We start from the raw sequence: 115,343 nt of genomic DNA, 5'->3' as shown, positions 1-115,343 counted from the left end.
AGGCTGCCGAACGAGACCTCGTAATCGAGGTCGCCCCAGCCGCCCAGCGCGATGTTGCCGTAGAGCCCGATCCCCTCGTAGGCGATGAGCAGTTCGCGGTCGATCTCCGAGTAGACGCTCTGGGGCAGCAGCACCGAGGTGCGCGCCATGTCCACGTCCCGGGACTGGTTGTAGAAACCGTAGGGCAGCTTGATCTTGCCGGCGCGGACGCCGAGCTGGTCGCGCCAGCGGAAATCGCCGTAGGCCCAGTCCACGACCACCGCGCTCCGCTCGCGCGTGCCGAAATCGCGTCCCAGCAGCTGGATGCCCACCCGCACCCGTTCCAGCGGTTCGGCCGAGACGATGAGCGCCGCCTCGTTGAACTCGCCCGAGCCTTCACTGGCCCGCGGCATGAGGTAATCGTTGTCCTCGGAATTGAGATAGCCCTGGCTCACGAAACCGCCGAGATAGACCGACGAGCCGAGGTCGGCGGCCGGCGCCGTGGCCGCGGCGGCCGCCATGACGAGGATCACTGCCAGTCTGCTCCGCACACCCGCCCTCCCGTGGCTAGATGAAGGCCCGCAAGATGTCCTGCTGCAGATCGTCGAGCCGGCCCGCGGCCTGATCGGCCTCGGCGATCTTCTCTTGCAACACCCTCAGCAGATGTCGGCGCTCGATGGCGTTGCGGATCACCAGCAACAGGTTGGCGTTGTCCCATGGTTTCTCCAGGTACTGGAAGAGTCCCACCTCGTTGATGGCGCGGATGGCGTTCTCCTTGTCGGCGTAACCGGTCAGGAGGACCCGGGGCGCCCAGGGCTGGACCTCCTTGAAGCGTGCCAGCAGATCGATGCCGTTCATGGCCGGCATGAGGTAATCGGTGATCACCAGGTCGAAATCGACCTCGCCGGCCCGGGCCAGGGCCTCCTCGCCGCTGCTGGCGGTCTGCAGCCGGTACTCGGTCTCCAGCTCGAGGAGCGACGACAGGCTGGCCAGGACCATGGCGTCGTCGTCCACCAGGAGGATCCGGTTGTCGCGTTCGTTGAACTCCATGCGGGCGATCTCCGGTTCAGGCAGCGCGCGAGGCCAGCTGGCGCAGGCGACGGGCCACCGATTTCAACAGGCTCTGGGCCACGTCCACGTCCTCGGCCATCAGGTCGGCGAAATCCTCACGGTCGACGCGCAGCAAGCGGCACGGGGCCACGGCCACGGCGTCGACCATGCGCGATTCCGCCTCGAAGAGCGCCCAGGCCCCGAAGGCCTGCGGCGACTCGGCCCGGGTGATCTCGTCGCCACCGCGGCGCAGGGAAACCCGGCCGTCGACCACCAGGTACATGGCATCGCCCGGGTCGCCCGCGCGATAGATCACCTCGTCCTCCGCGGCCGTCACCTCCTCGGCGATCAGGGCGATGGCCGCCAGGTGTTCACTGTCCACGGCGTCGAAGTGGTCGACACCTTCGAGCAGGATGGCCTTCTCGATGGTCGTGAGCATTGTACTCCTTCTTCCGTCGGCGTCCAGGACCATGGCGGCGGTCTCGGCCGCCAGCGGCGGCCCCTCCCGTCTGATGATCTCGAGACGGTCATGCAGTCGATCGGCCGGACTGACCGCCTGGATGGCGCAGCAGCGCAACCAGAGTTCCTCGCTACGGACCAGCTCGTCCAGCGCCGCCTTCCGATCGGCGCGCCGCCAGCGAGGATCGATGTCGAAAAGCGTGAGCAGCAGGATCTTGTGGCGGGGAGCCAGGATGTTCTCCAGGAATTCCTCGGCATCGGCGCGACGGCGGCGATCGTCGCCGGCGAAACGCAACCAGGCGCCCATGATGTCGCGGTGGTCGTAGCGCAACGCCAGGAGCTGGAAGATCCGCTCGTGATGCCGGTGCCGCGTCTCTTGCAGGCAGCGCCGCAACAGTCGGTCGGCGGGGTCCTGGCGGGCCGGTCCGAGGCGGGTGGCCAGTTCGAGAAGGCGCCGGGAAGCCGTCACCTCGACCCGGATCAGGCGGTCGACGATCCGGCCCGAGAACCGGAGCCCCGACTTCCGCTCACGCAGCCGCAGCAGGACCGACAGCATGAGGCCTCGTCGATCAGAGCTGGCCGATTCGATCCGGGCCAGCAGCGCTTCCACGGTCCGCTGGTACGGCAGGCGGGTCAACGCCCGCACGGCCGCCAGCCGCACGGGCATGGCATGATCTCCGGTGGTCAGGATGGGGACGAGGGTGGGGATGGCCACCGGGCCATAACTGGTGAGGGCTCGCCTCGCCCAGGAGCGCAATTCGCGCCGCTCGAGCAGGTGGGCGAGGGGCTCGAGGTGGCGGCGGTCGCCCCGCCGCGCCAGTCCCATGATCGCCGCACCGAGCACCCGTGCTTCCTGTTCCGACAGCAATGCGCAGAGAGCGGTCAGTTCTCCCGCCCAGATCCGCCCCATGTACTCGGCGATGGCGACCCGGTACCGGCTGGGCTGAGGCGGCGCGGCGTGGAGCTGCTGCTCGAGATCGGCCAGGAGTAGTGGCGCCGGCAGCGGGGCATCGTGGGGAAGACGGGCCAGGTAGAGCAAGCCGCTGCTGCGCGCGGCCAGATCGCCGGCGAGCACGCGTCGCAGTGCGGGCTCGCCGCCCTGGCCATGGAGGTAGGCAGCGGCCAGACGGCCCGTCTCGGGATCGGGATCGTCGAGGAGGGCGGCCACCCGCTCGGTGTGGCCGCCGGTGTTCTGATCGACCAGCAGGCCCAGCGCCCGCTGCCGCACCTCCGAGGCGGGATGATCGAGGAGGTCGCCTACACCCGCCGGCAGATCGGCGGGCGCCACGCTGCGCAGAACCGACAACGCATAGCTCACCTCGCGCGCGCCATCCGCACCCAGCGAGGCCTCGAGGGTCGCCAGCACCTCGGGCCCGCGCAACCGTTGCCGCAGATCGTCGCGTCCGATGTCCCGCCGCGCCACGGCCTGCCGGAAGGCCTCGATGTACTGCCGGCGCATGCTCACCGCAAGGCCGAGCCAGACGACCAGCAGGACCAGGACCACCACCGTCGTCCCACGCGACGAGAACCCCAGCACCGAGGTGGTCAAGAGCAGGAGCAATCCGGCGACGCCCCGGCTGCCGCGCTCGACGAAGGTGTCGATGAAGACCTTCACGCGCCGCTTCAGCCCCAGGGGCAGCGGCAGGTAGAGCAGCTCACGACTGGTCTTGTCGAGCGAGTACTTCAGGCCCATCTCGCTGCCCCTCAGGATGGCGGCGGCCGCGAGGCCCGGAGCCACCAGCAAGGCACCGGCGCCGATGGTCAACAGGCCGGGCAGCACCAGGAGCGAGGTCCCCACTCCGATCCCCCGCATGAGTCGCGTGGTCAACAGCAGCTGCAGCAGGAGGCTGGCCAGGTTCATGCGCGCGTAGAAGGTCCCCAGATAGGCCAGGAGCTGGTCGGATCCCGGGTGCGACGCCACGGCCGCCGACTTGAACAGGAAGTCCACGAAGGTCGACACCAGCATGGACACCGAGACGATCCCCATGATCAGCAGCAGGTGGCGCGACCCCGCGATCTCGCGCCACATCAGGCGGTCGGGATGATCCTGGTCGCGGGTGCGCCGGGAGGGTGTCGGGTCGGGCCGCCGTTGCCTCAGGGCCAGTCCGGCGAGGGCGAGGGCGACGGTCCAGACCCCGGCACACAGCAGGATCAGGTCCAGCGAATCGAGACCGGCCGTGCGGGCCAGACGGCTGGCCACCCAGCCGCCCAGGGCCGCGCCCGCGATGCCGCCCAGGCTGAGCAGCGGGAACAATCGCTTGGCTTGCTGCGCATCGCAGAGCGCACCGCCCAGCAGCCAGAACTGGCTGGCCACCAGGCCGCCCGCGATGCCCGCGAAGGCATAGAAGAGGTAGTTGGCCGCGACCGAGGGCATGGTCAGCAGGAACCGCCAGGCCACCAGGCCGAGCACCAGGAAGACGAACGAACCCGTGAACAGGGTCCCCAGCCCCCAGCGCCGGCTCGCCCGCCCGTAGACCAGCGACACGGGAACGGCCACCACGGCGGTGAGGATGAAGGCGAAAGGCAATTCAGAGGAAGAGAAGGTCGACAGGAAGAGGCTGTCGCGTGCCGGCTTGAGCAGATAGACCCCGAAGAGCGTGAGCGCGTAGGTTCCCGACAGCAGGATCGTGAGCGGCAGATCGCCATGTCGCAGGCCACGGAGAGTGCGTGCCAGATCGCGCATGGCTCAGGCCAGGGGCAAGGTCACGGTGAAGACCGCGCCGCCGGCGGGCCCGTTGGCCGCGGTGATCCGGCCGCCATGCTTCTCCACCGTTCTCTGACAGATCATCAGCCCCACGCCGGTGCCGGTCTCCACGCACTTGGTGGTGACCTGCTCGGCGAAGAGTCGCGGCAGGACATCGGCCGGGATGCCGGGGCCGTCATCGGCCACCTCGACAACCGCGTGACCGTCGTGTTCGCGCACGGAGAGCGTGATCGTACCCTGGCCGTCGAGGGCCTGGATGGCGTTGCGCAGGAGGTTGAGGAAGACCTGCCCCAGCATCACGCCATGGCCGCGCACCGTGGGCTGGGCGTCGAAGCGCCTCGTGACCGTGATCTGCTGCTTGAGCTGGTGGTCCAGCAGCAGCAGATCAGCCTCGAGCACCGCGATCAGGTCCACCGGCTCCACCGGCTCCATCAACTCGGGTCGGCCTGCGATCCGGAGCACCCGCACCAGTGCCTGGACCCGTTCCAGGCCGACCTGCAGCACGGGACGCCCCGCCTCCAGGTGGCTGACGAGGGTCCGCAATTCTTCGTGATCACTGCTGGAAAGCGTGGGTCTGGCCACCAGTTCGGCCAGCTTCTGCTGACACCGGAGCATGCTGTCGCATACGCTGGCCACGACGCCGACCGGCGTGTTCAACTCGTGGGCGATGCCCAGCAACAGGCGCCCCATGGTCTGCAGGTGTTCGTCCTGGATCTGCTGGTCGTCGGCTCCCACCGGCGGTTGGGATGGGTGTCCGGGGTCCTGCATCGTCTCAGCCTTTCTTGCTCAGCCCGGCCAGGTCTCGCACCTCCGCCGGCTCCAGATCACGATACCGGCCCGGGGCCAGTTCGCCCAGGTTTACCGGACCGAGTCCGGAACGCACCATGCCCAGGACCTCGTGTCGCAGCGTGGTCAGAACCGCACGGATCTGGCGCGTATGGCCGGCCTTGAGGGTCAGGGCGAGCCTGCTGCGGTCCGGGAACTGTTCCAGCAGGCGCACGCGATCGGGCTTGAACATCCCCACGCCCTGCAGATTCATGCCGGTCTGGATCACGTCGATCTCGAGTTCGGTGACCTTGCCTGATACAAGCACCTCGTAGCGGCGTTCCAGCCGGTGGCTCTCGGACACGAGACTGTTCCACCAGATGTCGTTGGAAAGCAGCAGCATTCCCCGCGACCGGGCATCCATGCGTCCGGCCGGCTCGAGACCGATCTTCAGCGGCGGCAGCAGGTCGCCGATGCAGATGACCCCGGCCCGGGCCTGGCATTCCACGCCGAGCGGTTTGTGGAGCATGAGGTAGGTCCGTGGCGCTTCGGCCAGCGGCTTGCCGTCGAGGGTGACCTCGTTCGCCGCCGAGACGGCCCGTGCGGGATCGGTTTCGACCTTGCCGTCCACCGCCAACCGACCCGAGCGCACCAGGGCCTCGGCACGCGGACGGGCGCCGTAGCCGGCACGGGCCAGCACCCTGGCGAGCCCCTCGGGTCGGGCCGGGCGCCACGAACCATCGGCACGAATGTAATCGCGTCGCCAGGGCGCAACGACCGGTGGGCTGAGATCCGTCAATGGTCCTCCTCCTGGGGCCGGTGTCCGGCCGTTCAGAGGCTCGAGAAGGAATCCTGGTGCAGTTCACGGCGAATGTCCGCCACCTCGAACTCGCTGGCGAAGAGGACTCTCTCGGCCGCCGCGAGTTGCTCGTCGAGCCCGCTGCTCGTGCCGGACACCGCGCTGATGGCGAGGAAGGCCCGTTGCCACAGGTCGGTAGGACCGATCTGGGCCACGGCCAGCCGGCGGTTCAGCAGGCGCTGGACCAGCGCTTGCAAGGCCTGGCGCCGGTCCTTGATGCTCCGCGCGTGGGGCAGCCGCAGATCGGCGATCAGGGTTCCGGTGTGGATCCGTACGTCGTCCATGGCCTCTCCCGTCGACTGCGAAGGTTAGCGCACCACGGCGTCGATGTCACGAAATCGGAGGGAAACAGCGAGGGCCCCGGTGCTCGACCGAGGCCCTCGTCGCAGCAAACCTGCGATCAGTCGATCACTTGGCCAGCACCAGCTTGTGGCTGGCGACGTGGTTGCCGCTGGTCAGACGCGCGAAGTAGGTGCCCGAGGCCAGCCCGCGGCCGGCGTCGTCGTTGCCGTCCCAGATCACGGTATGGGTGCCCGCGCCCAGGTTGGCGTTCAGCAGGGTGCGCACCTTGCGGCCGGAGATGTCGTAGACGTCCAGCCGGGTGGCCGCCGCGCCGTCGAGGCTGAACTTGATGTTGGTGACCGGGTTGAACGGGTTCGGATAGTTGCCCGTGAAGGCGAACTGCGGCACCTCGTCGCCCACGGCCGAGCTGGTGGCGTCGACCTTCTCGACGGTGATCGAGTAGGGCATGCTGCCGCCGATCTTGTTGGCGTTGCCCACCTGGAAGCCCGCAGTGTAGGCGTCGCCGAGATCGTAAGGCACGTCGAAGACGCAATCGTTGTTGGCATCCAGCTCGATGAAGTAGATGGCGCCGTTGCCCGTGTTGTAGGCCTCGGTGACCACGCAGGCCAGGGTCATGCGGGCGGTGTCGTCACCATCGAAGGTCACGCGCAGGAACTTGCCTTCCTCGTTGATGGAGTTGCAGCGGATGGAGTTGGCGGCCAGATGGGCCACCGTGCCGCTGCGCGAGTTCGGGTAGGAGGTGAACGTCTGCGTGGACGCGCCCGTGGGATAACGGTCGCTCTCCTCGTAGCCGGGGGCGATCTGCCAGCGCACGCCGGTGGCGAAGTTCCAGGCCGTGAACTGGTTCCAGCCCTCGGTCAGGCTGCTGCCATAGTCGATGAAGATCTGCTCGTAGGAATCCAGGACGGTCTGGCCCATGTGGGTCTTGCGCCAGTTCCAGAAATCGACCACGAACTGGACGTCGAAGTTCTGGCTCATGTAGTGGTGCCAGATGGCGTCCTCGTAGCCGCCGGGGCCCAGGGTGAAGTTGTCCAGCGAAGTCTGCGGGCTGGTGATGGCGCTGTAGCTGCCCATGTACCAGAGGTAGTCGTTGACGTAGGGGTAGGCGATATCCTCCATCCAGGTGGCGTCGATCTCCTCCCAGGCGCCCTCGGTCCAGCGGCTGCCGGCGTACTGCGTGGAGTGCTTGAACTCGTGCGCCGCGGTCACCTTGGCCGCGCCGATGGCGTCGCCCTCGGGGTCGTCGTTGGGAGCATAGCCGATGAAGTCGTTGTCCATGACGATGCGCGTCATGCCCGGCGGGTTGGACACGGGCTGGGTGTAGCCGTAGACGCCCGACAGGTTGGTCAGGGTGATGCTCATGGTGGGATAGGACGCGCTGAACGGCGGCGACTGGAAGCCCAGGGTGTTGCACTCGTACTCGAAGGAGTAATCGAGGAACTCGCCGATGCGCTCGACGTAGTCGGGCACGCCGTTGCCGTTGCTGTCCGTCAGCGGCACCGTGTTCGGATTGCCGGCTTGGGCGGTGTAGTTGATGCTGAACTTGCCGCTGAGGCTCACCCAGTTATCCCGCGTTCCACCATCGGGCGGGGCGAGGTAACTCTCGATGGCCTCGGCGATGTCGCCGCGCAGGTCACGCTGGACCGCCAGGTACTCCCTGACCAGGGGCGTGGCGCACTTCATGGGCGCCTTCCAGGTGGGTTGCAGGTCCTCGGGGAGCTTGGCACGATCGAAGCAATACTGGAACTTGAGGAGGAGGGCCTCCTCACTGGACAGCTCGCCACGATCGACGCGCTGCTGGACCTGGAGGAGGAATTCCTCGACACTGTCGACTGCCGCGTGGGCCAGGCCGGCAGAAAGCAGGATGACCGCCAGGGTCCCGAGCAAGAACCTGAACTTCATGGCTACTCCTTGTGATCACGTGTTTTAGACGATCCGCGCGACCGCTGGGCGAGGCACGAGCAGGGAGCTTGACGCAAGGGTGCCCCTCGGTACACGATTTCCTCTCCAGGGAATTATATCAAAATTGTGAGGCCTTTTCACCCCTCGAAATTTCGGAGCGATCCTCGTTCTTTCCAGGCAGGGCAGGTTGTGGTAGAGGATTGACAGTCACTGGAGAGAGTTCACCTCCAGAAAGATGCACATGATTCCTGATAATCGCCACATCGCTAGGCCCTGGTATCGACCGGGCTGGTTGGTGTCGATCGTCGTCCTGGCCGCACTGACAGCCTGCGAGCGCATCGAGGATTTCGGCCGTTACCAGGGTCCGGCCAGCCAGGGCCCCGCAGTTCCCCACCCCGCCCTCGATCGCGACCTGCCCGAGATCCGCGCCGGCGGCACCATCCGCATGCTCACGCGCTACAACGCCACCAGCTACTTCGTCCACCGGGGCGGCCAGGCCGGCTTCGACTACGAGCTCTTCCTGCGCTTCGCCCGCCGCCAAGGCCTGGCCGTGGAGGTGGTGATCCCCGAGCCCGGCGAGGATCTGGTCAGCCTGCTCAACAGCGGACGCGGCGACGTGATCTGCGCCGGCCTGACCCGCACCGCCGACCTCGACCAGTTCGTCGAGGCGACCCGCCCGGTGACGTTCGTCCACAAGGTCGTCGTCCTGCCGCCGGAGGATCAGCGCCCCGCTACCCTGGACGCCATGGCTGGCCTGACGATCACCGTCCCGGCCCACGATCCTTTCCTCGGCGAACTGCTGCGCCTGCGCGACCGCAGCGGCCTGGACATCACGATCCAGGCCGGCCTGCCGCTGGTGGAGATGGAGGAGCTCATCGCCCGCGTGTCGCGCAACGAATTGCCGGCCACCGTGGCCGACGACGTGGTGGTGGACGCCGTACGCTCCTACCTCGATGGCGACGTGCGTCTGGGCCCGGTCCTGGGCGACCGCCAGCCGGTGGTCTGGCTGGTCCGCCGCAACAGTCCCGAGCTGCGCGCGGCGCTCAACGAGTATCTCAAGGAGAACTTCCGCCTGATCCCCGGCGGCGCCGAACGGCGCAGCCAGGACTACGGCATCATCTACGACCGTTACTTCCGCAACCCCCGCTCGATCCGCAGCTTCCAGCAGGAGGCCGACCGTCCCGATCTGAGCGGCCGCATCTCGCGCTTCGACGAGCTCGTCCGCAGCCAGGCCGCGGCGCAGGACCTGGACTGGCGCCTGGTCACCGCGCTCATCTACCAGGAGTCGCGATTCTATCCGCGCGCCGTGAGCAAGGCCGGCGCCCGCGGCCTGATGCAGGTGATGCCCGATTTCTCCGGACCGCAGGTCGACAGCCTCTTCGTGCCCGCCGCCAACGTCCGCGCCGGACTGCGCCTGCTCAAGGGGACCTGGGACGGCTTCGCCTACCTCGACAGCCTCGAGCAGATCCGCTTCACCCTGGCCACCTACCACGCGGGCATCGGCCACGTCACCGACGCCCGCCGCATGGCCATGGACCTGGAGCTGGACCCCAACCGCTGGGAGGGGTCGCTCACCGAGACCCTCCCCCGCCTGGCGCAGCGCCGCTGGTACAGCCAGACCCGCCACGGCTACTACCGCGGCCACGAGACCGTCCGTTACGTCGAGGAGATCCTCAATCGCTACCGCATGTACATGCGCCTGGTCCCCCTGGACCCCGACGCGGCGGCACCGGCCGATTCGCTGAGCACCGCGGCCGCCGACAGCGCCGCGTTCGCGGCGCTCCGGGACACCGAGCCGCCGGACGAGGAAGACTAGCCTGCGGCGCCCAGCAGCTCGTCGAGCAGCTCGCGGCCCCGCCGGATGTGCGGGATCACGATGCTGCCGCCGACGATCAGGCCGATGTCGAACGTCTCCATGATGGCCGCCTCGTCCGCCCCCTCCTCCAGCGCCTGGATCACGTGGTAGGCGATGCAGTCGTCGCAACGCAGGACGAGGCTCGCCGCGAGCCCGAGCAGTTCCTTGGTGCGCGCGTCGAGGGCGCCGTCCTTGTAGGCGGCGGTGTCCAGGTTGAAGAAGCGCTTGGTGGTGGTGGTGCCGGTCTCGAGCAGACGCTCGTTCATCTTCTCACGATAGGCGCGGAAAGCCTCCAGACGGCCCATGGCTCGACCTCCCATGATCCGGGGAACGCGTGGATTCGATCCCCGGCATGATAGCCGACCGTGCCGCCACGACCAGCCTGGTATTGTGCAGAAGCTCCGGCGTGACCATCTTGGCGCCATGCCCGAACTCGTCTTCACATCCTGGCTCCAGTTCTCCGTGACCTGCGCCGTCATCCTGGTGGCGCAGATCATCTACGTGGTGTTCGGCTTCGGCTCGGGGCTCATCGCCGTGGGCACCCTGGCCCTGGTCTTCCCCGAGATCCGCGACGTGGTGGTGCTCCTGCTGCTGGTGGTCCTGCCCGCCGAGGTGGGCGTGATGGCGGGGTCGTGGCGCCGCATCCGCTGGCGCGAGGCCGGCGGCCTGCTCTGCGGCGTGGTCCCCGGCGTGCTCCTGGGCGCGCGCGTGCTCAAGACCGGCTCTCCCACCCTGGTGCTCACGGTGCTGGGCGCGTTCCTGGTGCTGGTCTCGGTGGTCTTCCTCGTCATGCGCGACGGCGCCCGCGTGCGCTGGCCGCGCTGGATCATCCCGCCCACCGGACTGGTCTCGGGCGTCCTGACCGGCCTGTTCGGCACCGGCGGCCCCCCGCTCATCGTGTATTACCATCTGGCGGGGCTGGACAAGAGCGGCTTCCGCGGCAACCTCATGGCCGTGTTCGTGGCCATGACCCTGCTGCGCGTGGTCAGCTACACGGCCCAGGGCATGATCACGCTGCCCCGGCTCTGGTCGGGACTGGCGCTGCTGCCCATCTCGCTGCTGGGGGTCTGGATCGGGCAGCGCATCCACGTGGAGGTGCCCGAGCGGCTGTTCCGCCAGATGGTCAGCGGCCTGCTGGGAGCCATCGGTCTGCTGCTGCTGGTGCGCAACCTGGGGATCCTGTCCTAGCGGCTTGCCATTGACGTCCCCACGCCGGCGGCGCACCATCCGGGGAACCCTGTACCGGAGGTCCCCCATGCCCCGCCTGATCCTCTGCATCCTCATCCTGTTCCTGCCGGCGGCGACCCTGGCATCCACTCCGCCGACCCTCGCGTCGGGCCCCGTGGACGGGCTCGTGGTGGTCACCCATGGCGGCGTGGGCTCGCCGCCGGAGTGGTCGGACGACTGCCAGCGCGCCGCCGTGGCCGGCGCCTCGGGCCTGGGCTCGCCGCTGGATGCGGCCTGCGCCGCGGTGGTGGCCCTGGAGGACATCTGCCGCTTCAACGCCGGCACCGGGGCCAACGTCCGGCTCGACGGCCGGACCGTCCAGATGGATGCGGCGGTCATGACCGGCGACGGCGACTTCGCCGCGGTCGCCGCGCTCGAGCGCGTGCGCAATCCGGTGCTGGTGGCGCGCGAGGTCCTGACCACGCCGCACCGCCTGCTGGCGGGCGACGGCGCCACCCGCTTCGCCCACGCCCGCGGATTCGCCGACGAGGTGCCCCTCTGCGACGAGGCGCTGGCCAAGTACCGCCGGCGCGTGGCGAAGCTGCTGGCCGGCGAGGCCGGCGGCGGCTACGACACCTTTGACTGGCGCGCCGCCTGGAACTATCCCTCGCCGCCGCCGGCTGCCGCACCCGAGTCCGGCAGCGAGGATCGCACCCCGGGAGACACCGTGGGCGCGGTCTGCCGCGGCCGCGACGGGAGCTTCGCCGCGGCGCTGTCCACCGGCGGCACCAGCATCACGCTCTACGGTCGCGTGGGCGACGTGCCCATCTACGGCTGCGGCTGCTACGCGGGCCCGGCCGGCGCGGTGGCCTGCACCGGCTTCGGCGAGGAGATCATCCGCCACGCCATGGCCCGCCTGGTGTACGACCGCATGGCCGCGGGCGCCACGGCGCGCGAGGCGGTTCTGGCCGGTTGTGCGGTCTTCGGTGAAGAGTGGTCGCTGGGGTTGATCGCCGTGGGCGCCGGCGACTGGGCGGTGGCGGCCAACCGGGACATGGCCTGGGGACAGGCCGGAAGCCAGCCCTAACCGGCCGGATACGTGGCCTGTAGGATCAGGAAGATCATGATCAGGCCCACCGCGTGCTTGAAGACGATGGCCAGGATACGGCCCACGAAGGCGTGGCTGCCGATGCGCAGGCTGGGCTCGAGGCGGCGCTGGCCGTAGTACTCGCCCAGCACGCAGCCAAGGAACGCGCCGAGGAAGCTCCCGATCACCGCACCGATCACGGGCACGACCCCGTTGCCGAGGAACGCCCCGGCCAGGCCGCCCGCGAAGCCGCCGAAGGTACCCAGGCCGCTGGCGCCCTTCTTGAGCACGTAGAAATTGCCCAGCACGAACTCCACCAGCTCGCCCAGGAGCGCCAGGCCCAGCAGCACCCCCAGCAGCGGCCAGCCGATGGGGTCGAAGCCGGTGACCAGGGCATGGATCAGCGCCAGGCCGATCAGGATGAAGTTGCCGCCGAGACCGAGGTAGACCAGGAGCGACGTCACGAGCAGGAGCACGGCCCAGACCACGTACCAGGTCCAGCCGCCGATGGCCTGCAGGATCTCGCTCACCTCGGCTCCTTCGCGGTCATGGTCAGTGTCCCGTGCCGGCGAGCAGCTTCTCGCCAGCCTCCACCCCGATCGGCAAGGTGTTGCTCGCCGGGGGCAGGGTGCAGTTCCAGCGCGGGTCGCCGTAGGCGCAGAGCGGGTTGTAGGCCTTGTTGAAGTCCACCTCGACCGTGCCGTCATCCGCCAACTCGAGATCGAGGTAGCGGCCGCCGGAGTAGGTGGTCTCGCCGTTGGTCCGGTCGTAGAACGGCAGGAAGAGGTAGTCCTGGCCGGGGTCGGTGGGACCGAACACCGCCAGCTCGCAATCCTGGTCGCCGTGGCGGAAACGCAGCTTGCCGCGCACCGCGTAGGTCACGTCCTCGCCCTTGGCCTTGCTCAGGCTGACCGTCTCGTCGCCCGCGGTCTCGGCCAGGGTCAGGCGATAGCGGAAGGATTCCTCGGGGAAGTAGTAGTCCAGCCCCTCGAAGCCCTCGCGGACCGCCGCCGGTAGCGGGCTCTGCGCCGGGTCCATGAAGGCCTCGTTCTTCTCGATGCGCCATTCCACCAGCGCGATCTCCCAGCGCTCGGTCTCGGCGGCATCCATGGCCATGGGGCCCGGGGCCGGCTCACTGCTACAGCCGGTCAGGACCAGCATCGCCAGCACCATCATCGACAGGACTCTTTGCTGCATGGACCAGTACCTCGTCGGCGCCCGGGCGAACGGGCCGTTGGGTTAGAGTTTGCATCGCCGGGACCATGGCCTAACATGGTCGGCGGCCGGCGGAGGCCGCCGGCCGGATCACGAGATCGACCAGGATGACAGTCATGGATGATAACAAAATTCCCGGCGAGCCTGCAGTCAAAATGTCCCCGGCCCCGGTCGACGCCGTCCTGACCCCGGCCGTGGCGGCCGCCACGGTGGGCCTGATGGCTGTCCTGGCGCGCCTGCCGGCGCTGGGCGCCTGGTGGAACCAGGACGACTGGGGACTCCTGGGCCGGGCGGCCGGATTGGTCCCCGCAGCGCAGGTGCCGGTCCGCTGGCTCTCCCAGTCCCTCTACTGGGACGTGCTGTGGCCACTGGCCGGTCTCGACCCCGTACCGTATGCCTGGACCCGGCTCCTCCTGCACGCCGCCGCCGCCGCCGGCCTGGTCCGCCTCGCCGCCCGTCTCGGGCTGACCCCGCTGCAGGGCTGGCTGGCGGGCCTGGTGCTGGCCGCGTCGCCGCTGGCGTTCCTCCCGCTCTACTGGGCGGCCGGGGTCCAGGATCTGCTGGCGGTGGTCCTGGCGGTCTGGGCGCTGGAGCGCTGGCTCGCCCGCGGCCGCTTCGCTCCGCTCCTCGCCACCCTGCTCGCCGTGGGCGCCCTCGCCGCCAAGGAGACGGTGGTGGGGCTGCCGATCCTGCTGGCGGCCTTGCTGCTCCTCGATCCCCGGCGGCGGCACAACCGTCTCGCCTGGAGTCTCGTGATCTTTTTGCTGCTGGTGGCGGCCACGGCCAGCGTGCTGGCCCTGCGGCATTTCGACACCGCCGCCCTCGACCCCTACGCCCTGGGCGACCCGGCGAGCGCCCTCAACCACCTTCTCGTCTACGGCTGGTGGCTCCTGCTGCCGGGCCCCGTCTTCCCGCCCGACCCCGGCCTGGCCCAGTTCCTGGCCGGAGGCTGCGTCTGGCTGGCCTGGAGCGGCTGGAGCGTCCACCAGTGGCGGGCTGGCCGCAAGGTGCCGGCCTTCGCGCTGCTCGGCGCCCTGGTCACCCTGGCGCCGCTCTTGCCCCTGCGCCAGCATCTGGCGCCCGACCTGGCCTATCCCGTCGAACCCTTCGGCTGCCTGGCGCTGGCCAGCCTGATACCCGGCCGCTGGCAGCTGCGCCAGGCGCTGGTGGTCTTGCTCTGCGTGGGCGCCGTGCTCTGGGGCTTCCTGGGCATGCGCGCGCGGCTGGGGCTGCGCGCCGGCGATGGCCTGCCCGCCGACCCGCTGGTCCGCCGCACCGCGGTGAGCTGGTCGGTCTGCCAGCGTCTGCCGGGGCTGCCCCTGAACGACGACGGGCTGGTGATCGTCCAGCCGCCGCTGCTGCTGGAGACCGCCACCAGCGCCGCGGAACTGGGCGAGCGCTGGGTCACCGGTTCGCTCCTCTACCACAGCCTGGGCGGCGCCCTCGGCCCCCGCCTCGCACTCGACGAGCGCAGGCCCGTGATCTGGGCCAACGGTCTGCGCGAGACGCCGGCCGACGCGTTCGTGATCCTCGACGCCGGCGGCGACTTCAAGCCCTGGGGTCCGACACGGCAGGCGCTCCTCTACCAGGCGCTCACCGACGTCGGCCTGGGCCTCTATCCGCGCGCACAGAAGCACCTGCTGCGCGCCGGCCTGCTGGGCGGCGAGACCCTGGTCTTCGGCTACGACCCCTCCCTCCTGCCGGTCCCCCTGGAGCAGATCCTCGGGCACAAGGAGGGCTTCATCGACTACCTGGCCGCCAGCCGGCGCCAGGGCCGTCCGCTTCACGAGATCGCCGGTCTGCAGGAGAACTTCTTCAGCCTGCTGAGCATCTGCACCGGCCTGGATGTTGACACCCTCAAGCAACCCGGCCCCGATGCTCCCGCAGCCCCGGGGCCCGAGGAGGACCGGTGAACGAATTGCACGCCTTCCTGGACGGGGCCGTGGGCCCCTTCACCTGGGGCCAGCTGCTCTCGGCCCTCGGCATCGTCCTGGCCGCCTACATCCTGCGCACCCTGGTCAATCGCTGGATCGCCCGGCGCCTGGTGGCATTGGCCGACCGCACGGAGACCGCGAGCGACGACCTCGCCGCACGCGCGCTGATCATGCCGCTGGGCTGGGTCCTGCCGCTGCTGGGGATCTACCTCGCCTTCCGCATCCTGGCCACCGATTATCCCGACCTGATCGACCTCGCCGCCAAGGTCTTCCTGGTGGCCATGACCCTGGTGGTGACCTGGACCGTGTTCAAGTTCATCGACGCCTGGGCCATCTTCGCCCTCGAGCGTAGCGGCAGCACCGCGTCGCCCATCGACGACTCGCTGGTGCCGACCCTGCGCAAGGCGCTGAAGGTCTTCGTGGCGGTGGTGGTCTTCGTGGTGGTGGTCCAGAACCTGGGCTACTCGGTGAGCGGGCTGCTGGGGGCCCTGGGCGTGGGCGGCCTGGCCATGGCGCTGGCCGCCAAGGACACCCTGGCCAACCTCTTCGGCGGGGTCACCATCCTCATCGACCGTCCCTTCAAGGTTGGCGACTGGATCACGCTCTCGGGCGCCGACGGCGTGGTCGAGGAGATCGGCCTGCGCTCCACGCGCATCCGCACCTTCGCCAAGACGCTGGTGTCGATCCCCAACTCGGTGCTGGCCAACGCCACGGTGGAGAACCATTCGCTCATGCCCAAACGGCGGATAAAGATGTCCGTCGGCGTGACTTACGACACCTCCGGCGACCAGATGCGCGAGGCGGTGCGGCGCATCGAGCAGATGCTCCACGACAACCCGGACATCCACCAGGAATTCCTCATGGTGAAGTTCACCGCGTTCGGCGCGAGCAGCCTGGACATCCTGGTCTACTGCTTCTCGGTGACCACCGACTGGGTCCAGCACCTGCAGGTGCGCCAGGACGTGCAGCTGTCCATCATGGATATCCTGGAGGATCTGGGGCTGGCGATCGCCTTCCCCACGCAGACGGTGCACCTGGCCGGCGGCGAGCCCGACACGGTGATCGCCTCGCCGCAGGCCTGACGGTCGCGGGGCCGGTCACCGTGGTGGCCGGCCCCATGAGACGCGCGAGCGCTCAGTGGCTGCAGTCGTTCCCGTGGCTGTGCCCGCTACAGGCACCTTCCTGCGACAGCTCCAGGAGCTCGCCGCGCTGGTGGGCGGCCAGCGCGTCGGCCACCGTGCCGCCGACCATCCGGTAGACTTTCATCCCGGCCTCGTTGAGCAGCATGACGGCCCGGCGTCCCATGCCGCCGGTGACCACGGCGTCCACGTTCAGGGCGGCCAGTTCCACCACCGGCTGGCACTGCCCGTGGGCATGCTGGCTGGCGTCGATTGCCACCGAACGCACGTCGCCGCTCTCGGTGTCGCAGATGGTGAAGTAGGCCGCGTTGCCGAAGTGGCCGTGCAGCGGCTCGATCAGTCCGGCATCGCCCATGGTGGGCAGGCAGAGCTTCATGATTCGTCCCTCTCTGGTTCGTCGCGTATCACCAGCGCCTGCCGGTGCAGCAGGGCGCCGATCACCTTCTTGCGGCCACGCTTGAGCAACCGCTGGACCGTACCGCGCGAGACGCCCATGGCCATCCCCGCGGCCTCCTGGTCGTGATCTTCGAGGTCGCAGAGCCGCAGGGCCTCGAACTCGTCGAGCCCGAGGCGGACCTCCTCCAGTTCGTCGAAGGGCACGGCGCGCGGCTTGAAGACGCGGCCACCGTGTCCCAGCTCGCGACAGCAGCGTTTCTTGCGACAGCGTGGCATGCAAGCCTCCCATGTGCATATGCACAAGATGGTATCAGAGGGACGACCGGACAAGCATAATCCGACGGCGATACCGTCGTCATCAATTTCAGTTGTGATTCTCGGAGACCGTCGGCGACCAATACCCTAATCATTGCATAGCAAAATGCTCTGCTTTTACCCGCGCTCAAGGAGAATCGCCATGATGTTCCTGCCTCGATACAAGCGCCTCGCCTCGCTGCTTCCCGTGGCCCTCGTGATCCTCGGCCTCGGCCTCGCCGGCTGTGGCGGCGACGATGACGACGACAGCAACCCGGCCAGCCCCGGCACCACCGAATTCGACCAGGGGATCGCCCAGGCCCAGGCCCAGGTGGCCGCCCCCATGGCCATCGCCATGGTGCAGAACCTGCCGCTGTTCAGCCAGGGCTTCGGCGGCAAGGCCCAGGACGACAAGGACTACGACTACACCTTCGGCTGGAATGCCGAGACCGAGCAATGGGAAGCCCACGCCACTTACGACGACGAGGGCTACGACTTCGACTTTCTGTACGCCGTCCAGTACCGCGACGCCCTGGGCGAACCGCAGCAGGCGGCCGCCGGTGCGGTCAGCATGCGCTACCTCGAGGACGGCACCGCCGACTACAGCTACAGCGGCGACGGCACCTCGGTGGTGATTCACCAGGAGTACGACAGCAACGTCTCCGTCACGGGACTCCAGCTGGAGACCATGCTGATGAACGGGTCGGGCGGGTACCTCATGGAATACGACGTCGAAAACGGCGGCCAGCAGTACTCCGCCGACCTGGAGGCCCGCTGGGAGACCCTGGGACTCGGCATCGCCATCACCCCGGGCAGCTGTCCGGTGGGCGCGCTCCGATACGACTTCCCGCCCTTCCACGTCATCGTCGAGTTCGATGGATCCAGCACCGTCACCTTCACCATGTACGACGCCAACGATACCGTGATCCCCGGCGGCTCGGGTACCGAGACCATCAGCTGCGGCAGCTGAGTGGTGCCCGCGACCCTGGAAAAGGCCCCCTGCTCCGGGGGGCCCTTTCGTATTTGTTTCGCCATCGTGCATGTCGTAGATTGGAGAGCCTACGACCCCCAGCCCACCACCAGCCCGAGAGGTTCGCCCATGTATCACACGATGGCTGAATTCCAGGCCGACTACGCCCAGCTCACCGAGGGTACCGCCAAGCTCCTGGACCTGCTCACCGACCGCACCCTGGACCAGGCCGTGACCCCCGGCCACCGCACCATCGGCCAGCTGTCCTGGCACCTGGTGACCACCGTGCCGGAGATGGTCCAGCGCACGGGCCTGCCCCTGTCCTCGCTCGACCCCCACGCCCCGCCCCCGGCCGCGGCCGTCACCATCGCCACCGCCTACCGCACCGTCACCGCCGAACTGGTGGCCGCGCTGGGCGAGCACTGGACCGACGCCGACCTGGCCAAGGTGGACGAGATGTACGGCCAGCAGTGGCCTCGGGGCCTGACCCTCACCGCGCTGGTCCACCACGAGATCCACCACCGCGGCCAGCTCACCGTGCTGATGCGCCAGGCGGGCATCCGCGTGCCCGGACTCTATGGGCCGGCCAAGGAGGAGTGGGGCGAATACGGGATGGAAGCGCCGCCGTACTAGCGATCAGCGCAGGAAGAGGATGGCCCCGCCGGCCACGGCGATGACCACCCCGACCACCGCCACCGGCGACGGCCGATCGCGATACACCAGCCAGGCCGGGCCCAGGACGAAGATCGGCACCGCGCCGAGCAGCACCTGGGCCACGCCGGCCTCGGCGTAGCGGATGGCCAGGATCGAGATGTAGACCGAGACGTAGGGACCGAGGAAGGTGGCCGCGCCCAGGCTCAAGGTCCCCCGGCGGTCGCGCAGGGGGCGCAGGAGCGCGCGCAGGTCGTGGCGCGGCACCACGCAGAGCCAGTAGGCCGCCCAGGCGAAGACCATGCGCACGAAGGTGGCCGACAGCGGGTGTACCTCCACGGCGCCGCCCGCCATGCCGATCTTCACGAACGCCGAACCGAGACCCTGGCCCGCCGCCGCCACCAGGGCCAGGAGGTAGCCGCGGCGCAGGAGGGCGCGGTCGGGATGGGCGAACTGGCCGCCGCCGGGATCCTTGCCCGTCACCGCGAGCATCACGCCGCCCATGACCACCGCGATGCCCACCATGGCCTGCAGGTCGAGGGACTCGCCCAGGACGAGCCAAGCCACTACCACGGTGAACACCGGGGCCGAGGCCATGGCCAGCATGCCGCGGCGCGGTCCGATGAGGGTGAACGCGCGGAAGAGTGCGCTGTCGCCGATGGCCAGGCCCACGATGCCGCTGGCGCCGATCCACAGGATGCTGGCGAGCGGCGCCTCGGGCCAGAGCTTGCCGAAGAGGACCAGGTGCGTGGTCCCGAGCAGGATCACCGCGCCCAGGAGCCGCAGGAGGTTGAGCGTGGTCACGCCCAGGCGCTGCCCGGCGGTGGTGAAGAAGACCGAGGTCCAGGCGAAGATCAACGCGGCGAGCACGCCCATGATCTCGCCGAAGTGGGGCGTGCTGGTCACGCGCCGGACTCCTTCTCCTGGTGCTCCTTGGCGGTGAGCCGATCGACGGTGACGCACCAGACCATGGTCTGCTCGAGCATCTTGTCGGGATAGCGCCACTGGTCGCGGCCGGCGTGGTGGCGCATGAGCATGTCGAGGCCGTGGCGCGCCTCGTCGCGGTCGGCGGCGATGCGCGCCTCGCCCCAGGCCATGACCGACCGGTAGGCCAGGGTCCAGGCGCAGGCCGTCCGGGGATGGGTGACCAGCCGGGTGTCGGTCTCGAGCTGGACGCAGACCCGGGGTCGCGCCGCGATCAGCCCGACCTTGCGGCCGGCGGTGGCCGAGTGGAACCAGAACCGTCCCCAGGGCGCCGGAGCCCCCTCCCAGCCGAAGCTCACCGGCAGCACGTAGGGCTCGCCGTCGTCCACGAAACCGACCCGGCAGATGTTGGTCGACCGGATCAGGACGGCGATCTGGTCCGGATCGCTGACGGCCCGCTCGCCGCGACGCATCCCGCGTTCGCTCATGCTTCCGCCTCCGGTCGCAGCAGTCGCACGCTGCGCGGTGGCAGGGTCAGGCTGAGGCGCCCCTCGCGCACCACGCCGCCGGTGTCCGAGAGGAGATCGCCGACCTCGCCGTCGGGCCAGCCCAGCGCAGCCACCGGCAGGGTGACGCTGCGGCGTCGGCCCGCCCGGTTCAACACGGCCAGGCGCAAGTCGCGGCCCAGGATCCGGACGAACGCGAACACGTCGCCCTGCGCGTGCAGCACCACCACCCCGCCCTTGCCCAGCACCGGATCGCGGCGCCGCAGGTCGATGAGCGCGCGGTGCCAGGCCAGCAGCTCCTGATTCCAGCTCCGCGGGTCCCAGCTCATGGCGCGCCGGTTCTCGGGATCGCGCCCTCCCTCCTGGCCGACCTCGTCGCCGTAATAGACGCAGGGCACGCCGGGCCAGGTCAGCAGCAGGAACACAGCGAGCCGTGCCAGGTCGACCTCGCCGTCGAGCAGGCTCAGGAAACGCGGCGTGTCGTGGCTGCCCAGCTGCAGGAACTGGGCCTGGGCCAGGGCGAAGGGGATGCGCGCCCGCGTCTCCAGCAGGGCCTCGGCCAGGTGCTCGGCGCCGCCGTCGTCGACGGCGCCGAGCGGCACGTCCGGGGCGCCCTTGGGCACCTGGAGCTCGCGTCCCGTGAGCCACCGCAGCACGGGATAGTAGAACCCCTGGTAGGCCTGGACGCCGTCGAGCTGGTCACCCTGGAGCTGGGCCGTCGCATCGAAGAAGTTCTCGCCCAGAAGATAAGCCTCGGCGCGGGTCTCCTTGACCGCCTGGCGGAGCTCGCGCAGGACCTCGGCGTTGAGCTGCACGTCACCGCAGCGGCCGAGCATGTTGCCCACGTCGAGGCGCCAGCCGTCGATGGCGTAGGGCGGCCGGAGCCAGCGGCGGACCACGCTCCGCGGCCCGCCGTAGATCTCCTGGCGCAGGTTGCGGCTACGGTAGTCGAGCTTGACCAGTTCCTTGATGCCGAGCCAGCACTCGTAGCGGTCGGGATGGCGGTGGAAGTAGAAGAACTCGGCGAACGGCGAGTCGCGGTCCTGCCAGGCGCCGGGCTCGGCGAAGGCCCGGCGGCGGTTGAACCAGCGGTGGCCCGCGCCGACGTGGTTGAACACGCCGTCGAGGATGATGCGTAGGCCGGCTTCGTGGAGATCGCGGCACAGCGCGGCCAGGTCCTGGGCCGACCCCAGGCGCGGGTCGACGGCGTGGTAGTCCCAGGTGTCGTAGCGGTGGTAGGTGCCGGCGAGGAAGATGGGCGTGAGGTAGAGCGCGCCCACACCCAGCTCGCGCAGATGATCGAGCCGGCCGCGGATCCCGCGGAGGTTGCCGCCCATGAACGCCTGGTCGCCGCCGTCGCGGTAGCCTGGCTGCGCCTGGCCCCAGGCCAGCTCGACGTTGGCGCGGGGCAGCGGCAAGCCGGCGGCGGCCGCGCGCTGGGCCGCGGACTGTTCGCTGTCGGCGCGGGCGAACCGATCGGGAAAGATCTGGTAGAAGGTGGTGCCGGCGAGCCAGGCCGGGGGCGGTTCCTGGAGGTGGACGAAGTCGGCGTCGTCCAGCGGCGGAGCCGGGTGCAGGCCGCGCTGGTTCAGGTGCCAGAGCCGCCCCTCGTGGTCCTGCAGCACGAAGCGGTAGGGAAGGTGCGGGCCACGGAGCGTGACCGCACCTTCCCAGCGCTCACCGCGACCATCGGCGATCCGGCGCATCTCGCGGTACTCGGCCTCGCCGTCGGGGTGGCAGCGCAGCCAGGCCGCGCGCAGCCCCGACGACCCGGCCACCCGGAACGTGGCCCGCAGGCGACGGCGTCCGCCCCGTGTCTCCACGGTGGCGTAGTGCTCGGTGCCGTCGCTGTAGGGGCGCACATGCATATGGTCGGCGGGCTCAGACGGCCCGCGTGGCCTGGCGCAGCCAGCTCCGGTGTGCCGCGTCGAGATGCGGGCTCAGCTCCTTGAAGACGCGCTTGTGGTAGCTGTTGAGCCATACCCGCTGGTCGGCGGTCAGGAGCTTGGGCTCGACGAGGGAGAGGTCGAAAGGGCAGAGCGTGATGGTGTCGAACCGCAGCCAGTCGCGATCGGCGGTGCTCAGCTTCTCGTCCTTGACCACGAAGGCCAGGTTCTCGCAGCGGATGCCGAACTTGCCGTCCTCGTAGTAACCCGGCTCGATGGAGAACAGGTTGCCCGCGACCACCGGCGGGGTGTCCAGGTCCTTGAGCGAGTGCGGCCCCTCGTGCACGCCGAGGTACTGGCCCACGCCGTGGCCGGTGCCGTGGTTGTAGTCGAGGCCGGCGAGCCAGAGCTGACGGCGCGCCGAGATCTCGATGCGGCGGCCGGTGGTGCCGGCGGGGAAGGGGGTCATGGTGCAGTCGATGGTGCCGGTTAGCACGCGGGTGAAGCACTCCTTCATCCGCTTCGACGGCGCGCTCAGCGCCACGGTGCGCGTGATGTCGGTGGTGCCGTCGGGATACTGGCCGCCGCTGTCGATGAGGTACAGGCCGCGCGGCTTGAGCTTGGCGTTGCTCTTCTCGTCGGCCGAGTAGTGGATGATCGACCCGTTGCCGGCGTAGCCGCTGATGGTGTCGAAGCTCAGGTCCCGGAACTCGCGGGCCTCGGCGCGGAACGCGCGCAGCTGTTCGGCGGCCGAGATCTCGGTCACGCCGCCCCGGGGCACCGCCTCCGCGAGCCACTTCAGGAACTTGACCATGGCCACGCCGTCGCGCACGTGGGCGGCCTGGAAGCCCGCCACCTGCTTCTCGTTCTTCACGGCCTTCATGGCCATGACCGGCGAGGGCGCCAGGTGGCAGGGGCAGCCCTTGAGCTGGTTGACCACCCAGCGGTTGGTGGTGGCAGGGTCGAGCCAGATCGTGGGCTTCTTCTTGACGGCGGCCAGCGCCTTGAGGTCGGGCCCGACCTGCTTGTATTCCTTGATGACGCAGTGCTTGGCGAGCTGCTTGAGAACCTGGTCGGTGACCTTGCGCGGATCGACGTAGAGCGTGCAACCCTTCTGGGTGAGCACCACGTAGGCGATGGCCACGGGCGTGTAGAGGATGTCCTGGCTGCGGATGTTGAGCAGCCAGGCCACGGCGTCGAGCGCGCCGATCACGTGGACCGTGCAGCCCTCGTCGGCCATGGCGGCGCGGACCCGCTTGAGCTTGGACGCCACGGTCTCCCCCGCGAACTTGGTCGGGTGCACCTCCAGCGGCGCCAGCGAGGCCTCGGGACGGTCGGTCCAGATCTGCGAGACCAGATTGCGGGCGATGTACTTGACCTTGATCCCGCGCGGCGCCAGCTCGCGCTCGAAGCGCTCGGCCTGCGCCATGGACATGACGCCGGGATCCACGCCCACCGCCTCGCCCTTCTTGAGCTGCGCGGCGATCCAGCCGGTCATGCTCGGCGTCTCGGGCCGTCCCATCTTCATGAGCTCGATGCCGCTGCCCTCCAGCTCGAGCGAGGCCTGGTAGAAGTAGCGGCCGTCGGTCCAGAGCCCGGCCTGGCGGCGCCCCACCAGCAGTTCGCCCGCCGAGCCGGTGAAGCCGCTCAGCCAGGCGCGGTGTTTCCAGCTCTCGGGCAGGTACTCGCTCATGTGGGGATCGGCGCTGGGGACGTAGTAGGCGGCGACCTGGTTCTTCTTCATCAGGTCGCGCAGGGCCTTGAGCTTCTGCGGCGTGGTCATCGCATCCTCCGGGGCATGATGGTTCGCGTCGTCATCGCGCGCGGCATCATAGCACCGGGCCGGAGGATCGCCAAGGGTCGACGGGGCGGCCGACGTGGCCGCCTTGAGTCGCCATGGTCATCTCTGCTAGAATGCCATGGTCCTCCTCCCCTGCCCACCCTCTCCGGAGGCACCCGTCATGCGATTCCTGCTATCGATCCTGCTGGTCGCCTGGGCGGCCTCGCTCGCGACAGCCCAAGCGCCCACCGTGCTCTGGCAGTTCCAGGGCATCGAGAACATCTGCACCCTGGCCACGCTGCCCGACGCCGACGGCGACGGCGTCCCGGACGTGGTGGTGGAGACCTACGACGCCGGCGCCGACGGCGACCACCTCTACCTGCTGTCGGGCGCTAGCGAGGGCACGGCCCAGGTGCTCTGGTCGATCCGTCCCGAGAGCGGCGCCAGCAATGGCGGCGGCTACGGCGACGAGTGCGTCGCGGTGTGCGACGACCTCTCGGGCGACGGTTTTCCCGACGTGCTGCTTGGCACCGCCTGGGGCAACCGCTCGGTCCACGCGGTCGACGGCCTGGCGGGCACCGTGCTCTGGACCTTCGACACCTACCAGGAGCCCGACTCGGGCTGGATCTACTGCGTACGCCCGCTGGCCGACCGCACCGGCGACGGCCTCCCCGAGGTGGTCTTCGGCGCGGGCAGCGACAACGACCGCGGCTACCTCCTGGACGGCGCCGACGGCTCGGTGATCTGGCGCTTCATCCAGAGCGGCGACGCGCTGGGCTATACCCTGCCGCTGCCCGACGTGAACGACGACGGCATCCAGGACGTCCTGTTCTGCGGCTGGGACAACGAGGACCGCGTGTTCTGCGTCTCGGGCGCGGGCAGCGGCGCAGCCTCGCTGATCTGGTCGCACGACAACGGCGCCAGCAACCACTGCGCCACGCTGATCGACGACGTGGACGGCGACGGCATCGCCGACGTGGTGGTCGGCACCTGGCAGGCCGCGAACCAGGTGGTCTGCCTCAGCGGCGCCGACGGCCATCAGCTCTGGAGCTTCCACAACGGCTCCTACAACTACATCATGCGTCTGGTGACCGTGGACGACCTCGACGGCGACGGCCTGCGCGACGTGGCCGTGGGCTCGTTCGGCCGCGGTCTGCCCGTGGTCAGCGCGGCCGACGGCACCGCCATCTGGACCTCTTACGCCGGCACGCTCAACGGCGGCGACTTCTGGGCGGTGGACACCGTGGGGGACCTCGACGGCGACGGCCTCGGCGAGGTGATCGGCGGCTCGTTCGACTACCAGATCTACCTCTTCGCCGGCGCCGACGGCGACACGCTCTGGACCTACGACACCGGCAACCGCCTCTACACCGTGCGCGGGGCGGCCGACCTCTCCGGCAACGGCGCGGCCGACGTGCTCGGCGGCACCCAGTACCTCAGCAGCGGCGGCCGGACCTACGCGCTGGAGGGCGACGACCAGGTGACCGGCGTCCCGGACCTGCCTACCGCCAGCGGACTCGCACGGCTCACCGGCGGCGGGGTCGCGCTGCGCTGGCATTGCTCCGACCCCGTTCCCTGCGTGGTCGACCGTGTGCGCGACGACGGCGCCAAGCAGGCCGCACGGCGGCGGGCACTGGCCGAGGCCTTCGCCCGCGGCGAGCGGACCACGCGCGAGGTGCTGGACGCGATCCGCACCGAGAAGGGCCAGGCCCTCGAGCGCTTGACCGAAACGCCGTTGATGCCCGAGGAAGCGGCCGGCGGCGGCTGGGCTTACCGGTTCGACGATCCCGCGGTCGGCCAGAGCTACCGCATCTCGGCCGTCCTCGCCGACGGCAGCGAGCACCTGCTGCTGGCCCTGGCGCCCGCGGCGACGGAGACTCCGCAGCCGCTCCTGCAGTCGGCCTCGGTGGCGCCCAACCCGTTCAACCCGCGCGCCGAGATCCGCTTCCGCCTCGACCGCGCGGCCACGGTCTCGGCCACGATCCTGGACGCCCGCGGCCGGCGCGTGGCGGCCATCGCACCGGCACCCTTCACCGCCGGCGCGGGCGTGCTGCGCTGGGACGGCACCGGCCTGGACGGTCGCGCGCTGTCCGCCGGGATCTACATGGTGCACCTCGAGGCCGGCGGCGAATCGCGCACCCTCAAGGCGGCGCTGGTCCGCTGACCGCGCCTACACACCGGGCGCCGGCTGATGTATATTGCAGCCGGCGCCCTTTTTCCGGCGTCCCACTGCCGCCAAGCCGCCTCACCGGAAGGTACGTGCCATGGCCCTGGCCACCCGTCTGACCGCCGCGCTGCTCGCCCTCTGCGTCCTGTCCTCGTGCGGCGGCGGCGACCAGGCCGGCAGCGATCTGCCGCCCCCCGACCTCAACGTGGTCCTCATCGTGGTCGACACCATGGGCGCGCGCTACCTCGGCTGCCAGACGCCCGGCCTCACCAACAGCCCGGTGATCGACCGCCTCGCCGCCGAGGGCGCCCAGTTCACGCGCACCTACTCCACCGCGCCGTGGACCCAGCCCGCCGTGGCCTCGCTCATGACCTCGCGCGCGCCGTCGGTCCACGGGGTCCGCCGCATCTTCGACGGCCTGGACCGCCGCTGGCAGACCCTGGCCGAGCACTTGAAGGGCCGCGGCTACCGCACCGCCGGCGTGATCAGCCACTTCGTCATCGGCGACGAGTTCGGCTTCGGCCAGGGCTTCGACCACTACGACGACTCTCCCGTGGGCAACCACCGCGCCGTGACCTCGCACAAGGTCACCGACCAGGCCATCGCCAGCGTGGACCGCCTCGGCGACGCCCCGTTCTTCCTCTTCGTCCACTACTTCGATCCCCACTGGTACTTCAATCACCACCCCGACTTCGACCAGACCGGCGACTACCGCGGCGACCTCCTGCCCGGCATGGAGATCGGCGAGCTGCGCGCCCGGCGCGACCGGCTCACCGCCGCCGACGTCGCCTACCTCGAGGGCCTCTACCGCGAGGAGATCGCCTACACCGACCACCACATCGGTCGGCTCCTGGACCACCTCCGTGCACGCGGCCTCGCCGAGAACACCCTGATCATCGTCACCGCCGACCACGGCGAGGAATTCATGCAGCACGGCTGGATCGGCCATACCGCCACGCTCCACGACGAGCTGATCCAGGTGCCCCTGATCTTCCATGCCCCGGGCCGCATCGCCCCGCGCCGGATCGACACCCCCGTGAGCATCCTCGACATCACGCCCACGATCCTCGACCTCGTGGGCCGCCCCGCCGCCGATCCCGACTGGCAGGGCGCCTCCCTCGCCACCACCCTCGCCACGGGCGCCATGCCGCCGGTCCGCCCGCTCTTCGCCGAGGTCTCCTATGTCTCGCCATCGGGCTGGCCCTCGGGCGACGGTCACGTCAAGCGTTACTTCAAGACAGCCATCGTCCAGGACCAGCAGAAGCTGATCCACGACCACCTCACCGGCACCTGGTCGTATTACGACCTCGCCGCCGACCCCCTCGAGGCCGCCGACCGCTGGGATCCCGACGACCCCGCCCAGCGCGCCCTCCTCGACCAGCTCCACGCCTGGGACCTGGCCCACACCGCCGCCTGGCCCGAGGAGATGCAGCAGCAAGCCGACCTCGACGCCGAGGCGGTCAAGAGGCTACGCTCGCTGGGCTATGTCCACTGAACCCGCGACCGATGAGAGGAACCGCCCCATGAAGCCCAGGGATCCGGCGATCATGTTCGTGAGCGTCACCGCGCTGGCGCTGATCCTGCGCGTGATCCAGGTGCTCCTGATGTCCGACGCCACGGTGAACCCGCACTGGCTGCGCCCAGTGCAGGACGCCGCGGTCCTCGACGCCATGGCGCGCGGCCTCTCCACCGGCGCCTGGCCCGGCGACGCCCCGTTCTTCACCGCGCCGCTCTACCCGCTGGTCCTCGGCGTGCTCTACGCCGTGCTGGGCACCGCGCCGCTGCCGGTGCTGCTGGTCCAGGCGCTGATCTCGGCGCTGGGCGCCGGCCTGGCCGCGCTGGCGGCCCGCCGCCTCTGGGGCGCGCGCGCCGGCTGGCTCGCGGGCATCCTCTACGCCACGCTCTGGACGAGCATCTTCTTCGCCGCCGAGTTGCTCGCCGTGAGCCTGACCGCCACCCTGCTCATGCTCCTGCTCTGGCTGCTGTTGCGCCTGGACCACGCCCCCGAAGCGCCGCCGGCCGGCCGGTCGCTCGTGATCTGCGGCGTGGTGTGGGGTCTGGCCGTGGTGGCGCGCCCGACCCTGCTGGTGCTGGCACCCGCGGTCATCTGGTACCTGTGGCGATATCGCGGACTGGGGCGGCGGCCGCTGCCCTGGCTGCTGCTCGCGGTCGGGCTCGTGCTGCCGATCCTGCCGGTGACCCTCCACAACGTGGTCCGCGGCGGCGACACGGTTCTCATCGCCACGTCGGGCGGCCCCAACTTCTACGCCGGCAACAACGCCGAGGCCGACGGCGCCACCGTGATCATCCCCGGCATCCCGCCCACGCGCCAGAGCATGGCCGAGAACCTGCAGCGGCTGGCCGAGCGCGAGACCGGCCGCTCGCTGCGCCCGAGCCAGGTCGACCGCTGGTTCCTGGGCCAGGGGCTCGGCTTCTGGTTGCACGAGCCGGGCCAGGCGCTCCGCCTGCAGCTGACCAAGCTGCGCTTTCTGGTGGCCATGCACGAGCGGTCGAATAACAAGAACCTGTATTTCTGGCGCGATCGTTCGCTGCTCTTGAAGTGGCCCATCTGGCCCGGCATGGTGGTGCTCTTGCCGCTGGCGGTGCTGGGCTTGTGGCGTCGCGACCTCGACCCCGGTGCGCGGGCCCTCCTGCTCGGCTCGGTGGCGCTCTTCGCGGCGGTGCTCCTGCTCTTCTTCGTCAACGGCCGCTTCCGCCTGCCGCTCCTGGCCATGATGACCATCCCGGCCGCCGGCGGACTGGAACAGGCCTGGCTCGCCTGGCGCGCCCGTAACCGGGAGATGTCCGGCAACGCGCTGCTCGTGGCGTCGGTGCTGCTGGTGGCCTCGGTCCTGCCCGATCTGGCCACCTACAAGCCCGGCGACACCTACGCCGACCCCAACATCTGGTACGCGCTGGGCAACAGCTACCTCGCCGCCGGCGACGACAACAACGCCCGCCACGCCTTCAACAACGCGGTCGCCCGGTATCGCGCCAACCCGCAGGCGGCGCAGCCGGGTCTGGAGGAATCGCTCTTCGTCACCTTCGGCGACCTGCTCTCGCGCCGGCACCTGACCCACGAAGCGCTGCAGCTCTACGCCGGCTGGGTCCAGACCAACCCGCGCACCGTGGAGGGACGGGTGCGCCTCGGCGACGCGCTGCTCGAGGCCGGACGCCGCGACGAGGCCGCCCGGCAGTTCGCCCAGGTCCAGCGGCTGGATCCCGAGAACGTGGGTGCGCGCATCGGCCTGGCCTGGATCGCCTATTACCGGGGCGACTGGACCGCCGCCCACGCCGCGTTCGAGGAGGCGCACCGCCGCGAACCCAACGCCCACGCGCTCTTCGGCGCGGGGCTGTCGCTCATCCAGCTCCAGCGCTTCGACGAGGCCGAGCGCGCCTTCCGCGAGGTCCTGGTGCTGGATCCCGACTACTGGCAGGCCTGGGGCAACCTGGCGGGGATCTACGAGCAACAGGGGGAAGTGGCGAAGGCCACCGAGGCGTACCGGCACGTGCTTGAACAGAATCCGCGGGACGAGCGGGCGCAGGCGTGGATGCGGAAGTACGGGAGTCCGTGAGCGGGCGGGCGCCGCTGCCGATTAAAACAAAGCCCCGGCACGATGCGGCCGGGGCTTCCTTATCGTCGATCGCCCCTGCAATGTCCCCGAGAGGCTAGACTTTCTCACCCCACGCCTTCGCCACGCACTCCCGCGGCGCCGGCCTGCCCACCAGCGTCCCCACCAGGATCACCACCAGCCCCACCGCGGTCCCCACCACGAACCCGTGCACCCCGGCCAGCGCCGGCGGCAAGGCCGGCAGCCCCAGCTTGGGCCACGCCTGCCAGACGAGCGCCGCCGTGACGCCGGCGATCATGCTCGCCAGGGTCGCCCGCGCGCTGGTGCGCTTCCAGTAGACCCCGAAGAGCAGCGGCCAGAGGTTGGTCGAGGCGATCACCGCCCAGGAGAACGCCGTGAGCACCAGCACCAGCGCCGGCGGCTTGAGCGCGATCAGCAGCGAGATCACGCCCACCGCCAGGCTCATCAGGCGGTTGGCCCGCAGCTCCGCGGCGGGCGACAGCGTGCGGCCCAGGCCCTGGATCCACACGTCGCGCACCATGGAGCTGGAGATGATGATCAGGACGCCCGCGAAGGTGCTCATGCCCGCGGCGACCACGCCGGCCAGGAAGAGCGCGCCGCCCCAGTCGTTGAGCACCAGCGCCGTGAGCGCGGGGATGGCCTGGTCGGCGCTGTCGAGCTCGGGCACGAGGACGCGGGCCACCGCGCCGGTGAGGTAGGGCAACAGCGCGATGCTCGCCCCCAGGGTCACGATCACCGTGCCCAGGCGGAGCATCCTGTCGTTCTTGATCGAGTAGAAGCGGACGATGAGCTGGGGCATGCCCCAGGTGCCCAGCGACACGATGAGGGTGAACGAGATCAGGCCCGCCCAGCCCCAGGTGCCCGGGGTCTCGACCAGACCGGGGTCGATGCTGTTGAGCCGGGCGACCAGCTCGCCCATGCCACCCACGTGCTGCAGCGACATGAACGTGAGCAGGGTCAGGGCGGCGATCATGACCAGGGCCTGCACCATGGAGGTCCAGACCACGGCGAGGTAGCCGCCGACGGCGGTGTAGAAGAGGATCACCACGCCCGAGATCACCACGCCCGCCCAGTAGGGCAGGTCCATGAGCACCTCGAAGGCGTTGGCCATGCCCTTGAGCACCGACACGTTGTAGACGATCAGGAAGAGCCCGGTGACCGCGGCCGAGAAGATGCGCGTCGAGGGGCAGCCGTAGCGGCCGGCGAAGAAGCCGGGCAGCGTCATGGCGTCGAGGTTCTCGGTGAAGCGGCGGATGCGCCGGCCCAGGACGATCCACGCCAGGGTGGTGCCGATGAGCACGTTGCCCGCCCCCACCCAGAGGGTCGACAGGCCGAAGCGCCAGCCGAAGGCGCCGCCGCCGATGATCACCACGCTCGAGTAGTACGCCGCCACGAACGACAGCGCCGTCACCCAGGGGCCCACCGAGCGGCCGCCGATGGCGAAGTCACCCGCGCTCTTGCTGCGGCTGCTCATGATCATGCCGATGACCGCGAGCGAGCCCAGGTAGACGGTCAGGACCACGATGTAGATGGTCATCGGCGGTCCTCCTTCGTCTCGCGACGCTTGTCCCAGGCGGCCCAGACCAGGGCCAGCACGATGGTTCCCGCCAGCACCAGGAAGGCGCCGAAGGTGGACCAGGGCAATCCGAAGGGGGGCATGGCGATCCTCTCCTCAGGGTCGCGCGGTCAGGGCCCGGTCACAGCGACCAGACGACCTGCCAGCGCAGGAAATGCACGGTCTCGGTCAGGGGCGGCAGGCCGTGGCGGCCGTCGTGGAACGAACCGGGATCGAGCATTTCCCAGAGGAGATGCCCGGAGAGGCCGTGGCCGAGCGTGGCCTTCAGCTCGACCTGGGTCAGCAGGCCGCGCGCCTCCCACGAGGTGGACGGCGCCAGCAGGTAGTTGGCGTTCAGGCGCAGCGTGAGCTGGTCGTTCAGGGGGCGCGTGGCGGTCAGGCGCGGCGCGGCGATGTTCTCCCACGCCGCCACGTCCACGCGGCCGGGGGTGCTCTCGCCGATGAGCGTGTAGATGTACAGCTCGCTCCACCTGGGCCAGCGGCCCCAGGGCGTACGGAAGGGGCGCAGGTCGCCGCCACCGCCCGAGTAGTAGAAGCCGCCGCCCTCGACGGTCCAGCCGGCGCCGACCGCGTCCTCGAGGAACGCCTCGCCGGCCACAGCCCAGCCGCCGCCGGTGATGGGCTCCGGCGAGGTGGCCACGCGCACGTCGCCGTCCTGGTACTGGAGCGCCAGCTCGGCGTGCCACCGGCCCGTCTCGCCGAGGCCGCTCTCGTGTCGCAGCGAGCCGGTGACCGTGGTCAGGTCTGGCAGGACCTCGTCGGGGTCGTCCTCGCGCTTGTAGATCAGGGCGCCCGCCCAGCGCTCGCCGGCCAGGCGCAGCGCGACGCCGTTCTCGTCGGCGTCGGTGAGGCGGCGGTCGTCGTCGCCCGCGAGGACGATGCCGTCGCGCTTGGGGTTGTGGATCAGCGCCAGGTCGAGCTTGCCCAGAGGGGGCGTCGCCTCCAGGCGCACGGCGTTCTGGTAGATGCTGCGGCTGCCGTCGTAGGGGTGGCCCTCGAGCATGAGCAGGCCGCCGGGCCAGATGATGTCCTGGCGGCCAAAGGTGAGCCGCGTGGCCGGGTCGACCTGCCAGGCGTAGAAGGCGCGGTCGACGATCAGCTCGTCCCAGTCGAACGACTGGTCGGGCACGATATAGTGGCGATGCTCGTTGGCCAGGCGCACCTCGAAGCGGTGCGCGCCCGCGTCGAGCCGACCGCCGCCGCGGGTGCGCACGCGCAGCCAGTTGCGGTCGGGATCGGGGGCGGCGAAGTGGTAGACGCCGTCGAGGATCTCCTGGCGGACGCGCAGGTCCAGCAGCGGAGTGACGGTGACCTCGGCGGCGGCGGGACGCGGGGCGAGGCCGCCGAGGACGGTCAAGAGGGCGAGAACGGGCAGAACGCGGCGCATGGCCTTCCTTTCGCTGGCCACCAATAGTGGGCCAGCGAGAGGATCCAGGCAAGAAGCGAACGGGCCGTATCAACGACCCGTTCGCGGCGGAGCATGGCGGATGGCGGCGGTCAGGCTTCCTGCTTGGGCCGCTTCTTGAACGCGGTCCGGTTCTCCTCGCTGCGCTTGTTGAACGTCAGGTCGGTGATCAGCTCGCTGTTGCGGAAGCGGAAGTCGTCGCGGTGCAGGCCGTGGTTGTGCGCCGACTCGTTCTTGCAGCCGTGCCGCATGGCGCAGTGCTTGCAGTACGGGAAGAACGGCTCGTCGCTCTCCATGGTCGTGCGGATCTTGCGGTAGATGTCGCCCTGCCAGATCTGGCGGAAACCGTCGGCGAAGTTGCCCACGGTCTGGATCCAGGCCATGTAGCAGAAGCGGACCGAGCCGTCGGCCTCGATCTGCACGAACTCCCACGGCGCGTCGCAGCGCAGGCCGCCCTCGTCGTCGCGGGGCAGCGGGGGCAGGTCCATCTTGACGCCGTACTTCTCGGCCTCGGCGCGGGTGCGCTCGAGGATCTCGGCGGCGTAGTCCTGGTGGAAGTAGAGCGAGTCGTCGGGAGTCATGTCGTTGGCGAAGTTCACGTAGCGCACCAGGACGTCCTCGACGCCCATCTGCCGCGCCAGGGCGGGCACGCCCACCAGGTCCTCGGCGTTGGACTTCATGGCCGAGAAGCGCAGGCCGAGACGCGGGTACTTGGCGCCGCGGGCGTCGCGCAGCTTGGCCAGCTCGGTCACGTTCTCGACGATGGTCTCGAACTTGGCGCCGCGCCGGATCTTCTCCAGCACCTCCTTGGTGCTACCGTCGAACGAGACGAGGTACTGGCCGAGGGTCTGATCCTCCACCATCCACTCGCGCACGTCCTCCTTCATGAGCATGCCGTTGCTCACCATCAGGGTGCGCACGCCGTAGTCGTGGGCGATCTGCAGCACCTCGCGGATCTGCGGGTACAGGAGCGGTTCGCCGCCCGAGCAGATCGACAGCCGCGTGGCGTGCGGGAACAGCTCGGCGGCGATCTCCTTGTAGAGGTCGAACTCGAGCCAGCGCGCGTTCTCCAGCGACGACGAGATGCAGAAGGTGCAGTTCAGGTTGCAGGCCTTGGTCAGGACGATGTCCAGCTGGCGCGGGTAGCTGCGGGGCGAGCCCACGCGCTGCCTGGTCTCCAGGCGATTGAGAGCGACGTTCGCCAGCCGCTGCGGTGTGTAGACTCGGTGCACGATCCAATCCCTTCTATGCTGCGACCGGGTGATCCCGGGCATGGACACGAAAAACTTCCCCCATGATAGTATCGCGTGGGGAAATCGGCGGGGAAGTGGTCGACGTTCCCGACCGTGACTCCATCATACCCCATTGATCAGTTCAAGACAATGTGTTAAAATATATTCTCAATGATAAACTCTTATCCACTCTCACGAGGTTGGACCATGACGTCTGTGCGGACTGGCATCTTGTTGTCGCTGCTACTGTTGACCCTGGCCATGCCGGCCAGCGCGGAGCGTTTCCACGTCGCCATCGGTGGCCTGCGCACCGAGGGGCCCAGCGCGCCCGGCCTCTGGGGCCCGACCAATTGCTACCCGGACCTCGTGTCGGCCCTGGCCCAGGCCGCGCCGGCCGACTCGGTGCTGCTGGCCGACCAGATCCATCAGCTCGACACCGTGGTCACCCCGACCGCCTTCCTCGGCAACCACCTCCTGTCCGCCGCCCCCGGCGACGCCCAGCTCCGGTTCACCGCCGGCGGCAGCCTGACCCCGGCCGGACCGGTGCGCCTGCAGGGCGTGACCTTCCGCGGCGGCGAGCCGCTCGACCAGCCGGCGCTGCTCGTGACCAACGGCACGCTCGCGCTCGAGCTGGTCGGCTGCGATTTCCTGGACTTCGAGGCGCCCACCGACGGCTACATCGGCGGCTCGGTCCTGCGCGTGCTCGTGGGCGGCACCCTCACCGCCAGCGACAGCCGCTTCGTCGGCAACCACACCGAGCGGCGCGGCGGCGCCTTCTACCTCACCGACGACCTGGTGGGCGAGTTCGACCACTGCCTCTGGCGCGACAACTCCGCGGTCGGCGGAGCCAACGCCCGCGGCGGCGCCATCATGGTGCGGTCGCCGCTGGTCGCCAGCGCGCTCACCTTCCGCGACTGCGAGTTCCGCGACAACCGGAGCGGCGGCCCCGGCGGCGCGCTCAGCTCGATCAGCGCCTCGTTCGTCTACGAGGACTGCCGCGTGGTCGGCAGCCGCAGCGCGCTCGACCCCGCCATCGACTGGGGCGAGGGCGCCGGCCTGCACATGCGCCACGACACCTTCGCCCACACCGACACCATGCGCGCGGTGGCCCGGCGTTGCTACTTCGAGAACAACCAGTGCACCGACCCCGCCAACCGCAGCTCTTGCGACGGCGGCGCGTTCTACGTGCGCGGCGGCGACGACGACCACCATTTCGTGGGCATCGTGGAGGACTGCATCTTCCGCGACAACTACTCGATCTGGGGCGCCGGCGCCTACATCAGCCGCTTCGCCTCGGGCGCGGTCCGCCGCTGCCAGTTTTTCGACAACGCCGCCTACAACCAGGGCGGCGCCGCGCTGAAGGGCGGCCGCGACCCGGAGAACGATGGCGAGACCATGATCATCGAGAACTGCCTCTTCGTGCGCAACAAGGCGGGCTTCCTGCCCGACGGCACACCGCTGGACATCTACTGCCGCGGCGGCGCCGTGGTCTGCCGCATGCACCCGCGCATGGAGGTGCGCTACTGCACCTTCATCGACAACCGCATCTCGAGCGAGTCGGGCTACCGCTTCGGCGACGGCTTCGCCCACTACTTCGAGTACGGCGCCTGGAACGAGGACAACCTCTGCGTCCTGCAGAACTGCGCGTTCTGGGGCGACGACGGCGTCCACTTCCAGGCCTGGAGCGACGACGGCGGCATGAGCGCCGTGGACAACATCGCGGTCCAGCCCGGCGAGTACGACTTCGGCACCTTCGACCCCAGCGGCCTGATCGAGATCATCGCCTCCCCGTTCTCCAGCCTGGACACGGGCTTCCCCCTCGAGGGCGGCGTACTCATCGACAATGCGCTCGATATCGGCCTCGACCACGACCTCGCCGGCCGCACCCGCCCCGCCGGCAGCGGCCCCGACATCGGCTGCTACGAGTGGTACGACATCACCCCGGTGGTCGACACCCCCGCGGCGGATCCGCACTTGACGGTGGGCCCCAACCCGTTCAACCCTCGCACCACCCTGTCCTGCCGGCTCGCGGCGCCGGGCGAGGCGTCGCTGGTGCTCTACGACGCGGCGGGCCGACGGATCCGCACCGTCTGGCGCGGCGGTCTGGCCGCCGGCACCCACCGGTGGACCTGGGACGGGCGCGACGACGGCGGGCGCGGCTGCGCCACCGGCGTCTACCTGGCGCGGCTCGTCGTGGACGGTCGCGAGGCGGCGGTCACCAAGCTCACCCTCGTCCGCTGACGAGGCCGGAGAAACCATGTCCCGACCCCTGGTGGCGTTCCTGCACCTGGCCAAGACCGGCGGCCGGACCGTGGATACGGTCCTGCGCTCGACCTACGGCCCGGGCTACGTCCAGGCCGAGCCCTGGCGCCCGCTGGCGGAGATCGGCGCCGCGGTGGACGACTTCATGGCGCCCACCTACGGCCCCGATGACCTGCGGCGCCTGCGCCGCCTCTGCCCCTGGCTGCGCGCCGTGGGCGGCCACACCATCACGCTCTGGTCGGGCCTGCACCGGGTCGAGCCCGTGCGCTACGTCGCCTTCCTCCGCGAACCCATCGCCCGCGGCGCCTCGCACTACCAGTACCACGTCGCCACCCACGAAGAGCCCCTGGACTGGGACCGTTGGTGCGCCTGGACCGAGCACCACCAGCACCAGGTCCGCTACTTCGACCGCGCCGGCGACCCGCAGGCCGCCATCGCGGCCATCGAGGAGCACGGCGTGTTCGTGGGCCTGCTCGAGCGGTTCGAGGAATCGCTGCTGTTGATGCGGAAGCTGGCGATCCCGGAATTGCAATGCGGCTACGAGCGCCGCAACACCGCCTCGACCAACAACCTGGCGCGCGAGCTGCGCGCCGATCCGGCCAAGGTCGAACGGCTGCGGGAGATGTACGCGGGCGAGTTCCCGCTCTACGAGTGGGTGCGCGACGTGCTCTGGCCGCGCTACGAGGCGGCCTACGGCCCCGGCCTCGCCGAGGACGCCGCCCGGCTCAAGGCCGACCCCGCCCGCGGCTTCCGTCGCTGGCACGACCGCGCCGGCCGGGTCCAGCACCGGTTCTGGATCGAGCCGTGGAAGCGCGCCGCCTGGCGCCGCGCGGGATCCCCCGATTCCTAGGATTCACCGCCGCCCGCCACCGCGGCGTCGGGCTGCTCGGGCGTGATGGCGCGGATGTCGAGCCGGCTCGTCTCGGCGGCCTGGGCCGGCGGCACGGCCGCCGCCGCGCTCTCGTCGGACCACGCCTGCAGCTGCGCCTCGAGCTCGGTGAGCCGCGTCTGCAGCCGCTCCTTCTCGGTCAGCAAGTTGTGGTGGTGCACCCGCATGGCCTCGCGGCTCAGCAGCTGCGCCCCCTCGGCCTGCGCCGACACCAGCCCCATGCCCTCGCGGACCTGGGCCACGTCGCGCTCCACCAGCGCGAACTCGGTGCGCAGACTGTCGAGGTGGGTCACCAGTACGCCCTGCATGGCGCGCCACTGCTGCGTGGCCTCGGCGAGCTCGGCGTCGTGGCGGTCGAGGGTCTCGTCCATGGCCGCGAGTTGCGGCGTGAGGCGCTGGTCCATGGCGTCGAGCTCGGCGCGGGCGGTCTGCAGCCGGTCCTCCAGCGCGAAGAGGCGGTTCTCCAGGGTGGCCTGGTCGGCGTTCTCCTGGTCGATGGCCGCCTGCAGCTCGCTCTTGGTGGCGACGCCGAACACCGAGCAGCCGCCCAGCGCGATCGCGAAGATTGTCAACAGGATCGAGGCGAAGATGAGTCTCATGCGGAAACCTCCCGCCGGGGCGAGGCCCCGGTCGCGTGGTCGCGACTGGTGACGATTCGGGCGGGGTGGCCGAATGACGGATCGGTCGTCGAGAGGTGGATAGTATATCACGATCGGGAAGCGGGCGGTGGTAGGCAATACCCTTTTCCCGCGGTCGCCGTCCGGTTAGGATCATCGCCCGATCCGAACCCTCGACCCCAGCCGCCGGGAGCGCCCGTCATGCCGCGATCGATCCTGCTGCTCTCCATCCTGCTCGTGGTGGCCGCCTGCGGGCCCGCCGATGATCCCGAGGCCGAGATCCGGGCGGTGATGCAGGCCGCCGAGGACGGCTGGAACGCCGGCGACCTCGAGGCCTACATGGATTGCTACCGGCGCTCCGACTCGCTGCGCTTCGCCGGCGGCGACCGGGTCCGCAAGGGCTGGGACGCCGTGCTCGAGACCTACCGGCAGACCTATCCCGACCGCGCCGCCATGGGCCGCCTCGAGTTCAGCAAGCTCGACGTGAAGGTGCTGGCCCCCGACGCCGCGCTGGTCTTCGGCCGCTGGCGCCTGACGCGGGACGGCGAGGCGGCCGACGCCGCGCCGCGCGGCCTGTTCACCCTGCTGCTGCGCCGCTTCCCCGAGGGCTGGCGCATCGTCCACGACCACACGTCCACGGCGCGGCGCGACCCGACCTGAGCCAGGGGGATCGACGCCGCCCCCGCCGATGCGCTATACTCGGCCCCCGGCCCTCCCGCGCCCCCCTGTCGAAAGGCTGCACCATGCGCCAGGTCCACGTCATCGCCCGCCGGCTGAGCGTCGCGGCCATCGTGCTCGCCGCGGCCCTGCCCGCCCTCGCCACCGTCCCCGCTCCCGATCCCGGCCAGCCCTCCGCCGCCGCGTACGAGCTGTGGCTGCAGGGCGGCCCCGAGACGAGCCGCGAGGTGCCCCCCTACCTCGGCCCGTTCAACTACCTGCGCGAGTTCGTCCAGATGACCGACTTCTTCGCGCGCTGGCAGGTGAGCGACCCAGACTCGTCCGACTACGGCGGCATGATCGAGGCCGAGAGCGGCTACCTCGGCGACGTCATCCAGACCGACAACACCCTCGAGGCCATCTGGTGCTGGTCGCGCTACCGCGAGTTCTCGGGCCGCGACACCTACGACGAGAACGTCGCCGCCGCCTGGGTCTACTGCGAGCGCTACCCCGCCTGGGAGGAGGAGGGCGCCGCGGGCGACGACTACTACCGCGCCCACAACTCGGCCTGGGGCCTGACCGCCGTCCTGCGCTACAAGGCCGCCACCGGCGACGACAGCTACGACCGCTACGCCGGCAGCTGCGCCCAGTTCATCGTCGACCACCCCCTCGACCTCGGCCAGGGCGACGTCTACCACCAGCGCCTGAACGCCTTCGTCAAGGGCTGGTGCGCCGGCAACCTCTACCTCTACGGCGAGGCCACCGACAACCAGATCCTCATGGACGCCGCCGTGGCCCAGGGCCAGGACGTGCTCGACTGGCTCAGCATCAGCCCCCGCTACTACCTGGGCTACGAGTACTGGGCCATGAGCAGCGGCACCAGCCTGTGGGGCGTCTGCAACTCGGTCTTCCGCGCCGACCCCGCGGCGGGCCAGGCCTGGCTCGCCGCCAACGCCGAGCACCTGGACATCTGGCAGGACTACTACACCGTGCCGGGCTACGTCTGGGACAGCGCCTGGAACGTGGCCTACGCCAACGCCCACTTCGCGGTCTGGGACGTGACCGGCGACCAGACCTTCTGGGACAACGGCGTCTACGTCACGGGCAACCTGCTCAGCTACGACACCGACGACGACGGCGGCATCGTGGCCACCAGCACCGACCCGGTGACCGAGGACATGTCGTGGGTGAGCTGCTACCTGGTGAAGTTCGGGGTCGACCGGCTCATGGGCGAGCCCCTGGCCCACGACACCGGCATGCTGCGGTTCCTCGACCTCGAGGACGGCATGGAGTTCGAGAGCGGCGAGACGATTCCCCTGCGCGTGGTGGCCACCAACTACGGGCTCGAGGACGAGACCTCGGTCACGGTGACCTTCACCGGCGCCGGCGACGAGATCACCACCACGGTGGACCTGGACTTCGCCCGCCAGGACACCCTGATCCTGGCCGCGGATTGGCTGCCCCCGCAGAGCGGCGACCTGGTGCTCACCGTGCGCACCGACCTGCCCGGCGACGAGGACCCCGCCAACGACGCGGTCTCGGTGGCGATCTCCGTGGACGGCACCACCGGCGTCGGCGACCGCACCCACGTGGCCTTCGCGCCCGAGCCCACGCTCAACCCCTTCCATGCCGCCACCGGCCTGCGCTTCGAGCTGGCCCGACGCGCCGACGTGACCGTGGGGATCTACGACCTGCGCGGCCGACGGATCGCCGAGCTCCGCGGCGCGGACCTGCCCGCGGGCCCGCACACCCTGCACTGGGACGGCCACGACACGCAGGGCCGGCTGGTGCCCGCCGGGGTCTACCTCTACCGGGCCCGGGCCGGCGCGGAGACGGTGAGCGGGAAGCTGATGCGGGTGCGGTGAGCGGGTGCCGCCATGCGCTGGAGAAAGAGAGCCGCGCACTTCCGTGCGCGGCTCCTCTACGTCAGCGAACTCAGACCAGCCGGTTCAACCCGTTGAGCGCCGCCACCCGGTAGGCCTCGGCCATGGTGGGATAGTTGAAGGTGGTGTTCATGAAGTAGTCGAGGGTGTTGGCCTCGCCGGGCTGGGCCATGATGGCCTGGCCGATGTGGATGATCTCGGCGGCGCCGTCGCCGAAGCAGTGGATGCCCAGGATCTCGCGCGTCTCGCGGTGGAAGAGGATCTTGAGCATGCCCGTGGTGCGGCCGGTGATCTGGGCGCGCGCCAGGTGCTTGAACATGGCGTGGCCCACCTCGTAGGGGACCTTCTCGGCGGTGAGCTCGCGCTCGTTCAGGCCCACCGAGCTGATCTCGGGGATGGTGTAGATGCCGGTGGGGATGTCCTTGGCCAGCTTGTAGTTGCACTTGCCGTCGACCAGGTGGGTGGCGGCGATGCGGCCCTGGTCGTAGGCCGCGCTGGCCAGGCTCGGGAAGCCCACCAGGTCGCCCACGGCGTAGACGTGCGGCTGCGGGGTCTGGAACTGCTCGTTGACCGGGATCGACCCGCGGGCGTCGGGTGTGATGTTCAGGACCTCGAGCCCGAGCTTGTCGCTGTTGCCGGTGCGGCCGTTGGCCCAGAGCAGGTAGTCGCTGCGGATCTGCTTGTTCGACTCCAGGTGCAACGTCACGCCCCGGTCGTCGGCCTCCACGGCGGTGTACTTCTCGCTGTGGTCGAGGCGGACCCCCATCTCGCGCAGGTGGTAGGAAAGGGCGTCGATGATCTCGTCGTCGAGGAACGAGAGCAGCTGCGCCCGCGTGTTGATCAGGTTCACCTTCATGCCCAGGCCGCGGAAGATCGAGGCGTACTCGCAGCCGATCACCCCGGCGCCGTAGATGGTCAGCGACTTGGGCGTGTCCTTGAGCTTGAGGATGGTGTCGCTGTCGCAGATGCGCGGGTGCGTGAAGTTCACGTTTTCGGGCCGGTAGGGCCGCGAACCGGTGGCCAGGACGAAGTGGTCGGCCGAGAAGCTGCGCTTCTGCCCGCCGGCCCTGGTCACCTCCACGGTGTGGGGATGGGTGAAGCGGGCGAAGCCCTCGATGATGTCGACGTCGTTGCTCTCGTAGAAGCCGCGGCGCAACTTGACCTGGGCTTCGATCACGGTTTGCGAGTGGCGCAGCAGCGTCTGGTAGTCGGCGTCCTGGAACTTGAGCCAGTTGGGCCTGCGCTGGATGATCTGGCGCAGCGCCTTGCTCGGGATCGTCCCCTTGTGCGTGCAGTTGCCGCCCACCTCGAAGAAGGCCTCGATGACCGCCACGCGCTTGCCCGCCTTGGCGCACTTCATGGCGGCGCCCTCACCGCCGGGGCCGCTGCCGATCACGATGACGTCGTAGTCCCGCTCCATGTCGCTCGCTTCCTGGTCGCTCGTCCGCTGGTGGCTTGCCGACCCTGCCGCGGGGCCGGGCCGGTGTTTGCCAAAGGTAAAGGCACCGTGCCGGATCCGAAACCGGGGAATCATGCGCCCTCACCAGCCATCGTGGGGAAGCGCGGTCCCGGGCGCCCGGCGCGCCCCGTGCCGACCTGCGTCCAGTATGCTAAACTATTGCCTGATCGACCACGTTCCTGGCCACCATCCGGGACGGTTGCCATGCCGCGTTTCCTGCGCCCCCTGCTCTTCGTGCTCGCCGTGATCCTGCTGGTCGCCGCCAGCCGCGCCGGCGACCTGCCCACGCTGCAGACCGCCGCGCCCACCGGCACCGTGGTCCTGAAGTTCATGCCCGCCGCCACCACCGCCGACCAGGCCCGTATCTCCCGCCTCGCCGGCCGGGACCTTTCCCCCCGCCTGACCGCGACCAGCCTGGCGGCTCTCGCGAGCAAGAGCCGCCGCCCGTCGCCGCGGCTGGCCGACCTCGCCCGCTACGCGCAATTCACTCCGCCGGGCGCGAGCCGCGACGAGCTGGTCCGCCTGGCCGCGCGCCTCGCCGCCGACCCCGCGGTGGAGACCGCGTTCCTCGAGCCGCGTGCCGTGCCGGCCGCCCTGGGCTTCGACGCCTTCACCGGCGCCGGCCCGCAGCCGATCGCCGCCGGCGCGGGCACGCCGCTGCCCACCCCCGACTTCACCGACCAGCAGGGCTACCTCGATGCGGCCCCCGGCGGCATCGGCGCCCGCCAGGTCTGGGCCAACCCGGGCGCGCGCGGCGCCACCGTCCGCATCGTCGACGTGGAGGGCGCCTGGCTCTGGGCCCACGAGGACCTGCCCGAGCCGTTCCTCGACCTGGGCGGACACTTCGACGACCTCAGCTGGCGCAACCACGGCACCGCGGTGATGGGCGAGATGCGCGGCATCGACAACGAGTACGGCGTGGAGGGCATCGTGCCCGAATGCCAGGTGGGTAACAGCGGCATCGCCACCCAGTCGGTGTCCGAGGCGCTGATCAACGCCGCGGCCAACCTCGAACCGGGCGACCTGATCCTCATCGAGCTGCACGCCCCCGGCCCCAACAGCGACGACAGCGGCAGCCAGTTCGGCTACCTGCCCATGGAGTTCTGGCAGGACAACTTCGACGCCATCCGCGCCATCACCGACCTGGGCGTCATCGTGGTCGAGGCCGCCGGCAACGGCCAGCAGGACCTGGACGACCCGCTCTACGGCGACCTGTTCGACCGCCAGGTGCGCGACAGCGGCGCCATCATGATCGGCGCCACCGACGGCGAGGATCTCTGGCCCGCCTGGTTCACCAACTTCGGCCAGCGCGTCGACCTCAACGGCTGGGGCCAGAACGTGGTGACCTGCGCCTACGGCGACCTGCAGGACGGCGACGAGACCGCATGGTACACCGCGTTCTTCGCGGGCACGAGCAGCGCCTCGCCCATCGTCACCGGCGCGGTGGCCTCGCTGCAGGGCATGGTCGAGGCTGAATTCGGATTCAGCCTGGACGCCAACCTGGCCCGCAGCATCCTCGTCGCCACCGGCACCCCGGTCGCCGGCGACCAGCAGATCGGCCCGCGGCCCGACCTCGCGGCAGCCTGGACGCTGGCCTCGGCCGGAGTCGGCATGATCGCGGGCACGGTGATCGAGACGCCCGGCGGCGCCCCCATCGCCGGCGCCACGGTCCGTGTCCTGCCCGATGGGCCCCGGACCACCACCTCCACCGACGGCACCTACCGCCTCGGCCTCTTGCCCGGCGATTACCAGCTCCATTTCGCGTCGTATCTCCACGGCGAGCTCACCACCACGATCACCGTGACCAGCGGCGAGAACCCGCTGGTCACCGAGCTCGCGCCGCTGCCGCTGGAGATCGTCACGGGCACGGTCTACGACCCCGCCTTCGCCCCCCTGGCCGGCGCGCAGCTCACGCTGATCGACGAGCCGGTGCGCGCGGTGGAATCGGGTGCCGACGGAACGTTCGCCTTCGCTCCGGTCCCCCAGGGCTACGAGCACCGCCTGCTCGCGGGCGGCGTGCCCGGCTTCGGCGGCCGATACCTCGAACCGATGGTGGGCCCGGCGCGCCTCGAGTTCACCGTGGTGCTGCCCGCGGCCGACCACACCTTCGAGGTCGATCAGGAGGGCTTCCAGGCGCTCGGCGGCCTCTGGCAGCGCGGCCGCCCCGCCGACACCGGCATGGGCCCCGGCGCGGCCTTCGACGGCCAGTGGTGCTGGGGCGTGGGCCTCGACGGCGAGAACTATCCCGACGACGCCGAGGACCAGCTCTGGAGCCCGTTCTACCAGCCCGACGACTTCGACGGCGACCGGCTCTACCTCAGCTTCCACTACTGGGCCGGCACCGAGCCCGGCTTCGACGGCGTCCAGGTGATCCTCGATCCCGCCACCGACGCCACGCTGGTCCATCCCGTGGATGGCTACACCGACCTCTTCCTCGGCGGCCTCGGCCACACCCCGGGCTGGTCGGGCCATTCCGACGGCTGGCAGGTGGCGCTCCTCGATCTGACCTCGCAACTGGACGCCGAGACCTGGAATTACGCGCTGCGCTTCGGGTCGGACGGGGGCCTCAACGACACGGGCTTCCTCGTCGACGGCATCACGCTGGAGGCGGTCCACGTCGCCACGGCGGCGCCCGACGGTCCGCCGCCGGCTGTGGCGGCGCCGGTGCTCGCCGCCTGGCCCAACCCCTTCAACCCGCGGCTCAACGTGGCCTGGGAACTGCCGGCCGCCGGCCGGCTCGACCTGGCGGTGTACGACCTGCGCGGTCGCCTGGTGCGCCAGCTCGTGCGGGGCGCCGTGGTGGCCGAGCGCGGCCACGTGCAGTGGGACGGGGCGGACCAACGCGGTCATGCCCTGCCCAGCGGGGTCTACCTGGTGCAGGCCCGCGCCGCGGACGGCCCCGCCACCGTGCAGCGCGTCACGCTGGCCCGCTGATTCTGCCGCTTGCCGGTGGGGGCGATCCTCGCTAGGATCGCCCCATGTTCAATCCCCTAGCCTGGCTCAGCGAGGATCAGGTCCTCCGGCTGCAGAAGCGGCAGCTCGCCCCGGCCATCGTCTTGACGGTGGTCCTCTTCCTGCGGGTCTTCATGGCGCCCCTGGCCGCCGAGACCGGGTCGATCATGACCCCCGTCAATCATCTGTTCGTGGTCTGCGCGCTGATCTACATGGCAGCCACCACGCGCCGCCACCTCCTGATCGCCGGTGTCCTCGGCTTGGCGAGCATCGCCACGGAGGTGCTGTCGCTGCTGTTGCCGGATCTGGCGACCTTGGAATGGTTGCAGGCCGTCTTTTCGGTCGCGCTCTACCTCTACGTCTTCTGGCTCATGCTCCGGGAGCTGTTCACCGCCCGCCGCGTCGAAGCCTCGACACTGCTGCTGGCCGTGAACTGCTACCTGCTCATCGGACTGGTTTGGACCCTGGCCTACATGCTGGTCGAGAACCTGTCCCCCGGTTCGTTCCTGCTCGCCGGGGATCCTGACCTGGCGGTCTGGAAGCACCTCTACTACTTCAGCTACGTCACCCTGACCACCCTGGGCTACGGCGACATCCAGCCGGTCACGCCGCTGGCCCGGTCGCTGGCGGTCTTCGAGGCCATCAGCGGCGTGCTCTTCACCGGCATCCTGATGGCGCGCCTGGTGAGCCTGTACAGCACGGAGCAGAAGTGAAGCGCCCCGCGCTTTTCTGCCTGCCCTTGCTGGCGGCCGGCCTGCTTCTCGGTTGCGGCGGGGACGAGACAAAGCAGGCGGCGCTTCCAGGACGCGCCGACACCCTCACGGTGGTCTTCACGCCCAGCGCCCGCCAGTTCCGCGGCGTGGTCGTTCTCGGCCACGAGATGAGGAGTTTCCGCGACGCCGAGACCGGCCGGGACTTCTGGCTCGCCGATCCCGGCGGCGACCTCACCGCCGCGTACCGAGACCTGGCCGTCGAACCGTATCAGTCGCTCTGGGCGGAGGTCGCCGGTGTGGTCTCCGGCCAGCCGGAGGCCGCCCTGGCGGCGGGTTTCGACAGCCTGCTGACGGTGCGGTCCGTGCTGGTCCTGCGCGGACCCGACACCGGCTCGGTCCCCGCCTTCCGGACCGCGGGCAACGAACCGTTCTGGTCGGTGACCACCGCACCCGGCATCCTGACCATGACCAGGCTCGGCGCGCCCGAACCGCTGGTCTTCGCCGCGCCGCCGCCCCTCGCCGCCCCGGGCGTCTGGGTCTTCAGCGGTCGGCGTACGGGCAGCGGTCCGCGCGCGCTGCAGCTCTTTCTCGTCGCAGGGCCCTGCCCCGACACCATGGCCGACAAGGAGTGGACCTGGTCGGCGCTCGTGGTGCTGGACGACCGCGAGGTGCTGCGCGGATGCGGGGAGCCACGACCGGCGGGCGAGCGCTAGCCGCCGGCGCCTACCACCGGAACCCCCGGAAGCTGACCCGGAAGAACAGCGAGTACAGCAGCGGCACCACCCCCAGGGTCAACAGGGTGGCGAACAGCAGGCCGAAGATGATGGTCACCGCCATGGGCGCCCACAGCGGCCCGCCGAAGAACCAGAGCGGTAGCAGGCCACCCACCGTGGTGGTCGTGGTCAGCAGGATCGGCCGCAGCCGCTGCTGCGCCGCCGAGATCACCGCGCGGTCGGGGGCGAGGCCGTTCTCCTCGATCTCGATGCGGATGCGGTCGATGAGCACGATGGCGTTGTTGATGATGATCCCCGCCAGCGAGTAGATCCCCAGGATGGCGAAGAAGGTGAAGTTGTAGCGCGCGAGGAGCAGGCCCACGGTGGCGCCGATCAGGCCGAGCGGGATGGTGAGCATGATGATGCCCATGCGGCGGATGCTGTTGAACTGCATGACCAGCAGGATGATCATGATGGCCAGCACCACCGGCACCAGCGAGAACAGCGCCTCGTTGGCCTCGTTGCTGCTCTCGAGCTCGCCGCCCACCTCGTAGTAGGCGCCGGCGGGCCAGGTTGCCGCCTGGTCGTCGAGCCAGGGGATCAACGCCTGGGTGGTGGCGAAGGCGTTGACGCCTCGATCGAGGTTGCACGAGACCGTCACGGCCTTCAGGCGGTCGCGGCGCAGGATCTTGGAGGCCTCCCAGACCAGGTCGGCGTCGGCGATCTGCTTCAGCGGCACCGACTGGCCGGTGGCCTGGGCGTAGACGTTGAGCGACTCGAGCTTGCCGATGTCCTGGCGGTCGCCGGCCACCGAGCGCAGCACCACCGGGATCACCTTGTCGCCCTCGCGGTACTCGGTGACCTCGATGCCGCTGATGCCGGACTGGAGCGAGACCGCCACGTCCTGGCTGGTCAAGCCGGCGCGGCGGGCGCGGGCCTGGTCGATGCGGATCACGAGCTTCTTGGTCCACGGCCCCCAGTCGTCGTCGATGTTGTAGGTGCCGGGCAGCTGGGTCATGTGCGCCTTGAGCGCCTCGACCCGCTCGAAGAGCGCCACCGGATCGCGGCCGTAGAGCCGGAACGCCACGGGGTCGCCCCCGCCGGGGCCCAGCGATTCCATCTCCATGTTGAGCGTCATGTCGGGAAACTCGACCGTGCAGAAACGCTCGAGTTCGGGCATGAGGTGATGGAGGTACGCGGCATCGGTGGTGTTGAGGATGAGCGAGATGTGCTCGGCGCCCTCGTTGGCCGGGGCGTAGGCCAGGCGGTAGCGCGGACCGCCCGACGAGCCCACGTAGGCGGTCCAGTCCACCACGCCGTGGGCGTCTTCGCCCTCGCCGGCCAGGTGCCCGGCCAGGAATCCCTCCACCCGCCGCAGCGCGTCGCGGGTCTCGTAGATCGAGGTGCCCAGCGGGAGATCCAGTGCCGCGAGCAACCGCCCCGAGTCGCTCTCGGGCATGTAGACCTTGGGTACGAAGCCGAGTCCCCAGATCGCGAGCATGAACACGCCCACCACGCCGGCCAGGCTGAGCAGCCGGAAGCGCAGGAAGCCCACGAGCAGGGCGCGGTAGGCGCGGTAGAACCGGCTCTCGGCACTCGCGGTGGCCTGGCGTTGCTTCACCTTCAGGAAGAGCATGCAGAGCATGGGCATCATCACCAGCGACAGCGCCCAGCTCGTCAGCAGGCTCAGGGTGATCACCTGCCACAGCGCTCCGGTGTACTCGCCCATGTCGGACGGCGAGAAGTACATGGGGATGAACGCGGCCGAGGTGGTCAGCGACGAGGTCAGCAGCGGGATCATCAGCTCGCGCGCCGAATCCACCGCGGCCTGCCGGCGCTCCATTCCCTGCTGCATCCGCACCATGATCGACTCGCTCATCACGATGGCGTTGTCCACCAGCATGCCCAGCGCGATGATCAGGGCGGCGATGGAGATCTGGTTGAGGCCCACGCCCACGAACGTCATCAGCAGCAGCGTGATCACCATGGTCACGGGGATCAGCGTCACCACCACCAGCCCGGTGCGCGGTCCCAGCGTCAGCACCATGACCAGCAGCACGATGACCATGGCCTGCAGCAGGTTCTCGACGAAGTCGTCCACCTTCTGGTCGACGAAGCGGGGCTGGAAGATGGTGGGGGTGAAATCGATCCCGTGGGGATAGTCCGCCGGTAGACGGTCGAGCAGCTCGGCGATCCGGTGGCCCATCTCGGTGACGTTGCCGCCCTCGATCATGGAGACGGCCAGGCCCAGGCTGCGCTGGCCGCTGGTGTGCATGAGGCTGCCGGGCGGGTCGACCGTCCCGCGGTGGATATCGGCCAGGTCGCCGAGGTAGAGCACCGAACCGGTGCCCGGCACCTCGATGAGCGTGCGCCGCAGTTCCTCCACCGATTCGAACGATCCCGACGGCTCGATGGCGATGTCCTCGCCGCCGACGGTGACCGTCCCGCCCGAGAGGATGATGTTCTGGCCGGCGAGGATCTGCTCGAGCTGCGACGGCGAGAGGCCGACCTCGGCGAGCCGGGCGTTGTCGTACTCGACGAAGATCCGCTCCTCCTGCTCGCCGTAGAGCACGACCTTGGCCACCGAATCGATGCGCAGGAGCTCGTCCCGCACCTCGTCGGCCACGTCCTTGAGCTCGGCGTAGGTAAAGCCGTCGCCGGTGAGCGAGATCATCACCGGGAAGACGTCGCCGAACTCGTCGTCCACGAAGGGCCCCACCACGCCGCCGGGCAGGTCGGCCCGGACCCGGTCGACCTTGCGGCGCAGGTTGTCCCAGATCGGCCGCATGACCTTGAACTCGGACTTGATGTTGACGAACACCAGCGAGACGCCGGTGCGCGAGTCGCTGTTGACGAAGTCGAGCTCGGGGATCTCCTGGACCACCCGCTCGATCTTGTCGGTGACCAGCTCCTCCACCCGCTCCGGGCTGGCTCCGGGCAGGTAGGTGGTCACCAGCGCCACCTTGATGACGAAGCCCGGATCCTCGGCGCGCGGCAGCTCGCGGAAGGCGCCCACGCCGGCGAGGACCAGCGCCACGAGCGCCATGATGGTCACGCGGTTGTAGCGGATGGCCGCCTCGGTGATGGTCATGACCACTCCTACTGCTGCGGGACCTTGACCCGTTGCCCGTCCATGATGCGATGCACGCCGGCGGTGACCAGGTAGTCGCCGTCGCTGAGACCGTCGACCACCTCGAGGCCCAGGTTGGTGAGCTCGCCGGTGGTCACGGCCACCCGGGTGGCCACGCCCAAGCCGTCGGCGATCTCGCGCACCACGAAGGCGTAGCGGCCATGGTCGTCCTGGCCCACGGCGGAGGCCGGCACCAGGAAACGCGGTTCCTGGTCGCGGCCGCCGAAGACCAGGCTCACCTCGGCGGCCATGCCCGAGAGCACCTCCTGGTGCTCGTCCTCGAGCCGCACGATCACCGGGAAGGTGTTGCCGCCGCCGGTGGCGGCCACGCCCACCTCGGTGACCCGGGCAGGGAAGGCCTGCCCCGGCAAAGCGCTCACCGTGACCGTGGCGGCATCACCCACCGCGAGCTGGCCGATGAGCTGGCCCGGCAGGAAGATCTTCACCTCGGCGCGACTCCCCGCGGTCAGCAACGCCACCTCCTGGCCCACCTGGACGTTCTCGTTCTCCTCCACCGAACGGCGGGCGATGGCTCCCGCCACCGGAGCGGTCAGGCTGGTGTAGCCCAGCCGGCGCCGGGCCAGCTGCAGGTTCTTCTCGGCGGAACGGACGCTGGCCTGGGCGGTCTCGAAGCCGGCCCTGGCCGCATCCAGCTCGGAGAGGCTGGCGTTGTTGGCCTCGTAGAGCGCCTCGGCCCGCTGATAGCTGGCGCGGGCGTTGCGCAGCTCGGCCTCCACGCGGCGCAGCGCCGCCTCGGCCTCCTCGGTCTCCAGGCGGTAGTCGCGGTCGTCGATCGTGGCGATCAGATCGCCGGCCGCGACGCGCGCGCCCACCGACACGGCGAGCTTCTCCACCGTGCCGCCCACCTTGAAGCTGAGCTCGATCTCCTGGCCGGCGCGGGTCACGCCGGCGAAGATGCGGGTGCGCCCGCCGCCGGTCTGGTAGACCTGCTCCCAGCGCACGGGGCGCAGGTGTTCGGTGATCTCGGCCTGCTCGGATCCGCAGCCGGCGAGACCGGCCACGAGGGAGACGAGCACAAAGACCAGCGGCAGGATCCAGCGTCTGGATGATGCAAACATGATCAATTCTCCTGGGTCGCGAACCAGGCCTCGAGATCGGCCAGCCAGGCCTCTCGCTGCGGGATGGTGGCGAAGTAGGTGAAGCGCCCCACCGACCGTTCCAGCTCCATGAGATCGAGCAGGAAGCCGTAGATCGCATCGGCGGCGGCGAGTTCGGCGTTGAGGTAGGCGTTCTGGGCGTCGAGCAGGGTGATCAGGTCGATGGCGCCGCGACTGTAGCTGTCGGAGACCAGCTCGAAGTTCTGGCGCGAGGCCACCGACGCCTCGTGCGAGAGGTCGATGGCCGCCTTGGACGCGCTGGCGCGGTGCACGGCGCTGCGCACCCGCTGCTCGATGCGCGCGTCGGTGGCCTGGTACTGCAGGCGCAGGGTCAGGAGGTCCTGGCCCGCCTGGCGGGTCTCCGCGAATCGCCGCGCACCCTGGAACAGCGGCAGGCTCACCGCCAGCGAGGCGTTCCATTCCTCGTCGTCGGGGAAGCCGTCCGGGCGTCCTTCGCTGCCCGCGCCCTTCTCCTCGAGGTAGGTCCGCCAACCCAGGTTCAGGCCGATGTCGGGCAGGAAGAACGACCGCTTCCGCCCGGTGAGCACGCGTTCCTGGGCCCCGATCCCGGCGGTGATCTGGAGCAGTTCGGGCGAGACCCGGCGGGCGTAATCCGCCACGTACCGGCGCAGCAGGCGCAGGTGCCAGGCGTCGCCGAGATAGTGGGCGATGCGCGGATCGAGCATGAGCGAGAGCTGGGCGTCGAGATCGGGTTCGGAGAGCAGGATCGGTTCCTCGAGCGGCTGGTTCAGCGTGCGGTTGAGCTCCATCTCGGCCACGTTGCGCGCGGCGATGGACGCGATGAGCTCGGCCTTCTCGTTGGCGATCTTCGCGGTCCAGCGATACTCCTCGCTGCGGTTGGCGTCGCCGAGCTGGACGCGCACGCGGGCGCGCTCGAGGTTCTGCCGGCTGAGCTGGAGATTCGCCTTCTGGAGCCGTTCGCTGGTCTTGGCGCGCAGGACCTGGAAGTACGCGTTGGCAGCGCTCAGGGCCACGTCGAGGCGGTCCTGCTCGTACGCGGCCTCGCGCTGCTCGAGCAGGCGTTTCTCCGCGGTGTAGGCGGTCCAGGCCGCTTCCGAGTAGATCACCTGGTTCAGCTCGGCCCCGGCGGTGATCGACCGCTCCGGAGGACGCATGGCCGCCAGGGCCCGGTCCTCGTCGAGGATCGTGCCGGTGGCCGAGAGGTCGATCTGGGGCAGCAGGCTGGCGCGGGCGATGGCCAGCTCCTCCCGATCCGCCTCCAGGCGCGCCGCCGACGCGGCCAGATCGCGATTCTCGGTCATGGCCTCGTCCATGACCTGCCACAGGTCGAGCTGGCGGCCGGTTTCGCGTTCCTGGTCCATGAGGATGGCGTCGACCGTCACCGCGAAGGGCGGGTAGACGCCGATGGCGCGGGCGGTCGCCATGTTGAGGTAGAGGGCGCCTTCCCGCTCGATGGCCACCGGCAGCGTGCCGGCGTCCTGGCCGGCGAGGATCCGGCGCGCGTTGAGCGCCACCCGTCGCGACAGCCGCTCCAGCCAGTCCTTGCTCGTGGTCCCCACCAGCGCGCCACGCTCGACGAGCGACTCGCCGACCAGCGCCACCGAGGGCAGCTTGCGGTCGATCAATCCCTGGAGCAGGGCATCCACCTCGGTCAGGTCGTAGCCGGGCAGCGGCAGCAACATGACGCCGTCGGCCCGCTCGGGCAGGTTGTCCAGCGCGGTCTCCGCGCGCCGGCCCGCCGACCGGACGAGGAGACGCTCTCCGGAGGGCAGGGTGTAGTCGCCGCCGGGCTCGAAATCGGGCAAGGCCAGGAAGAACGCGTCGCTGCCCAGCAGCACCAGTTCCTCCAGCTCACCCGCGACGCTGGTGAGGGCGCGGGCATCGTCGAGGAAGGAAACGGAGCCGAGGATGTAGTTGAGGTTGGCGACGCCGCTGGTGCCGTCGCGCGTCAACGGCAGCGCCTGCTCCTCCGCGCTCAGGGTCGCCGCCGCGATCACCGGTCGCGGCAGGTCCCGGCGCTGCGTCGCCACCAGCGAACCCAGGGCGCCGGCACAGACCACGAGATCGACCCCGGGGTCGGCCAGGGCGCGGTCGAGCACGGCCGCGGCGCCGGCGAGGGTGTAATCGCCGCGGAAGCTCTCGTCGGGATCGATGGTCACGGTGTAGTCGCTGACCAGCACCTTGCGCAGTTCGAGCCGCAGGTGTTTCGCCAGGAATTCGCCGTCGAGCCCGGGACCATCGAGAATCAGGGCCACGCGCACCATGCCAGTTTGTTGGGCCGTGGCCAGTCCAGCCAGCAACAGACACATCAGGAGCAGGCAGATGCGGCGTCGGTGAAGCATCGGATCGGCATCCTCTCACGGGATCGGGACGGGATTCCTGCACGTCGATCCCTGGACCATATATCGGATGAGCGAGCGGCAAAACAGTTTTCAGCGCCCACGAACTCGCCCGGAAGCCCTCTAATGGCTATCATTGGCAGGATTCGTAGCCTGCCCACTCCTTCCCGGAGGTCCGTCGTGTTGCGTCGCTTCCTGCTCCTGCTCGTGCTTTCCGCGTCGCTGTCCAGCCTCGTCCTGGCCGCCGACCCGCACCCCTTCTCGGTCCACGACATGCTCGCCATGCAGCGCATCGGCGATCCCCAGGCCTCGCCCGACGGCAAGCTCGTGGTCTTTACCGTCCGCGAGACCGACCTCGAGGCCAACCGCGGTCGCACCGACCTCTGGCTGGTGGAGCCCGACGGCGAGCACGCGCGCCCCTTGACCCGCAGCGAGGCCGGCGAGTGGAACCCCCGCTGGTGCGTCCGCAACGGCGACGTTCACTTCCTGTCGACGCGTTCGGGCAGCGCCCAGATCTGGGCCATCAGCCCCGGCGGCGGCGAGGCCACCCAGATCACCGACGCGCCGCTGGACATCGCCGCCTTCGAGCACGCCCCCGCGCTGGGCGGCTTCCTGGTGGCCATGGAGGTCTATCCGGGCCTCTCGCCCGAGGAGACCGTGGCCCGCGACGAGGAACTGGCCGCCGACCCGCGCACCGGCATGGTCTACGACGAGCTCATGTTCCGCCACTGGGACACCTGGGAGGACGGCAAGCGCAGCCACCTCTTCCTGCTCAAGCCCGACGGCGCGCTCACCGACCTCATGCCCGACCTCGACGCCGACGTCCCCACCCGCCCCTGGGGCGGCATGGAGGAGGTCCAGGTGGCGCCCGACGGCAGCGAGGTCCTGTTCACCGCCAAGATCCTGCCCGGCAGCGAGCCCGCCTGGAGCACCGACTGGAACATCTACGCGGTGAAGGCCGACGGCTCGGGCGAGATGCGCAACCTCACCGAGGCCAATCCCGCCTGGGACACCACCCCGCTCTTCTCACCCGACGGCGAGACCCTGGCCTGGCTCGCCATGGACCGCCCCGGCTTCGAGGCCGACCGCTACCACGTGGAGCTGCGCTCGTGGCCAGACCTCGGCGACCCGCGCCGCCTCGAGCTGACGTTCGACGACCTCGCCCTCAGCCCCCACTCGCTGCTCTTCGACCAGAAGGGCCGCACGCTCTACGTCACCGCCGATTACCTGGGCCAGGGGTCGATCTTCGCCATCGACGTGCGCAAGAACGAGAGCGAGCTGGTGGTGCGCGACGGCAGCAACGGCTCGGTGTCCTGGGTGGGTAAGCGCCTGCTCTACACCAAGCACCACCTGCGCTCGCCCAGCGAGATCCACACCGTCAAGGCCAACGGCAAGAGCGAGGAGCGGATCACCGGCCTCAACGACGAGGCGCTCGCGGCCTGCCAGATGGGCGAGCCCGAGCAGTTCACCTTCACCGGCTGGAACGGCGAGACCGTGTACGCCTACGTGGTCAAGCCCTACGACTGGACCGAGGCCGCGGCCGCCGCGGGCCGCACCTGGCCGGTGGCCTTCCTGGTGCACGGCGGCCCCCAGGGCAGCTTCGGCAACGACTTCCACTACCGCTGGAACCCGCAGGCCTACGTGGGCGCCGGCTTCTGCACCGTGGCCGTGGACTTCCACGGTTCCACTGGCTACGGCCAGGAATTCACCGACAGCATCAGCGGCCACTGGGGCGATCGTCCGCTCGAGGACCTGGAGAAGGGCCTGGCCGCGGCGCTGGAGCGCTACGCGTGGATGGACGGCGACAGGGTGGTGGCCGCGGGCGCGAGCTACGGCGGCTACATGATCAACTGGATGCACGGCCAGGAGTTCGGCAAGCGGTTCAAGGCCTTCGTCTGCCACGACGGCAACCTCTGCGAGCAGATGGCCTACTACGACACCGAGGAGCTGTGGTTCCCCGAGTGGGAGCACGGCCGGCCGTGGGAGGACCAGGCCGCCTACCAGAAGCACAACCCCATCAACCACGTCCAGAACTGGCACGTGCCCACCCTGGTGGTGCACGGCGCGCTGGACTACCGCGTGGTCGACACCCAGGGCCTGAGCGCGTTCACCGCGCTGCGACGCCAGGGCGTGCCGGCGCGGCTGCTCTACTTCCCCGACGAGAACCACTGGGTGCTCAAGCCGCAGAACTCGATCCAGTGGCACGAGGAAGTGATGGGGTGGCTGACGCGCTGGACGCAGTAGGCGCCTCTTGATCCTGATCTCCACAGAGCGGCCGCCCCCGTGGGCGGCCGCTCTGTCAGGGCGCTGCCCCCCGCCGCATCGCCCACAGCTCCGACACCGTCACCACCCGAAAACCCCGCTCCTGCAGCCGGGGCAGCACCGCCTCCAGCGTGGCGATGGTGCCCGCGCGCTTGGGGCCGCCGTCGTGGAGCACGAGGATGGCGCCGGGGCGCGCGTTGGCCACGAAGTGCCACTGGTTGAACCAGGGGGGCGTGGACAGGTCGAGCGGATAGACGCTGGCCAGGCAGGGGTGGTAGTCGTGGTCGGCCAAGAGCGCGATCATGCGCTGGTCGATCCAGCCCGACCCGGGCCGGCACCACTTGCGCGGGCCGGCGGGCCGGATCAGCGCGTCGGTCTTCAGGAGCATGGCCACCAGCTCGTCGTCGTCGAGGGCGATACTGGGGCGGTCGAGGTAGAAGTGGTTGCCCAGCTCGTGGCCGCCGGCGCGGATGGCCTCGACCAGCTCGGGATGCTGTTCGGCGTGGGACCCGATGACGAAGAAGGTGGCGTGGGCCCGGTGGGCGCGCAGCACCGCCAGGATACCCGGTGTGACGTCGGGGTGCGGGGCGTCGTCGATGGTCAGAGCCACCGCCATGGAGTCCGTGTCCACCTGGATGAGCACCGCGGGCAGGGCGCGTTCGAGGGTGTCGTGCATCCAGGGGTCGGGCTGGACCACGAGACGGCCGGTGAGGATCAGCAGCAGCACCACCAGCACGGCCGCGAGGACCAGAACGATCAGTCGTTTGCGGATCTTCCGGCGCATGTCAGCGGATCAGCAGCTGGTTACGATGTCCCCAGGGCGTGGTGGTCGCCAGCGAGTAGAACCGCTTCACCGGCTGGCCGTCCTCGTGCACCAGCAGACCGGCCTTGTCGAGCAGGCCGGGGATCTTGCCGGGGATCACCCAGGGCCGGGCGCGCACGAAGCCGAGCGCCCGCGGCGCGTTGAGCAGGACCTGCCCCCAGCCCGCGGTGGAGAGGTCCACCAACCACTGGGGATCGGACTCGAGCTCCGGCATGCGCGTGGGACGCATGCCATCGGCCGGTGCGCCCTGCTCCATCATGCGGGCCACCGCCACATCCACCGAGTAGAGCGCCATGGTGGCACACGACCGCATGAGCGACTGGTAGCCGGTCTGCTCGCCCTCCAGCCTGATCCGGGAATCCTTGAGCCGCGCCAGCTCCTGCTCCATGCCGGCCTGGAGCCGGAGCCAGGCCTCGGCCAGGTCCAGGTCCTCCTGGGTCGGATCGGTGACCGCGGCACGCCAGGTCTCCTCGGCCTCGGTCAGCATGCGGCCGATGACCTGCCGCGCCACGCCGTCGCCCATGGCCAGGTTCACGCGGAGGATCTCGGCGAGCCCGGCCTGGCCTCCCGGCACCTTCAAGGTGAATGCGGTCCAGGGACGCTGGGACAGGGTGTCCTCGAGGAAACGCTGCTGGCCGCTGTAGCCGCGCATGCTGAGCTCGTAGACCGTGGGATCCATGCCGCGCATGATGTCGTAGTCGACACCGGGCGCGCGCCACGCTTCCCACGACAGGACGAGGTCCTGGATCTGGTCGGGCTCGCCCACCGCCTCGGGATTGTCGCCCAGCAGTTCGATCCCGCCGGGAGCGAAGAGGAAGCGGAGCTGGCCGTGAACCACCTCCTTGTGGCCGCCCAGGGGCACGGTGATGAACTGGACCTCGGTCAGTTGCTCGGGATAGAGCCGCGCAGCCCGCAGGACGGTGACGCCGGAGAGCGGGTTGCCGCCGTGGTTCAGGTTGCCCACCACGATGCCGCCGCCGGTGCGGACGTCGCTGTGCTTCCAGTCGATCATCAGGGGCGCCATAGCCGCCGACAGGCCGCCGGGCAGCACGTCGCGGGTGGAGCGGACGCGGAAGGTGCCGGCGCGGCCCTCGGCGTAGCGGGTGACGTCGTGGACGTCGAGGAGGCGGGGTTCGGGCATGGGGGGCGCCTCCACGGTTTCGGACGGGCGGGTGCAGCGGCGGGCCAGGAAGAGGCTGGCCAGGACCAGGAGCAGGAGGGCGATGATCAGGCGCAGGCGCATGCCGGAAAACCTTTCACCGGAGTGGTCGCGGGACTATTTGATAGTAAAACCATTGCATGGTGCCTGGCCAGTCTGGAAACACCAGGCCCTGGATCCCTGTCGCCTATCGGAATATTTTTGACTTCAGGTATCATTTTTATCACCCATGGGCAGTGATACTTGCAATTCTTCCTATCAAAATGGTATAACTGGAGTCGTCCGCACCCGAAATCGCGAGTTCCCCACCCGATCCGGAGGTGCCGCCATGGGTGCTGCCTTCAGGCTGCACATGCTGGTCCTGGTCGCTGTGACCACTCTCGTCTTGTCCACCGCCCAGGCCCGCAACCCCATCCGCCGCACCTTCTTCCAGGTCTATCCGCAGGCCGAGGGTTCGCGCCTGGACGACCTGCCCAGCGCACCGGGCCACTGCGGCGTGTGCCATTTCGCCTTTGGCGGCGCCGGACCGCGCAACGCCTACGGTCTGGCCGTGGAGGTGGCGCTGGGACAGCTCGGTGACGATCAGGCCGCCATCGAGGCGGTCGCCGGCGAGGATTCGGACAACGATGGCTTCACCAACCTGGTGGAGATCACCGACCTGCAGAACTTCACCAACACGCCCACCTTCCCCGGCCTGCGCCCCGACCAGCTCGACCAGGTGCTCGAGGTCGACCCCGCCGATCTGGAGGGCTACCTCGTCCCCGGCGGCGCCACCGACCTCGACCCGCCCGTGGTCACGGTGACCCAGCCCACGGGTGGCCTCCTCCTGGCACCGAACACCCAGCAGACCGTGGCCTGGCTCGCCGAGGACCCGGCGGGCATCGCCAGCATCGCGATCCTCGCCAGCTACGACGGCGGTGCCACCTGGAAACCCGTGGCGCGCAACCTGCCCGACACCGGCCTCTACGACTGGTTCGTGCCCAACCGCCCCGGCCCCACCGCCATCCGCGTGGCCGCGCGTGACGGCGCCGGCAACGTGGGCACCGCCGACAGCGACGGCTTCACCATCGACCAGTTCGCGGGCGGTCTGGTCCCCACCACCCTGCGCGACTTCGACCTGCCGGGCACCCAGCCCCTGGAGGCCGGAATCCTCGACGACCCGTCGGTGTCCTGCATCACCTGCCACGGCGGCTACGACGCCCAGGTGGAGCCCTACCACAACTGGGTCGGCGGCATGATGGCCCAGGCCATGCGCGACCCCGTCTACCTGGCCACCCTGACCATCGCCGAGCAGGACGCCCCCGGCGTGGGCGACCTCTGCCTGCGCTGCCACACGCCCGGCGGCTGGCAGGAAGGCCGCAGCGACGACTCCAGCGGCGGCATGATGACCGCCAAGGACCGCCAGAGCGTCCAGTGCGATTTCTGCCACCGCATGGTCGACCCGCACTACGTCGACGGCGTGAGCCCCGCCCGCGACGAGGCCATCCTCGCCGGTCTCTCCAATCCGCCCGCCGCCACGGCCAACGGCATGTTCGTCACCGATGCCGACCCCATCCGCCGCGGGCCCTACGACGACGCCGAGTCGAGCCACGAGTTCCTCGCCTCGCCGTTCCACCGCGCGGCTGCGCTCTGCGGCACCTGCCACGACGTCTCCAACCCGGTCTTCGTCCAGGCCGGCGATCCGGCCACCTACGTCCCCGGCGACCTCGATGCGCCCCACCCCGACGCCGACCTGCGCAACATGTTCCCCATCGAGCGCACCTACAGCGAGTGGACCCTGAGCGCCTACGCCAACGGCGGCGTCTACGCGCCCCAGTTCGCCGGTAACCGACCCGACGGCATGGTCGCCACCTGCCAGGACTGCCACATGCCCGACGTCCACGGCGCCGGCGCCAGCGAGCCCGGCAGCCCCAGCCGCACCGACCTGGCGCTCCACGACTTCACCGGCGGCAACCACTTCGTGCCCGACATCCTCCCCGATTGGAACGCCGACGAGGTGGACCCGGCCGCGCTCCAGGACGGCAAGGCCCGCGCCATCTCCATGCTCCAGCGCGCGGCCACCCTCGAGGCCGAGCTGGTCCAGGCGGGCAGCCAGACCAGCGTCCTGGTCACCGTCACCAACGAGACCGGCCACAAGCTACCCTCGGGCTACCCCGAGGGCCGGCGCATCTGGCTGCACGTCCGCGGCCTCGACGGTGCAGGCACCATGCTCTACGAGTCGGGCGCCTACGACCCGGCCACCGGCATCCTCACCCACGACGACGACGCGGTGATCTACGAGGCCGAGCCCGGCATCAGCCACCGGCTGGGCGCCGCGGTGGGCCTGCCGGCGGGACCCTCGTTCCACTTCGCGCTCAACGACACCATCTGGAAGGACAACCGCATCCCGCCGCGCGGCTTCGCCAACGCCGCCTTCGCCGCGGCCCAGTGCGCCCCCGTGGGCCACGCCTACGCCGACGGCCAGTACCACGATCTCGCCAGCTTCGCCGTGCCCGACGGCGTGGTCACAGCCGAGGTCACCCTCTACTACCAGTCCACCTCGAAGGAGTACATCGAGTTCCTCCGCGACGAGAACCACACCAACGACCTCGGCCAGCGGCTCCACGATTCGTGGGTGGCGCAGGGCCGGGCCGCACCGGTGGTCATGGCCACCGCCACGGCCGAACTGACCGCCACCGCGGCCGAGGTGCCCACGCCGGCCACCGCGCTCCTGCCGCCGGCGCCCAACCCGTTCAATCCCGCCACCACGCTGCGCTTCCGGCTGGCGACGGCGGGGCCGGCGGAGCTGGCGATCTTCGACCAGCGCGGACGGCGCGTGGCCATCCTGGCGGCGGGGCCGTGGGCCGCGGGAGAGCATGAGGTGCGGTGGGATGGTCGCGACGGACGGGGACGGAGCGTGGCGGCCGGTGGGTATCTGGCGGTGCTCGAGGCCGGAGGATCGCGTCAGGTGAGGAAGCTGACCCTGGTCAAATGACCAGATTCGGCTATGGCGACGATGAGCCCGTTGGCTCCATGGCCAGCGGGCTCATCACCATGAGATAGGTTTAGCGGAGCAACATCACCTTTCTTGACTGCACCCGTTCATCAGTTTCCAACTGGACGAAATAGACCCCCGACGGCATGGTGTGTCCACGCTCGTTCCGCCCGTTCCAGACGAGAGCATGCCGACCGGCATCAAACGTGTGGTCGGCCAGGATTGCCACCTGGCGACCGCTCAAGCCGATGACGCTGACCTGGGCCCGGCCTGGTTTCTCAAGCGTGAATGACACAGTTGTGCGGGGATTGAAGGGATTCGGGTAGACCGAGATCTGTGGCCCAGCATGGGGCAGGCCCGCGACAGGATCGTCACCGTCCCAATCGTCATCAATGACCACAGATCCCTCACACTGCACGGGTAGAAAACGCACGCCGCCTGAGCCGTCTGCAATCCAGACCTGGTTATCCTTGATGAACACTCCGAGGCCCTCTCCCGGCGTGTCGACATGACCCACGAATTGCGGGTAGAGGGGGTCCAGGACATCCAGAACTGACATGCCAGCGTCCCCATTCATGACGTAGGCAAAGCTCCCCGATAGGGCCACCGCGCAGGCATCGTTCATCATATCCAGTCCGGCAACGATAACTGGGCTTTCCGGAACATGGATATCAACGACCTGCACGCCGGATTCGCCATCCGCGACAAAAGCGTAGCTGTCGGAGATAGCCAGATCCCTGGCGATGCCCGGCGTCTGCAGAGTGTTGACCAGGGTAGGATTGTGGGGATCTTCGATGTCGACAACGTGCAATCCGAACCAGGCTCCCGCGATGTAGGCAAAATGGTCCTCGATCACCACGCGCCTAGCGTAGCCTGGCAGGTCTATGCAGCTCGCAAGCAGCGGACTTTCTGGATCGGATATCTGGACGATGCGCAGGCCGAATCCACCATCCGCGATGTATGCGAAGCTCCCCCTTATGGCCACGTTCCAGGCCTGGCTCGGGGTATCCACCTCGCCCACGATATGCGGATTCCAGGGATCGGATATGTCGACGATCTGGAGACCAGAAGCAGAATCCGCGACGTAGGCATGACTGCCGGACACGGTCACGCTTCGGGCAAGATCGGGCGTATCAACGGCGGAGACGAATTCAGGATTTTCGGGAACAGATACGTCCAGAATCTGCAAACCGGCATACGCGGTCGCAATATACGCCAAGCTGTCCACCACGCTCAGATCATGAGCGCTGTCAGACAGCTCCATACAGCCGGAAAACTGTGGATCCTCGGGATGCGTGACATCCATCACTTGCAGACCAGTCCCGCTGCCCGTGACATAGGCATGGTTGCCCGAGAGAGCCACCTCCCAGGCGCTGCCCTCCACCAATGAGCCGCCTACGATCTGCGCATCTGCGGGATTCGAGATATCGACGAACAGCAGACCATTGTTGCCATCGGCAACAATGGCGTAGTCCTCCCATAGGGCTACTCCATGCACGATGCCCGGAGTTTCTACACCACCGATGAGCAGAGGATCGCCAGGTGCCGTGACATCGAATATCTGCACACCTGAACAGCCGTTCGCGACGTAGGCGAGGTCATCGCGAACCACCACTGCCCAGGCATTATCTGAGGTGCTGATACTCCCTTCGAGGTGAGGATTCTCTGGGTCGGAAATGGCGATCACCTGCAGTCCCTGCCCCAGATCCGCGACGAAGGCGTGATCGCCCGAGAGCGCCACCCCGTGAGCATCACCTGGGGTGTCCACCATGCCAATGATCTGGGGATCTTCGGGGTTGCTGATATCAACCACGACCAGACCACCGCTGGCGCTGGCCCCGACAAAGGCGTAACCATCTTGCACGGCCACGCCATAGGCCGGCCCGGGCATATCCATGCTCCCGACGATCTCGGGATCTTCAGGGTCCGTGATATCGATGATCTGGAGACCGGCCACTCCGCAGGCGACGTAAGCTTCGTTCATCAAGACAGCCACGCAATGGGAATTGCCCGGCGTGTCTACACTGCTGACGATCTCGGGGTTCTCGGGATCCTCGATGTCGATCACCTGCAAGCCAATCAGGTAGTCTGCAACATAGGCATAGTTCCCTGAGATTTCGAGGCCACGGGTCATGCCAGGTGTCGTCACTCCCCCCACCAGATGCGGAAAATCCCTATAATCGATGCAATCCTGTGCCGCTGCGCACGAGACCAGCAGCATGGCCAGTGACAGGACAATTGGTTTGAAATCCATCATACGACCTCCCGGCATGCGTCCTGGATCGCCCGCAAAGGATGTCGTACAGAAGGATGGTTTTGCTGGCAGGCGGATCGCACCCTTGCAGCGCGATCATCGTGGTTGCAGCGATATCAAGGCGGCTCTGACAGCGATCTGATTGCCCGGTTGAAAGAGCCCTGAATGAGGTCCAAGATGTGAGCTGTTACGCAAGTCTAGCACGGCTTGATTTAAGGATTTCAGCAAAGAGGGCAATAATTGGCATAATTAAGAAGAATGGGCACCGGTAAGACGCATCGACGCCGGCGAAAATCGTCCGATCCTCGCGCTGGATTTACATGACCTGACCAGAAGAAGGAACTGGTAGCGAACACTCCGCGTCTAACGCCCCCACAGCCCCTCCCCCACGACCTGTCCCCCCAGCAGCACCCCGAACACGCAGACGATGGCCGCCCCCGTCGGCAGATCCAGCCAGTAGCTCGCCGCCGCCCCCAGCACCACCGCCAGCACACCGACGATGAGCACGAAGCCCAGGTGCCGCAGCCCGCCCGCGCAGCCGCGGCGACAGGCCATCACCGTGGGCACCACCAGCAGCGTGAACACCAAAAGCACGCCGGCGATCTGGACGCTGCTGGTCACCACCGTGCCCAGGACGATGTAGAACAGAAGGTCCCAGCGTCGCAGGTTCCGACCGCGCGCCCGGGCTGCCTCGGGATCCTCGCTGATCTCGGTCAGCGGTCCGTGCGCGCGCCAGAGCACCACGCCGAGCACCGCGTACAGCAGCGCCGTCTTGATCACCTGCGGCCAGGTCACCCAGAGGATCGACCCCACCAGCAGGTGCCGGATCTCCTCGCCGCCGTGGGGCACCTGGGTCAGCACCAGGATCATGGCGGCCGAGAACACCGCATAGATGATGCCGATGTAGGCCTCCTGGGGGATGCGCTGGTGGTGGGCGCGCGTGCTCGCAATGAGCAGCGCGCCCAGGAAGGTGGCGCCGAGGCCGGCGAACCAGGAGACGTCGCTGCCCACCTCGCCGCCGAAGAAGAGCGAGAGCGCCACGCCGAACGCGGCCACCTGGGCCAGGGCGATATCCACGAAGATCACGCCGCGCCGGACCACGTGTCCGCCCAGGTAGCCGTGCATCAACACCAGGACCAGGGCCACCACGACCGGCGCCGTCATCATGCCGAAGAATCCACCCATGCTATTGCTCCGCGGCGGCACGCAGCTCCGCCAGGATGAGGTCGAACATCGCGGAATAGGTCTCCGCGCCCGGTCGCGAATCCACCGCCGCCGGCAGCACCACCAGCGCCGCCGGGATGTGGTCGGCCGCCTTCCCGGCCACGTCCAGGTGGTTCCAGGGCGCGGCCACCAGCTCGCGCACTCCGGCCTGGCGCGCCCGGTCGATCAGCTCGTCCACGTGGCGCGGCGACGGTTCGATGCCCGGACGGTGCTCCACCGCGCCGAGCAGCTCGAGACCGAGCCAGTCGGCCAGGTACTCCCATTGCTTGGTGTAGACCACCAGCGGCCGCTCGCGCACCGGTCCGGCGAGCTCGGCCCAGGCCGCGACGCGCGGGGCGAGGTCGGCGGCGAACCGCTCGGCGCGGGCGGTGAAGGCGGCGGCCTCGGCGGGGCGCAGCTCGCCGAGGCGCTCGGCCATGAGCCGCGCCACCTTCACGCCGTTGCGCGGGTCCAGCAGGTAGTGGGGGTTGCCCTCGGGGTGGACGTCGCCCTGCGACCGGTCGACCGGTCCGGTGGGCACCTCGAGGATGCGGTCCAGCGCCTGGGCGCAGTCCAGATCGCCGGACTGGCCGGGGCGCAGGCGCGGGTTGCGGGCCTTGTCCAGGAGCACCGGCAGCCAGCCCACCTCCAGCTCGAGGCCGTTGTAGCAGAGGAGGTCGGCCCGGCCGAGCTTGCGCGCGAGCGAGGGCTTGGCGGGCAGGAAGTGGGGGTCGCGCTCGCCGGGGCAGAGCACGGTGACCTTGACCTCGGGGCCGCCCACCTCGGCGGCGAGCCAGCCGAGATCGGTGACGGTGCAGACCACCTCGAGGGGGTCGGCCGCGGCGGAGAGCGCCACGACGAGGAGCGCCAGGATCGTCAGGATGCGCGTCATGGCGTCCTCCTAGTAGAGGTGGGCCGGATGCGACCCGATGGTGAAGTTGACCTGCAGCGAGACGAGCCAGTCGTCCTGGTCGCCCACCTGGTCGAGGTAGCGCGCGGCCTCGAGACGGACCGCCGAGAACTCGCTGGGAGTCCAGGTGAGGTTGGCCTTGTACTCGTAGACCTCCTGCCAAGACCAGAGGCCGCCGTGGTCGTGGTCGTCCGCCTCCTCCTCGCCTGCCTCCTCCTCGGCGGGCAGGTCGCGGTCGAGCCAGCCCATGCCCACGCCGAGCCACCAGGTGCGCGCGAAGCGGTACTGGGCCAGCGCGTACCAGCCCAGCGGATCCTGGGCGCCCTCGGCGGGGCGCGGGATGATGATCTCTCCGGTGACGTTCAGCGCGGGCCCCTGGCTGCGCGAGGCGGAGACCCACTTGTAGGTGAGGTCGGCGCCCCAGACGTCGAGGTCGCCGCGCAGGGGATCCTCGGCGTGCAGCAGGAGGTAGCTGGGCGATAGGGGGCCGTGGAGCCACGAGCCCGAGGCCTCGAGGGTGGCCGACTCGGAGAGGTCGAAGAGGTTGATCAGGCGGGCGCCGTAGGCCAGGTCGCGCGAATCGCCGGCGAAGATGGCGGACTTGCCGTCCACCGCGTAGGCCGACAGGTCCAGGTACCAGGGCGCGGGCAAGGCGTGGGCGACGCGGGCGCCGACCTCGCTGAGCGAGTGGTCGCCCAGGAAGGTGCGCACGGCCACCGGCGCGTCGACGAACGGGAACTGGTGGGTGTGCAGCGGCACGTGCTTGCCGAACGGCAGGTAGTCCTTGCCCAGGCGCAGCGCGAACCCGCCGGGCAGCGCGGTGCCGTCGACATAGGCCACCTCGAGGTCGCCGGCATAGCCGCCGTGGGCCTCCTCGCCTTCCTCGGCGTGGTCGTGGCCGTGCTGCGGGTGGACGGCGAAGACCAGGTTGGCCTTCCAGAACGGATCGACGATGGCGGTGAACTGGACCTCGGCCTCCTGGATGTCGACGCCGTTGACCGAGGGATCGGTGCTCTGGTCGGCCACGCGACCGAGCAGCAGGGTGTTGACGCTGATGGCGGGGTTGAACTTGCTGGACACGCCGGTGGCGGTGCTGGACTGGGCGGCAGCCAGGGCGGGCAGCAGGATGGCCAGGACCAGCGCCGTGGCGCACGGGATACGGACGGGATGCATGGTTGCCTCCTCGGGAACACGTGGGCTAGGGTGACAGAAATCGGTGTCAGATGCTAGCGAAGCGTGTTCCGGGAGGAGCGCGGCACGTGGTGACGGGCGGGGTCTGCCAACCCGGCTCGCAGGCGGCGGGCGGGGCGGTCAACCAGGCGATGGCCGGCGCGGGCGGCGACCACACCGCCACCGGCGCGGTGGGGTTGGCCTCCAGGTGCAGGCAGACCAGGCAGGGTTCGGCCTGGCCGTGGGCCTCGCCCGCGTGGGCACACGACACGTGCACGCCATACGGAAGACCGGTGGTTGCCAGGGCGATCGCGGCCAGGAGCAGGCCGGCGCGCCGTCCGATGCCGTCGTGCTGGATCATGGTCGGACACGGTACATCCGTCCGGCACAATCGCAACCCTGTTGCAGGAGAGTCCGCGATGCAGAGTTACCGCCAGGAACTGTGGCTGGACATCCCCACCCGCCGCGCCTTCCTCAACCTCACCCCCCGGATCGAGGCGTGCCTGGCCGAGAGTGGGATCCGCGAGGGGCTTTGCCTGGTCAACGCCATGCACATCACCGCCTCGGTCTTCATCAACGACGACGAGACCGGCCTGCACCACGACTACGAGGAGTGGCTCGAGGGCCTGGCCCCCCATGCCCCCATCGACCGCTACCGCCACAACCTCACCGGCGAGGACAACGGCGACGCCCACCTCAAGCGCCAGGTCATGGGCCGCGAGGTGGTGGTCGCGGTCACCGATGGGCGGCTGGATTTCGGGCCGTGGGAGCAGATCTTCTACGGCGAATTCGACGGCCGGCGCCGCAAGCGGGTGCTGGTGAAGATCATCGGCGAGTAAGCCTAGCCGCCGCTGCCGGTCCCGCCGCTGCCCGGGGGCGGCTTGATCTCCCCGCCGCCGTGGCCTCCGCCGCCGTGCTGCTCGGGCACGTTGCCGTCGGGGGTCTCCTCGGGAACTTGGTCGGGCTTGTTCCGCTTGTCGTCGTTCTTGGCGGTCATGGCGGGTCTCCAGGGGGCGACGCGGCCGGGACATCCGACCGATATGGCCAGGATAGAGGTCGCCGGGGCACCAGGCTATGGGATATTGCCGCCAAATCCGTCCCCCGGGGGTTGCTGCCTCATAAGCCTTTACAAAAGAGTGGTTTGAACGTCCTCTCCGCTGGAACGGTGCGTTGATATCAGATCGTGCTGCAGGGCCAGAAAAGTCGAAGACCCCGCCTCCTTCCGGAAGCGGGGTCTCCTCGTCGGGGGATCGGACCGGGCGTTACCGCACCAGCACCATGGACTTCACGCTGGTCAGGCCACCGGCCTCGAGCCGCGCGAAGTAGGTGCCGCTGGCCACGCCGTGACCACTGTCGTCACGACCGTCCCAGAGCACCTGGTTGGCGCCCGCGGGGCGCACGCCGTCCACCAGCGAACGGACCAGGCGGCCCTGCACGTCGTACAGGCGCAGGCGCACGCTCAGGCTCGCGGGCAGGCTGAAGTGCACCGTGGTCTGCGGGTTGAACGGATTGGGCACCGCGCCCTGCAGGGCGAACGCCTGCGGGGTGCCGTCACCCACGGCGGTAGTCGTGCCCACCTGCAGCAGGACCTGCACCGGCAGCACGGGGTTGTCGGGATCGTCGCTGACCAGGGTCAGCTCGGTGCTGTGGCTGCCCTCGGCCAGGCCGTAAGTGTCGATGGCCAGGGTCACCGCCTCGTAGCCGGCAGGCAGGATGGTGCCCGTGGCCGGATCCAGATCCAGCCAGCCGGCGCTGGTGCTCAGCGACCAGCCCAGGTTCTCCACGCCCTGGTTCAGCACCAGCAGCGTGGTCTCGGTGATGGAGCTGGGCGCGGCCTCGACCGACACGGTCCAGGGGCTGACCACAGCGCGGGGTGCCGGCGCGTCGCCGCCCGGCAGGACCACGAGGTCGATCAGACCACGGTCGCCCGAACCGCCCTCGCTGGTGGTGTTGAAGCGCCAGCGGAAGGTGTGCTCGCCCGCGGTGACGGGGTAGCTGTACAGCGTCCAGTCCGCGGTCTCCCACGACTGGATGGTGGCCAGGCCGTCCCAGAAGGCCAGCGTGCCGTTGCCGCCGATGACCTTGTACCAGAAGGTCAGCTCGCCGTCGACGGGCACGTCCACGTCCAGGCGCAGGATCGAGGTCTGGCTCGAACCCAGGGCACCCGACTGGGCGGCGAAGTTGCCCTCGTAGGCGTCGCCGGACTCCACGGACCAGTAGGCGTTGCCGGCGTCGGACCAGTTCATGCCGGCCAGGTCGCCCGACTCGAAGCCGTCCTCGGCGCTCGCACGCAGGTAGAGGTCGCACTCGCGGTCCATGTCGGCGGGCAGGGTCTGCGCCACCGAGCCCTGGCCCGAGAGCGACGCGCGCACCGTGTAATCGGTGCCGCTGGGAACGGCGATCTCCCACCGGCCGTCGCTGCCGGTGGTCACGCCGGCCAGCGGCGTGCCGTCGATCACCACGTTGACGCCCTCCTGGGGCGCCTGCCCCGGAGCCGAAGTGCCGGGCGCGTGAACCGTACCGCTGAAGGTGACCTGCGGCAACAGCACCAGGGCCAGCTCGGGATTGATCTCTTCACCGGCCGGCACCTCGAAGGTCTCCGCGAAGTCCTCGTAGCCGAAGAACGAGATCTGCAGCGTGGCCGGACCGGCGGGCAGGCTCAGCCGGAAATCGCCGTTCTCGTCGGTGACCTGCCGCTGCTGGCTGCCGCTGACGGTGACCTCGGCGCCGACGATGGGCAGGTTCGTGCTCTCGTCGATCACGGTACCGGCCACCAGGCCGTAACCCTCCATGGCCGCCAGGACCGCCTCGTACGCATCGATGAAGCCGTGGCCGTAGATGTTATCCTCGCCATCGGCACCCCGATCGAGGGCGGTGTCCATGATGATCTGCTTGATGGTGATGGTGTCGAGCTCGGGGTTGGCCGAGCGCATCAGCGCCACCACGCCCGCCACATGCGGCGTGGCCATGCTGGTGCCGCCCATGTAGGTGTAGCCGCCGCCGGGGATCGAGCTGTAGATGTTGCCGCCGGGGGCGACGATCTCGGGCTTGATGCGCAGTTCCTCGGGCCCGCAGTTGGGGCCGGCGGGGCCGCGGCTCGAGAAGCTGCTGATGTTGAAGGGCGGGTAGGCCGAGGTGCTGCCCACGCTGAAGCTGTCGTACGCGGTGGTGGCGCGGTCGGCCGGGGAGCGCACGGTGCCGCCGTAGGGGCCCTCGTTGCCGGTGGCCCAGCAGTGGACCATGCCGGCGGCCTCGGCGGCGTCGATGGTCTCCCACCAGGCGCTGTAGCAGTCGGGGTAGCCGAAGCTCTCGTTGACGCCCCAGCTGTGGTTGACCACGTCGGGCACGTCGTCGGTGGTGGTGGGATCGCCGTCGGGATCCATGAGCCACTGCATGGAGGTCAGGAACTTGGAGTTGAGGCTGCCGCCGATGATGGTGTTGGCGGCGATCCACTGGGCGCCGGGAGCCACGCCGATGGTGTCGTTGCTGGCCAGGCCCACCATGGTCCCCATGGTGTGCGTCCCGTGCATGTCGGCATCGTAGGGGAACGAGCTGCCGCCGCTGAGGTCGAGCCAGCACTCCGAGGCCGGATTGTTGCGGCCGCGCCAGCTGGCGAAGAGCGCCGGGTGGTTGCCGTCGACGCCGGTGTCGAAGTTGCAGACCAGCGCGCCGGAGCCGTTGATGCCCAGGTCGCTCCACACGCGACGCGCGCCGACGTTGACCACGCCGGGAGTGATCCCGATGGCCAGGGTGAGGTCGTCGCCGCCGGCGGTCACGGGTTCGATGAGCTCGATGGGCAGGGTGCGCTCGACCACGTCGATGTCGTCACGCGCGGCCAGCTCGCGGATGGCGTCCTCGCGACCGACCACCGACACGGCGTTGATGATCCAGAACGACTCGTAGGACTCGATCTCGCCGAGCTGGAGCCGGACCTCGAGGTCGGCCAGCAGCGACGACTGGGTGGCCGCGGCGCGATCCTGGAGCGAGGCGAGGACCGTGGCGTGGCGGTCGGCCCGCGGCGCCTTGGCGGAATGGAGCTGCAGGTCGAGCGACTTCACGTCGACCCGATCCTTGAGGACCAGCAGGACCTCGATGTTGTCGTCGGGAGCCTTCTCGGCCAGGAGCGCCTCCAGGCCGGGGGTCAACTGACCCGCAAGGACGGGACCGGCCAGCACAAGGGCGAGCAGACCGGTCAGCAGGATTCGTGAGGTGAAAGGCATGGCATCCTCTTCGATGGGGGATGGAGGGTGCGGGCGCGGGAAGTCCGTCTGGTTTGGTTGGAAATAATACCGCGGCTACGCGATTTCTGCAAAAACCTCCTGAAATCCTCGACATTGTCGCGGTCCGATATCGAGGTCCAGGAGGCAACAGAATCTTGATCTACCATGATACCACAGACAGGGATGGTAACGCAAATCATGCTATGATAAGCCCCGCGTCCACCGTCGCCACTCAGGGATAAATAACGCCACCGCCGGTGGTTGGACCACCGGCGGTGTGCGAGGTATCGCTGACTCCAGCGCGTCAACGCACCAGAACCAGCGATTTCACACGCTGCTCGTGACCAGCCTGCAGACGTGCGAAATAGGTGCCCGAGGCCACGGCGCGACCGGCGTCGTCGCGGCCGTCCCAGCGGGCTTCGTTGAGACCGCCCGGCCGGACGCCGGCGATCAGCGTACGCACCAACCGGCCCTGCACATCGTAGAGGCGCAGGTCGACGTGGCCGCTCACCGGCAGCGAGAAGCGCACGGTGGTCTGGGGGTTGAAGGGGTTGGGCACGGCGCCGAGCAGCGTGAACGCCTGGGGCGCGTCACCCACCGCGGTGGTGCTGCCGGTCACCTCGAGTTGCACCGGCACCTGGAGGGTCGGATTCGCCGGGTCGTTACTGGCCAACGTCACGTCGACACTGTGGTAGCCGGCCTGCAGACCGTCGCTGTCCAGGGTGACCGGGACCAGGTGATAGCCGCTGGGCGCCAGGGTGCCGCTGGCATCGCTGACCGAGGCAAAGCCGTCACCGCTCGCGGTGAACTCCAGATCCTCCTGGCCCTGGTTCAGGACCAGCAAGGGCAGGGTCACCGACTGGCCCGGATCGAGCACGGCGGCGAGTTCCCAGGGCGCCAGGATGCACACGGGGTTCGGCGCGGCGCCGCCGGGGAAGGTCACGTTGTCGATCCAGCCACAGTCCTGGCCGTCGTAGACGTAAGCATCCTTGTCGTAGGTCCAGCGGAAGATGTGGCTGCCGGCGGACACCAGGGTGGTGTACTCGGCCCAGCCGGCCTCGCCCGCCCACTCCGCGCGGAGCGAGCCGTCGACGTAGAACTGCAGGTAATCGTAGCTGGCCTCCGAGGAGACCTTGTACATGAAGCTCATCTCGCCGCCGGCGCCGCAGTCCAGGGTCACCTGCAGCGTGGAGCTGGCATAGTTGCCGATGCTGCCCGACCGTGCGGCATAGCTGCCCTCGTAGACCTCGCTGGACTGGACGTACCAGTCAGCGTTGCCGCTGGTGGTCCAGGGCATGGCGCTCAGATCGCCGGTCTCGAAGCCGTCCTGGGTCAGGGCGGCGAGGTAGAGGTCCAGATCGAGGTCGCCGTCCAGGGGCACCGACTGGATCAGGGCGCCCTGGCCGCCGAGTCCGGCCCGCAGGACGTACTCCTCGCCCACGGGCAGCGTGAACGCGAAGCGGCCGTCGGCGCCGGTGGTCACCGCGGCGAGCGGCGTGTCGGCCACCAGCACCACCGCGCCCGCGGCGGGCGCCTGGTCGGGAGGCAGGTAGCCCGGCAGATGCACGGTGCCGCTGATCATGGCCGACGGCAGCAGGGCCATGGCCAGGTCCTGGTCGACCGTCTCGTCCTCGACCACGGTCACCGTGAGGGACAGGTCGTCGTACCCGAAGGCCTCCGCCTGCAGGGTGGCGTCGCCCACCGGCAGGATCAGGCGGTAGAAGCCGTCGGCCTCGGTGGTGAAGCTCTGGAAGCCCTCGGCCACGGTGACCTGGGCGCCGGCGATGGGCAGGTTGGAGGTCTCGTCGCGCACCGTGCCCTCCACGTAGCCGAGGCCGCCCATGACCGCCATGACGGCCTCGTAGGCGTCGAGGAAGCCGTGGCCGTAGGTGTTGTCGTCACCGGCCTGGCCGAGGTCGTTGGCGGTCTCCATGAGCACCTGCTTGATGGTGATCACGTCGACGTTGGGGTTGGCGGCGCGCATCAGCGCGATCACGCCGGCCACGTGGGGCCCGGCCATGGAGGTGCCGCTCATGTACTGGTAGCCGCCGCCGGGCGCGGCGCTGTAGATGTCGCTGCCCGGGGCCGAGATCTCGGGCTTGGTGCGGTTCTCCGCGGGGCCGCAGTTGGGGCCGGCGGGGCCGCGGCTCGAGAAGCTGCTGATGGTGTAAGGCGCGTAGTACTGGGTCGAGCCCACGCTGAAGCAGTTGTAGAGCGTGGTGGCGCGGTCGGCGGGCGAGCGCAGCGACTGGCTCGAGGGGCCCTCGTTGCCGGCGGACCAGCAGAGGACCACGCCGGCGGCCTCGCAGGCGTCGATGGCGGCCCACCAGCGGCTGTCGCAGTCGACATAGCCCGAGAAGTTCTCGTTCACGCCCCAGGAGTTCTGCACCACGTCGGGGACGTCGTCCAGGGTGCCGGGGTCGCCGTCGGGGTCGGTGAAGAACTCGAGGCAGTCGAGGATATCGTTGTCGAACCCGGGGTTGGCGCCCTGGTCGATGGCGTTGGCGGCGATCCATTCGGCACCGGGGGCGATGCCGATGGTGTCGTTGGCGGCCAGTCCGGTCATGGTGCCGGTGGTGTGGGTGCCGTGCCCGTGCTGGTCGGCGGGAGTGGTGGTGCCGCCGTAGACCACGTCGAGCCAGCACTCGGCGGCCGGGGCGTGGTTGCCGCGCCAGCGAGCGGCGAGGGCGGGATGGTTGCCGTCGACACCGGTGTCGAGCGAGCCGATCAGGGCGCCCGCACCGTCGATGCCCAGCTCGCTCCAGACCCGGCGCGCGCCCGAGGCGACGATGCCCGGGGCGATGCCGATGGCCCGCGACTTCTCGCTGAGCGGTTCGACCTTCACCGGCTCGATGAGCTCGGGCATGAGATCGATCTCGGCCACGGCCACATCCTGGCGAGCGGCCAGTTCGCGCACGGCGTCCTCGGTGCCCACCACCAGGACGGCGTTGATCAGCCAGTAGGGCTTGTAGCCGTCGATGCCGGCGCCGCGGCGCGCGGCCAGGTCGGCCAGGAGGTCGGCCTGCGTCAGGCGGGCCTTCTCCTGGAGCGCGGTCACCACGCGGAAGTGGCGCTGGGCGAGGTCGGCACGCTGGTAGTGCAGGTCGAGGTCCATGGCCATGACGTCGACCTGGTCCTCGAGGACCAGCAGCGCGCGGACGGCACCGCCGTCGTGCTTCTCGGCCAGGTAGGCCTCGAGGCCGGGCGCCAGCTCGCCGGCCACGGCGGATCCGGCCAGCAAGAGGAGCAGCAGACAGGCGAGATTCTTGGCAAGACTCATGGAAGGCCCTCCAGGTGGGGGGGAATGGCCACACGACCTCGCGCCGCGGATGGCGAGCAGGCGGCGGAGCACGACTGTTTGTGAGGAATTATCCCAGGATAAAGTTGCGAAAGGATCACATTATCGCAGAACTCCGGACCCGGCGTCGCTCAGAGGTCCACCGGATGCGGACGGTAGACCACGCCCGAGGTGAGGAAATGCGCCAGGACGGTCTCGGCCTGCCCGGCATTCACTCCCTCCTTGGCCAGCGCCTGGACGAATTCCTTGCCGGTGAACGGCACCGCCTGGCCGGCCAGCAGGAGGCCGCCCCGGGCCTCGGGGCCCGGCCGCAGCGCCCGGGGTTCGCGGGCGCGGATCCTGACGCGCAGGCTCTCGGTTCGCTGGGCGGCCCGCAGGTTGCGGACCTCGCGGGAGAACGTCACGTCGGGATTGACCACGAAGGTGGTGCGTTGCAGGTCCTCGGTCCGCGGCGGCTTGCGGGCGGGGTTGGCGGCGTGGGCCAGCAGGCACTCCAGCTTGGGCCGCTGGGTCAGGAGCTCCACCAGCCGGAAACGCTCCCGTGACGGCAGGGCCCGCAACCGCGTTTTCAGCTCGGGCTCGTCCACCAGCAGCGCGGGATCCCAGTCCGCCGGCTCGTTCCAGCCCACCACGTGCAGGCCCGCCCCCGCGGCCAGATCCCAGAGGTCGGGCACGTCGTAGTCGGTCTCGTTCACGTTGAGGAAGCGGTCGACGAACTCCACGTCGCTCACCTGGTCGCTGTCCGCCCACGGCGTGCCGGGAAAGAGGTGGCGTTCGGCGGCGGCGCAGAGGCGTCGCGCGGGCGCCACCTGCTCGGCCAGCGGCAGGTCGGCGGGCAGCAGGATCTTCAGCGCGGTGGCGAAGCGCTTCAGGGCCTCGCGACCGTGCCGGCCGTAGACCATGAACTGGATCACCCCGTGGGGCGCCAGCGTCTCAGCCAGGCGGGCCAGCCCGGCGGCGGGGTCGACCAGATGGTGCAGGACCCCGCTCGAGTAGATCACGTCGAAACCGTCCGCGGGCACCTCGACGCCGACGAGGGTCATGAGGTCCGCCTCGGCGAAGCGGACGTTGTCGAGCCCGAGCTGAGCGGCATGGCGACGGGCGTGATCGAGGGCGGTGGTGGAGATGTCGACCCCGAGGAACGACACGTCGGGCTGGGTGACCGCGGCGCCGCAGAGGCCCAGGCCGCGACCGCAGCCGGCGTCCAGCGCACGTAGACCACGCTTGCCGTCCGGACGCGGCTGCTGGACCCGCGACAGGAGATAGCGCACGTCCCAGCACACGCGCAGGACCGGGCTGCCGTCGGGATAAGGGAACAGGTCGTACTGGTCGCGGACGGCGGCGGTGATGGGGTCCATGGCTACCTCCGGAGGTGGTCGGGGAGAAGGCGCACCCACTCTACCACGGCGCTGGTCGGTATGCTATCGTGCCGGACGGAACAACGCTCGAGAACATCGTCCCGGAGGACACCATGCTCAAGGAGAAGATCGTGCTGGTCACCGGCGCCAGCAGCGGCATCGGCCGCGCCTGCTGCGAGGCCTTCGCCGATCAGGGCTGCCGCCTGATCCTGGCCGCGCGGCGCGACGAGAAGCTCGCGGCGCTGGCCGCCGACCTGCCCGTCGAGACCCACACCCTCGTGCTCGACGTCCGCGATCGCGAGGCCGTGGACCGCGCCATGGCGGACCTGCCCGCCGCCTGGGCCGACATCGACATCCTGGTCAACAACGCCGGCCTCTCGCGCGGGCTCGAGCCGGTGCACGAGGGCCTGTGGTCCGACTGGGAGGAGATGATCGACACCAACATCAAGGGGCTGCTGTGGGTGACCCGCGCGGTGCTGCCGGGCATGGTGGCGCGCGACCGCGGCCACGTCATCAACATCGGCTCCATCTCGGGCCACCAGGTCTACCGGGGCGGCGCCGTCTACTGCGCCACCAAGCACGCCGTGGCCGCCATCACCCAGGGCCTGCGCCTGGACCTGCTCGGCACCCGGGTGCGGGCCTCGAGCGTGGATCCCGGCATGGTCGAGACCGACTTCTCACTGGTCCGCTTCCACGGCGACCAGGCTCGCAGCGACCAGGTCTACCGGCAGTTCCCGCCGCTTGCTGCGAGCGACGTCGCCGACTGCGTGGTCTACTGCGCCACCCGACCCGACCACGTGGCCGTCATGGACATGGTGGTCATGCCCCAGGACCAGGCCGCGGTGTACGGGAGCTTCGACCGCGGCGTCGATTGACAGCCAGCCGCGTTGTCGGAGAGGGGGATTCCAGGGCAACGTCTCATCCTGTCGAACGGCCTGCTGCTGGCGGCGACCGTCGTGGTCAACGCAGACGTGCCCACCGTCGACCGAGGCGGCGGCTACTCGATGGCCGGCTCCACCGCCAGCACTTCCCACTCGCGGCGATCGTCGTTGTCGCCGTAGACCACGGTCTCGCCCACCTTCTTGCCCATGAACGCCAGGGCCAGCGGGGCGCGGTAATTGAGGATGCCCTGCTCGCTGTCGGTGTCCCAGGGACCCAGGAACGTGAAGCGGTGTTCCTCGCCGGTGGCCTGCTCGCGGGCCCGCACCCGGGTGCCGATGTTCACGTAGCTCGAGTCGGCCATGTCCAGATCGATGACCTTGGCCTGCTTGAGCTCCCCCTCCAGCGTGGTGGCGCGGCTGGCCAGCTGGTCGCGCTTCTCCAGCGCGGCGGTCCACTCGCTGTTCTCGGAGAGGTCGCCGTGGCTGGCGGCCTCGCCGATCTGCTTGGCCACCTCGGGGATATCCACCTCGATGATGTGGTTGAGCTGATCCTGCGTGCGGCGCAGTCCGGCCTCGGTGGTGTAGATCAGGGTCTCGTCGGCCCAGGGCAGGGTCTGCTCGGTGAACAGCAGGGGGTGTTCCGCGCGCAGCATCAGCTTGAGGCGTGAACGCAGGGCTGGATTGAGGCCGTCGTTGTCGCTCATCAGCGGGCGCAGCGCCTGGAGCTGCTCGTGATCGGCCTCGCGGATCACCTCGAGCAGGGGCTGGGCCTTGAGGCAGGTCAGATCGGTCCGGGCCGATTCGAGCACCTTGAGGTGGCGCTCCTCGCCGCTGACGGCATAGAGGTGGCCCACGGCGTTGGTCATGACCAGCAGGGCCTCGAGGCAGCGGTAGGGAGTCAGCTCGGTGTAGTCGCGGAGCGCGCGGCCCAGCGGGCCCGTGCCGTTGCGCCCCCGCCACAGCCAGATGATCAGGTCGGGGCTCGCGGTGGGCCGGGTCACCGCCTGGCCCATGGTGGCGCGCAGTTCGGCCGACTTGCCACCCTCGAGGAGGCCGCGGCCGAGCATGTCGCACAGGCGCTTGCCGGCGCGGAGCATCACGGCGCACCAGACCTCGGCCCAGTGGTCGGGCTGCGACTCGCGCAGGTAGTCGAGGGTCCGGTTCAGGAGCTGCTCGGGCAGGTCGCTCACCAGCGCCCCCTTGTCGGGGATGCGGCCGAGGACCTGGAGCGCGGCGCGGGGATTCGGCTTGGCCACCTCGACCCCGCGGGCGGCCACCCGCGCGTGGGTGGCCAGGCCGGCCAGGGCCAGGGCCGGCTGCTCCGCGAGCACCGAGACCGCCACCTTGGCGGCGCCGTTGCCGTAGTGCACCAGGAGCTCCGGGTCGGCGTCGAACTTGGCGCCCTTGCGCGAGGTCTCGTCGAGGTAGGACTGCACCAGCTTGAGCTTCTCGACGGGATCCTTCTCGCGGTCGAAACGGCGGCGCAGGCGGTCCTCGTAGCGGTCGGCCTGGCGCATGATCCGGAAGGTGGGCTGCGAGCCGGCGCCCATGCCCATGAGCGGGTCGTGGCGCAGCACCTCGCGCGCGTTGGGCCACCAGGCTTTCCAGCCCTTATCGCCCTGGAGCGTGGTCACGTGCTTCTTGAGGTTCTTGTACGAGAGCACGCCGTCGAGGTCGGCCTTGATGGCGAGCTTGACGAACTCGGAGGGATCCTCGTCGGCGAGGTTGCGCAGGCGGTCGGGGTCGTAGAGCACCAGCGCCGGGAAGTAGTCGGCGGGCTTGGGGTAGGCCTTCTCGATGGTGGCCGGGCCGTACTCGTTGCGGCGCTCCTCGAAGCGGACGATCAGCAGACCGGTGTCGGCGTCGACCGATTCCACCAGGCCGGGCATCACGAAGCTGTAGTCCACCAGGAAGCTGCCGGGCTGGAGGTCGCAGTATCGATCGAGCTTGGCCAGGGCTTGCGCCTGGTCCTCGTCCTCGCCGGCCAGGAGCGCGATCAGGCCGGGGAGTTCGACGAAGTCGGCGTGCACGGCGAGGTAGAGGCGGTGCAGATGCTGGCGCACGCCGGGGGCCTTGGTGGGCATCTGGCGCGCACCCTCGCGGGCGGCGTCCAGCGCCGCCGCGGCGCCGTCGCGGCTCTCCACCTGCTCGATCACCGCGCTGGCGAAGGTGTCGGCCTGCACGCGCTCGCCCAGGCGGAACACCTGGCCGGACAGGGCCAGCAGGTCCTCCACCGGGTACTCGGGATTGGCCACGGCCTCGGGCCAGTGTTCCTCGAGCTGGTCGAACTTCTTGGTGTTGGCGAGTTTGCCGAGCTTGATGAGACTGGGGGGCTTGGGAGCGGAGGCGTCCTGCATGTGCCATCCTCGCGATAACGTGGTCGCCGGGGGTCCGGTAGTCAAAAAGGCGCGCCCCAAGATAGTCTCTCGGGGCGCGATGCGAAAGCCGGTGCGTGCGGAGCCGGGTGCTTACTTCACCATGGTCATCTTGGTGACTTCCACCTTGTCGCCGCAGATGTAGCGCGTGACGTAGGTCCCGGTGGCCTGCATGCGGCCAAAATCGTCGCGGCCGTCCCAGGTGACCTCGTGCCAGCCGGGTTCGGGATCCACCTCGAAATGACGCAGGCGCTGGCCGCGCAGGTTGAAGATCTCCAGCGCCATGCGGGTGCCGGTCTCGGCGCCCTCGGGCACGCCGTAGGCGATGCGCGTCTCAGGATTGAACGGGTTCGGATAGTTGGGGTTGAGCATGGGCTCGACCGGCGGCAGCTCGCCCGGATTCTCGCCCGTCCGTTCGACGTCGAAGTAGATGGGGTCGGACCACTCGCTGGGGACCGAGGGACGGCCCAGGCTGTCGTAGCCAATCACGCGGATGCGCTGCACCACGCCGCGCTCGGCGGCCAGGGTGAAGAGGGTGTCGGCGTCCACGGTGGCCACCAGTTCCTCGGCGCTGCCGCCCTTCTGCAGGAAGACCTCGTAGCGCACGGCAAGGGCGCAGGGATTGCCGTCCTCGTCGGCGGCCGGACACGACGCCCAGCCGAAGGTCACTTCCACCAGTTCGTCGGCGCTGGCGGCGCCCGCCACCAGCAGCAGGATCGCCACCAGCAGGATCTGTCCGGTCTTGCGGATGCGGTTCACGTGCTCCACCTCTGCCGTTGAATGCCCGGTCCGGCCCCCGCGGGCCGCCATCAGCCGGCAGTTGCAAGCCCGGGACCAGGCGATCCAACCGCCCGAATTCCACGCAAAATCCTGTCTGAAAGGGGGTTACCATTTCAGGATCGCGAAAGTCTTATATGGCAAGTAATCGGACCGAACGGCAGATCGGGCAGCCGGCAAAACCTGCCTGTCCGCGGTCGTGCGGATTGCAAGGACGCGCGAGGAGCCAGGAGGACGTCCGGGGAAGCCTCGGATCAGGCGGGATCCGTCCGGTCATCATCGAGATCGCGGCGGCGGCCGAGAATGATCTTGCGCAACGCCCCTGCGGTGAACACCACCGCCATGATCACGAACAGCGTGGGCCAGCGGAAGATCAGGAGCACCCAGCCGAAGCGCAGCCGCATGGCGCCGGCGAAGCGGTTCTCGAACTGGTCGGGCTGCTCGCCCGTGGCGGCGGTGAAGCCGGCATCGAAATCACCGAGGCGCCGCGAGGCCTCCACCACCCGCCGGACCGCCTGCGGGCCGTGCTGTCCCTCGAGCCAGTTCACGGCGAGCAGGCTGGTGCGGTAGGCCCGGTCGGCCGCGCCCGCGTGGCGGGGAAACGGCCCATCCAGGCTGGCCAGCGAGGGCAGGTGCCCCTCCAGGATCACGCCGACCGTGTCGCTGAAGCGCCACTCGCCGCTGGCCTGCATGGCCACGCCCTCGTGCAGCCAGGTGGGCAGGCGAGCCTCGCCCGCCGCCTGGAACAGGAGCGCGTGGGCCATCTCGTGCATGAACACCGCCTCGGGGCCCGGCCCGGTGGTGGGCAGGCGTTCATGATCGAGAGCGATGACGCGACCGCCCGGCATGGCCACGCCCACGCCCCAGTCGGGAATGCTGTGCTGGAAGAAACCCGCGAACTCCGCGCTGCGCAGCACCAGGCAGAACACGGTGTCGACCGGCGCTCCCGCGGGGAAGATCGCCTCGGCCAGGGCCGTGCCACGCTCCTGCCAGACCCGCTCGCAGAGCCGGGCCACCGGCAGCGCCGCCTCGTCGCCAAGCCGGAAATGGACCGGCGGCGGCGACGCTCCCGCCGCCAGCGCGGTGGTCAGCAGGCACAGGACGAGCAGGATCGGACGGCGCATCGTGGCATTCTCCCGGTTGCATGACGGGCGGGTTGGGTCGATCATGGCCCACGGGATCCGCCGGGGCAAGCGCGGGGAATGACGCCCGCAGCCAGGAGCCGCCATGAACGACCATCATCACGAGCAGTTCGCCGACCTGCGCGACCGCCTGGGCCCGGTCACTCCGGTCTGCGTCCTCAGCGGCGCGGGAATCTCCGCCGCCAGCGGCATCCCCACCTTCCGCGGCGCCCAGGACAGCCTCTGGTCGCAGTACCGGCCCGAGGAGCTGGCCACCCCCGAGGCCTTCGCCCGCGACCCCGAACTGGTCTGGCGCTGGTACGACTGGCGCCGGGGCCTCATCGCCGCCAGCGAGCCCAACGCCGCCCACCATGCGCTGGCCGAACTCGCCGGCCGCACGCGCCTGACCCTGGTGACCCAGAACGTCGACGGCTACCACCAGCAGGCCGGCAGCAGCGGCGTGGTCGAGTTCCACGGCAGCATCTGGCAACTGCGCTGCACCCGCTGTCACCACACGGCCGAGGACCGCCGCGTCCCCTTGCCCATCCCCCCGCGCTGCCCCGAGTGCCAGGCCCTGCTGCGCCCGGGCGTGGTGTGGTTCGGCGAGGGGATCCCGCCGCAGGCCATGGAGGACGCCACCGTGGCGGCCGCGCATTGCCGCGTCCTCCTGGTCATCGGCACCGCGGGCGCCGTCTATCCCGCCGCCGGTCTGGTCGACATCGCCCGCTCGGCCGGCGCCTTCGTCGCCGAGTTCAACCTCGAACCCAGCGGCATCACCGCCCGCGCGGATGCCTTCTTCGCCGGCAGCGCCGCCGACACCGTGCCCCTGCTCGTGCAGGCTTGAAAGGACACCCCATGCTCGTCGACCTGCACAGCCACAGCGACCAGTCCGACGGCTCGCTGACCCCCGAGGAACTCGTCGACCACGCCGCCGGTCTCGGCCTCTCCGTGCTCGCCTTGACCGACCACGACACCACCGCCGGCCATCGGCGTTTCCGCGAACGCGCCGCAGCGGTCGGCCTGCGCCCGGTCTGCGGGGTGGAGATCTCCTGTACCTGGGACGACGGCAACTGCCACCTGGTCGGCCTGGACGTGCCCGACGACGACGGCCCCCTCGAAGCGGCGCTGCTCGAGATTCGCGGCGGGCGTCACCGGCGCAACGAGAAGATCATCGCCCGCCTCAACGAGCTGGGCTATCTGGTGACCCTGGACGAGGTGAGCGCGCTCGCCGGCGGCGACGTGGTGGCCCGCCCCCACATGGCGCGCACCCTGGCCGCCAAGGGGCTGGTCCCCAGCTACCAGGAAGCCTTCGACGACCTGCTCGGCAAGGGCGGTCCCGCCTACGTCGACCGCTTCCGACTCGGTCCCGAGGACGCCGTGGCGCTGGTGCTCCAGGCCGGCGGCAAGCCCATCCTCGCCCACCCGGGCCAGCTCAAGCTCGACGCGCAAGGCGTGCGCGACCTGGCCGCCCGGCTCAAGGACCACGGGCTGTACGGCCTCGAGGTCTATTACACCGGAGTGACCGAAGAGCGGCTCGCGGCCTACGGCGCCATCGCCGACGAGCTCGGCCTGCACCGCGGCGGCGGCAGCGACTTCCACGGTGCCGCCAAGCCCCACGTGGTCATGGGCTGCTACGGCCCCGGCAAGCTCATCCCCACCGAAGTGGCCAGCGACTACATGTAGCCCAGGTCCTTCAGCTCCTGCTCGATGCGCGCCTTCTCGTCGGCGTCGATCTCGGCGGCGCTCTGGGGCGGCGTGGCGTGGAGCTCGCGGATGAGGCGCCGCAGCGGCTCGCGCCGGCGGCGGTCGCCGGCCAGGTTGGTCTGCTCGTGAGGGTCGGCTGCCAGGTCGTAGAGCTCCTCGCGGTACTGGCCGAGCTGGATCATGCGCGCCACCAGCTTGAGCCGCGCCAGGCGCGACAGGCCCGGGAACGGCACCGGTCGGATGAGCTTGAGATCGCCCTGGCGCACCGCGGTCTTGAACTTGCCCTGGCAATGCACTGCCTGCGTGGGCGGCGCGCCGCCGCGCAGCGCGGCGCGGAACGAGTGTCGGGCCAGCCGCTGGGGCAGGGGCAGCCCCGCCAGCTCCAGCAACGTGGGCCACAGCCCGACGTGGCTCAGCGGCGCGGCGATCCGGCGCCCGGCGAGCACGCCGTCCGGCTCGCGCACCACCCCCACCGTGCGGATGATCTCCTCGTTGAGCGTGATCTGGCCGTGGGTGAACTGGCCGTGTTCGAGGAACTCCTCGCCGTGGTCGCTCATCACCGCGATCACGGTGTCGCCGGCGAGGTCGAGCTCGGTCAGGGTGTCGAGCAGTTCGGCGATGGCCTCGTCGTTGTAGCGGATCGAGGCGTCGTACTTGTCGCGCAGCCACTGCAGCGTAGCGGGGTCGAGCGAGCGACGGCCGCGGTTCACGCGCATGATCAGGTCGGTGATGGTGTCGTCGGTGACCGCCTGGCCCGGGTCGAGGCGCTCGAGGTCCTGGGGGAACATGATGCGGCGAACCTCGCTGTCGACGCGCTCGGCAGCGACCGAATCGAAGCGGTCGGCGAACTCGGCGGGCAGGCGGTACGGCGCGTGCGGGCCGTCGTAGTGCACGAAGAGGCACCAGGGCTGCGGGCCGCGGCCGTGCTCGCGCAGCCATTCGCTCGCGCCGGCGCTCACGGCGCGGGGCAGCTCCTTGGCGAAGTCGAAGCTGCGCGTTTCGGTGACCAGCTCGCTCGGACCCCAGATGTCGCGCAGGAGGCTCTTGAAGAAGCGGAAAGTCACCACGCCGCCGGTGCGATAGCCGGCGGCATCGAGGAGGCTCTTGACCGGCGAGGTGCGCACGCGCTGGTGGAACTCGAGGACGCCGTGCTGCTGGGGATACGACGCGGTGAAGAGCGAGGTGAACGCCGGCGCCGTGAAGTTGGAGGCCGACCAGAACGCGTCGAGGACCGCGCCCTCGGCGGCCAGCGCGTCGAGGCGCGGCGAGGTCGGTCGCGCGTAGCCGTAGCAACCCAGATGGTCGGCACGCAGGGTGTCGACGGCGATGAGCAGAACGTTGCGCAAGGGGACTCCTCTGGATGGGAAGGCGAGGGGAGCGCTGGACATTCTACACCAGGCGGGACGGCCCCAGCAAGAGCGAGGCTCGCGGCGCCGGCGCCGCGGGCCTCCTGGCCGGATCCGGGACCGTGGCTACTCGACCGCGATGGGCACCGAGAGCACCAGGCGGCCGCCCCGGTCGCCCGGACGCTTGTCGCTGGTGTCCTCGTCGCGGAACTCCACCGCGCCGAAGTAGCCCATGCCGTCGGGAGCCGCGGGCCACTCGCCCGCGAAGGCGAGTTCCAGCTCGGTGGGCACCCCGCAGTACAGCCGGAGCGGTCCGCGCCCTGGGCCGTCCACCGACGCCGTGACCGGGGCCGCGAAGTAGTAGCGCTCCTCGACGTCGAAGCCCCAGTCCTTCATGTCGGCCGCGATGGCGAACGCACCCACCACCTGCAGCGTGAAGCGCGCCTCGCTCTGGCCCGCCGGCAGCGACACGCCCAGATCCACCTCGGTGCCGTCGAAGCCGGTCTGGCGCACCGCGCGACCGCTGGCGTCGAGAATGTTCACGGCACAGTCGGTGTGCAGGTTGGCCACCTGTTCGGTCATCTCCAGGTGGAACTCGGCGCGCGGCGTGGCGGCGTCCAGGGTGAACGGCAACGACCACTCGTCGGTCTTCTCCAGCTCGACCGTGTGCTCCTTGAGCCAGCCCGCGACCTCGGCGTTGGCGGCGCCGCGGAACACGCCGGGGAAGCTGCGGGTCACGCTCAACGTGGCCTTGGCATCCTTGCCGGCGCCCGGCCGCTTGAGCTTGCTGATGGTGGCGGGCTCGGCATCGTAGCCGTCGCAGCTCACGGTCAGCCGGTAGTCGCTGTCCTCCATGGCCATGATCGAGGCGACCACGTTGATCTCCCAGGTTCCGGGAAAGAGCTCGGGCTCGAGGACGGTCATGTCCTTGATGGGATCGCCGTCGCGGCTGGCGTAGCCGGCGAAGCCGCCGCGGACCCGGCCCTCGGGGTCGCAGATCTCGGTGAGCACGCGGGCGCCCTTGCCGGCGCCGGTGTCCTTGCTCGCCTCCAGACGCACGCGCATGGCGCTGGCGCCGGCGGGCACGTCCACGTAGTAACGGTGGACCCAGCTGGCGGGCAAGTCCTTGCCGTCCCAGCTCACCGAGAAGCCGTTCTCGGGCGAGAGCGGCGTGCCCACGACCACGGTGTTCCAGAGGTAGAACTCGCGGCCGGCCAGGCCCGAGAGGTCGCCGCCGTCGAGGCTGCCGATGACCCGCGCGGCGTAGTGGCCGGGCTCCTCGAGCTTGCCGCCGTCGTACTGGAGCGAGACGGTCATGGCGCGCTCGCCGCGGACGTAGTCCTTGCCGGTGACGACCTTCAGCCAGTCGGCCTCGCTCTTGAACGAGAAGCTGCGCAGGAAGCTGTCGCGCTCGTCGGGGCCGAGGTCGGGGTGGAAGACGGGCTCGATCGAGAAATCGACGCGGTCGGGCGCCGTGGGCACGCCGCCCGGCACGCGCCAGTAGGCGGCCGACGCCAGGCCGTCGCTCTGGAACGGGCAGCGCGTCTCCACGTGGTACCAGAGCACCTGGTGGGCCGACTCGCTCGCAGCCAGTTCGCGCAGCACCGGCCAGCTCGCCGGCACGTTCACCAGACCGCCGCCCTGGTCGTTCAGGGTCAAACCCTCGATGCGGCTGGCGCCGGCGATGACCGCGCGCTTGACCAGGCCCCAGTGGGTCACGAGGCCCTCCTGGCGCGCCGCCGAGAGCAGCAGCGCCACGGCGCCGGCGCACTCGGGGCTGGCCATGCTGGTGCCGTTGTAGCGCGCCGAGCCGTCGTCGAAGCCGGGCACCGTGGACAGCGCCGAGCCGGGGGCCACCACGTCGGGCTTGGGCGTCTCGCCGCCGCGGCTCGAGAAGGCGAACATGGTGTTGCGGGGCAGGTCGGCGTCGTAGAGGTCGCGGGCGGTGGTGGACGAGAGGTAGGCGCCCACCGAGATGAGGCTCTCGCTGGTGGCGGGCAGGCCCACGGTGGACAGGCCCGGCCCCTCGTTGCCGGCGCTGGTGCAGACGTAGAAGTCGGGGTTCTCGGCCATGAGCTCGTCGAGCCAGCGGCCCATGGCGTCGTCGCCCTCCTCCACGGCGCCGATGCCGAAGCTCATGTTCACCACCACCGGCAGGCCCCAGCGCTTGCCGAACTCCACTGCGTGCTCGTAGGCCTTCTTCATGCTGGAGGTGCGCGTGGCGCCGCCGGCGAGGCGGTTGTCGCCCAGCTTGCAGCTGATCACGAACGCGCCGGGGGCGGCGCCGTCCATGGTCTCCTGGTTCCAGACCTGGTGGCCGGCGGCGATGCCGGCGCAGTGGCTGCCGTGGCCGCCGTCGTCGAAGTGGAACTCGGCGACCGGCGCCTCGGGGGCGCCCAGGAAGTCCTCGTCCTGACGCACGTTCACCGACCAGGCCATGAGCGTGCGGCTCTCCGGCGCGCTGTCGCTGCCGAGGCCGAAGCTGTCGAAGTTAACGTGGTAGTCGCGCAGGACCCGCTCGCCAGCCAGGTCGCCGTCGGCGTTGGTGTCCACGGCCACGAGCCAGACGCGCTGCGAGGCGCGCTCGGTAGCCACGCGCGCGGCGGCGGTCTCGTTGAGCGCGGCCAGCTGCGCGTAGCCGGCGCCCTCGCCCAGCGCCGCCTCGGCCTGGGCACGGTCGGCCTGCCAGACCAGGAACCCGAAGACGTCGCCGGTGTCGCCGTCGTCGTTGAGGTCGTGGACGTCGGGATTGTTGAGGAACTCGGGTTCGCGGATGGCGCCGATGAACACCTTGCCGTCGGCGGCCGGCACCACCTTCAAGGAGCCGGCACCCTTGAGCTGCAGACCGTCCTCGGCGCGCCAGACACCGGCGTCGGCGTCCCAGGTCGCGGCCTCGGTGGACCAGTCGCCCTCGGTGGAGAAGTCGCGCACGTCGAGCACCTTGACCAGGCCCTGGCTCGTGGTCTGCAGGCCCGGCGCGAAGAGGTCGACCCCGGTGTCGAGGATGGCCACCACCACGCCGCGGCCGTCCCATTCAGGGTGGTCCTGGCGCCAGGTCACGGCACCCATGTCGTTGTTAGGCATGAAATTCCAGGCCTGCTGGGCCTGGCCGGCCAGGGCTGCGCAGAGCACTGCGGCCAGCACGATGGCGCGCAGCAGCGGCCGGGTCGGACGGATGGCGAACATGGCGGACCTCCGGGGATGGCGTCGGGGCGGACTGGAACAACCCAGCTATGATAAATGGCGGGCCGGACCGGAACAAGCTGCGCCCTGCCGCGCGGGAGTTGACGCCGGCGACGGATGTGACCACCCTAAGGTGGCCGGCGTGGTCCGCGCCGCCGGCCGTACTCCAGCATTCACCGTCTCGAGGAAGGACAGATCCGCCATGCATGAGATCGAGAAGCTGGGCCGTCTGACCCAGGTCATCCACGCCGGCCAGCACACCGATCCGGCCACTGGTGCCGTCTCGGTGCCCATCTACCAGAGCAGCACGTTTGCCTTCAAGAACGCCGACCACGGAGCGGCCTCGTTCCGCGGCGACGCCGATGGTGGGCTCATCTACACCCGCCTGGGCAATCCCACGATCATGGCGCTCGAAGAGAGCGTGTCGATCCTGGAGAAGGGTCACGGCGGCATGGCCTGTGCCACGGGCATGGCCGCGGTGAACCTGGTCTACTACGCGCTGCTCTCGCAGAACGACCACATCGTCTGCACCGAGTCGCTCTACGGCCCCAGCCGCATGGTGCTCGAGACCGAGTATCCGCGCTTCGGCATCTCGGCCAGCTTCGTCGACTCCGCCGACCCGGCCAACGTGGCCGCCGCCATGCGCCCGGAGACCAAGCTGGTCTTCCTGGAGACCCCGGCCAACCCCACGCTGAAGCTCGCCGACATCGCCGCCATCGCCGAGATCGCCCACGACCACGGCGCGCTGCTCTGCGTGGACAACACCTTCTGCAGCCCGCTCCTGCAGAACCCGCTGGAACTCGGCGCCGACATCGTCCTTCACAGCATGACCAAGTTCATCAACGGCCACTCCGACGTCGTCGCCGGCATGGTCGTGGCCAAGGAGCCCGAGCTGTACGCCCGGCTGCTCAAGGTCCACAAGAACCTGGGCGGCACCATGGATCCCCACCAGGCCTGGCTGGTGCTGCGCGGCATCAGGAGCCTGGGGTTGCGCATGGAACGGGCGCAGGAGAACAGCGTGAAGCTGGCGCATTTCCTGGAGAATCACCCCAAGATCGACTGGGTGCGCTATCCTTACCTGGAGAGCCACCCCCAGCACGAGCTGGCGCGCCGGCAGATGCGCGGCGGTGGGGCGGTGATCAGCTTCGGGGTCAAGGGCGGCCTCGTGGCAGGCAAGCAGCTCATGGACAACCTCGAACTGCCCACCCTGGCGGTGAGCCTGGGCGGCATCGAGACCCTGATCGAACACCCGGCCAGCATGACCCACGCCGGGATCCCCGCGGATGAGCGCCTGGCGGCCGCCATCACCGACGACCTGGTGCGCATCGCCGTGGGCTGCGAGGACTACGCCGACCTGGAGGCCGACCTGGCCCGGGTCCTCGATACCATCTGAGCACGGCGGGGGTCGGGCCCGGCCCGGCCCCCCACCACAGGAGGAAGATGAACGAGCAGTGGATCCGCGCCGACCGGATCATGGATTCGTGGCATGACATCCGCTGGGAGGTGGATTTCTCCGCGCATCCGCTGCTGCATCCCCACTTCCTCGACAGCCCCTCGCGGATCCGCCGCTTCCTCCAGCTGACCCACGAACGCATCCAGCGCGACGAGACCGCCTACCACCGCGAGGCCGCGCGCCTGGTGCGCCCGTTGCGCCAGGCGCACGGCGAGATCCCCCCCGGTCCCGACGACGTGCTCATCGTGGCCGAATTCCTGGGCGAGGCCGACGTCTATCTGCAGTCGACCATCTCGTTGCTCCCCGAATCCGTGGGACGCCACGTGACCATCCTGCCCGAGGTCGCCGCCTGCCACGACCTCCGCGAACTGATGGGCCTGGCCTTCGCCGAGGGCGACCCGCGCCGCAGCTTCGAGGCGCGGCGCAAGCTCCACCTGGCCAATCTGCTGCTGGACATCGATCACTCGCGCCACATCCAGGACGGCCCGCTGCACCTCGCCTACTTCGAGGAGCTCCTCGACCACTGCCTCTGGCGGCACAAGACCCAGCACTACGGGGTCAACGTGGGCTTCCACGCCGACGAGGACGGCGAGACCATCCACTACTCGGTCCGGCCGCGCCCCGAGGATCAGATCTGGCACTTCGACACCACCTTCATCGAGGCTCGCGACGGCGCCCGCAAAATCGGCCTGGACATCCTCTACTACAACTGCCGATTCAAGCGCTCGGTGGATCGGGTGAGCTACGAGGTGGTCGACGGCCAGCACCGGGTGATGGAGCGCATGCGCTGGCAGGAGATGCGCCAGCACCGCAGCGGCTCGCTGCTCTCCAAGATGCTGCGCAAGGGGATCAACAATCCCGACGAGATCGGCGACATCCTCGGCGCCATGTTCATCGTCCACGACGAGGACTCCCTGGACGACCTGATCTCGCTGCTGGATGGCGGGATGGGCAACCCGTTCGTCTGGCGCAACATCACTGACACCCTGGGCCCCACCCCCAGCGGCATGAGTCTCAACCTCCACAGCGGCAGGGGATTCCGGGTATTCAAGGGCGACATGGACATCCTGTTCCCGGGCCGTTACCCCGGCCAGGCGCCCTACCGGTTCACCGTGGAGATCCAGGTCCATACCCTGGAGAGCTTCCTGCGCACGGTCTGTGGCGTGCACCACGCCAACCACCTGGCACTGAAGCTCCGGCAGTTCCTGCTGGGATTGGTGCCGGTGATCTTCCCCGCCGAGATCTACGGGACCGACTGGCTGCTGCGCAGCTAGTCGCGGACCACGCCCACACCCAGCGCCAGCCGGGCCAGGGCCGTGGCGTGCCGGCGGTCGGTGTCGGCCACGGTGGGCCGTGCCGCGGCGACAACCTCCGGCAGCTGCGGATCGGTCGCCGGCAGGGTGGCGGGATCGGCCAGCGCCACCGTCAGCACCAGTCGCCCGCCGTTGTCGGCCGCCCGACGGCTCAGATCGCGCAGCCGCATGAGATGCTCCACGCGTTCGGGGAAGGTCTCCAGGTGGCCCACGAACATGGTCACGCCCACGGTGGCGCCGGCCAGGAGCGCCGCCTCGAGCAGCCGCAGATGCTCCGCCAGCGGCGGTGACCAGGCCAGAGCCTCCCAGATTCGAGGGCTCAGCAGCCGGGGTGCGGACAACGCGGCCAGCGGCGGCTCGTCCGCCACCGCGAGGTCGGCGTCCGCCAGCGCGATCTCCGCGGCAGCCTGCTCCAGGTCGGCCAGGCTGGCCTCCTCGCTCAGCAGGAGCAGTTCGCCGCTCTCCAGCGGACGGGCCGCGGCCTCGGCCAGGAGTTCCCTGGCCAGCTCGCTGGTGGAGGGCGCCGGCTGTCGCGGCGGCACGGGTTGCACCGCGGAAGGGCGTGGTTCGGCTTCGCGACGGCGCACCAGCTCGGCATAGCGGTCCGGGGGCATGGGCAGATCGGCAGGGTCGGGTCCTCGGCGGAACATGCGGCGATGTCCTTTCGTGGCGATGACAGGAGCGTTGCGGACCATGATAGGGCCGCGTTCTCAACCCCGCCCGTGCGCCACTCGCCGGTAGAGATCGTCGAGGGTGTCGACCACGCGGTTGAACGCGTAGCGCTCGCGCACCAGTGCCTGGCCGGCGGCCCCGCAATCGCGCCGCAGGCCAGGATCGGCCAGCAGGCGGGCGACGGCCCCTGCCAGGGCGGCCGGCTGCCCGGCTTCGGCCAGCAGCCCCTCGCGCCCGTGAGTGATCACGTCGGTGGTGCCGGCGATGGCGTAGCCCGCCACCGGGCACCCTGCGGCCATGGCCTCGAGCAGGACCAGCGGCAGGCCCTCCCAGAGCGAGGAGAGCACGAAGCAATCGGCCGCCTGCATGAGCGCGCCTAGATCGTGACGCGGGCCGAGGAGTCGCACATGGTCGACGAGGTTGCGGCGGCGGATCTCGGCCGACAGCTCGGCCTGCAGTTCGCCCTCGCCGGCGATCACCGTGCAGGCCGCCACGCCCTGGTCGCGCAGGAGAGCCGCCACGGCGACCAGATCGCCGAAATTCTTCTGCGCCGTGAGGCGTCCCGCGCCCAGGACCAGCGGCACCTGATCGGGGACGCCCAGCTCGCGGCGCAGCTCGGCCCGGGCGGCAGGAGCCAGCACGGCCGGCTGATCCACCCCATTGGGTATCACCACGATGCGGTCGGCCAGGCGGTCCTCGAGTCCGAGATCAGCCACCAGCGAGTCGCGCACCGCCGCGCTCACCGCCACGGTGGCCTGGCAGCGCTTCAGGATCTGCCGATAAGCCTGGCGCCGCAGCGAACGGCGCACGGCGCCATCGGTCTCGCCGTAGTGGAACTCCTGGTTGTTGTGGATGGTGGCCACCACCGCCGTCCGACCCTTCAGGGCGGCCAGCAAGGCCCAGAAATTGGCCTCGGGCAGATGCGACTGGATCACGTCGATGCGGTCGCAGGCCAGCTGGGCCAGCAAGCGCCGGCGACCGGCGAGCACGCTGGCGGCGAACCGCCAGGGCCGACGCACCGACTCCCGCGTCACCGCGAGCTCGCGCAGGACGGTTCCCGGCGCCAGCCGATCGGACAGCTCTCCCCCGGCCTGCAAGGCGAACACGTACGACGGCGCACCCTGCGCGGCGCGGGCGTTGGCGATGCGCACCGCCAGGTTCTCGGCACCGCCAATGCTCAGGCGCTCGAGAAGCTGGACGACGCGCACCTCGGTGCTCACGACGAGCTCACTCTTGCAGCAGACGATGGAAGGAGATCAGCCCCGTGCTCTCGAGGCGTCCCGCCTCCGCCTCGGCCTCGTCGGCCACGACGTAGGGTCCGATCAAGACGCGGTGCCAGGGCTCGCCATCGGTCAGGACCACCCGCCGCAGATGCGAGGGTGTCCCTGCCTTCTCGAGAAGGCCCTGGTAACGGTCGGCCCGCAGGCTGTCGCGGAAGCTGGCCACGTGCAACCAGATGGGCGGCGGTACGGCGGCTGGCGCCGCGGTCGATTCCGTTTCCGGTTCGGTGATGGCTGGCTCGACCTCTTGGGACACGACCGGATCCACCTGGACCTCGGCCGGCGGCGGACTGGTGGGGGGAACCAGCGCCGTCTCCTGACCGCTGAGGCCCAGGTCGATCTGGTCCCGCAGCAGGAGCCAGGCGCCGGCGGCGCCGAGCAGGATGATGAACATCCAGATCCAGACCCAGCCGAACGATCGGCGCCGCGGCGTCTCGGCTGCGGGGGATCCGGTGGAACGAGGCCGTGCCGGGGCCGGCGCAGGACCGCCCTTGGACCGGGACTTCGACGCCCGGGAGGGCATGTCGGTCGCAGGCGTGGCGTGATCCAGCGGCGGCAGTTCGGGACCGGCAGGTTCCGGGGCCGGTGGCGGCGTGGGAGGCTCGACTGCCTTCACCTCGGGGGCCGGTATCGCCGGCGCCGGCACCTCGGGGATCGTGGCCCCGGGCGTCGGCTTCTCGATAGGGATCACCTCGGGCCCGCCCGGGTGCTTCTTGGGCAAGGCCGAACCATCGACCGGTGCCGGCGCCTCGGGCAGTCCCTCGGCGGCCACATGCTTGTCGTCGATCCGCCGGTCCTTGTCCACGAAGGCCGCGAGCAGGGCATGCCCCGCGAGGTGGTTGACCAGGCGCGGCACTCCGGCGCTCAGCTGGTGGATCTTCTCGATGGCCCGGGCCGTGAACAGCGGCTCGGGACAGCCGGCCACCCGGGTCCGGTGCGCGATGTACTCGCCGGTCTCCACCACCGTCATGGGCTCCAGCCGGTAGTGGATGCGGATCCGCTGCCGCAGCTGCGAAAGTTCGGGGCGATCGACGAGACGGTCGAGCGCGGGCTGGCCGGACAGCACGATCTGGAAGATCTGCGCGTCCGGCTGCCCGATGTTGGTCAAGAGGCGGATGCCCTCGAGAGTCTCGGGATCGAGGTTCTGGGCCTCGTCCACCACGAGCAGGATCTTGCGGCCCTCGGCCTTGATGGCCAGCGCGCGGTCCTTGAGCAGGCAGAGGAGGTCGGCGGTGTCGGCACCCTGAGGATAGGCGACGCCGAGTTCGTGCAGCACCAGCTTGAGGAATTCGGTGAAGCTGACCTGGGTGACGTTGATCAGGACCTGGTGGAAGAGCTTGGAGACCTTGGCCAGCAGGTTCTGCAGGGCCAGGGTCTTGCCGGTGCCGATGGCCCCCGAGATCAGGATGAAGTCCTCGCCCTGCTCGAGGCCATAGCCCAGATGGGCCATGGTCTCGGCGTGAGCCGCGGAGCGGTAGAGGAACTTGAGGTTCGGCCCCAGGGCGAAGGGGTCGGCGTGCATGCCAAAATGGTCCTGATACATGGTCACCTGCCAGGGAGCGGGAGCCGGTTGGGTGGTCCACAGGACCCCGCCCGCGATGATGCGTCATCGCAGTGGAAAACACAATCGCCTATACGGATCCCTCGCATCACCACTGGCCTACTCGTCCTGCTGTGCGTAATAGGGCGGCGTCCAGAGCGGATACTGTGGCGGCGGCGGCGGCAGTTCCGGCGGCCGGAAGCCGAAGAGCATTCCGATCAGGAAGTAGGGAATGACGTTGACCAGATCGAAGTACCGATAATCGATGGCCATGCCGCCCACCAGATAAGTGACGAAGATCCCGACGATGACCGCCAGTGCGTCCCGATTCAGGAATGCGGTGTCGGCGACCCGGTTCCAGAGGTACTTGATACGGAAGAACGTCATGGTGGCAGCCGCGCCGAGCAGCGCCATGCCCACGACCCCCTCTTCCGCCATGCGGCCCCAGAAGATGTCGTGGATCTCGACTCCCTTGCCTACCCGCCAGGATATGTAGCCATAGAATGGGATGTACTCTCCGCGATGATATTCCGGATAGATCAAATCCCAGTTGAAGTACCCGATGCCGAAGAGCGGATGGTCACGCCACATGCGGAAGGCCGCCGACATCGCAGCCAGGCGGTTCTCGAAGGTCAGCGAGTTCGCCACCCGGTCCTGCAGGAAGCTGCTGTTGATCGCCTGCAAGAGGCCCACCACCGCCGCCAGGGCGCAGAGAGCTCCGATGCCTATGGTGAGCTGTCGGAAGCGGGGCCGCAGGACGGCCAGAGTCAGGATCCCGGCTGCACCGGCGATCCAGGGCGCACGGGTGTAGGTGAACAGCAAGCCCAGGCCACTGGCGATGATGGCCAGCAGGATCAGGCTCCGCCCCATGACGTTCTTGACACGGTAAAAGAAGTAGTACTGCACCAGCATCAGCATGGCGATGATCTGGCCGAAGAGCGGCGGATGCAGGAACGGACCACGCGAACGGTCTTGCTGCCAGAAGCCCGAGACGCGGTGCAGGATCGCCTTGGGCCAGACCAGGAAATCCAGGCCGTACCTCTGCGCGATGCTCTGGACGCTGTAATAGACCATGATGACGAAGATGAAGGCGAAGAAGAGCTTCTGGTCCCGCTCGCGATACATGATGTGCTTGCCGATGAGAAAACCCAGGAAAGGGGACAGCGAGCTGAGGGTCCACTCGTGCGTATAGGCTCGGTATCCGATGAAGGTCACGTTCAACAAGATGTAGACCATGTGGGCCAGCATCACCAAGTCGATGACATACGGACCGCGCAGGTGGTCCTTGCCCATGATCAGGCGCAGAACGTAGAGAACCAGGATCCAGATGATGAGGATGCGCTCGAGCGAGACGTCCGGCAGCACCGGCATGTAGATCATGGCATAGGTGCGGAATCCGGACATCGAGAAGAACCAGACCGCGACCAGCAGCACGAGGCTGCGCCAGGACACATAATTCAGGACGATGCTGGTGAGGGTGAGCGCCAGCAGGGTCATCACCGAGAAAACACCCATGCGGCCGAGCAGGAACCAGGATCCTGCACCGAAGAGCACGGAGAAGATGATCGCCAGCACGACACTCAGGTTGGACCCGCCACCGCCCATGGTGGCGGGGACTGCCGAGAGCTGATGCCGCGAGGTCTCCTGCATCAGATGCGCGACTTACCCGTGGCGTCGGGCAGGCTGCCCAGAACCGGCACTTCGAGATACATCTCGGCCCGCCGCCGGTCGTAGATCCGGTGGTCATTGCCCTCGACGAAGAAGGCCACCACCAGGCCCATGGCCAGGGCCAGGATCACCGCGATCACGAGATAGAGGATCTTGCGACCGCGGCCGACGGGAATGTCGAGCTGCGGTTCTTCGAGGAGCAGGATATCGCTGATACGCATGTCGCTGTCAGCCGCCATGCGCACCTCGCCACGCTTGATCTGCAAGCTCGACAGAAGCTTGCGCATACCGCTCAGTCGGTCATCGACGGTCTCGATCTGCCCCCGGATCTCGGGATAGGTGGCCAGCTCATCGGTCTTGGCCTGATAAGCCTGACGCAGCGATCGCTCCATGCTCTGCGCCTGGGCCAGATCGATCTGCAGGCCCTCGATGAAGCGCCGGCGTTCCTTGAACAGTTCGCTCCGGATGGCCTCCAGCTGCTCGACCTCGCGCTGGATCCAGGTGGAATCCTCCTGGTACCGCTGGCGCAATTCCGTCAAGCGCGCTTGACGCTCGTCGAGTTCGCTCTTGAGCCGATAGAGACTGGAGGATTCGGAGTACGAGGTCGCCGGAATGAAATCCGGATCCAGCTCGATGGCCAGCTTGAGCTGATTGATCTTGGCCTCGATCCCTTCACGGCGCGACCGCGCATTGAAATACTGCGTCTCCAGGTCCCGGATCTGGGTGAAGCTGGTCCTCAGATCGACCTGCATCCCCACGAGCCCGGTCGAGTCGAGAATCGCGACCCGGATGGCCATCAGGCTGTCGATCTCGGCGATGGTCGTGTTGATCTGGTCGGTATAGTACTCGACCGCCGGCGAGTTCTGACGCGAGGAGATCTGGAAGTCGATGAACGCGCTCGACAGAGCCTTGGCGCCCAGCAGGCTGAATCCTGCGTTGGGGTGCGCGAAGCTCAGGCTCAACAGGTTGCTCTCGCCGACGTGGCTGCACTCCACACCATCGTGGATCACCTTCTTCATATCCTCGACAGTCTGGATCTCACCGAAGAGATCCGGGTCCCGCTGCTGGAACATGGGCAGCGAGTCCATGAGCGCCGTGGCGGCCAGTGCCGACACGGGCGCGCTCATGCCGATCTCCGCGGCCGAGCTGAGCACCACGTTCTGGTCGACCCGGGGTGTGTAGAAGGTGGGGTTGCTGGGCCCGGCCGTCTCGATGATCAGGGTGGTGCGGGCGCGGAAGAGCTGGGTGCTGCGCATGGTCCCGATGGCCGCCACCAGGATCACCGGCAAAGCCACCAGCAGGACGATCCAGCGACGGCGGATGAGGACCTCCAGCAGCGAGCGCATGTCCATGCGCTGCTCGTTGGTCCGCTGAATGGGATTTCTGACTTCGGTCATGACCGTTCGCTCCCTAGCGCCAGATATTGGTGACCTTGTTGATGTTGGCGATGGCGTAAACGTCCCAGAAGAGTTCGCCGACGTTCAGCATGGCCCTGAGCACCGTGTCCGAGAAGTAGTCGAGATCGCCGATGGCCGACCGCGGCACGTAGATGATGTCGTACGGCTGCAGATCCATGGCGGCGATGTCGGGAATGCCACGCACCTCGAGGTGCGAGAGGTCGATCTGCCGCAGCAGGAAGCCCTCGGGAGTCGCCCGCATGACCACCGTCTCCTGGGGCCGGGCGTGTTCATCGAATCCACCGGCCGAGGCGATGGCTTGCATCACGCCCATGCCGGCCGCCGGCAGGACGACCTCGCCTGGCCGCTGGACATTGCCGAAGACGTAGACCTGGAGATCGGCCAGGGACTCGACGATGACCGACAGATCCGGATACTGGTAATCGAGGGCGAAGGTCGAGGTGAGGGTGCTGTCCAGCTCGCTGATGGTCAGCCCCCTCGCCGGCACCGGATCGACACCGCCAGGCAAGGTCAAATGGCCGTCGGGCAGGACCAGCAGATTGCTCCGGTCGAGATCGTTCTCATACTTGAAATCCACGGCCAGACGATCACCGGGCCGCAGGCGATACTCGGCCCCCTGCGCGCTGGCCAGTTGCGCTTGTTCCTCGGGTGTGAAGGGCACCATCTCGGTGCGCACGGCCTGAGGTGCCCGCGTGCTGCACCCGGCGACCAGGACCAGCGAGAGCAGGCACAGGCAACACAGCGTGCGTGGCAGTGTGGACAGCTTGGTGAAGGTCAGGATTCCATTCATGTGGCAACCGTCCCGGCGACTTGTACGCAGACCTTGAACATTAGAGCTTCCTGTAGAGGAAGCTGGGAATCTGATAAGTACGCTTGTTCAGCACCGTGCCGACGATGCGTCCCCCTTGCGAACGCAGTTGCTCGAGACCGTGGCGGACGACCTCGTACTTGAGGCCACGCGTCTCGACCACGAAGACCGAACCCCCGACGTAGCGGGCCATGTGAGCGGTCTCCATGGCGTTGAGTACGGGCGGTGCGTCGATGATGGTGAAGAAGAACTTCCGGTTCAGCCGTTCGAGCATCCGTTCGTAGTTCCCACAGGTCAAGAGCTCCGTCAACTTGATGTCATCATCACCATGCCCGATCACCGCCAGGCTGGTTCCCGCCGAGAGTTCGTCGACGCGCTCGGGATTCTGCAACAGTGTGCGGTAGCTGGGCTCCTTGCCCAGGATACGCTGCTGGGGCGATTGGCTATTGGCATCGATCCAGGCCACCTTGCCTCCCAGCAGATAAGCCAGATGACGGGCCACGCTGTAGGAGACGAAGCTCACCCCTTCGCCGCTGGACGCGGCCGTGAACACCAGCGCCATCCCGTTGTCGGAGGTGCGGCGGCTGATCAACGAGCCGGTGATCTGATCGAGTTCGAGCAGCAGATCTTCGGGAGGAGGCGGGAAGAGCTGGCTCTGATCGATGGTCCCGAGCTGATAGTTGGTACGCTCGGGATCGCGCTCGTCGCGATCACCAGCCCCGTCTTTCATGGCGTCGAGGATTTTGCTCATCGAATCCAACCTGTCTCTCGAGCAGCGAACCCACATGACCACTGCACGCGGCCGGCGCTACTGCTCATTCCTGGGTGGTGAGCGGGGAGAATTAAAGGCGATCGAATGACCCTGCGATCACCCTTGGCCAGCGTTTCTCCCGACATCGAATTGAATCGGTTCAAAGCCTCATAACTTTAACAATGATTCAGATTCCGACCTCGGCGAGGAGTGCTGTACCTCTGGTTGCTGCTGGAGCTCTTATGAGCCAGGCCATTATACAACTCCGCGGCTGAAAGTGTCAACGGTGCGATCAGTAGCAACAGGCTATCACCCGAATCTTTGGGATGCTACAGGTTGAATATTCAGACCAGGTTGGCGCTGGTTGTGGTCATGACATTGTAGTATCGTGCCCCAGGTTGTCGCGTGCCCGATCCGGACTGGAGTCTGCACGACATGGACAAGATCAAGGTCTGCCAGGTCCTGAACGCCTATCAGGTCGGCGGCGCCGAGACCGTCGCCCTCAACCTCGCCAGCAACCTGCCCTCCGATCGTTTCACCTCGCTCGCGCTCGCGGTGATGGAGCCGAGCAATGCAGGATTGCCCGAGATGCGTCGTCGTTTCGTCGAGGCCGGTGTGCCCACCCACGGCCTGCACCACCGCACGTTCCGGAACCCCTGGACGCTCTGGAGCCTCGTGCGCTTCTTCCGCCGCGAACGGCCGGACGTGGTCCACGGTCACAACCGATTCTCCGACTTCTGGGCCTGCCGTGCAGCACACTGGGCCGGTGTCCCGGTGACGCTCCTGACCCGACATCTGGTCTATCAGGACCTCCTGCCCCGTCACGCCGATCGTTACCGCAAGCTCTCGAGACAGCTCGGGCGTGTGATCGCCGTCTCCGATGCGGTCCGCCAGCACTGCCTGACGACCGAGGGCATGGCCGGCGGGAAGGTTGACGTCATCGTCAACGGGATCGACACCGATTGCTTCCGTCCCCTCGCCAGCGAGGAACGCGCGGCCGTGCGGCGAGAACTTGGCCTCGCCGATCAGGCAGCCATGCTGCTGTTCGTCGGCCGCCTGACCACCCAGAAGGCGCCCGAAGCCTTCATCGACCTGGTGATCACACTGCGCCGCCGGGGCCTGAACCTGCACGGCTTCCTCTGCGGACAAGGCGAGAAGGCAGCCGAACTCGAGGCCCGGTGCACCCGGAACGAGGGGGTGTCGATGCTGGGTCTCCGCCAGGACGTCCCCGCCCTGCTCGGGGCCTGCGATCTATTCGTCTCGACCTCTCGCAACGAGGGCCTGCCCCTGAATTTCATGGAGGCCATGGCTGCTGGAGCAGCCTGTGTCGGACCGGACCTGCCGCAGGTCGTCCAACTCGTCCAGGGAGAGCCCGAACTGAATGCTGCGTTGTTCTCCCATCCGCCACGGACCGACCCGGTGCCCAGCAGCCAGATCGACAGCTGGGCGGACCTGGTCGCTGCATTCCTCGAGGACCCGCAGCGCCGGAAACGGTGCGGCAGCCTGGGGCGCCGGATCATCGAGAGCAGGTTCTCTCTCGACCGCATGATCCAGGCGCATGCCGACCTCTATACCGAGCTCGTCGCCCGATCCAGGGAATCGACCTAGCGGTCCGCGGGTTCCCGTTCCAGGATCCAGGCGAAGAAATCGCGCAGGCGTTCCGCCTCGCCGGCGATGTCGAACGATTCCTCGATGCGACGCCGACCGGCCAGAGATAGCGTCGCCACCAGATCCGCCGAGATGGCGAGCCGTCCCAGAGCCGCGGCAAGGGCCGCAGGATCTGCAGGGGGCACCAGCAGGCCGGCACGGCCATCATCCAGCAGTTCCGGTATGCCGGACACCGTGGTGGAGATGACCGGGCAACCGCAGGCCATGGCTTCCATCAGGGAAACCGGAATACCGTCCACGTCCCCATCGGCCGCCGTCACACATGGCAGTACGAAGACATCAGCCTCATCGAGCAGGTTCCGGATCTCCCGTTGCTGGAGTGCGCCGGTGATCGTCAATCCCGGCAACTGCAGATCCTCCTGCCGGCGCTTCAGGTGATCGATCAGCGGTCCGCCACCGACGAGATGACACGTCCATGGCCGCTCCAGTCGGGCCAGGGCCTCCAGAAGGTACTCGAATCCCTTCTTGGGGACCGCGCGGCCCACGGCAAGGATCTTCATGGGCGAGGACACAGCTAGCCGCTGCCGATACTGGAAATCGCTGAGTCGGACCCCGCAATGGATGACCCTGGCGTAGGCGAGGTCGGGCACGAGTTCTCGGTAGTGGCGCAGGTTGTACTCGGAGATGGCCACCACGCCAGCCGCCTGCCTCAGCTTGGTCTCCGTGGCCACCGGGAAGCGATACAGGTCCGCAGCGTGGGCCGTGAAGCTGAAAGGAATGCCGGTCAGCAACGATAGGAACATGGCGTAGGATGTGGGTGGATTGGCCAGATGGGCATGCATGAGGCCAGGGGATAGCTGCTCGACCCTGGGCACGGCGGTCGTCGAGACCAGAAGCTGCCCCAGGAGCTTGAACCGATTGCGCCAGCTCTCTCGCGGCGCGGAGAGGGCGATGCGCAGGGCGTGCAGGTAGCGCCCGGGCCGCGTGACCAGGAACCGTGCATTCTCGGCAACCAGCTGCCACCAGGACACCGGATAGATGTACTGGCAGCCACTCAGGTCGCATTCGGGGTGTTCGGCCATGGTAGTACTCTCTGGCCGCAGGGCCAGGAGCTGGACACGGACCCCCAGGTTGCGCAGAGCGGTGACTTCCCGGGCGATGAAGGTATGAGTCAGTGTGCCGAAACTCGTGGCGATGTACAGCACCGCGGGTGCCATGGACATTGTGTTCGCCCCATTTGCGGAGATGGATTCCTCAGTATTTCGCACAACAACTCCACCGGGTGCAAGAATAGTGCGCCCAAACGAGAAATCGAGACCGCGGACACGATTTCGCTGGCACCGGAAGCCAAAAAGGACCGATCAGGTTCATGACCGCCGCCGCCACACCAGCACCAGCACCCCATAGACCCCGAAGATCACTGCCGCCTTCACCAGCACGATCGCCCCCGCCCCCAGCATCCCGGCGGCGTCGATCCGGCCGAACCACCCCTCCACGGGCAACCACCAGTAGACCACCGCGGCCAGCAGTCCCATGACATAAGCCCGGCCGACCACGAAGAGGAACTCACCGGAGTACAGCCCCGAGCGCCGGTGATGCAGCAACCACAACGACAGCAGCAGATGCAGGTTGATGGCCACCGTGGAGGCCAGGGCCAGGCCCCGGACCTGCATCGGTCCCACCAGCAGCACGTTCAGGAGCGCGTTGGTCCCCAGGTACTGGACCGAGAGCCAGACCTTGTCGCGCAGCAACTGCAGCGAGTGGTAGATCCTGGCCACCAGGCCGTTGATGATCAGGGCCGGCAGTCCCAGCATGTACATGGTCATGGTGCCCGAGGTTCGCAGGGCGTCGGCGGCGTCGAAGGCGCCGCGCTGGAACAGGATGCGGACGATCTCGGGAGCAGCGAGCGCCACCACCAGCGCCGCCGGCACCACGAGGTTGGCCAGGCGGACCAGGTTGCCGCGGATGTACTCGCTGCAGCCGGCCAGGTCGCCGGTGGCGATGGCCTCGCTCATGCGCGGGTACATCACCGTCACCAGGCTGGTGGCGAAGAGCATGACACCGAAATTGGTGATGGTCAGGGCGTAGTGGATCGACGAGATGCTGCCGGGCTCGAGTCCAGTGGCGAACCACTTGTCCAGGAAGACATTCACCGTCAGCAGGACCTGGGAGATCAGGACCAGGCTGGCGAGGGCGCGGACCTGGGCCAGATCTCGCTGGCGCAGCACCGGCCGCAGCGGTCGCCAGGCACGGGTCAGCAGGGCTCTCCCCTGGATCAGCGGCCACTGCAGCAGCTGTGAGATCGCGAATCCCAGGGGCAGCGCCCAGATCCCCAGCTGCTCGTGCCACAGCAGGAGCGCTCCCAGCATGGCCAGCGAGTTGACCACCGGCATGGCCCCGGCCACCCGGAAATACTGGTGCAGCTGCAACAGCGAGATCCCGAGATTGTTGGCCACCAGGAGCAAGCCCGGCACCGCCATGATCAGGCACATGCGGGCGGTCAGGTCGCCGGTGGCCGATGGCAGGCTCGGTCCGACCAGGGCGACCACCGCGGGCGCCGTGCCCGCCAGGATCGCCAGCCAGGCCGCGCCAGCGCCGAGGAAGAGCCCGACCACGCCGTTCTGATACCGGGCGAAGGTGTCGGCGTCGAGGACCCGCTTGAGCTTGATCAGGTGCGGAGCCATGGAGGCCTTGAAGACGCGCGAGAACGTGCCGTCGCCGAAGGTGACCAGGAAGAACGCCAGGGCATAAGCGTCCAGGCTCTCGCCAGCGCCGAAATAGCGGGCGATGAGGACCTGGTTGAAGAGGCCGATGGGTTTGACCAGCAGGCCCAGGCCCATCAGGCCCAGGACCTCGCGGTCGAAGAGCAGGCGGCGCGGAATGAAGCGTTTCATGGCCGGCATCATGGGACAGCGTCGGGCCCCTGTCAACGCGCCCCTGGTGGTTGATGCCGCTGCGCCGACGCGTTACTATGATGGCAACACCCCCCTGGTCGACCGCAGCCGATTCCCGCCCTGGAGGCTCGTCTTGTCCACGCGCAACGCCTGCTGTGTCGCCGCCATCGCCCTCGCGCTGACCATCCTGCCGGCCCTGGCTGCGGCCCGGCCCGCTCTCTTCGCTCCGGACAAGCATCCCCACCCGCAGTCGCCGGACCTCCGCTACCGCGGGGTGACCGGCTTCTGCGACGATCCCGTCCTGATCCTCGAGGTGGCCCCCCTGTTCACCCTGGTGAACCAGGACTCCACCACTGGCGACAGCCAGGTGGACGCCTACGCGTGCCAGTCCTGGCCCGAGACCGGCCCCGAGGATGTCTACGAGCTGCACATCACCGCCGACTGCATCCTCGATGCCTGGCTCGATGGCGGCGGCGCGGACCATGACCTGATCCTGCTCTCGGCTTGCGACTCGGACAGCTGCCTCGTCCAGGCCAACACCGAGTTGAGCGCCGTGCTCGGCGGTTCGGCCGGCGAACCGACGACCTACTACCTGGTGGTCGACGGCTACGACGGCGCCGCCGGCGACTACACCCTCAACCTGGAAGCCAGGCACCAGGGCATCGCCCCGGAGATCTGCGAGGAGGATGGGCCCGGCGTGATCCTGCCCGCCTTCAGCCAGCTCTACGAGAGCCGGACCGAGACCCTCGCCAACGAGGGCGACCTCTTCGGCGCGACCAACTACGTGTCGATCTACGACTGCAGTCCCATCACGGTCCAGGGCGGCGAGGTCTGGTACGCCGTCAGCGTCAGCGCCGATTCCGCCGACGTCGATTATGCCCGCAGCCTCTCGCTCACCCTGGAAGCGGTCCCCGTGGCCACCACCCTCGACCTGGTCCTCTGGGTCTTCGCCGACTGCGGACCCGAGGCCCAGTGCCTGTTTTTCGTGGACGAGGCCAACGCCGGCGGGACCGAATCCCTCGACCTGCTCAACCTGCCTCTGGAGGACCAAACCCTGTACCTCGCCGTGGACAGCGTCCAGCCCGCCACCGAGTTCACGGGCGGTTTCTCCCTGGAGATCCTGGCCGTAGTGCCGGTGGAGCAGCGGACCCTCGGCGGTATCAAGAACCTCTTCCGCTGAGCGCCCCTGGACCGTGGATTTGCCCGCTGCAATCCTCCGAATCGGGCGACTTGCAAGGCATTGCGGACTGCACGACCCCGACCTCGGACCGCGGCCCAGAGTTTCGCGGAATCCTGAGCAACCCTGGTGCCCGCCACGGTTCGGGGCCCATGTCCTGCATGGTGTAGCCTGACGCCTCCCGGGCCCCATTGCCCGATGGAACCTGCCGTCCATCCTGGTTGTCCGGTCGCTCCCGGGAGGCGTCGCCACCCCCCTCAGGTTTCGCCCTTTGTTCTGTCGGACTTGATTCCGGCGCGTCCGCACCTATAATCGGGTGAGATCGCAAGGACGCTCCTCCCGGAAGGAACCCCGGCATGCCCCCGCGTACGCGCACCAACGGAACCGCCCAGTCGCTCGCCCAGAAGCAACGCGAGATCTCGATCAGCGAGTTCTTCACCAAGAACCGCCACCTGCTCGGCTTCGACTCCCCCGCCAAGGCCCTCCTGACCACCATCAAGGAAGCCGTGGACAACAGCCTCGACGCCTGCGAGGAAGCCGGCCACCTGCCGCGCCTCCTGGTGGAGATCAGGCCCGAGGAGGACAAGTTCAAGGGCCTGGACCTGCCCAGCCTGGCCGACACGCAGGGTAACGGCAAGAAGACGGCGGCCAAGAACGCCCCCGTCCGCGAGGAGCGCTATCGCCTGATCATCGAGGACAACGGACCGGGCATCGTGGCCGAGCAGGTCCCGCGCATCTTCGGCAAGCTGCTCTACGGATCCAAGTTCCACTCGCTGAAGCAGAGCCGCGGCCAGCAGGGCATCGGCATCTCGGCGGCCGGCATGTACGGCCAGCTGACCACTGGCAAGCCCGTGACGATCTACACGCGCACCGGCCCCGACAGCCCAGCCCGTCGCGTGCAGCTGCACCTGGACATGAAGAAGAACGAGCCGGTGGTCCTCTGCGACGACGAGACCGTCTGGGAGAAGGATCACGGCACGCGGGTGGAGATCATCCTGACCGGCAGCTACAAGCGCGGCCAGCATTCGGTGGACACCTATCTCGAGCAGACCGCCATCGCCAACCCGCACCTGCATCTGACCTATGTCAACCCCAAGGGCGAGAAGAGGGTCTACGCCAACGCCGCCGATGTGCTGCCCGCCGAGAGCCGCGAGATCAAGCCCCATCCCTACGGTGTGGAGCTGGGCCTGCTGGCGCGCATGCTCAAGGACACCAGCTGCCGCAATCTGAGCAGCTTCCTCAAGGACGAGTTCTGCCGGGTCGGCCCCAAGACCTGCGAACAGATCCTGACCGCGGCCGACCTGCCCATGCGCAAGAATCCCAAGCGGCTGGTGCAGGACGACATCCGCCACCTGCTGGACGCCATCGCCGCCACCCGGATCCCCGCTCCGCCCACCGACTGCCTCTCGCCCATCGGCGAGGAGCTGGTGATGGCCGGGCTCAAGAGCGGCGTGGAGGCCGACTTCTACACCAGCGTCACCCGCCCCGCCGCGGTGTACCGGGGCAACCCCTTCCAGGTGGAAGTGGGCCTGGCTTACGGCGGCCAGCTGCCCGGCGACGAACTGGCCAAGGTCATGCGCTTCGCCAACCGCGTCCCGTTGCTCTACCAGAACTCGGCCTGTGCCGTGACCAAGTCGGTTCTCACCAGCAACTGGCGCAGCTACGGCCTGCAGCAGAGCAAGGGCGCGCTGCCCTCGGGCCCGCTGGTGATCCTGGTGCACATCGCCTCGGTCTGGGTGCCCTTCACCAGCGAGAGCAAGGAAGCGGTGGCCCATTACCCGGAGATCATCAAGGAGTTCAAGCTGGCGCTGCAGGAAGCGGGCCGTCAGCTGCAGCGCTTCATCCGCCGGCGCCAGCGCGAGAAGGAAGCGCACCAGAAGCAGAGCTACATCCAGAAGTACATCCCCCACATCGGGGACGCCCTGCAGGAGATCCTGGCCCTCGACGACCCCGGCCGCGCCGACGTCATCGCCACCCTGACCGATACGCTCGAACGAAGCCGCAAGTTCTGACCACACGCAGCGCGGAGTAGGCATGCCCAACACGTATGAAGAGTTCGTCTCCCACCTGGCGACCCTCCACCGCCTCGGCGGCATCATGGGCCTGCTGAGCTGGGACCAGGAAGTGACCATGCCGTCGGGCGCCGCACGCACGCGGGCGAACCAGCGCGCCGCCCTGGCCACGGTGATCCACGCCAAGCTGGTGTCACCCGAGCTGGGCTCGCTCCTCGACGATCTCGGCGACGGCCAGCAACTCGACGCCACCGCCCGCGCCAACATCCGCGAGACGCGCCGGGTGCGCGACCGTGCCGTGCGGCTGCCGGCGGCGCTGGTCACCGAGCTGGCCCAGACCGCAGCACTGTCCCAGGGCGAGTGGATCCAGGCCCGCGAGCAGAACGACTGGGAACGCTTCGCCCCCCATCTCGAGCACCTGGTGGCCCTCAAGCGTCGGGAGGCCGCCGCCGTCGGCATCGGCGACGAGCCCTACGACGCCCTCCTCGACGAATTCGAACCCGGGGCCCGCTGCGCCGAGATCCTGCCGATCTTCACCCGGCTGCGCGCCGCCCTGGGCGATCTGCTGACCAGGATCGACGCCACCATCCAGGGCCCCCCGCTGGCGGGCTCGTTCCCGCTGGACCGCCAGGAAGCGCTCTGTCGCCGGGTCCTGGACCTGATGGGCTTCGATCCGGCCAAGGGCCGCCTGGATCGTTCCACCCATCCCTTCACCGAGTCGCTCGGGCGCGGTGACATCCGCCTGACCACCCGCTACGACGAGGCCGATCTGCTCTCGGGCCTGTCCTCGGTCATGCACGAGGCCGGGCACGCGCTCTACGAGCAGGGGCTGCCCGCCGACTGCGCCGAGGCCCCGGCCGGCCAGGCCACCAGCCTGGGCATCCACGAATCGCAATCGCGGCTCTGGGAGAACCACGTGGGCCGCAGCCTGCCCTTCTGCCGCTGGCTGGCCCCCGTCCTGCGCGAGACCTTCGCCGAGATCCTGACCGACCTCGATGCCGAGGCGCTCTACCGCGCGGTCAACATCGTCCGCCCCTCGCCCATCCGCACCGAGGCCGACGAGGTCACCTACAACCTGCACATCGTGTTGCGGCTCGAGATCGAGCGCGGGCTGATCAACGGCGAGATCGAGGCCGCCGACGTCCCCGAGAGGTGGCGCCGCCTCGCCGCCGAGTATCTCGGGCTCGAGATCGTCGACCATCGCCGCGGCGCCCTGCAGGACATCCACTGGTCCACCGGCAGCTTCGGCTACTTCCCCACCTACACCCTGGGCAACCTCTACGCGGCCATGTTCTGGAGCACGGCCAGCGCCACCTTGCCCGGACTCGCAGCCCAGCTGGCAGCCGGCGATTTCCAGCCGCTCTTGAGCTGGCTGCGCGAGCACATCCACCGTCGTGGCAGTATCGTCACGGCGGGCGAGCTCTGCCGCGAGGCCACCGGTCACGACCTCCACGCCGAACCCTTCGTGACCTACCTGGAAACCAAGTTCGGCACGCTCTACGACCTCTAGCCGGCGGCGCAATCCGCCCGAGGACGGACCCTTGGCCAAACGCAAGACCACCAAGAAGACGGGCAAGACCACCAGCAAGCGCGCTTCCGGGCGCGAGAATGTGCCTGCCCAGGGCGAGCTGAGCTTCGGTGCCCCGCGCCAGGACTCGGTTCCGGCCCCGACCCCGGCGGCCCCGGCGGCCCCGGCAGCCTCGAAGCCCCCGACCGAGGCTGCCGCCACGCCCGCGCGCCGCGAATCCTCCCCGCCGTCCTTCCGGCCGGTGGCGCGCAAGATCCGCAGCGAGGCAGGCCTGATCCACCAGAGCATCCTGCTGGGCGAGAAGCCCTGCATGAAGTTCCCGCTGCGCTCGCTCAACAACGTGAGCTACGACCCGCGCACCGGGTATTTCAAGCTCAAGGGCAAGCGCAAGGAGCGCACGCTCACGGTCTCGACGGTCAAGACCTTCGCCCAGACCCTGAAGATGATGGCGCTCGCCAAGGAACTGGTGGAGACCGACGACATCGCCACCAAGCGAGAGGCCTACTACGTCTCCAAGAACTGGCAGGACGCCCGCTTCAAGGAGCAGCCGGAATCGGACACGGTGATGGAGGACGTGGAGGCCTTCTTCGGCGTCAATCGCGAGCAGCTGGGCTTCGTGCCCGAGGAGAAGGGCGGCGACGTCGCGGGTCAGCTCGTGGTCATCGACAAGGACCAGGAGACCGGCGACCCCCTGGAGATCGACTGCACCAAGTTCGGCAGCGGCGCCTACTCGGTGCCGGTGTCGGTGGAGGAGCTGGGCTTCGAGACCGACGCCCAGTTCATCCTCTGCATCGAGACCGCCGGCATGTTCCAGCGCCTGGTCAAGCACAAGTACTGGAAGACGGCGGGCTGCATCCTGGTGAGCATGGGCGGCGTGCCCACGCGCTCGTGCCGGCGCTTCGTCCGGCGGCTGGCCGACGACAAGGGGCTGCCGGTCTACGTCTTCGTCGACGGCGACCCCTACGGCTACTCCAACATCTACCGCACGCTGAAGGTCGGTTCGGGCAACGCGGCGCACCTCAACGAGTTCTTCTGCGTGCCCCAGGCCCACCTGCTGGGCATCACGCCCCAGGACATCATCGAGTACGAGTTGCCCACGCACCCTTTGAAGGAGGTCGACATCAAGCGCGCCAAGGACGCGCTCAAGAACGACCCCTTCATCCTGCACTACAAGGCCTGGCAGAAGGCCCTCGAGCAGATGATCAAGATGGGAGTGCGCGCCGAGCAGCAGGCCCTGGCCAAGCACGGGCTCAACTACGTGATCGACGAGTACCTGCCGCGGAAACTTTCGCAGGTCGGCGCGTTCCTGCCCTGATCCCGGGTCGCCAGGCCTGGACAGAAAGAAGCCGCGCTCCCGAGGGAGCGCGGCTTTCATTCCGGGGCGGAATGTCGACTAGTCGAAGAGGTTCTTCACGCCGGTCCAGCTGGTGTTCTCGGTGGACACGGTGGCCTCGTTGAGCTCGATCACCGTGCCGTCGGCCAGAGCCACGTAGAGACCGAAACCGGGCAGGGTGGGACGGCTGTCGCCGGCGAGGAACCCGCTGGCGAAGACCACGGCACCGGCACCATCGAGGGCCGAGAGCGGCGCGTCGTAAGCCGCGACCACGGCGTCGTTGTCGTTGCCCAGGGTGACCTCGATGACGAGATCCACCGCGGGAGCGCTGAGGTAACCGTCAGAGAACATGCTGTAGGTCAGATCGTCGACGAGAATATCCCCACCCATGACCTGGACATCCACCGTGGGCGCATCCGGAGCGCCGTGGTAGGCCAGCAGCGCGACCCAGCCAGCGGACGCGGAGGTGGTCAAGGGGGAGAAGATCTTCAGGGTGAACGCGGTGTCCTCGCCCTCGGGATTGCCGGGCAGGCTCATGTCCAGCACGCCCGTGGCCATGACCAGGTAGCTGCCGCCATCCTCGAGCACGACGGGGAAGGTGGCGAGGATGTCATCGGGACCGGAGCTGTTGCCGGGAGCCACGCCGATGCGCAGCTCGACGCCGGCGGGGAGCTCGAGAACGGGCGTGGCGGCCCGGAAGGCGAAGTCGGGAATGGCCGGGTCCATGCCCTCGTTGATGTAGATGTCCACGCTGGCGGCAGCGGGATCGGGAGAGTTGTGGATGACCTGGACGCTGGCGGTCTGGGCCATGGCGAGGCCGGAGAAGGCCATCAGGGCCACGGCGATGGTCGTTAGCTTGCGCATTTCGGATCCCCTTTATGCTGTCGGTCTCCAGGACCTTGGTTTCTCATTCTTGCGGCAACGCCAGTGTCGTGGCTGCCACATCTCGCTGTCGACAAGAGGTAGGATAACCTAGATCCGATTTATGTCAAGGACAAATCATGGACAATAATGTAAATAATGGACAAAAAAACGAGCCCCCCGACGGGGACCCGTAAAATCGGCCTCAACGTCCATTGAAAGTCAAGTCTGCTTCACCGCCAGGATGCCCGCCAATTCATCGAGGTCCCTGGCGAATCGGACCCCCGAGGCCGCCAGTTCCTCGTGGATCCCGGCCACCGCCCGGCCGCCGGCCACCAGCGGGAGGTCCGGCCCCACCAGTTGACGCAGGCGCCGGATCTCGTCCAGCAGCTTCACGTCCCCCAGCGGATAGACCAGGCTCAGGAGCACCGTGGTCGCCCCGGAGGCCTCGACCGCCGCGGCGATCTCCTCGGCCGGCAGGTCCGCGCCGAGATAGACCACCTGCCAGCCGACATCGGCCGCGACACCGGCCGCCAGCAGCGCCCCCAGTTCATGATGCTGCCCCGCCGGGGTGGCGACCACCAGGGAGGGGGCGCCGGGCCCCAGCTCGGAGCGCCGCCACATGGACCAGAGGAAGGAACGCAGCACGGCCGTACCCAGATGCTCGTGCACCACCCGCCAGACACCCTCCTGCCAGCGCTGCCCCATCATCACGATGAGCGGCACGATCACCTCGTTCCGCAGGCGCGGTCGGCTGAGGGCCACGGAAGCCGCGTCCAGGGCCCGCTCGAGCTCCCGACGATCGAGGCGTTCCAGGGCGGCCACGCAGGCGGCCAGGTGCCCGCCTCCCGCCAGCTTCGGCGAGACCCGCGCCGGCGCCACCGCCTCGCTGGCATCCTCGTCGGCCAAGTTCTGCAGCTCGGCCAGCTCCAGCCGGGCCACGTCGCTGATGCGGCGCCCGCCATCGACCAGCTGCTTCAGGACACGGAGCTTGGCCACGTGATCCTCGGTGTAGAGGCGTCGCCCGGTGGCCGTCCGCAGCGGCACCACCGCCTCGTAGCGCTTCTCCCAGGCCCGGAGGATGTCCTGGGTCAATCCGGTCCGGCGCACCACCACGCTGATCGGCAGACCGTCGCTGGGTTTCTCGATTCCTCGCTGCACTGTTCAACCTCTTCCGGTGGCAACCGACACCGCTTCCCAGAACTGGGCACCAGCACCCGGACAACGGTAATTCTGATTCATCTATATATCTTTTGTCCAGGCTTTGTCAATATAAAATCGCGGTCGCCAGGGTGTGCTTGGGTCTCGGGCCCTCGCGTGCTAACTTCCCCGGACCACCTGCAGCCCCAAGAGGAGAGACCATGCGCGCCATCCTGGTCATCGATCGTCGACACCTGTTCCCCGGCCTCAGTCCCCAGGGCTTCCTGCCACCTGCGACGGTGGACCTCGGCGAACTGGCACCTCACCTCTTCTTCGCCGAACGCGAATTCATGGAGCACTGTTCGCACTACAAGCAGATCATCCCCTATCTGGTGTTGACCCGTGGCCAGGATGCCGAGCGACGCGTCCTGGCCTACCAGCGCCGGGCGAAGCATACCGAGCAGCGCCTGGGGAGCCTCTGGTCCGTGGGTTTCGGTGGCCATATCGAGCCCCTGGACCGTGAGGACCGCGACGTGGCAGTGCACGGTCTGATCCAGGCCTCGGCCCGCCGGGAACTCGCAGAGGAGACCGGCCTGGATCCCGCGCGGATCACGCTCGAGGCTGCCGGATTCATCAATAGCGACCGGGAGGACGTGTCCAGCGTCCACTTCGGGGTGGTGTTCCGGGTGAACCTGGACGCCTTGCCGGGATCCGACGAGGAACTGCTGCACACGGTCAGTGACCAGGCCGAGCCCCATCAGGCACGCTGGCTGGCCGCGCAGGACCTGCCCCGGCAACTCGGTGCCGAACGAGGACCGGACGGAGGCACGTTCGAGGACTGGTCGCGGATCGCCATCGAGGGCGGCGCGGTCTGAGGCCACCGCCAGCGCGCCCCCCGCACTCCGGTTGCCGGCATTCAAAACCGCCTTACATTGCTCTGGATGCCCGGTTACGCTGGTCCCTGGCGCTGGTCTTCGGCGCCAAGTCGCGGAGGAGTTTCACATGATCAACAAGATTGCCATCATCGGCGGCGGCAACATCGGAGGCGTGTGTGCGGCCGAGGCCGCCTCGCGGAGGCTGGCTCGCGAGGTCGCGCTGGTCGACGTGAAGCCCCCGGAGTTCGCCAAGGGCAAGTGCCTGGACATCGCCGAGGGTACGCCCGTCATCGGGGTCGACACGGTGCTCGAGGGCAGCAAGGGCTACGAGGTCATGGCCGGGGCCGATTTCGTCATCAATACCGCCGGGGTCCCCCGCACCATGCGCCCGGACGGCACCTTCCCCAGTCGCGAGGAACTGCTGGCCACGAACCTGAAGATCACCGACGCCGTGGCCGGCGGCATCCGCGAATATTGCCCCGGCGCCTTCGTGGTCTCGGTGGCCAACCCCCTCGACGCCATCGTCTACCGCCTGCATCAGCAGCTCAAGGACCTCATCCCAACCAAGAAGATCATGGGCATGGCTGGGGTCCTGGATTCGGCGCGGTACAAGTACTTCGTCGCCCAGGCCGCGGGCGTGTCGGTGGAGAATGTCGAGGCCGTGGTGCTCGGCGGACATGGCGACACCATGGTGCCCATCCGCAGCGCCTGCCGGATCTACGGGCTGCCGGTCACCGAGTTCATCGACGAGGGAGACCTCGAGGCCATCGAGACCCGGGTCCGCAAGGCGGGCGGCGAGGTGGTCAGCCTGCTCGGTAGCGGCTCGGCGTTCGTCTCGCCGGCCTGGTCGGCGCTGGACATGATCGAGTGCATCGCCTACGACAAGCGCAAGATCACCCCGGTCTGCGCGCTCCTCGAGGGCCAGTACGGAGTCGACAACCTCTTCGTGGGCGTCCCGGTCATCCTGGGCAAGAACGGCATCGAGAAGATCATCGAGATCGAGTTGACCGGCGCCGAGAAGGATGCGCTGAGCAATTCCGTCGCCGCCGTGGCCAAGACCTGCGGCGAGGTGGACAAGATGTCCGCCGAGGCCTGACCCGGACCACACGGTTTCCGGACGCAGGAGGCCCCCGTCGCCGGACGGGGGCCTCGCTGATACAGGGGGACCGCGCGATTATCCCGCCGCGGACTCAGAATCCGATCACGACACTGATCTCGGGATAGACCTGATCCTTGTCGGCGAATCCTTCGCTATTGAGGCGATGCTCGTAGACGCCGCCGACGCCGAGCCAGGTCCGCCCCTGGGCCAGGTACACGCCGAAACGGCCGCCGATGTGCTGGACATCGTCGTAGCCGTCGCCGATCCAGGTCTGGCGATAGAAACCCGAGACGTAGGGCTTGACCTTGGGCACCTGCCAGAACACGTAGCCCAGCCAGGGGCTCAGCTTGTTGTACGAAGGACTGCCGCCGAGCCAGGTCTCGTAGTCGAGGCCGGCACCCAGGCCGTCGATGAAGTAGTAGCCGGCCCCGATGCCCAGCAGGAAGTAGCTCTCGCCGCCGCTGCTGGCGTAGCCGCCGACGACCTTGCCGTTCACCTTGCCCTTGCCGAAGATGCCCTTGCTGGCCGTGACGCTCCCGGCGCTGGCGGCCCCGGCCGCGAGCAAGGACAGAGCCAGCACCAGGACCAGGAATCGCTGTCCGTTTGCAAACCGAGTCATGGAGATCCCTCCGGGATGTTGAGTGGTTGCCCGCCACCATACTGACACCTGCTGCATCTGCCAACCGGGGAATGACCCATTATGTCACAAAAGCGGGATTCTTGCGCATTTGAGTCTGATCCCGATTCCTGGTAAGATTATCGGTGCTCTGACATCCACGGCGAACATGTCGCCGCTTCTTGGTCCCATCCGGAGGATCCCATGCGTTTCATCCAGCGCCTCACCGTCGGCCTCGCACTGCTGGCCGTCATCCTGGTCGGTACGGCTGCCGCTGGCGACTACTCCCTGACCCGGGTCTGGTTCGACGGCGCCGACGGCGCCGCCTTCCTGCGCGCCCACCCCGAACTCGACGTGGTCCAGGTCAAACCCGGACTCGGCGCCGACATCGTGACCACCCCCAAGACCCTGGCGATCCTCGAGGAGAGCGGGCTGCGGCTGGAGAAGGTCCACGAGGACCTCGAGGCCCATTACGCCTCCCGGGTGGTCAACAAGGACACCAACTTCGGCGGCTGGCACACCTACAGCGAGAACATCGCCTACCTGGACAGCCTGCGCACCGAGTACCCCACGCTGATCAGCGAGAAGTTCTCCATCGGCACCACGCACGAGATGCGCCACATCTGGTGCGTGCGCCTGTCCGACAACCCGGACGTGGACGAGAGCGGCGAGCCCGAGATCCTGCTCGACACCATGCACCACGCCCGCGAGATCATGTCGGGCGAATTCGGCATCCTCTGGGCCGACTACCTCTGCTCGAACTACGGCACCGACCCCGTGGTGACCTGGCTCATGGACAACCGCGAGCTGTACCTCGTCTCCATCGTCAATCCCGACGGCGTGGTCTACAACGAGCAGACCAACCCCAACGGCGGCGGCATGTGGCGGAAGAACCGGCGCTACAACAGCCCCGGCGTCTACGGCGTCGACCCCAACCGCAACTACCCCTACGAGTGGGGCGGCTCGGGCAGCAGCCCCGACCCCAACAGCGAGACCTACCGCGGTCCTTCCCCCGGCAGCGAGCCCGAGGTCACGGCGCTGATGAACTTCGTCAACAGCCGCGAGTTCGTCACGCATCAGACGCTGCACACCTACAGCAACGTGACCATCCACCCCTGGGGCTACACCGAGGCGCCGAGTCCGGATCATGACCTCTTCCAGCACATGGGCGAGATGATGACCCGCTACAACGGCTACGATTACGGCTACGTGGGCGACATGCTGGGCTACACGGTGGACGGCGTGACCTTCGACTGGACGTACGGCGCCACCGACGAGCATGCCAAGATCTACACCGTGAGCAACGAGATCGGCGGCGGCAGCGACGGCTTCTGGCCCAGCTTCAGCCGTCGCGACGAGCTCTTCGCCGACAACATCTGGCCCATGCTCTACCTGATGATGGCCGCCGGAGCGTTCCCGGACGTGCAGTTCGGCGCCGTGGCCGACGCCGCCGGCGAACTGCTCGAGCCCGGCGATGCCGGCCGCCTCTCGCTGGCCGTGATCAACCAGGGTCTGACCGAGGCCCTGGACGGCCTCAGCCTGACCGTCTCCTGCAACGACCCCTACATCCAGTTCACCGACGCGGTGCGCAACATCGGCACCCTGGCCCCCATGGCCGACGTCGCGGTGGAGCCCGACCTGCCCTTCCTCGTCGATGCGGCGTGCCCCGACGGCCACCTGGTCAACGTCACGGTCACCGCCAGCTTCGATGGCGGCAGCTTCGACTACCCCGTGAGCTTCATGGTGGGCCAGCCCAACGCACTGTTCTTCGACGACTTCTCGGCGGGTCTCGGCAACTGGACCTTCGACGGCGGCCAGTGGGGCCTGACCTCCACCGCCCACTCGGCCCCCTACGCGCTCACCGACTCCCCCAGCGGCGAGTACGGCGACTACTGGAACGCCACCGCCACCATCAACGGTTCCTTCACCGCCAGCCGGCTCGTCTTCTGGCATCGCTACGACATCGAGGACGGTTACGACTACGGCCGCGTCCAGGTGTCGACCAACGGCAGTACCTGGCAGACCCTGGTGAGCTACGACGGCACCCAGAACTCATGGCAGGAGGTGGAGCTGGACCTGAGCCAGTTCGCCGGCCAGAACCTGCAGGTGCGCTTCCTCCTCGACACCGACACCTATGTCACCGAGGACGGCTGGTACATCGACGACGTCATGCTCCTCGGCGCCGGCACCGACAACCTGACCCCCGACGCGCCCCCGCTGCTGGCTCCGGCCGACGGCGCCACCATCAACGGCGCGGTGGCCCTCACCGTGGGCAACGTCACCGACCCCGAGGGCGACGAGGTGACCTACGGCTTCCGCATCTACGCCGACGAGCTGCTGACCCAGGTCGCCGCCGGCGCCGACGGCGTGCCCGCCGGCGACGCCGAGGAGACCACCTGGACCGCCCCCGCCCTCGCCGAGGGCACCTACTGGTGGCGCGCCTACGCCGCCGACAGCGAGGAGCGCGGCGAGCTGGGCGAAGTGCGCAGCTTCACCGTGGGCACCACCACCGGCGTGGACGACGTGGTCCTCGGCGGTCCCCGCCTGCTGGTGCTGGGCCAGGGCAACGACCACGCCGAGCTGCAGCTCTCGGTCCCCCGCGCCAGCGACGTGACCGTGAAGATCTACAACGCCCGTGGCCAGCTGGTGCGCGACCTCTTCGGCGGCAGCGTCGCAGCCGGCGACCGGGTCCTGGTCTGGGACGGCCGCGACGGCGCCGGCCGCCGCACCGCCTCGGGCGTGTATTTCGTCCGCGCCGAGACCGGCCACGAGATCCTCAACAGCCGCGTGGTGATGGTGCGCTAGGCAGCGCCACCTGGTATGACAGCGAAGGCCCCGTCCACCCGAGGACGGGGCCTTCGTTCGGCACAGCAGCGCCGGCACCGCTGTTACATGGTCCGCCAGTCCGCCGCCTGCCCCGGCTTGTTGTCCAGGATTTCCTCGATGCGGGCCATGACCTCGTCGGTGAGCTTGGGCAGGACCGCGAGCGCCCCCATGTTCTCGGTCACCTGCTCGGGCCGCGAGGCGCCGGTGATGGCCGTGGAGACGTGGGGGTTCTTCAGGCACCAGGCCAGCGCCAGCTGGGAGGCCGTGCAACCCAGATCCCCCGCCAGCGCACCGATCTGCCCGGCCACCTTGAGCTTCCACTGCCCCTTCTCGCCCTCGAGGATCCGCTTGAGCCAGGTGTACTTCTCGTGGCCCAGGCGACTGTCGGCCGGCACGCCGTCGTTGTACTTGCCGCTGAGGATGCCGCTGGCCAGGGGCGACCAGATGGTGGTGCCCAGGCCGAGATCGCGGTACAGCGGCGCATACTCGGCCTCCACCCGCTCGCGGGTCAGCATGTTGTACTGTGGCTGCTCCATGACCGGTCGGACGAGGTTCAGGCGGCGGGCGATCTCGTCGGCGTGGCGGATCTGCTCGGCCGACCATTCGCTGGTTCCCCAGTAGAAGGCCATGCCGCTGGTGACCACGTCGCTCATGGCGCGCACGGTCTCCTCGATGGGCGTGTGCAGGTCGGGTCGATGGCAGAAGACCAGGTCGACGTAGTCGAGGTCGAGGCGCTCGAGCGACGCGGCCATGCCCTCGAAGATGTGCTTGCGCGAGAGGCCGCGGTCGTTGGGTCCGCTGCCGCCCCAGAAGATCTTGGTGGAGATCACCAGGTCGCTCCGCTGCCAGCCGGCGCGCTGCAGGACCTTGCCCATGATGACCTCCGACTCGCCCTGGGCGTAGGCCTCGGCGTTGTCGAAGAAATTGACCCCGGCGTCGTA

The 115,343-nt window shown here is 68.9% G+C and carries 87 protein-coding genes (2 of these 87 cut by a window edge); 33 read left to right on the top strand and 54 right to left on the bottom strand.

The features are described from left to right. From IFSED24_RS01110 to IFSED24_RS01080, 7 genes are all read right to left on the bottom strand, one after another. Positions 1-530, bottom strand: partial view of a hypothetical protein gene (locus IFSED24_RS01110; RefSeq protein WP_491333387.1) — the 5' end (the start) only. The gene continues 757 nt to the left of window position 1, outside the view; the window shows 530 of its 1,287 coding nt (coding positions 1-530); the start codon lies at positions 528-530; its stop codon lies beyond the left edge, outside the window. Between the two features lie 16 nt (positions 531-546). Beyond that, positions 547-1,029 (bottom strand): response regulator, encoded by a 483-nt coding sequence (locus tag IFSED24_RS01105; protein ID WP_491333386.1) that lies wholly within the window; start codon positions 1,027-1,029, stop codon positions 547-549. Positions 1,030-1,045: 16 nt separating this feature from the next. Next, entirely contained in the window at positions 1,046-4,171 is a 3,126-nt protein-coding gene (locus IFSED24_RS01100; protein ID WP_491333385.1) for a cyclic nucleotide-binding domain-containing protein, read from the bottom strand. A gap of 3 nt (positions 4,172-4,174) precedes the next feature. After that, entirely contained in the window at positions 4,175-4,960 is a 786-nt protein-coding gene (locus IFSED24_RS01095; protein WP_491333384.1) for a sensor histidine kinase, read from the bottom strand. Between the two features lie 4 nt (positions 4,961-4,964). Further along, positions 4,965-5,756: a pseudouridine synthase gene (locus tag IFSED24_RS01090; RefSeq protein ID WP_491333383.1), complete on the bottom strand. Its 792-nt coding sequence runs from the start codon at positions 5,754-5,756 to the stop codon at positions 4,965-4,967. A gap of 32 nt (positions 5,757-5,788) precedes the next feature. Beyond that, the gene (locus IFSED24_RS01085; RefSeq protein WP_491333382.1) at positions 5,789-6,100 is read right to left on the bottom strand and encodes a DUF503 domain-containing protein; all 312 of its coding nucleotides are present in this window, start codon (positions 6,098-6,100) and stop codon (positions 5,789-5,791) included. A gap of 124 nt (positions 6,101-6,224) precedes the next feature. After that, positions 6,225-8,021: a T9SS type A sorting domain-containing protein gene (locus tag IFSED24_RS01080; RefSeq protein WP_491333381.1), complete on the bottom strand. Its 1,797-nt coding sequence runs from the start codon at positions 8,019-8,021 to the stop codon at positions 6,225-6,227. A gap of 241 nt (positions 8,022-8,262) precedes the next feature. Here IFSED24_RS01080 and IFSED24_RS01075 point away from each other — a divergent pair, with 241 nt between their 5' ends. Next, positions 8,263-9,837 carry an MltF family protein gene (locus tag IFSED24_RS01075; RefSeq protein ID WP_491333380.1) on the top strand — a complete coding sequence of 525 codons (1,575 nt, stop codon included), beginning with the start codon at positions 8,263-8,265 and terminating at the stop codon, positions 9,835-9,837. On the opposite strand, the gene IFSED24_RS01070 is transcribed toward IFSED24_RS01075, so the two are convergent. Beyond that, positions 9,834-10,181, bottom strand: coding sequence for a carboxymuconolactone decarboxylase family protein (locus IFSED24_RS01070; RefSeq protein WP_491333379.1), 348 nt, complete (start codon positions 10,179-10,181; stop codon positions 9,834-9,836). The genes IFSED24_RS01075 and IFSED24_RS01070 overlap by 4 nt on opposite strands. Before the next feature lie 118 nt (positions 10,182-10,299). Between IFSED24_RS01070 and IFSED24_RS01065 the strand changes: the two genes are divergently transcribed. Continuing rightward, a complete protein-coding gene (locus IFSED24_RS01065) occupies positions 10,300-11,064 on the top strand; it encodes a sulfite exporter TauE/SafE family protein (RefSeq protein ID WP_491333378.1) in 765 nt (254 codons plus the stop codon). 67 nt (positions 11,065-11,131) lie between these two features. Then, on the top strand, positions 11,132-12,130 hold the full coding sequence (locus IFSED24_RS01060; RefSeq protein ID WP_491333377.1) for an isoaspartyl peptidase/L-asparaginase: 999 nt from the start codon (positions 11,132-11,134) through the stop codon (positions 12,128-12,130). Here IFSED24_RS01060 and IFSED24_RS01055 read toward each other — a convergent pair. Further along, complete coding sequence (locus IFSED24_RS01055) at positions 12,127-12,660, bottom strand: DUF456 family protein (RefSeq protein ID WP_491333376.1); 534 nt, start codon at positions 12,658-12,660, stop codon at positions 12,127-12,129. The genes IFSED24_RS01060 and IFSED24_RS01055 overlap by 4 nt on opposite strands. A 22-nt stretch (positions 12,661-12,682) precedes the next feature. Then, entirely contained in the window at positions 12,683-13,327 is a 645-nt protein-coding gene (locus IFSED24_RS01050) for a DUF1684 domain-containing protein (RefSeq protein WP_491333375.1), read from the bottom strand. 134 nt (positions 13,328-13,461) lie between these two features. Here IFSED24_RS01050 and IFSED24_RS01045 point away from each other — a divergent pair, with 134 nt between their 5' ends. Together IFSED24_RS01045 and IFSED24_RS01040 are read left to right on the top strand one after the other, a co-directional pair. Continuing rightward, on the top strand, positions 13,462-15,258 hold the full coding sequence (locus tag IFSED24_RS01045) for a hypothetical protein (RefSeq protein ID WP_491333374.1): 1,797 nt from the start codon (positions 13,462-13,464) through the stop codon (positions 15,256-15,258). Next, on the top strand, positions 15,255-16,361 hold the full coding sequence (locus IFSED24_RS01040; protein ID WP_491333373.1) for a mechanosensitive ion channel family protein: 1,107 nt from the start codon (positions 15,255-15,257) through the stop codon (positions 16,359-16,361). The genes IFSED24_RS01045 and IFSED24_RS01040 overlap by 4 nt, the downstream gene beginning before the upstream one ends. A gap of 52 nt (positions 16,362-16,413) precedes the next feature. Here the strand turns inward: IFSED24_RS01040 and IFSED24_RS01035 are convergent, their stop codons facing one another. Both IFSED24_RS01035 and IFSED24_RS01030 read right to left on the bottom strand, forming a co-directional pair. Further along, positions 16,414-16,794 (bottom strand): NifB/NifX family molybdenum-iron cluster-binding protein, encoded by a 381-nt coding sequence (locus IFSED24_RS01035; RefSeq protein WP_491333372.1) that lies wholly within the window; start codon positions 16,792-16,794, stop codon positions 16,414-16,416. Further along, positions 16,791-17,090: a DUF134 domain-containing protein gene (locus tag IFSED24_RS01030; protein WP_491333371.1), complete on the bottom strand. Its 300-nt coding sequence runs from the start codon at positions 17,088-17,090 to the stop codon at positions 16,791-16,793. Before IFSED24_RS01030 ends, IFSED24_RS01035 begins: the two co-directional genes overlap by 4 nt. A gap of 181 nt (positions 17,091-17,271) precedes the next feature. Here IFSED24_RS01030 and IFSED24_RS01025 point away from each other — a divergent pair, with 181 nt between their 5' ends. Together IFSED24_RS01025 and IFSED24_RS01020 are read left to right on the top strand one after the other, a co-directional pair. After that, complete coding sequence (locus tag IFSED24_RS01025; protein ID WP_491333370.1) at positions 17,272-18,078, top strand: hypothetical protein; 807 nt, start codon at positions 17,272-17,274, stop codon at positions 18,076-18,078. A gap of 129 nt (positions 18,079-18,207) precedes the next feature. Further along, positions 18,208-18,711, top strand: coding sequence for a DinB family protein (locus IFSED24_RS01020; RefSeq protein ID WP_491333369.1), 504 nt, complete (start codon positions 18,208-18,210; stop codon positions 18,709-18,711). A 3-nt stretch (positions 18,712-18,714) separates the two neighbouring features. Here the strand turns inward: IFSED24_RS01020 and IFSED24_RS01015 are convergent, their stop codons facing one another. Genes IFSED24_RS01015 through IFSED24_RS01000 form a run of 4 tightly spaced genes read right to left on the bottom strand, consistent with a single transcriptional unit; the run spans position 18,715 to position 23,828 of the window. Further along, positions 18,715-19,635, bottom strand: coding sequence for a DMT family transporter (locus IFSED24_RS01015; protein ID WP_491333368.1), 921 nt, complete (start codon positions 19,633-19,635; stop codon positions 18,715-18,717). Beyond that, a complete protein-coding gene (locus tag IFSED24_RS01010; protein WP_491333367.1) occupies positions 19,632-20,141 on the bottom strand; it encodes a pyridoxamine 5'-phosphate oxidase family protein in 510 nt (169 codons plus the stop codon). The genes IFSED24_RS01015 and IFSED24_RS01010 overlap by 4 nt, the downstream gene beginning before the upstream one ends. Next, entirely contained in the window at positions 20,138-22,027 is a 1,890-nt protein-coding gene (locus IFSED24_RS01005; RefSeq protein ID WP_491333366.1) for an alpha-amylase family glycosyl hydrolase, read from the bottom strand. Before IFSED24_RS01005 ends, IFSED24_RS01010 begins: the two co-directional genes overlap by 4 nt. A gap of 13 nt (positions 22,028-22,040) precedes the next feature. Then, positions 22,041-23,828, bottom strand: a complete 1,788-nt coding sequence (locus IFSED24_RS01000; protein ID WP_491333365.1) for an aminopeptidase P family protein — start codon at positions 23,826-23,828, stop codon at positions 22,041-22,043. A 178-nt stretch (positions 23,829-24,006) separates the two neighbouring features. Between IFSED24_RS01000 and IFSED24_RS00995 the strand changes: the two genes are divergently transcribed. The 3 genes from IFSED24_RS00995 to IFSED24_RS00985 all read left to right on the top strand — a co-directional run bounded on the left by IFSED24_RS00995 (position 24,007) and on the right by IFSED24_RS00985 (position 29,567). Beyond that, the gene (locus tag IFSED24_RS00995; RefSeq protein ID WP_491333364.1) at positions 24,007-25,989 is read left to right on the top strand and encodes a FlgD immunoglobulin-like domain containing protein; all 1,983 of its coding nucleotides are present in this window, start codon (positions 24,007-24,009) and stop codon (positions 25,987-25,989) included. A 100-nt stretch (positions 25,990-26,089) separates the two neighbouring features. Next, entirely contained in the window at positions 26,090-27,487 is a 1,398-nt protein-coding gene (locus IFSED24_RS00990) for a sulfatase (RefSeq protein ID WP_491333363.1), read from the top strand. Between the two features lie 28 nt (positions 27,488-27,515). Further along, complete coding sequence (locus IFSED24_RS00985) at positions 27,516-29,567, top strand: tetratricopeptide repeat protein (protein WP_491333362.1); 2,052 nt, start codon at positions 27,516-27,518, stop codon at positions 29,565-29,567. 94 nt (positions 29,568-29,661) lie between these two features. Here IFSED24_RS00985 and IFSED24_RS00980 read toward each other — a convergent pair whose 3' ends face one another. From IFSED24_RS00980 to IFSED24_RS00965, 4 genes are all read right to left on the bottom strand, one after another. Then, positions 29,662-31,122 carry a sodium/proline symporter gene (locus tag IFSED24_RS00980; protein ID WP_491333361.1) on the bottom strand — a complete coding sequence of 487 codons (1,461 nt, stop codon included), beginning with the start codon at positions 31,120-31,122 and terminating at the stop codon, positions 29,662-29,664. Continuing rightward, the gene (locus IFSED24_RS00975) at positions 31,119-31,244 is read right to left on the bottom strand and encodes a hypothetical protein (RefSeq protein ID WP_491333360.1); all 126 of its coding nucleotides are present in this window, start codon (positions 31,242-31,244) and stop codon (positions 31,119-31,121) included. The genes IFSED24_RS00980 and IFSED24_RS00975 overlap by 4 nt, the downstream gene beginning before the upstream one ends. A 38-nt stretch (positions 31,245-31,282) precedes the next feature. Then, complete coding sequence (locus IFSED24_RS00970; RefSeq protein ID WP_491333359.1) at positions 31,283-32,548, bottom strand: hypothetical protein; 1,266 nt, start codon at positions 32,546-32,548, stop codon at positions 31,283-31,285. Between the two features lie 110 nt (positions 32,549-32,658). Beyond that, positions 32,659-33,798: a radical SAM protein gene (locus IFSED24_RS00965; RefSeq protein ID WP_491333358.1), complete on the bottom strand. Its 1,140-nt coding sequence runs from the start codon at positions 33,796-33,798 to the stop codon at positions 32,659-32,661. 207 nt (positions 33,799-34,005) lie between these two features. Here IFSED24_RS00965 and IFSED24_RS00960 point away from each other — a divergent pair, with 207 nt between their 5' ends. Together IFSED24_RS00960 and IFSED24_RS00955 are read left to right on the top strand one after the other, a co-directional pair. Further along, positions 34,006-36,039, top strand: a complete 2,034-nt coding sequence (locus tag IFSED24_RS00960) for a FlgD immunoglobulin-like domain containing protein (RefSeq protein ID WP_491333357.1) — start codon at positions 34,006-34,008, stop codon at positions 36,037-36,039. Positions 36,040-36,055: 16 nt separating this feature from the next. Next, positions 36,056-36,910 (top strand): hypothetical protein, encoded by an 855-nt coding sequence (locus tag IFSED24_RS00955; protein WP_491333356.1) that lies wholly within the window; start codon positions 36,056-36,058, stop codon positions 36,908-36,910. Here IFSED24_RS00955 and IFSED24_RS00950 read toward each other — a convergent pair. After that, on the bottom strand, positions 36,907-37,548 hold the full coding sequence (locus tag IFSED24_RS00950) for a hypothetical protein (protein WP_491333355.1): 642 nt from the start codon (positions 37,546-37,548) through the stop codon (positions 36,907-36,909). The two genes, IFSED24_RS00955 and IFSED24_RS00950, sit on opposite strands and share 4 nt — an antisense overlap. A gap of 219 nt (positions 37,549-37,767) precedes the next feature. Here IFSED24_RS00950 and IFSED24_RS00945 point away from each other — a divergent pair, with 219 nt between their 5' ends. Further along, positions 37,768-38,226 carry a YybH family protein gene (locus tag IFSED24_RS00945; RefSeq protein ID WP_491333354.1) on the top strand — a complete coding sequence of 153 codons (459 nt, stop codon included), beginning with the start codon at positions 37,768-37,770 and terminating at the stop codon, positions 38,224-38,226. An 83-nt stretch (positions 38,227-38,309) separates the two neighbouring features. Beyond that, positions 38,310-40,088, top strand: coding sequence for a FlgD immunoglobulin-like domain containing protein (locus tag IFSED24_RS00940; protein ID WP_491333353.1), 1,779 nt, complete (start codon positions 38,310-38,312; stop codon positions 40,086-40,088). Positions 40,089-40,158: 70 nt separating this feature from the next. On the opposite strand, the gene sthA is transcribed toward IFSED24_RS00940, so the two are convergent. Then, positions 40,159-41,526 carry a Si-specific NAD(P)(+) transhydrogenase gene (sthA, locus tag IFSED24_RS00935; protein ID WP_491333352.1) on the bottom strand — a complete coding sequence of 456 codons (1,368 nt, stop codon included), beginning with the start codon at positions 41,524-41,526 and terminating at the stop codon, positions 40,159-40,161. A gap of 243 nt (positions 41,527-41,769) precedes the next feature. On the opposite strand from sthA, the gene IFSED24_RS00930 reads away from it, so the two are divergent. From IFSED24_RS00930 to IFSED24_RS00920, 3 genes are read left to right on the top strand one after another with little or no spacing between them, the layout of a single operon-like run. Continuing rightward, positions 41,770-44,499 carry a carboxypeptidase regulatory-like domain-containing protein gene (locus tag IFSED24_RS00930; RefSeq protein ID WP_491333351.1) on the top strand — a complete coding sequence of 910 codons (2,730 nt, stop codon included), beginning with the start codon at positions 41,770-41,772 and terminating at the stop codon, positions 44,497-44,499. 44 nt (positions 44,500-44,543) lie between these two features. Then, positions 44,544-45,230 carry a potassium channel family protein gene (locus IFSED24_RS00925; RefSeq protein WP_491333350.1) on the top strand — a complete coding sequence of 229 codons (687 nt, stop codon included), beginning with the start codon at positions 44,544-44,546 and terminating at the stop codon, positions 45,228-45,230. After that, positions 45,227-45,943, top strand: a complete 717-nt coding sequence (locus IFSED24_RS00920; RefSeq protein ID WP_491333349.1) for a COG3650 family protein — start codon at positions 45,227-45,229, stop codon at positions 45,941-45,943. The genes IFSED24_RS00925 and IFSED24_RS00920 overlap by 4 nt, the downstream gene beginning before the upstream one ends. A 10-nt stretch (positions 45,944-45,953) precedes the next feature. On the opposite strand, the gene IFSED24_RS00915 is transcribed toward IFSED24_RS00920, so the two are convergent. From IFSED24_RS00915 to IFSED24_RS00905, 3 genes are read right to left on the bottom strand one after another with little or no spacing between them, the layout of a single operon-like run. Continuing rightward, positions 45,954-49,034, bottom strand: a complete 3,081-nt coding sequence (locus IFSED24_RS00915) for an efflux RND transporter permease subunit (RefSeq protein ID WP_491333348.1) — start codon at positions 49,032-49,034, stop codon at positions 45,954-45,956. 8 nt (positions 49,035-49,042) lie between these two features. Continuing rightward, positions 49,043-50,152 (bottom strand): efflux RND transporter periplasmic adaptor subunit, encoded by a 1,110-nt coding sequence (locus IFSED24_RS00910; RefSeq protein WP_491333347.1) that lies wholly within the window; start codon positions 50,150-50,152, stop codon positions 49,043-49,045. A 2-nt stretch (positions 50,153-50,154) separates the two neighbouring features. Beyond that, positions 50,155-52,515: a TolC family protein gene (locus tag IFSED24_RS00905; protein WP_491333346.1), complete on the bottom strand. Its 2,361-nt coding sequence runs from the start codon at positions 52,513-52,515 to the stop codon at positions 50,155-50,157. A gap of 177 nt (positions 52,516-52,692) precedes the next feature. Here IFSED24_RS00905 and IFSED24_RS00900 point away from each other — a divergent pair, with 177 nt between their 5' ends. Then, entirely contained in the window at positions 52,693-54,756 is a 2,064-nt protein-coding gene (locus IFSED24_RS00900) for a S9 family peptidase (RefSeq protein ID WP_491333345.1), read from the top strand. Positions 54,757-54,811: 55 nt separating this feature from the next. Here IFSED24_RS00900 and IFSED24_RS00895 read toward each other — a convergent pair whose 3' ends face one another. Beyond that, positions 54,812-55,558, bottom strand: coding sequence for a polysaccharide deacetylase family protein (locus IFSED24_RS00895; protein WP_491333344.1), 747 nt, complete (start codon positions 55,556-55,558; stop codon positions 54,812-54,814). A gap of 1 nt (position 55,559) precedes the next feature. After that, positions 55,560-56,840 (bottom strand): hypothetical protein, encoded by a 1,281-nt coding sequence (locus tag IFSED24_RS00890; protein ID WP_491333343.1) that lies wholly within the window; start codon positions 56,838-56,840, stop codon positions 55,560-55,562. A gap of 244 nt (positions 56,841-57,084) precedes the next feature. On the opposite strand from IFSED24_RS00890, the gene IFSED24_RS00885 reads away from it, so the two are divergent. Next, entirely contained in the window at positions 57,085-59,730 is a 2,646-nt protein-coding gene (locus tag IFSED24_RS00885) for a FlgD immunoglobulin-like domain containing protein (RefSeq protein WP_491333342.1), read from the top strand. Positions 59,731-59,800: 70 nt separating this feature from the next. Here the strand turns inward: IFSED24_RS00885 and IFSED24_RS00880 are convergent, their stop codons facing one another. The 5 genes from IFSED24_RS00880 to IFSED24_RS00860 form a co-directional block, all read right to left on the bottom strand. Continuing rightward, the gene (locus IFSED24_RS00880; RefSeq protein ID WP_491333341.1) at positions 59,801-61,984 is read right to left on the bottom strand and encodes a T9SS type A sorting domain-containing protein; all 2,184 of its coding nucleotides are present in this window, start codon (positions 61,982-61,984) and stop codon (positions 59,801-59,803) included. 363 nt (positions 61,985-62,347) lie between these two features. Next, positions 62,348-63,169 (bottom strand): metal ABC transporter permease, encoded by an 822-nt coding sequence (locus tag IFSED24_RS00875; protein ID WP_491333340.1) that lies wholly within the window; start codon positions 63,167-63,169, stop codon positions 62,348-62,350. Position 63,170: 1 nt separating this feature from the next. After that, positions 63,171-64,079 (bottom strand): metal ABC transporter substrate-binding protein, encoded by a 909-nt coding sequence (locus IFSED24_RS00870; RefSeq protein ID WP_491333339.1) that lies wholly within the window; start codon positions 64,077-64,079, stop codon positions 63,171-63,173. Between the two features lie 9 nt (positions 64,080-64,088). Further along, a complete protein-coding gene (locus IFSED24_RS00865) occupies positions 64,089-65,270 on the bottom strand; it encodes a hypothetical protein (protein ID WP_491333338.1) in 1,182 nt (393 codons plus the stop codon). Between the two features lie 46 nt (positions 65,271-65,316). Then, positions 65,317-65,628, bottom strand: a complete 312-nt coding sequence (locus tag IFSED24_RS00860; protein WP_491333337.1) for a hypothetical protein — start codon at positions 65,626-65,628, stop codon at positions 65,317-65,319. A gap of 58 nt (positions 65,629-65,686) precedes the next feature. On the opposite strand from IFSED24_RS00860, the gene IFSED24_RS00855 reads away from it, so the two are divergent. Then, positions 65,687-66,106, top strand: coding sequence for a secondary thiamine-phosphate synthase enzyme YjbQ (locus tag IFSED24_RS00855; protein WP_491333336.1), 420 nt, complete (start codon positions 65,687-65,689; stop codon positions 66,104-66,106). A gap of 2 nt (positions 66,107-66,108) precedes the next feature. Here the strand turns inward: IFSED24_RS00855 and IFSED24_RS00850 are convergent, their stop codons facing one another. The 4 genes from IFSED24_RS00850 to IFSED24_RS00835 form a co-directional block, all read right to left on the bottom strand. Next, positions 66,109-66,264: a hypothetical protein gene (locus IFSED24_RS00850; protein ID WP_491333335.1), complete on the bottom strand. Its 156-nt coding sequence runs from the start codon at positions 66,262-66,264 to the stop codon at positions 66,109-66,111. A gap of 265 nt (positions 66,265-66,529) precedes the next feature. Continuing rightward, on the bottom strand, positions 66,530-69,487 hold the full coding sequence (locus tag IFSED24_RS00845; protein ID WP_491333334.1) for a S8 family serine peptidase: 2,958 nt from the start codon (positions 69,485-69,487) through the stop codon (positions 66,530-66,532). Between the two features lie 304 nt (positions 69,488-69,791). Next, positions 69,792-72,767 (bottom strand): S8 family serine peptidase, encoded by a 2,976-nt coding sequence (locus IFSED24_RS00840; protein ID WP_491333333.1) that lies wholly within the window; start codon positions 72,765-72,767, stop codon positions 69,792-69,794. A 149-nt stretch (positions 72,768-72,916) separates the two neighbouring features. After that, positions 72,917-74,143 carry a class I SAM-dependent methyltransferase gene (locus tag IFSED24_RS00835; RefSeq protein WP_491333332.1) on the bottom strand — a complete coding sequence of 409 codons (1,227 nt, stop codon included), beginning with the start codon at positions 74,141-74,143 and terminating at the stop codon, positions 72,917-72,919. 113 nt (positions 74,144-74,256) lie between these two features. On the opposite strand from IFSED24_RS00835, the gene IFSED24_RS00830 reads away from it, so the two are divergent. Beyond that, positions 74,257-75,018, top strand: a complete 762-nt coding sequence (locus IFSED24_RS00830; RefSeq protein ID WP_491333331.1) for an SDR family NAD(P)-dependent oxidoreductase — start codon at positions 74,257-74,259, stop codon at positions 75,016-75,018. Between the two features lie 122 nt (positions 75,019-75,140). Here IFSED24_RS00830 and IFSED24_RS00825 read toward each other — a convergent pair whose 3' ends face one another. The 3 genes from IFSED24_RS00825 to IFSED24_RS00815 form a co-directional block, all read right to left on the bottom strand. After that, entirely contained in the window at positions 75,141-77,381 is a 2,241-nt protein-coding gene (locus tag IFSED24_RS00825) for a GreA/GreB family elongation factor (RefSeq protein WP_491333330.1), read from the bottom strand. 111 nt (positions 77,382-77,492) lie between these two features. Next, positions 77,493-78,158 (bottom strand): hypothetical protein, encoded by a 666-nt coding sequence (locus tag IFSED24_RS00820; protein ID WP_491333329.1) that lies wholly within the window; start codon positions 78,156-78,158, stop codon positions 77,493-77,495. 272 nt (positions 78,159-78,430) lie between these two features. Further along, positions 78,431-79,300 (bottom strand): peptidase MA family metallohydrolase, encoded by an 870-nt coding sequence (locus tag IFSED24_RS00815; RefSeq protein WP_491333328.1) that lies wholly within the window; start codon positions 79,298-79,300, stop codon positions 78,431-78,433. A 103-nt stretch (positions 79,301-79,403) separates the two neighbouring features. Between IFSED24_RS00815 and IFSED24_RS00810 the strand changes: the two genes are divergently transcribed. After that, entirely contained in the window at positions 79,404-80,141 is a 738-nt protein-coding gene (locus IFSED24_RS00810; protein ID WP_491333327.1) for an SIR2 family NAD-dependent protein deacylase, read from the top strand. An 11-nt stretch (positions 80,142-80,152) separates the two neighbouring features. Continuing rightward, positions 80,153-80,980 (top strand): PHP domain-containing protein, encoded by an 828-nt coding sequence (locus IFSED24_RS00805; protein ID WP_491333326.1) that lies wholly within the window; start codon positions 80,153-80,155, stop codon positions 80,978-80,980. On the opposite strand, the gene IFSED24_RS00800 is transcribed toward IFSED24_RS00805, so the two are convergent. Both IFSED24_RS00800 and IFSED24_RS00795 read right to left on the bottom strand, forming a co-directional pair. After that, complete coding sequence (locus IFSED24_RS00800; protein WP_491333325.1) at positions 80,971-82,347, bottom strand: sulfatase family protein; 1,377 nt, start codon at positions 82,345-82,347, stop codon at positions 80,971-80,973. The two genes, IFSED24_RS00805 and IFSED24_RS00800, sit on opposite strands and share 10 nt — an antisense overlap. A gap of 126 nt (positions 82,348-82,473) precedes the next feature. Continuing rightward, positions 82,474-85,533: a S8 family serine peptidase gene (locus tag IFSED24_RS00795; protein WP_491333324.1), complete on the bottom strand. Its 3,060-nt coding sequence runs from the start codon at positions 85,531-85,533 to the stop codon at positions 82,474-82,476. Positions 85,534-85,732: 199 nt separating this feature from the next. Here IFSED24_RS00795 and IFSED24_RS00790 point away from each other — a divergent pair, with 199 nt between their 5' ends. Next, positions 85,733-86,923: a trans-sulfuration enzyme family protein gene (locus IFSED24_RS00790; RefSeq protein ID WP_491333323.1), complete on the top strand. Its 1,191-nt coding sequence runs from the start codon at positions 85,733-85,735 to the stop codon at positions 86,921-86,923. 47 nt (positions 86,924-86,970) lie between these two features. Then, positions 86,971-88,257, top strand: coding sequence for a hypothetical protein (locus IFSED24_RS00785; protein ID WP_491333322.1), 1,287 nt, complete (start codon positions 86,971-86,973; stop codon positions 88,255-88,257). Here IFSED24_RS00785 and IFSED24_RS00780 read toward each other — a convergent pair. From IFSED24_RS00780 to IFSED24_RS00750, 7 genes are all read right to left on the bottom strand, one after another. After that, positions 88,254-88,946 carry a hypothetical protein gene (locus IFSED24_RS00780; RefSeq protein WP_491333321.1) on the bottom strand — a complete coding sequence of 231 codons (693 nt, stop codon included), beginning with the start codon at positions 88,944-88,946 and terminating at the stop codon, positions 88,254-88,256. The two genes, IFSED24_RS00785 and IFSED24_RS00780, sit on opposite strands and share 4 nt — an antisense overlap. Before the next feature lie 60 nt (positions 88,947-89,006). Continuing rightward, positions 89,007-90,188, bottom strand: coding sequence for a glycosyltransferase family 4 protein (locus IFSED24_RS00775; protein WP_491333320.1), 1,182 nt, complete (start codon positions 90,186-90,188; stop codon positions 89,007-89,009). Positions 90,189-90,195: 7 nt separating this feature from the next. After that, a complete protein-coding gene (locus IFSED24_RS00770; RefSeq protein ID WP_491333319.1) occupies positions 90,196-91,791 on the bottom strand; it encodes an AAA family ATPase in 1,596 nt (531 codons plus the stop codon). A 117-nt stretch (positions 91,792-91,908) separates the two neighbouring features. After that, a complete protein-coding gene (locus tag IFSED24_RS00765) occupies positions 91,909-93,438 on the bottom strand; it encodes an O-antigen ligase family protein (RefSeq protein ID WP_491333318.1) in 1,530 nt (509 codons plus the stop codon). Further along, positions 93,438-94,853: a GumC family protein gene (locus tag IFSED24_RS00760; protein ID WP_491333317.1), complete on the bottom strand. Its 1,416-nt coding sequence runs from the start codon at positions 94,851-94,853 to the stop codon at positions 93,438-93,440. The genes IFSED24_RS00765 and IFSED24_RS00760 overlap by 1 nt, the downstream gene beginning before the upstream one ends. A gap of 13 nt (positions 94,854-94,866) precedes the next feature. Then, complete coding sequence (locus IFSED24_RS00755) at positions 94,867-95,664, bottom strand: polysaccharide biosynthesis/export family protein (protein ID WP_491333316.1); 798 nt, start codon at positions 95,662-95,664, stop codon at positions 94,867-94,869. Between the two features lie 40 nt (positions 95,665-95,704). Further along, positions 95,705-96,433 carry a P-loop NTPase family protein gene (locus IFSED24_RS00750; protein ID WP_491333315.1) on the bottom strand — a complete coding sequence of 243 codons (729 nt, stop codon included), beginning with the start codon at positions 96,431-96,433 and terminating at the stop codon, positions 95,705-95,707. Between the two features lie 435 nt (positions 96,434-96,868). On the opposite strand from IFSED24_RS00750, the gene IFSED24_RS00745 reads away from it, so the two are divergent. Beyond that, positions 96,869-98,041 carry a glycosyltransferase family 4 protein gene (locus IFSED24_RS00745; protein WP_491333314.1) on the top strand — a complete coding sequence of 391 codons (1,173 nt, stop codon included), beginning with the start codon at positions 96,869-96,871 and terminating at the stop codon, positions 98,039-98,041. Here the strand turns inward: IFSED24_RS00745 and IFSED24_RS00740 are convergent. Both IFSED24_RS00740 and murJ read right to left on the bottom strand, forming a co-directional pair. Beyond that, positions 98,038-99,264 carry a glycosyltransferase gene (locus IFSED24_RS00740; protein WP_491333313.1) on the bottom strand — a complete coding sequence of 409 codons (1,227 nt, stop codon included), beginning with the start codon at positions 99,262-99,264 and terminating at the stop codon, positions 98,038-98,040. The genes IFSED24_RS00745 and IFSED24_RS00740 overlap by 4 nt on opposite strands. Before the next feature lie 144 nt (positions 99,265-99,408). Continuing rightward, positions 99,409-100,935: a murein biosynthesis integral membrane protein MurJ gene (gene murJ, locus IFSED24_RS00735; protein WP_491333312.1), complete on the bottom strand. Its 1,527-nt coding sequence runs from the start codon at positions 100,933-100,935 to the stop codon at positions 99,409-99,411. A 133-nt stretch (positions 100,936-101,068) separates the two neighbouring features. On the opposite strand from murJ, the gene IFSED24_RS00730 reads away from it, so the two are divergent. The 4 genes from IFSED24_RS00730 (at position 101,069) to IFSED24_RS00715 (ending at position 106,967) form a co-directional block, all read left to right on the top strand. Next, positions 101,069-102,115: a hypothetical protein gene (locus IFSED24_RS00730; RefSeq protein ID WP_491333311.1), complete on the top strand. Its 1,047-nt coding sequence runs from the start codon at positions 101,069-101,071 to the stop codon at positions 102,113-102,115. 353 nt (positions 102,116-102,468) lie between these two features. Beyond that, positions 102,469-104,124, top strand: coding sequence for a DNA topoisomerase VI subunit B (locus IFSED24_RS00725; RefSeq protein WP_491333310.1), 1,656 nt, complete (start codon positions 102,469-102,471; stop codon positions 104,122-104,124). Positions 104,125-104,146: 22 nt separating this feature from the next. Further along, a complete protein-coding gene (locus IFSED24_RS00720; protein ID WP_491333309.1) occupies positions 104,147-105,634 on the top strand; it encodes a carboxypeptidase M32 in 1,488 nt (495 codons plus the stop codon). A 259-nt stretch (positions 105,635-105,893) separates the two neighbouring features. Next, positions 105,894-106,967, top strand: coding sequence for a DNA topoisomerase IV subunit A (locus tag IFSED24_RS00715; RefSeq protein ID WP_491335082.1), 1,074 nt, complete (start codon positions 105,894-105,896; stop codon positions 106,965-106,967). Positions 106,968-107,045: 78 nt separating this feature from the next. On the opposite strand, the gene IFSED24_RS00710 is transcribed toward IFSED24_RS00715, so the two are convergent. Continuing rightward, positions 107,046-107,849 (bottom strand): DUF4397 domain-containing protein, encoded by an 804-nt coding sequence (locus tag IFSED24_RS00710; RefSeq protein WP_491333308.1) that lies wholly within the window; start codon positions 107,847-107,849, stop codon positions 107,046-107,048. 219 nt (positions 107,850-108,068) lie between these two features. Further along, entirely contained in the window at positions 108,069-109,007 is a 939-nt protein-coding gene (locus tag IFSED24_RS00705) for a MerR family transcriptional regulator (RefSeq protein ID WP_491333307.1), read from the bottom strand. Positions 109,008-109,207: 200 nt separating this feature from the next. Between IFSED24_RS00705 and IFSED24_RS00700 the strand changes: the two genes are divergently transcribed. Both IFSED24_RS00700 and IFSED24_RS00695 read left to right on the top strand, forming a co-directional pair. Further along, entirely contained in the window at positions 109,208-109,861 is a 654-nt protein-coding gene (locus IFSED24_RS00700) for an NUDIX domain-containing protein (protein WP_491333306.1), read from the top strand. 127 nt (positions 109,862-109,988) lie between these two features. Continuing rightward, the gene (locus IFSED24_RS00695; RefSeq protein WP_491333305.1) at positions 109,989-110,957 is read left to right on the top strand and encodes a malate dehydrogenase; all 969 of its coding nucleotides are present in this window, start codon (positions 109,989-109,991) and stop codon (positions 110,955-110,957) included. Between the two features lie 94 nt (positions 110,958-111,051). Here the strand turns inward: IFSED24_RS00695 and IFSED24_RS00690 are convergent, their stop codons facing one another. After that, positions 111,052-111,579 (bottom strand): hypothetical protein, encoded by a 528-nt coding sequence (locus IFSED24_RS00690; protein WP_491333304.1) that lies wholly within the window; start codon positions 111,577-111,579, stop codon positions 111,052-111,054. A gap of 201 nt (positions 111,580-111,780) precedes the next feature. Here IFSED24_RS00690 and IFSED24_RS00685 point away from each other — a divergent pair, with 201 nt between their 5' ends. Next, positions 111,781-114,381: a M14 family zinc carboxypeptidase gene (locus IFSED24_RS00685; protein ID WP_491333303.1), complete on the top strand. Its 2,601-nt coding sequence runs from the start codon at positions 111,781-111,783 to the stop codon at positions 114,379-114,381. An 83-nt stretch (positions 114,382-114,464) separates the two neighbouring features. On the opposite strand, the gene IFSED24_RS00680 is transcribed toward IFSED24_RS00685, so the two are convergent. After that, positions 114,465-115,343 carry the 3' portion of a potassium channel beta subunit family protein gene (locus IFSED24_RS00680; protein ID WP_491333302.1) on the bottom strand. Its footprint extends 120 nt past the window's final position, so the window shows 879 of its 999 coding nt (coding positions 121-999); the start codon falls outside the window, past its right edge; the stop codon is at positions 114,465-114,467.

Source organism: Candidatus Latescibacter sp. IFSED24 (genome assembly GCF_058273205.1).
This window is presented reverse-complemented; position numbering and strand designations above follow the sequence as displayed.

What these genes read in the sequence shown, in the direction of transcription:
- IFSED24_RS01105 (WP_491333386.1), bottom strand. Translation starts at nt 1,029, where the DNA reads ATGGAGTTCAACGAACGCGACAACCGGATCCTCCTGGTGGACGACGAC.
- IFSED24_RS01100 (WP_491333385.1), bottom strand. Translation starts at nt 4,171, where the DNA reads ATGCGCGATCTGGCACGCACTCTCCGTGGCCTGCGACATGGCGATCTG.
- IFSED24_RS01095 (WP_491333384.1), bottom strand. Translation starts at nt 4,960, where the DNA reads ATGCAGGACCCCGGACACCCATCCCAACCGCCGGTGGGAGCCGACGAC.
- IFSED24_RS01085 (WP_491333382.1), bottom strand. Translation starts at nt 6,100, where the DNA reads ATGGACGACGTACGGATCCACACCGGAACCCTGATCGCCGATCTGCGG.
- IFSED24_RS01080 (WP_491333381.1), bottom strand. Translation starts at nt 8,021, where the DNA reads ATGAAGTTCAGGTTCTTGCTCGGGACCCTGGCGGTCATCCTGCTTTCT.
- IFSED24_RS01075 (WP_491333380.1), top strand. Translation starts at nt 8,263, where the DNA reads ATGATTCCTGATAATCGCCACATCGCTAGGCCCTGGTATCGACCGGGC.
- IFSED24_RS01070 (WP_491333379.1), bottom strand. Translation starts at nt 10,181, where the DNA reads ATGGGCCGTCTGGAGGCTTTCCGCGCCTATCGTGAGAAGATGAACGAG.
- IFSED24_RS01065 (WP_491333378.1), top strand. Translation starts at nt 10,300, where the DNA reads ATGCCCGAACTCGTCTTCACATCCTGGCTCCAGTTCTCCGTGACCTGC.
- IFSED24_RS01060 (WP_491333377.1), top strand. Translation starts at nt 11,132, where the DNA reads ATGCCCCGCCTGATCCTCTGCATCCTCATCCTGTTCCTGCCGGCGGCG.
- IFSED24_RS01050 (WP_491333375.1), bottom strand. Translation starts at nt 13,327, where the DNA reads ATGCAGCAAAGAGTCCTGTCGATGATGGTGCTGGCGATGCTGGTCCTG.
- IFSED24_RS01045 (WP_491333374.1), top strand. Translation starts at nt 13,462, where the DNA reads ATGGATGATAACAAAATTCCCGGCGAGCCTGCAGTCAAAATGTCCCCG.
- IFSED24_RS01035 (WP_491333372.1), bottom strand. Translation starts at nt 16,794, where the DNA reads ATGAAGCTCTGCCTGCCCACCATGGGCGATGCCGGACTGATCGAGCCG.
- IFSED24_RS01030 (WP_491333371.1), bottom strand. Translation starts at nt 17,090, where the DNA reads ATGCCACGCTGTCGCAAGAAACGCTGCTGTCGCGAGCTGGGACACGGT.
- IFSED24_RS01025 (WP_491333370.1), top strand. Translation starts at nt 17,272, where the DNA reads ATGATGTTCCTGCCTCGATACAAGCGCCTCGCCTCGCTGCTTCCCGTG.
- IFSED24_RS01020 (WP_491333369.1), top strand. Translation starts at nt 18,208, where the DNA reads ATGTATCACACGATGGCTGAATTCCAGGCCGACTACGCCCAGCTCACC.
- IFSED24_RS01010 (WP_491333367.1), bottom strand. Translation starts at nt 20,141, where the DNA reads ATGAGCGAACGCGGGATGCGTCGCGGCGAGCGGGCCGTCAGCGATCCG.
- IFSED24_RS01005 (WP_491333366.1), bottom strand. Translation starts at nt 22,027, where the DNA reads ATGCATGTGCGCCCCTACAGCGACGGCACCGAGCACTACGCCACCGTG.
- IFSED24_RS01000 (WP_491333365.1), bottom strand. Translation starts at nt 23,828, where the DNA reads ATGACCACGCCGCAGAAGCTCAAGGCCCTGCGCGACCTGATGAAGAAG.
- IFSED24_RS00995 (WP_491333364.1), top strand. Translation starts at nt 24,007, where the DNA reads ATGCGATTCCTGCTATCGATCCTGCTGGTCGCCTGGGCGGCCTCGCTC.
- IFSED24_RS00990 (WP_491333363.1), top strand. Translation starts at nt 26,090, where the DNA reads ATGGCCCTGGCCACCCGTCTGACCGCCGCGCTGCTCGCCCTCTGCGTC.
- IFSED24_RS00985 (WP_491333362.1), top strand. Translation starts at nt 27,516, where the DNA reads ATGAAGCCCAGGGATCCGGCGATCATGTTCGTGAGCGTCACCGCGCTG.
- IFSED24_RS00980 (WP_491333361.1), bottom strand. Translation starts at nt 31,122, where the DNA reads ATGACCATCTACATCGTGGTCCTGACCGTCTACCTGGGCTCGCTCGCG.
- IFSED24_RS00975 (WP_491333360.1), bottom strand. Translation starts at nt 31,244, where the DNA reads ATGCCCCCCTTCGGATTGCCCTGGTCCACCTTCGGCGCCTTCCTGGTG.
- IFSED24_RS00970 (WP_491333359.1), bottom strand. Translation starts at nt 32,548, where the DNA reads ATGCGCCGCGTTCTGCCCGTTCTCGCCCTCTTGACCGTCCTCGGCGGC.
- IFSED24_RS00960 (WP_491333357.1), top strand. Translation starts at nt 34,006, where the DNA reads ATGACGTCTGTGCGGACTGGCATCTTGTTGTCGCTGCTACTGTTGACC.
- IFSED24_RS00955 (WP_491333356.1), top strand. Translation starts at nt 36,056, where the DNA reads ATGTCCCGACCCCTGGTGGCGTTCCTGCACCTGGCCAAGACCGGCGGC.
- IFSED24_RS00950 (WP_491333355.1), bottom strand. Translation starts at nt 37,548, where the DNA reads ATGAGACTCATCTTCGCCTCGATCCTGTTGACAATCTTCGCGATCGCG.
- IFSED24_RS00945 (WP_491333354.1), top strand. Translation starts at nt 37,768, where the DNA reads ATGCCGCGATCGATCCTGCTGCTCTCCATCCTGCTCGTGGTGGCCGCC.
- IFSED24_RS00940 (WP_491333353.1), top strand. Translation starts at nt 38,310, where the DNA reads ATGCGCCAGGTCCACGTCATCGCCCGCCGGCTGAGCGTCGCGGCCATC.
- sthA (WP_491333352.1), bottom strand. Translation starts at nt 41,526, where the DNA reads ATGGAGCGGGACTACGACGTCATCGTGATCGGCAGCGGCCCCGGCGGT.
- IFSED24_RS00930 (WP_491333351.1), top strand. Translation starts at nt 41,770, where the DNA reads ATGCCGCGTTTCCTGCGCCCCCTGCTCTTCGTGCTCGCCGTGATCCTG.
- IFSED24_RS00925 (WP_491333350.1), top strand. Translation starts at nt 44,544, where the DNA reads ATGTTCAATCCCCTAGCCTGGCTCAGCGAGGATCAGGTCCTCCGGCTG.
- IFSED24_RS00915 (WP_491333348.1), bottom strand. Translation starts at nt 49,034, where the DNA reads ATGACCATCACCGAGGCGGCCATCCGCTACAACCGCGTGACCATCATG.
- IFSED24_RS00910 (WP_491333347.1), bottom strand. Translation starts at nt 50,152, where the DNA reads ATGTTTGCATCATCCAGACGCTGGATCCTGCCGCTGGTCTTTGTGCTC.
- IFSED24_RS00905 (WP_491333346.1), bottom strand. Translation starts at nt 52,515, where the DNA reads ATGCTTCACCGACGCCGCATCTGCCTGCTCCTGATGTGTCTGTTGCTG.
- IFSED24_RS00895 (WP_491333344.1), bottom strand. Translation starts at nt 55,558, where the DNA reads ATGCGCCGGAAGATCCGCAAACGACTGATCGTTCTGGTCCTCGCGGCC.
- IFSED24_RS00890 (WP_491333343.1), bottom strand. Translation starts at nt 56,840, where the DNA reads ATGCGCCTGCGCCTGATCATCGCCCTCCTGCTCCTGGTCCTGGCCAGC.
- IFSED24_RS00885 (WP_491333342.1), top strand. Translation starts at nt 57,085, where the DNA reads ATGGGTGCTGCCTTCAGGCTGCACATGCTGGTCCTGGTCGCTGTGACC.
- IFSED24_RS00880 (WP_491333341.1), bottom strand. Translation starts at nt 61,984, where the DNA reads ATGGATTTCAAACCAATTGTCCTGTCACTGGCCATGCTGCTGGTCTCG.
- IFSED24_RS00875 (WP_491333340.1), bottom strand. Translation starts at nt 63,169, where the DNA reads ATGGGTGGATTCTTCGGCATGATGACGGCGCCGGTCGTGGTGGCCCTG.
- IFSED24_RS00870 (WP_491333339.1), bottom strand. Translation starts at nt 64,079, where the DNA reads ATGACGCGCATCCTGACGATCCTGGCGCTCCTCGTCGTGGCGCTCTCC.
- IFSED24_RS00865 (WP_491333338.1), bottom strand. Translation starts at nt 65,270, where the DNA reads ATGCATCCCGTCCGTATCCCGTGCGCCACGGCGCTGGTCCTGGCCATC.
- IFSED24_RS00860 (WP_491333337.1), bottom strand. Translation starts at nt 65,628, where the DNA reads ATGATCCAGCACGACGGCATCGGACGGCGCGCCGGCCTGCTCCTGGCC.
- IFSED24_RS00855 (WP_491333336.1), top strand. Translation starts at nt 65,687, where the DNA reads ATGCAGAGTTACCGCCAGGAACTGTGGCTGGACATCCCCACCCGCCGC.
- IFSED24_RS00850 (WP_491333335.1), bottom strand. Translation starts at nt 66,264, where the DNA reads ATGACCGCCAAGAACGACGACAAGCGGAACAAGCCCGACCAAGTTCCC.
- IFSED24_RS00845 (WP_491333334.1), bottom strand. Translation starts at nt 69,487, where the DNA reads ATGCCTTTCACCTCACGAATCCTGCTGACCGGTCTGCTCGCCCTTGTG.
- IFSED24_RS00840 (WP_491333333.1), bottom strand. Translation starts at nt 72,767, where the DNA reads ATGAGTCTTGCCAAGAATCTCGCCTGTCTGCTGCTCCTCTTGCTGGCC.
- IFSED24_RS00835 (WP_491333332.1), bottom strand. Translation starts at nt 74,143, where the DNA reads ATGGACCCCATCACCGCCGCCGTCCGCGACCAGTACGACCTGTTCCCT.
- IFSED24_RS00830 (WP_491333331.1), top strand. Translation starts at nt 74,257, where the DNA reads ATGCTCAAGGAGAAGATCGTGCTGGTCACCGGCGCCAGCAGCGGCATC.
- IFSED24_RS00825 (WP_491333330.1), bottom strand. Translation starts at nt 77,381, where the DNA reads ATGCAGGACGCCTCCGCTCCCAAGCCCCCCAGTCTCATCAAGCTCGGC.
- IFSED24_RS00815 (WP_491333328.1), bottom strand. Translation starts at nt 79,300, where the DNA reads ATGCGCCGTCCGATCCTGCTCGTCCTGTGCCTGCTGACCACCGCGCTG.
- IFSED24_RS00810 (WP_491333327.1), top strand. Translation starts at nt 79,404, where the DNA reads ATGAACGACCATCATCACGAGCAGTTCGCCGACCTGCGCGACCGCCTG.
- IFSED24_RS00805 (WP_491333326.1), top strand. Translation starts at nt 80,153, where the DNA reads ATGCTCGTCGACCTGCACAGCCACAGCGACCAGTCCGACGGCTCGCTG.
- IFSED24_RS00795 (WP_491333324.1), bottom strand. Translation starts at nt 85,533, where the DNA reads ATGTTCGCCATCCGTCCGACCCGGCCGCTGCTGCGCGCCATCGTGCTG.
- IFSED24_RS00790 (WP_491333323.1), top strand. Translation starts at nt 85,733, where the DNA reads ATGCATGAGATCGAGAAGCTGGGCCGTCTGACCCAGGTCATCCACGCC.
- IFSED24_RS00785 (WP_491333322.1), top strand. Translation starts at nt 86,971, where the DNA reads ATGAACGAGCAGTGGATCCGCGCCGACCGGATCATGGATTCGTGGCAT.
- IFSED24_RS00780 (WP_491333321.1), bottom strand. Translation starts at nt 88,946, where the DNA reads ATGTTCCGCCGAGGACCCGACCCTGCCGATCTGCCCATGCCCCCGGAC.
- IFSED24_RS00770 (WP_491333319.1), bottom strand. Translation starts at nt 91,791, where the DNA reads ATGTATCAGGACCATTTTGGCATGCACGCCGACCCCTTCGCCCTGGGG.
- IFSED24_RS00765 (WP_491333318.1), bottom strand. Translation starts at nt 93,438, where the DNA reads ATGCAGGAGACCTCGCGGCATCAGCTCTCGGCAGTCCCCGCCACCATG.
- IFSED24_RS00760 (WP_491333317.1), bottom strand. Translation starts at nt 94,853, where the DNA reads ATGACCGAAGTCAGAAATCCCATTCAGCGGACCAACGAGCAGCGCATG.
- IFSED24_RS00755 (WP_491333316.1), bottom strand. Translation starts at nt 95,664, where the DNA reads ATGAATGGAATCCTGACCTTCACCAAGCTGTCCACACTGCCACGCACG.
- IFSED24_RS00750 (WP_491333315.1), bottom strand. Translation starts at nt 96,433, where the DNA reads ATGAGCAAAATCCTCGACGCCATGAAAGACGGGGCTGGTGATCGCGAC.
- IFSED24_RS00745 (WP_491333314.1), top strand. Translation starts at nt 96,869, where the DNA reads ATGGACAAGATCAAGGTCTGCCAGGTCCTGAACGCCTATCAGGTCGGC.
- IFSED24_RS00740 (WP_491333313.1), bottom strand. Translation starts at nt 99,264, where the DNA reads ATGTCCATGGCACCCGCGGTGCTGTACATCGCCACGAGTTTCGGCACA.
- murJ (WP_491333312.1), bottom strand. Translation starts at nt 100,935, where the DNA reads ATGAAACGCTTCATTCCGCGCCGCCTGCTCTTCGACCGCGAGGTCCTG.
- IFSED24_RS00725 (WP_491333310.1), top strand. Translation starts at nt 102,469, where the DNA reads ATGCCCCCGCGTACGCGCACCAACGGAACCGCCCAGTCGCTCGCCCAG.
- IFSED24_RS00720 (WP_491333309.1), top strand. Translation starts at nt 104,147, where the DNA reads ATGCCCAACACGTATGAAGAGTTCGTCTCCCACCTGGCGACCCTCCAC.
- IFSED24_RS00710 (WP_491333308.1), bottom strand. Translation starts at nt 107,849, where the DNA reads ATGCGCAAGCTAACGACCATCGCCGTGGCCCTGATGGCCTTCTCCGGC.
- IFSED24_RS00700 (WP_491333306.1), top strand. Translation starts at nt 109,208, where the DNA reads ATGCGCGCCATCCTGGTCATCGATCGTCGACACCTGTTCCCCGGCCTC.
- IFSED24_RS00695 (WP_491333305.1), top strand. Translation starts at nt 109,989, where the DNA reads ATGATCAACAAGATTGCCATCATCGGCGGCGGCAACATCGGAGGCGTG.
- IFSED24_RS00690 (WP_491333304.1), bottom strand. Translation starts at nt 111,579, where the DNA reads ATGACTCGGTTTGCAAACGGACAGCGATTCCTGGTCCTGGTGCTGGCT.
- IFSED24_RS00685 (WP_491333303.1), top strand. Translation starts at nt 111,781, where the DNA reads ATGCGTTTCATCCAGCGCCTCACCGTCGGCCTCGCACTGCTGGCCGTC.